Consider the following 108,176-nt stretch of genomic DNA (forward strand, 5'->3'; position numbering starts at 1 on the left):
GAGGTCTCTCCACTACGATGTAGAACTCGTCCAGTCCTCCACCGTAGGTGGAGGTTTACTTTGATTGCAACAAAAAAGGCGCGATCCACTTGAAGGACCGCGCCAGGCAGGAGGTAACGTTGATAGCCTCGCTTATTTGCCCCAGATCTTCTTGTAGGCGTCGCGATAGCCGTTATCCGGGTCAAACGTATTTTTCGGGCCGCCGTCGAATTCGACGTTCTGCGTTGTCACCACATGTAGCGGGGAAACATAACCAGACCATTTTTCGCCTGCCAGCGCACGGTTCAGCTCGTCCACCAACTGCCAGCCCTGCAGGTTGAGCGGCTCGGCCACGGTCACGGCCTGATACTGCTTGGCGCGGATACGCTGATAAGCGCCCTCGGAACCATCACCCGCGGCCACGGCCTTCGGCGCGCCATCACCCTTGATGCCGACGGCTGCCAGCGATGGACCCATGAAATCGAAATAGATGTCGTTGATCGCCAGCGAATGCGTCCACTTCGCACCGTATTTTTGCAGAAGCGTGGTCGTCAGCTGCGGCATGCGCTGCGAGGTCTCGGCAATTGGGGTGTCGACATATTCTAGAACGGTTCCGCCGAGCTTTTCGATCTCCTGCTTCATTCGATCTGCCTTGGCAATCGCGATGGCATAGGTGGAGTCGGTGAAGATAACGACACCCGGCTTCCCGCGTGCATCCACGAAAGCCCAGTTGGCAGCAGCTTTTGAAACTTCCATGGCGTCGGTTGTAACGTTGGCGAACACGCCCACTTCATCGACAGGCCCAACAGCCGATGCCGCATGCCAGGACACCATAGGCAGCTTCGCCTTCTTGGCGGCTTCCATTGCTGGCTTCTGCTCAACAGCATCGAAGCCGTTGATGATGATGCCATCCGGCTTCAGCGTCATGGCCTGACCGAAGGCAGCGGTGCGGCCATCGATGGAGCCTGCACCGTCAAGAACAGTCACCTTCCAGCCGATTGCCTTGGCCGCTTCCTGAATGCCGTTGGTAACACCCAGAATACCGCCATTTTTCATATCGGCGGCGAGGATGACGATGTTCTTGGAGGCCTGCGCTTTCGGCCCCGTTGTCGGGCCGTCCCATTTCTCGACCTTGCTCGCATATTTTGCGACCATGGCCTTCGCATCATCCATGGCATCGGCCAATGCGGGACCGGCCATGACAACCATGCCAAGGGCTGTCGTTAGTTGAAGAAAATGTCTGCGCTTCATGTTGTTCTCCTCCCACGAGAAACTTTACGCGTTGAATTCAATTGGATGCCGTTGTCTTTGCTGGTTCGGCTGGCGGTGCCTTTGCGGCAAAACCCTTCCTGCGCTGCGCGTAGCCCGCAATACCAATGGCAACGAGAAGCGTGACACCATTGAACAGCGGCTCCACGAAAAACGACCCACCGAACTGCTGGATACCGGCAATGCCGACGGCCAGAATGATGACGCCGATCATCGTACCCCAGACATTGACGCGTCCCGGCTTGATGGTCGTAGAGCCCAGAAATGCGCCCACCAGTGCCGGCAACAGATATTCCAGACCCACACTCGCCTGACCGATCCGCAGCTTGGATGCCAGCAGAACACCTGCGATTGCCGACAAGGTTCCCGAAGCGATGAAGGCGGCCATGACAAAGCGGCGAACCGGAATACCGTTCAGCGCAGCCGCTTTCGGGTTGGCACCGATCGCGTACAGATAGCGGCCGACCGGCGTGTATTCGAGGATTATCCACATGGCAACGGCCAGCACCAGCACATAGAAACCGGTGATCGGCAGGCCGAGAAACATCGTGCTGTTCAGCGCGTAGAAACCTTCCGGCAGAACGCCAATCATCTGACGGCCACCGGTATGCCAAAGCGCCAGAGCATAGATGACCGTGCCGGTCCCCAATGTCGCGATAAAGCTGTCGATCTTGGCGACTTCAACCAGGATGCCGTTGAGAAGGCCGGTGAATGCACCGAGGGCGAGAACGACAAGCACCGCGACAGGCCACGGAAAGCCGTACATGGTTTGCAGGCTGATCGCCAGAATGTGCCAGAGCACGATTCCGTAGCCGATGGTGAGATCGATACGCCCACAGGCCATGGGTATCATTGCGGCAAGCGAAAGAATGGCAATGATCGTCTTCGCGGCAATGATCGAGCGAAGGTTCAGGATCGTCGGAAAGGTATCCGGCAGCAGCAGCGAGAAAAGCACAATTAGAAGTGCCGTCAATATCACCAGACCATAAACCGGCAGGAGACGCTGTGCTTTCTCCAGGCGGTTCAGCCCGGCGAGTTCTGTTTTGGTCGGCTCAAGCGCCGTTGATTGGATGGAGTTCAAGGCGGTTCCTCCCGTTCAGGCCGCTTCGGATGCGGATGCCGCAGCAATGACGGCGGATGTTGTGAGATCAGCCCCGGACAATTCGCGCACGATCTGTCCACGCGAGAAGATCAGGGCACGGTGGCAAATGTGGGCGATTTCCTCGAAGTCGGTCGAGATCACCAGGACGGCGAGGCCCGATTCGATGGCCGACGCGATGAGACGGTAGATATCGGCCTTGGCGCCGACATCGACACCCGCTGTCGGGTCTTCAGCAATCAACAGCTTGCGATTCGTCGCCAGCCAGCGGCCGACCACCACCTTTTGCTGGTTGCCGCCGGAAAGTGCTTCGATCGCAAGGCTTTGATCGTTGGGCCGCAGGCCAACCTTGTCTCCCAGCATCGCTGCTTCGCGGGCCTCTTCGCCGGGCGTCTTGAAGGTGAAGAGGCCCCGTCCGGAGGCGGAGGGATTGATGTAGGTGTTTTCTCGTAGCGACAGCGAGAGTGCGACTGACTCTTCCGTTCGGTCTCTGGCAATCAGCCCGATGCCGGACTTGATCGCCGTGACCGTGCTGGAGAGATCAGGCGTCTCGCCATGAATGCGGACATCGCCGCGATAGGCCTCGCATCCGAAAAGTGCGCGACCAATCAATTCCTGTCCTGCACCGCGAAGCCCGACAAGCCCCAGCAATTCGCCCTCTCGCAGGTCGAAGCTCACCGGCCCCGCACCGCTGCACATCAAGTTACGAACGGAAACAAGCGTCTTGCCCGCCTTGTGCTCGGCCTTCGTGAAAAGTTGATCGGCCTTGCGACCAACGATCATGCGGATCAACTCATCCGGATTGGTCTGCTGGACGGGTGTTTGCCCGACAAGGCGACCGTCTCTCAAAACAGCAACGCGGTCAGCGATGCGGAATATCTCGTCCAGGCGATGAGAAACGTAAATCATTGCAACGCCTCGTTCCTTCAGTGGACGGATGGCGTTGAAAAGCCGCTCGACTTCATCGGCGGGAAGGCTGGCCGTTGGCTCATCCAGCACAAGAATATCAGCCTCGACAGCCAAGGCACGGGCGATGGCAACGAGGGATTTTTCCGTTCTGGTCAAGCTTTGAACGCGTGTCGATGGATCGAAATCGCAGCCGACCAGCTTCAGCGCTTCCGCTGTACGCCGTTCCGTAGCGCGCCAGTCGATGAGCTTGCGACGCATCGAAAAACCTTGCGCCAATCCAACATTTTCGCCGACCGTCATCCATTCGATCAAACCCAGATCCTGATGGATGAAGGCGACAGGCTGGCGCTCGTTCGGCTTCGGCGGACGATGGCTGTAAGGCTGGCCCCGGAACAGGATCTCACCGCCATCAGGCTTGAATATCCCGGCCAGAGTCTTGATCAACGTGGATTTGCCCGCGCCGTTCTCGCCCAGCAGCGCCAGGATCTCGCCCTTGCGCAGGTTCAACGAAACATCTGTAAGAGCTTTGGTCCCGCCGAAGATCTTTGAAACATTCCGGAATTCCAGCAGCGTTTCTTCGTTCATCAGCTCCTCCCAAAGCTTATGTCCAAACACTATGTTATCGATAACATTCCGTCAAGCGATGCACCCATATTCGTTCCCTATAAGTTTTATGCCTTTGATATCGCGTTCTTATTTTTCAGAATCCCAAGTCTTGGGCTTCTCGAATGCGTGCGCGTTATCCTTCCGCGATCAATCGGTAACCGACTCCTGGTTCCGTCTGAATGATGCGCGGTTCGGCTGGGTCGCGTTCGACCTTTTGCCGCAACTGACCGATGAAGACGCGCAGATAATGCAGATCGTCGGCGTGCGCCGGCCCCCAGACCGCGGTCAGAAGCGTTCGATGGGTCACGACCCTCCCTGCATGGCGCACCAGCAGGATCAGCAGATCATATTCCTTCGGCGTCAGGTGGATAGTTTCCTCGCCGCGCGTGATGTGACGCCGTACTGGGTCAATGCGCAGACCGTCTGCCTCAAAGATTGCCGGAATTGCGTCCGGCCTGTGCCTGTGGCGAAGCGCCGTGCGGATACGCGCCGTCAGTTCACCGATGCGGAATGGCTTCTCGACGTAATCGTCGGCACCGAGGTCAAGCGCCAGAATCTTTTCGCTTTCCCTGTCGCGAGCCGAAAGGATGATGATCGGGACGTCGCTCCAGCCGCGAAGGCTCGTTACAACATCTTTGCCGTCCATATCGGGAAGCCCGAGATCAAGAATGATGAGATCCGGAGCCTGCGTCGCTGCGGCTTTCAGTGCCTCGGCCCCGCTGACAGCTTCCAGAACGTCGTAACCGGCTGCGGTCAGGGCAGGCCTGAGAAATCGCTGGATCTGGGGTTCGTCGTCGACGACAAGAATACGCGAAAGGTTCATGTCGCGACCATATCTGCATTACCCGCTGCGGGGAACCGCATCACGATCCGTGTTCCCCTTTTGCGAACCGCAGGGCTCTCTGCGTGGATGCTGCCGTTCATGGCCTGCACGAAACCCCGCGCAATGGAGAGACCGAGGCCCGTGCCGGGCGCCCTGCCATCAGCCTTGCCTCGGCGATAGAATTTTTCAAAGACGCGCTCTAGTTCCTCGGCAGGAATTCCACGCCCGAGATCCGTCACTGAGATGACGATCTCGTCGTCATCCTGGCGAACATAGACGGTAACGGGGTCATGGCCGCCATATTTGATTGCGTTATCAAGCAGGTTGAAAAGAACCTGCCCCAGAAGCACACTGTCGCCCCGGATGAGCGAAAGGCTGGGCGCCACCCGTGTTTCGATCTGGCGGTTCGGCGCATATTTGCGCGTGCGTTCCACGGTAGAGTGCACCACGTCCGCCACATCCACCCAGTCCTGCTTCGGCTTCAGGCTTCCCGCCTCGATCCGAGTCATATCGAGCAGGTTTGCCACGAAGCGGCTCATCCGCTGCGATTCTTCCTCTATGGATTGCAGCAGATCCCGTCGCGACTCCGAATTCATTTTGTCGCCCAGTTCGATCAGGCTACTGGCTGATCCGGTGATCGTTGCAAGCGGCGTACGCAGGTCGTGAGAAATGGAAGACAGCAGGGCTTCCCTGTAGCGCTCCCCTTCAAGCTGCGCGGCCTGCTGGATTGTTTCCTCGGAAAGACGGGCGCGATCAAGCGCGATAGCTGTCTGATCCAGCACTGCCGAAAGCGACCGTTCCGATGCCGGATCGACATCGTCCTTGTCATAGGCGATGCCACACACCCCCACAATGCCATGGGGGCCAAGAAGCGGGCGAAACTGGAACCGGCTGTTTGGCAGTGTGCCGGTCGCATGACCCGCAGCCTCTCTTCTTGCTTCCGCCCAACGCGCCGCAGCCATGTCGGTCACGTCCAGTTCTGTATCGGGCGGCCAAGCTGCCGTTACGCTCAATTCTCCGGAAGAAGAGATCAGAAACACAACCGGCCGCTTGAGGCTGGCCTGAAGTTGCGACACGGCGAGCCAGATCGCATCATCGCGCTTGTCTGTACCCGCAAGCTTGCGCGAAAAATCATAAAGCGATTGCAGGGCGGTCGCACGGGTTCCCGCGACCTTGGCCTGTTCGCGAATCCGCGACGCAAATCCGCCGGAGATGATGGCAACGGCGAGGAAGACAAAGAGAGCGAACACCTCATGAGGTGCAGCAATCGTGAAGGTGTAAAGAGGATCGATAAAGAAGAAATTGTAGGCCAGCGTCGACAGGGACGCCGCGATCAAGGCTGACACATGGCCTCCGATTGCTGCCGAGCCGAGAACGCCCAGCAGGAAGACGAGCGAGATGTTGGGTAAATAGATGATCGTATCGATCAGCTTGCCGGTCGACGTTGCGACGGCCACGAACGTTGCAGCTATCATCGTAGAACGCGGCAATCCTACAGCGGAAAGCGCATGCAGCGGAATTTTTCTAGCCGATTTTTCCGGTCGATCGGCCGTTACGAAATGAACCCCGATCCCGGCTGCACGTCTGGCAAGTTCATCCGGCAAAGAGCGCTTGAGAAGACGAGAAAGACCACCTCGCTTGCGCACGCCGACAACGATCTGTGTTGCATGCTCCCGCTTGGCGAGCTTCAGGATTTCTTCGACATAATCCTGACCGATCACCCGGCGCGTTTCGGCACCCAGTTGTTCGGCCAGTCGAAACAGTGCTTCCAGCTGGCGCAGCGTATCCGCTGTCTCCAGCTCCCGGTCGGCCCTCTCAATGGACACGACGATCCAGGGAGCGTTGAGACCGGACGCGAGCCGACTGGCCACACGAACCACCCTGGTGGACAGCTCATCCGCTCCAACACAGACAATCAGCCGCTCCCCCGTGGCCCATGGTCCATCGATTGCATTCTGCCGCAGATAATCGACCATCTGGTCATCCACACGGTCTGCCGTACGACGCAGGGCCAGTTCCCGCAAAGCCGTCAGATTGCCGAGGCGGAAGAAGCGGTCCACCGCGCGGCTTGCGCTTTCCGGCAGGTAGACCTTACCCTCCTTCAACCGCTGAATGAGCTCCGTCGGCGGCAGGTCTACCAGCAGAACATCGTCGGCCCGCTTCAGCACGACATCGGGCACGCGCTCTCGCACGACGATGCCGGTAATCTGGCCCACCAGATCCGCAAGACTTTCCAGATGCTGAATATTGAGCGCCGTCCAGACTTCGATACCGGCAGCCCTGAGCTCTTCAATATCCTGATAGCGCTTGGGGTGACGGCTACCATCCGGGTTCGAGTGCGCAAGTTCGTCCACGATGATGATCGCGGGCTTCCGGGCGAGCGCAGCATCGAGATCGAATTCCTCCAAGACACGGCCACGATGGCTGATGCGGTTGCGCGGTAACACTTCCAGATCATCCACAAGCGCTGCGGTTTCGCTTCGGCCATGGGTTTCCACCAGACCGACGACAATATCGACCCCATCTGCACGCAGCCGTCTTGCACGGGAAAGCATTGCATAGGTTTTGCCCACGCCGGGTGCCGCCCCCAGAAAAACGATCAACTTGCCCCGGCGGTCCTTGTCCGCCAAGGCAAGCAGTGCATCGGGATCAGGGCGGCGCGGATCGCCGCGATCATCATCCGTCATTCGTCTTCGTCTCTGTCGGTTTTCAGGACTTCAATTCATCAAGAGCCAGATTTAGCTCTAGCACATTGACACGCGGTTCACCGACAAATCCAAGGTCGCGGCCTTCGGTCAGTCGCGAAAGCAGAGCCTTCAGGTCGGCTTCATTGACGCCACGCGCCCTGGCAACGCGTGTCACCTGCGCCGCAGCATAGTCCGGTGAAATATGTGGATCGAGCCCGGAGCCGGACGTGGTCACCGCATCGGCGGGAACAGGTAAGGCAATGCCTGTCGCACCTAAACGCTTCACATCCGCGTCGACACGATCCTTCAGCTTGGCCGAGGTCGTACCGAGGTTCGAACCACCGGACGCCGAGGCCGAATAGGGATCCGGGCTCGTGGCAGATGGACGCGACCAGAAATAGCGGTCGCTCGTGAAATTCTGACCGATCAGCCGAGAGCCGACCATCTGGCCGTTGCGTTCGATCAGACTGCCCTGCGCCTCTTGCGGAAGCAGAGCCCGACCTATGCCGGTGACTGCCAGCGGATAGGCAAGTCCCGTCACCAGCGTCAAGAGAAACAGAAGAGTGATTGCAGGTCTGAGATGGTTGATCATGTTACACCAGATGAAGCGCGCTGACGGCAACGTCGATTGCCTTGATGCCGATGAAGGGTAGGATCAACCCACCAAGCCCATAGACCAGCAGGTTGCGTCGCAGCACACTTGCGGCACCGGACGGTCGATACGCAACACCGCGCAGGGCGAGTGGAATAAGCGCAATGATGATGAGCGCATTGAAGATGACGGCGGAGAGAATGGCCGATTGCGGAGAGGCCAGCCCCATGACATTCAGCGCGCCGAGGGCCGGATAGGTTGCGACGAAGAGCGCCGGGATGATGGCGAAGTATTTCGCCACGTCATTGGCAATGGAAAACGTCGTCAGTGCCCCGCGGGTCATCAGCAATTGCTTGCCGATCTCCACAATCTCGATGAGCTTGGTCGGGCTGGAATCGAGGTCCACCATGTTGGCGGCTTCGCGCGCGGCTTGCGTGCCGGTCTGCATGGCCACGCCCACATCCGCCTGCGCAAGTGCCGGCGCATCGTTCGTGCCGTCGCCGCACATGGCGATCAGGCGACCGCCCTGTTGTTCGCGCCGAATGTAGTTCAGCTTATCTTCGGGCGTTGCTTGGGCAATATAGTCATCGACTCCTGCTTCCGACGCGATCGCCGCAGCCGTCACAGGGTTGTCGCCGGTGACCATGACCGTACGAATACCCATGGCGCGCAGAGCTGCGAAACGCTCCTTGATGCCAGGCTTGATGACATCCTTCAGATGGATGGCGCCCAACAACCTGTTGCCGTCTGCGACAGCCAGGGGCGTGCCGCCGCTTCTTGCAATCATGTCAACCGCGCGGCGGAACTCAGCCGGAGCCTCGGCATCCGTCACACCGGCAAATTTGAGGATGGAATCGACGGCACCCTTTCGAAGTCTGCGACCATCCCGATCAACGCCCGAAAGTCTTGTTTCGGCGGTGAATGCAATAATCTCATCGAACCGCTGCTCCGGCATGGCAATCCCGAACTCGCCCGTCGCAAGCGCGACGATGGAACGGCCTTCAGGGGTTTCATCGGCAAGGCTGGCCAGCAGTGCCGCTTCCGCCAGCTGTTGCTGCGTAACACCGGGAGCTGCCAGGAAATCACTTGCCATGCGATTGCCGAATGTGATCGTACCGGTCTTGTCCAGCAGCAGAGTGTCGACGTCGCCCGCCGCCTCTACCGCACGCCCGGACGTTGCGATGACGTTGAAACGGACCAGACGGTCCATGCCCGCAATACCGATCGCCGACAAAAGCCCGCCAATCGTCGTCGGGATCAGCGTCACCAATAGCGCCGAAAGAACGGTGATGGAGAGGATTGTTGCCGAATAACCTGCCAGCCCCCAGATCGCCACGCAAACGAAGAGGAAGATCAGCGTCAGACCGGACAGAAGAATGGAAAGTGCGATTTCATTCGGCGTCTTCTGGCGTTGCGCCCCTTCGATGAGCGCAATCATGCGATCCACGAAGGATGAACCGGGCGCGACAGTAATCCTGATCCGCAGCTCGTCGGAAAGCACTTGCGTTCCTCCGGTCACAGCAGAACGGTCGCCACCGGATTCGCGGATCACGGGCGCGGATTCGCCAGTGATTGCGCTTTCGTTGACCGACGCAACCCCTTCAATGACTTCGCCATCGCCGGGAATGAGTTCGCCTGCCGCAACAAGCACGATATCGCCAACCTTGAGGCTGGTCGCCGCAACGTTTTCCTCAGCACCGTTCGAGGTCAGGCGTCGGGCCGTCATTTCGGATTTGGTTTTCTTGAGGCTTTCCGCCTGGGCGCGGCCCCGGCCTTCTGCAACGGCTTCGGCGAATGTTGCAAACAGCACGGTGAACCACAGCCAGGCGGCAATCTGCCCGGAGAACCCGGCCTGCCCGTTTCCAACCGCAAGATCGCGGAGAAACAGGATGGTGACGACAGCAGCCACAGCCTCCGTTACGAAGATCACCGGGTTGCGCAGCAATTGCCGCGGGTTCAGTTTCAAAACGGAATCCCGCATGGCTGGCAGAAGAATGGCAGGGTCGAGAAGGCTCTGCGCCTTATGATCCTTTGACATGGTTGTTTCCTCAGAAAGTTTGGCCAGCAAGCATTGCGAAATGCTCGACGATGGGACCGAGTGCGAGCGCCGGGAAGAATTGTAATCCTCCCAGGATCAGGATGATCCCGATCAGCAAGCCGACAAAGAGCGGGCCATCTGTGGGAAAGGTCCCAGCGGACGCCGGTGCCTTCACCTTGGCAGCAAGCGAGCCCGCAATTGCCATCACCGGAATGACGTAGGCAAAGCGACCGAGCAGCATGGCGATGCCAAGCGTCGAGTTGTACCAGAGCGTATTGCCGGAAAGGCCACCGAAGGCAGAGCCGTTGTTACCGGCAGCAGACGTGTAGGCGTAGAGAATCTCCGAGAGCCCGTGCGGGCCTGCGGTTCCGATGCTTGCAACCGCAAACGGCAACATGACGGAGATTGCCGTGAAGCCAAGGATGACCAGTGGCAGGATGAGAACCGCCAGCATGGCGAATTTCATTTCCCGGCCTTCGATCTTCTTACCCAGAAACTCCGGTGTACGGCCAACCATCAAACCGGCGACGAAGACGGAAAGAAACGCAAAGACGAGCATGCCATAAAGACCCGAGCCGACGCCGCCGGGCAGCACTTCGCCGAGCTGGATCAGGAACATGGGTACGAGACCGCCGAGACCCGTAAAGGAGCCGTGCATGCCGTTGACACCGCCATCGGACAGTCCGGTGGTCACGGCGGCATAAAGCGCCGTCATGGCTTGGCCGAAGCGAACTTCCTTGCCTTCCATATTGCCTTGCGCAGCATCGACGCCGAGGCTGGTCAGAATCGGATTGCCTGCGGCTTCCGCCCAGTAAGTCACGGCGACGCCGGCAATCAGCAGCACAGCCATGGCCGTGATCAGCGCCCAGCCCTGACGACGGTTACCGACCATTCGCCCGAAGGTGTAGACGATCGCGGCGGAAAGGGAGAGCATGGAAAAAATGTTCAGATAGTTGGACCAGGCCGTCGGGTTCTCGAACGGATGAGCAGCGTTCGCATTGAAGAAGCCACCGCCGTTCGTTCCAAGCTGCTTGATGGCTTCCTGAGACGCAACGGGACCGAGGGAAATGACCTGCTGAGCACCTTCCAGAGTGGTTGCGGTCGCAGAGGCATCCAGCGTCTGCGGAAGGCCCATGGCCACGAAACCAAGCGCGATGATGAATGCGATGGGCAGAAGAACGTAAAGCGTGGCGCGAGTCATATCGACCCAGAAGTTTCCGAGCGTGGAAACCTTGGATCTGGCAAGCGCGCGGGTCACGGCCATGGCCAGCGCCATTCCGGTGGCAGCCGACAGGAAGTTGTGCACCGTCAGTCCCGCCATTTGGCTGAAATGGCTCATCGTCGCCTCCCCGGCATAGTTCTGCCAGTTGGTGTTGGTGACGAAAGACACAGCCGTGTTGAACGCCAGATCTGCCGGAACCGCCGGAAACCCTTGCGGATTGAGAGGCAGATAGGCTTGGAGGCGTAAAATTGCATAGAGCGAAACAAAGCCTGCCAACGAGAAGGCGAGCATGGCAAGCGTATAGGACAACCAGCCCTGTTCCTTATCCGGATTGATACCGGCAAGGCGGTAGAAGCCTCGCTCGAAGGGGCCTCCGAGTTTGGTCGCAAAATTGCGCTCGCCCTCGAAAACTTGCGCCATGTAGATACCCAGCGGCTTGATGGTGATGGCGACGAATAGGAAAAGGAGGCTGATCTGCAGCCACCCGACGATTGTCATGAGACTTCTCCTGGAAAATCAGAAGCGTTCGGGACGCAACAACGTGACGACGAGATAGACGCCGAGAGCGAGAGCGACGAGAAGGCCGAAAATGGGTTCCAGCATGGGTTGGACCTCACAGCCGGTCTAGCGCGCGGGCATAGAGCACCAGCACACCAAGCGTGCCGCAACCGAGCACGAGGAAGATGAAATCGAGCATCGATATTCTCCTTTTGATGCAGGAGAATGATTAGGCGCTGAGCCCGTCAGATTTCGATTGGGAAGAAGGCTGCCTCATGTAAGGAAAAGATAAAGATGGCTTCCAGTTAACCAAATGTACGATCGGCAAGCCTCGGCAGCATGAGGCGAAAGGCAATGCTTCGCGCGCCTTGGAAAACGAGAAGAGCCATCCACAGACCGTGATTGCCGAAGAGCGGCTGCAGGACCGCCCAGGCCAGAATGTAAACCACCAGCGAGGCAACCATGAGATTGCGCATCTGCCGTGACCATGTCGCTCCGATATAGACGCCATCCATCTGGAACGCGATGACACCGAGAATTGGCAAGGCCAGCATATAGGGAAGATACGCGTGTGCGAGTGCCGCGACGTTTTCAGTGGGCGCCAGCACACCGATCACCCAGCCTGCACTAAGCATAAAGGCGAGTGAAACAATCACTGCAAAGACGAGACCCCAGATGGTTGTCAGACGGATGACCTGATCGAAGGCTGGACGGTGACGGGCGCCCACCGCCTTACCCGCCAGTTGTTCCGCTGCGGTCGCCACTCCATCAAGAAAGGCGACGCCGAAGAAATAGAAGCGCAACAGGATCGTGTTTGCCGCAAGAATATCGATCCCCAGCGTGGTGCTCTGGCGCGTGAAAAAAGACAGGCCTATCAGCAGGGCAAAGGAGCGGATCATCATGTCGCCATTGACGGAGAAGGATCGCCGAAAGCTTTCCGGCCCCGGAAGTCTCCAGGCCAGCCGGTCTGTCTTGGCCAGAATGAGGATGGCCCCGAGAAGCGCAGTTGCACCTTCCGCGATAAGCGCGGCGATCGCAACGCCTTCCACGCCCCATCCAAGGCGGATCACGGAATAATAGCTGATCCCCGCATTGAGGACATTCAGCAGAGTTTGGAGAATCATACTCCACACCGCCTCAGCGCGACCGATGATCCAGCCGAAAGCGACGAAATTGAACAGCACCAGTGGTGCCGACCAGATGCGCCAATGAAAATAGGTGGATGCGGCTTCCGCAACGACCCCCTCGGCACCCAGTACGCCAAGACCGAGGGCTCCGATTGGACCTTGCACCAGAAGAAGAAGTAGGCCGGACACAATCGCGATGATCAATCCGCTCGCCAGCATCCGGTTTTCATCCGCCTTGCTGTCCGCGCCGACAGCCTGCGCCGTGAAGCCAGTGGTCGCAGCACGCAAGAAATTGAATGTCGTAAACATTACATCGAAAATGACGGAGGCGAGGGCCACACCTCCAACCAGATTTTCGTCGCTCAGCTGGGCAATCACGCCCGTCGCGATCAATCCGGACAGGGGCGTCGAAAGATAGGCGATCATCATGGGAAGTGAGATGCGCAGGACATCCCGGCTTTCCACATCGAACGCACGCGCCGCTTGCCTTTTGTCGGTCACTGAGTCTGCACCTTGCCTCTGATCGAGACGTGGTTTCGATCATTTACGCAAAAAAGACAAATGCCGATCGTCACCCGCGCCGCAGGTCAGACCGCTTGCGCCGATACCTACGGCGCGGCTGCCGCAGCCGTGCGTAACCGAAACCGCTGGATCTTGCCGGATTCCGTTTTCGGCAGAGCTTCAGTGAAGACGATTGAACGGGGATATTTGTACGGGGCGATGATGGACTTCACATGCTCCTGCAGATGCTTCGTCAACACGTCGTCACCGTGGAAGCCCTGCGCCAGCACAACATGCGCCTGAACGATCATGCCACGTGTTTCGTCCGGAACGCCGATCACCGCGCATTCGGCAACGGCATCATGCTTCAGAAGCGCCGCTTCGACCTCCGGCCCTGCAATGTTGTAGCCGGCGGAAACGATCATATCATCGGCGCGCGCCGCGAAGTGGAAATAGCCCTCTTCGTCCTGAAAGAAGGCATCGCCTGTCAGGTTCCAGCCACCCCGGACGTAATCCTTTTGACGCGTATCGGCTAGATAGCGGCAACCAATCGGCCCGCGCACGGCGAGCTTGCCCACGGTGCCGCGTGGGACTTCGTTCATTGCGTCGTCCACAATGATCGCCTCGTAGCCGCTGAGAGGGCGTCCGGTGCAAGCAGGCCTGCCCTCCCCCAACCGGTTGGAGATAAAGACATGCAGCATCTCGGTTGCGCCGATACCATCGAGGATCGGTTTGCCGGTCTTGCGAGTCCATTCTTCGAACACGGGCGCGGGCAGGGTTTCACCGGCGGAGACAGCGATACGTAGCGAGGAGAGATCTACCCCGCCATCCATGGCAGCCAACATGGCGCGATAGGCTGTCGGCGCCGTGAAGCAGATCGTGGCCTGATGTTCCTGAATGATTTCCGGCATTTTGGTGGGGGCGGCGTTCTCGAGAAGCACACCGCAGGCGCCGAACCGAAGTGGAAAGACGACGAGACCACCGAGGCCGAACGTGAAGGCAATGGGTGGCGAACCGACGAATACATCGTCTGGCTGAACCTGCAGTACTTCCTTCGCATAGGCATCCGCAATGATGAGGATATCGCGATGAAAGTGCATCGTGGCCTTGGGTATGCCGGTTGAACCGGACGTGAAGCCCAGCAAAGCCACATCATCGCGGCCTGTTTTCACGGCGGCAAACTCCCTGGACTTGGCAAGCGCTGCGCGATCCAGCTCTCCATCATGGCCATCCGTTCCATCGAAAGAGACGATGCACTTCAGGAACTGGCTCTGCTTACCGGCTTCAACCAACTCGTCCATCAGCCGATGGTCGCACAGCGCCAGCGAAATCTCTGCCTTTTCGAGATATTTCAGCAATTCGCCGGAACGCATCATCGGCATGGTGTTGACGACAACTGCGCCCGCCTTTGTGGCCGCCAACCAGCAGGCAATCATGGCCGGATTATTTCCCGACCGGATCAGAACGCGATTGCCTGGCTGCACCCCGTAATCCTCGATCAAGGCTCTTGCCAGCTGGTTCGTCCACTCCGCCAGTTGCCGGTAGGTGCGTTGCCTGCCAACGCCGATCAGCGCCACGCGGTCGCCAAACCCTTTCTCCACCATACGGTCTGTCAGTTCCACCGCCGCATTGAGATATTCGGGGTAATCGAACCCCTGCAGATTGATTTCCGGCCATTCTTCAAAGGGCGGAAGATGGTCGCGCGCGAAGGTATCCGCGTGTCCGGATGGACCCAGATTCATGTCAGTTCCCCTATTCGCAAACATTTGGTCTGCACGCCTTGCCGGTTTTCCAGGTGGCGTATTTTGATTTTCGGAAAGACTGGCACAGGTCCAAAAGCTCGGCAAGAAAAATCTTTTAAGCTTATAATGATTTTTCTGAACGTTGGCGGATATACCGGCGAACGGACTCTCCTGCGCGGTTTCGCGCAGCAGCCCCCAATGGGATGACTTGTTCAGATGACTCGCAACGAATTACTCGGCGTCTTCGAGTTCGCTACGGCTCATATGCCGGATCGTGGAATTCTTGACCTGACCGACATGTGTCAGCAGCCCGGCCAGCACGATCGGGTCCACGTCCACCATCAACTCTTTGAGCCAAGCCTCATGCGCCTGCGCCATGCGGCTGAAGATCTCGCGGCCACGGGGCGTCAACTTGGCAACGGTGACCCGACGATCCTGCCCCAGGCGCTCGCGCACCAGCATGCCGTCGGCCTCCAGTCGCTCCACAAGGGCTGTGATGTTGCCGTTCGTAACCATCGTCAGTTGCGAGAGTTCTCCCAGGCGAAGGCCATCCGGCTGGCGGTAAAGCTGGGAAAGCACATCGAATTGCGGCAGCGTGCTGTTGAACTCCAGCCTGAGCCGACGGCGAATTTCTTGAGAAACGAGGCGAGTGGTAGAAAGTAGACGCAGCCATAACCGCAGCTCCAGCTTCTTGCCTTCCTGCGTATCCGCAACGATGGCTTCAAGATCATTCGCCATATGATTCCCCCGATCCACCTTACCGGAGTGCTGAGGAATGGTAACGTTGTCAAGCAGGATCGTTGAGGATCCGAGAAGAGACAGGGACTTACGCCAACGCCTTTGAGACCGAGATTTTTCCGGTTGACAATGCACGAATGTCAAATACTTTAATCTTAAAATAATTGACGTACATGAACCTGCGTCAACAATGAAGGGAACGGCAATGAAGATTGTCTGCATCGGCGGAGGTCCGGCTGGCCTCTATTTCGGCCTTCTGATGAAGAAATTTCACCCGGACCATGAGGTAACGGTGGTGGAGCGCAACAAACCCTACGACACATTTGGCTGGGGCGTTGTCTTCTCCGACCAGACCATGCAGTCCATGCGTCAGTGGGATGCAGAGAGCGCTGCTGAAATCGAAGATGCCTTCAATCACTGGGATGATATCGAAGTCCTGTTCAAAGGCACCCGCCAGCGCACCAGCGGCCATGGTTTCGTGGGCATCGGTCGCCGCAAGCTTTTGAACATCCTGCAGGCCCGCTGCGAGGCGCTCGGTGTCAACCTTCAATTCGAGACCGATGCAGAGAGCGATCTCGAATTTCCGGATGCCGATCTGATCATCGCCTCCGATGGCGTGAACTCTCGCATTCGCGCCAAATATTCGGACGTTTTCCAGCCAGATCTGGTCGTGCGCCCCAACAGATATATCTGGCTTGGTACCAACAAGCTGTTTGATGCCTTCACTTTCGATTTCCGCAAAACGGATCACGGCTGGTTTCAGGCACATATCTACAAGTTTGACGCCAATACCTCGACCTTCATCATAGAGACGACGGAAGAGGCCTATCAGGCGCACAAACTCGGCGAAATGTCGCAGGATGAGTCGATCCGGTTCTGCGAGAATCTGTTTGCCGAAACGCTGGAAGGGTCCTCCTTGATGACCAATGCCCGCCATATGCGCGGCTCTGCCTGGCTAAATTTCCAGCGACTGATCTGCGGCAAATGGAGCCACTTCAACGGCAACAGCCATGTTGTGTTGATGGGCGATGCCGCGCACACAGCGCATTTTGCGATTGGTTCCGGCACCAAGCTTGCCATTGATGACGCCATAGAGCTGACCAACCAGTTCCAGAAGCTGGGACATGGCAAGGAAAAGATTCCCGCTGTTCTGGCTGCTTACGAGGAAATCCGCCGCGTCGATGTTGCCCGCATCCAGAACGCGGCCCGCAACGCCATGGAATGGTTCGAAGTGGTCGGGACGCGTTATGCCGATACGCTGGAGCCGGAACAGTTCATGTATTCCATGCTGACCCGCTCGCAGCGCATCAGCCACGAGAACCTTCGGCTGCGCGATAAATCCTGGCTGGAAGGCTATGAGCGTTGGTTCGCCGGCAAACAGGGTTTGAATGTGCAGGAAGGCGAACGTTGCCTGCCGCCGATGTTCACGCCTTACCGTCTGCGCGGCGTAACGCTGCCAAACCGTATCGTCGTTTCGCCCATGGCCATGTATTCCGCGAAAGATGGTGTGCTGGATGATTTCCATCTCGTGCACCTGGGAAGCCGCGCGCTTGGCGGTGCGGGTCTCATTTTCGCTGAAATGACCTGTGTTTCAGCGGATGCCCGCATCACGCCCGGTTGCCTTGGTCTCTGGAGCGATGAGCAGACCGCTGGCTGGAAGCGCTTTGTCGATTTCGTCCACAACAATAGCGCCGCCAAGGTTGGCATCCAGCTCGGCCATGCAGGCCGTAAAGGCGCCACCAAGCTGGCCTGGGAAGGTATTGACCAACCATTGGAAGAAGGCGCGTGGCCTCTGCTTTCAGCCTCCGCCCTTCCCTATCTCAAGAACAGCCAGGTGCCGAAGGCCATGGATCGGGCTGACATGGATCGGGTCAAGGCCGACTTCGTGGCCGCAACCAGACGCGCTGCCGAGGCTGGTGCCGACTGGCTGGAGTTCCACGCTGCCCATGGCTACCTGATGTCTTCCTTCCTCTCACCGCTGACCAATCGGCGCGAGGACGACTATGGCGGCAGTCACGAGAACCGCGCGCGCTATCCGCTGGAAGTGTTCAGAGCCATTCGCGAGGTCTGGCCAAAGGATAAGCCAATCTCGGTGCGTCTGTCCTGTCATGATTGGGCCGATGGCGGCAATACGCCAGAAGATGCGGCGATCTTTGCTGAGATGTTCAAGGACGCCGGTGCCGATCTCATCGATTGCTCCTCCGGTCAGGTCTGGAAAGAAGAAAAGCCGGTCTATGGCCGTCTGTTCCAGACGCCGTTCTCCGACAAGATCCGCAACGAAATCGGAATTCCAACCATCGCCGTTGGTGCAATCTCCGAAGCCGACCATGCCAATTCCATTATTGCCGCGGGACGCGCAGACCTCTGCGCCGTGGCGCGTCCCCATCTGGCTGATCCGGCCTGGGCGCTGCACGAGGCCGCAAAGATTGGCCTGAAGAATGTACCGTGGCCGAAGCAGTACATGTCCGGCAAGTATCAGTACGAGGCCAATCTTTCCCGCACCCCGGCACCGGCGAAGTGATCCGCCATGGCAGGGGTTGAAGGAAGACATGTTCTGGTAACAGGGGCTGGCAGTGGCATAGGTGCGGCCATCGCCCGCCGCCTGCATCAAGACGGCGCGAACCTGACTTTGGCTGGGCGTCGGGCAGAACCGCTTGTGCAATTGGCGGACGAGCTTGGAGCCGATGCGACCTTTGTCGCCGCCGGTTTCGATGTCACCGATCCGCACGCCATCGAACAAGGGCTTGAAGCAGCGCGCTCGAAGTTCGGGCCGGTCTCGATCCTCGTCAACAATGCTGGAGAGGCACCCAGCGCACCCTTCGAAAAGACGGGGCTGGAGCTTTGGTCGAAGGTTCTGAATGTCGATCTGACGGGCGTATTCAACGTCACGCAAGCGATCCTGCCGGATCTGAAGGCGCATGGATCGGGGGCGAGGATCATCAACATCGCCTCGACGGCAGGGCTTACCGGCTATGCTTACGTCTCGGCCTATTGCGCGGCAAAGCACGGCGTTGTGGGACTTACGCGGGCGCTTGCGCTGGAGCTGGCGAAGAAAGGCATTACGGTGAACGCCGTCTGTCCCGGTTTTACCGATACGCCCATTATTGCCCGTTCCATCGAAGAGATTGTTGCAAAGACAGGGCGAACGCCAGAACGGGCACTGGCCGAGTTCACCAAGAGCAATCCGCAGGGGCGTCTCGTAACACCGGAAGAAGTAGCCGAGACAGTCGCATGGCTTGCCCTGCCGCTGTCACAATCCATCAACGGCCAGGCCATTGCAGTGGCAGGCGGCGAAGTCTTTGCCGGTTAAGGCACAGGGAGGATGCATGCCCTTTAAAATCTCGAAGCCAATGCGGTTCGGCGACTGCGACCTGACCGGAATTGCCTATCACCCCGCCTATCTCTCCATGTTGGTCGATGTCAACGAGGCCATGTTTGCCTCCTTCGGCGTGACATGGAAGGAAATCATGTTCGAGCGCAAGCTTGGCCTGCCGACCGTGACGCTGAACCTCGAATTCAAGAAGCCTGCCGTCTATGGCGACGTCTTGGATTTCGCCGTGCATGTGCGCGCCATTGGCCGTACGTCCCTCGACCTCGAAACCGTGGTCACCGTTCGCGGCGACATCATCTGGACCGTGCGGCAGCGCATCGTCATGACCTCGCTTGAAGATCACAAATCACACCCATGGCCCGATGATGTACGGGCTGGACTGACCCAATATCTGGAGCCTTCCCATGATGCATGAAATCATCCAGCCGGAAGGCTGGGCAAAGCCGATTGGCTATTCCAACGGCATCAGCGCCCGCGGGCGCATCGTTCAGGTGGGCGGTCAGATCGGTTGGGACGAGCAGTGTCAATTCCATTCGGATGATTTTGTCGATCAGGTGCGCCAGACGCTGGTGAACATCGTCAGCGTTCTCTCGGCCGCAGATGCCAAGCCCGAGCACCTCATCCAGATGACCTGGTATTTCACCGATCGGGAAGCCTACAGGTCTCGGATGAAAGAAATCGGCGCCGTCTATCGCGAGATCATCGGCCGTCATTTCCCGCCAATGGCTGCCGTGCAGGTGGTGGCCCTGATGGAAGACCGCGCCAAGATCGAGATCCAGGCGCTGGCAGTCGTGCCGGACTGACCAAAACCCACATGTCTACTTATCTAGACATCTAGATTTCTATACAGGTTGTCGAGGAGGATATCATGAGCGACAAGGTAATGCCGGTGGTAACCCGCAAGGGTCAGGAAGATACTGGAACCGGCCAGTCGGGCGGATGCGTTCGTATCTCCGGCGTCAGCCCGCAGCACACCCCCGCCACCAAGATCTGGTTCGGCAAGGTGTCCAATGAGCCGGGCTATCGCTCCTATCCACACCACCATGGCGAAGCCGAAACCGGCGGCTATGTGCTGAAGGGCAAGGGCCGCATCTATTTCGGCGATAACTGGCAGGAATTCATCGACATGGAAGAAGGCGACTTCATCTTCGTACCGCCGAACTGGCCGCATATCGAGGTCAACATGTCGACCACCGAGGAACTGGTCTGGTTGACCACACGTACACCGGACAACATCGTCGTCAATCTGCCGGATGTGGATGACAGTGTTCTCACAGGATATCGGCGGGCCTGATGAAACTCCTTCGCTATGGACCGGCAGGCGCCGAAAAGCCTGCCATTCTGGACGCCGAGGGCCAGATACGCGATATCTCCAGCCTGATTTCCGATCTTGGCGGCGACGCGCTCTCCGACGCCTCGCTGGACCGCATTCGTCAGGCGGACATCTCTGCCCTTCCGGTCGTGCAGCCGCAGCGCATTGGTGCCTGCATTGCCCGCCCCGGCAAATTCATTTGCGTGGGCCTCAACTATGCGGACCATGCCAAGGAAACCGGAAAAGCGCCGCCCGAGGAACCGATCCTGTTCATGAAGGCCGCCAGCGCCGTGGTTGGTCCAAATGACGATGTGGAAATTCCGCGAGGCTCTCAGAAAACCGATTGGGAGGTCGAACTCGGCGTCGTGATCGGCACGCGGGCGAAATACGTGGATGAAGCGCAGGCGCTGAACCACGTCGCTGGCTACTGCGTCGTCAACGATGTGTCGGAACGGGCCTTCCAGTCGGAGCGCGGCGGTCAATGGACCAAGGGTAAGAGCCACGACACCTTCGGCCCGACCGGTCCATGGCTTGTGACGCGGGATGAGGTGGCCAACCCCCAGAACCTTGCGCTCTGGCTGGATGTCGATGGCGTGCGCCGCCAGACCGGCAATACCAACACAATGATCTTCGGCGTGGCGCACCTCGTCAGCTATATCAGCCAGTTCATGACGCTGGAGCCGGGCGATATCATTGCCACCGGCACCCCACCCGGCGTTGGCATGGGCATAAGGCCGGAACCGGTGTTTCTGAAAGCCGGTCAGGTCATGACGCTTGGCATTGAGGGTCTGGGCGAACAGCGCCAGACGACCGTCGAAGCGAGGGCATGACCATGGCAGGACAGAGAGAGCTTGCCGGGAAACTCGCCATCGTCACTGGTGGCGCGCGCGGACAGGGTGAGGCGGAAGCCCGCCTCTTCGCCTCTCACGGTGCAGCGGTCATCATCGCCGATGTCCTCAATCCTGAAGGAGAGGCGCTTGCCAAGGCTCTGAGCGAAGAGGGGCATCAGGCACGTTTCATCGAGCACGATGTCACGAACCCCGATAGCTGGGCGAAGGTTGTCGATCTTGCGAAGGCATGGAAAGGCCGCATCGATATTCTGGTCAACAATGCGGGGATCATCAACCGCTCGACCGTGACCACCACCGAACTCGAGGCCTGGGAGCGGCTGATCAGGGTGAACCTTACCGGAGCTTTCCTTGGCATACGCGCCGTGACTGACCTGATGGCGGAAAACGGCGGCGGTTCCATCGTCAACATCTCGTCGAACAGTGCGTTCTCCGGTCACTACGATCCGGCCTACACGGCCAGCAAATGGGGTCTGCGGGGTCTGACGAGAAGCGCGGCCATGGAATTCGCGGCCAAATCCATCCGCGTCAACGCAGTCTGCCCCGGTCTGGTGGTAACGGGTCTCAATGCGTCCAGCCCGCATCTGAAGCCCATGATCGAAATGACCCCGATGAAACGCTCGGGCTCACCAGAGGAGATTGCGGAACTTGTGTTGTTCCTCGCCTCGGCCCGGTCCGGCTTCATCACAGGTGAAGACTTTGTGATTGATGGCGGGTTCACCGCTGGTGCCGCCTATCGTCGTGTCGCCGTCGAAACCGGCATATTCTAAAGGCCCGCTGGGTCGAGGGTACAGAATTTATGACCGGGCGGAGAAACGCCCGGCAAGCTTTCATGCGCCTGGTCGTCAATGACGCAAGCAACGCCCAAGAATTTATTCTAAGCTTAAAATACTTCTTGTGGTCTGAAATGACGTGTGACAACCTGCTAAGCAACAAAGTGCCGGGCGGTTGCATTGGCGGGCGCAGTTGAGCATAAAGGTTCTCCAAAGAACCGAATGAAAAATAACAATAATCGGGAACAGCAACGGAAAGATGGAGTGCATCGGATGAAAACTTCTCTATTGGCAATCTCGGCGGCATTGATGCTGGGCAGCGCTTGCGTGGCGTCGGCAGAACCGGTCAAAATCGGCCTCATCACCACACTTTCTGGCGGTGGTGCTGGTCTCGGCGTCGATACGCGCGATGGCATCATGCTGGCCATCAAACAGTCCGGCCGCAAGGACGTGACCGTCGTCACCGAGGATGATGCCCAGAAGCCGGAACTGGCCGTTCAGATCGCCGACAAGATGATCCAGAGCGAAAATGTCGATGTGCTGACGGGCATCGTCTGGTCGAACCTTCTCATGGCGGTTCAGCCGGGTGTCGTGGCGCAGGGCAAATTCTATGTCTCGACCAACGCAGCCCCTGCGGCGCTTGCCGGCGCCAAGTGCGACCCGCTTTACTTCAACGCCGCCTACCAGAACGACAATCTTCACGAAGCCATGGGCGAATATGCCAACAAAGGCTACAAGAAGATGTTCATCATGGCGCCGAACTATCCGGCGGGCAAAGATTCGCTGACCGGCTTCAAGCGCTACTACAAGGGCACCGTTGCCAACGAGGTTTATACCCAGGTTGGCCAGACGGATTACGCTGCTGAAATCGCACAGATCCGCGCATCCGGCGCCGATGGTGTGTTCGTCTTCCTTCCCGGCGGCATGGGCATTGCCTTCATGAAGCAGTATGCGCAATCCGGTGTGAAGACACCGATCATCGGCCCCGGCTTCTCTTTCAGCCAGGACGTGCTGCCCGCCATTGGCGATGCTGCGCTTGGCGTGAAAGCGTCCGGCCAGTGGGTGAAGGATCTGGATAACGCTGCAAACAAGGCTTTCGTACCAGCCTTCGAGAAGGAATATGGCCGCCTGCCCTCCATCTATGCCGTTCAGGCTTTCGATGCGGCGCAGTTGATCCTCTCGGCCTCGTCCAAGGCCAGCGTCAAGGATGCCAAGGCGTTTGCGGCCGCACTCAATGCTGCCGATATCAAATCGCCTCGTGGAAATTTCAAGTTCAACACCAACCGTCATCCGATACAGGATATCTATGTGACGGAAGTGGTGAAGGAGAACGGCGTTCTGACCAACAAGACCGTCGAGAAGATCTTTACTGATCACGGTGATGCCTACGCCAAGGATTGCAAGAAGTAAGGCGGAGCAGGCACGTGACCTTCGCTCTTGCGCTCGAGCAATTGCTGAACGGCGTTCAGCTCGGTTTCATGCTGTTCCTGATGGCGGCCGGACTGACGCTCGTCTTCGGCGTCATGGGCCTGATCAATCTGGCCCATGGCTCGCTCTACATGGTCGGCGCATTTGCCTGCGCCGCCGTGGCTGCGGCAACCGGCTCCTTCTGGCTGGGTCTGGCTGCCAGTCTTGCCTTTGCAGCAGGTGCTGGCGCGCTGATGGAGGTGACGGTCATCCGTCGCCTTTACAGTCGGGATCACCTGGAGCAGGTGCTGGCGACCTATGCGCTGATCCTGATCTTCTCGGAGGGAACGCGCTGGCTCTTCGGTTCATTTCCACTGTATCTCGACATACCGCCGCTTCTGCAGGGTGCCGTCTCACTTCCGGGTGGCGCGCAATATCCACTATACCGGCTGGCGATCATTGCAACAGGTGCGGCGGTAGCCATGGGCCTCTACCTGCTGATCTCACGCACCCGGCTCGGCATGCGCATTCGGGCCGGTGAAAGTGACCGCGAAATGATTGCCGCACTCGGCGTCGATATTCGCACGCTTTACACGCTGGTGTTTGCGCTTGGGGCTGCACTTGCCGGACTTGCGGGGGCGATGGTGGGAGCCATCCAGTCCGTTCAGGTGGGCATGGGCGAGCCGGTGCTGATCCTTGCCTTCGTCGTCATCATCATCGGCGGCATAGGCTCCATCAAGGGCGCCTTCGTCGGCGCACTGACGGTTGGCGTCGTGGATACCATGGGGCGCTTTCTGCTACCACAATTGCTGACCTTCTTTGTATCGCCTGCCGATGCCAAACCCATGGGGGCAGCCATTGCATCCATGCTGATCTATCTGGTCATGGCTTTCATTCTGGCAGTCAAACCGCGCGGCCTTTTTCCGGCTCAGGCGTGAGGACATAAGACGATGAAACGCGAGGTTTCAATAAACGCAGCCATGGCGCTGGCGCTTCTTGCCGTGCCCATCATTGCGCTGCAAATGGGCCAGACCTTCACCATCACGCTGGCAACCCGCATTGCCATTCTGGCGCTTGCGGCAACGGGGCTGAACCTTGCCCTCGGCCTCGGCGGACTGGTTTCCTTCGGACATGCCGCCTTCTTCGGGATTGGCGGCTATGCAGCGGGCATTCTTTCTGCCCATGCGCTTTCCGGCGAGCCGATGATCTTCGGCTTCGAGGGATCGCAAGCCATGCTGACGATCTGGCTTGTCGCGGCGGTGATTGCCGGTCTTGTGGGGCTCGGGATTGGTGCCGTCAGCCTGCGAACATCCGGGGTCTACTTCATCATGATCACGCTCGCCTTCGCGCAGATGATCTTTTACTTCGCGATTTCCTGGCCTGCTTACGGCGGGGAAGACGGCCTGTCGATTGCCGTGCGCAACAAGTTTCCCGGCCTGAACACCATGCGGCCCATGGAATTCTTTCTGGTTGCCTATGGGCTTTTGATGCTGACCCTCGGCCTCTTTGGGCTGATCCGGTCCTCCCGCTTCGGGGCAGCCTTGCAGGCCGTACGCCAGAACGATGTTCGTGTTGCCTCGATCGGCATCAAGCCTTTTCCCATTCGCCTGACGGCCTTCGTTCTCTCGGCCATGATCACGGCGTTGGCGGGCGCGCTTTATGCCGATCTTAATCGCTTCGTCAGCCCCTCCATGTTTTCATGGCATATGTCAGGCGAGTTGATCGTGCTCATCATCCTGGGTGGAACGGGCAGGCTTTTTGGACCGCTGGCCGGTGCAGCCTTGTATGTCATCCTCGAATTCGTGCTCGGAGGCATCACCGAACGCTGGCAGTTTTTCCTCGGTCTCATTCTGCTCGCTGTTGTTCTTTTCGCCCGTGGTGGCGTCATGGGGCTTCTGGCCGGAAAGGCACGTCATGGCTGAGACAGCTGTTCTTGAAATCAACGGGCTGGAAAAGAGCTTCGGTGCCTTGAAGGCGACCGATGGTGTCAGCCTGACCCTTCGCCCCGGCGAGATCCACGCGTTGATTGGCCCGAATGGCGCTGGTAAATCGACCCTCATTCACCAGATCTGCGGAACCCTGCGGCAGGACAAGGGAAGCATTCACTTAAGTGGACGTGATGTCAGCGCCCTGAGCGTTGCCGAGCGTGCGCGTCTGGGCCTGGGCAGAACGTTTCAGATTTCCTCGTTGGCAGGCGAGTTTTCCGCGCTGCGCAATGTCATGCTGGCAGTTCAGGCGCGCCAGGGTTCCAGCTTCCGCTTCTTCAAGCCGGTCATGAAAGACGCATCGCTGGTGGATGCGGCAATGGAGCGGTTGGGCCGTGTTGGCTTGGCAGACAGAGCCCATGTTCCCGCTGCCGAACTTTCGCACGGCGAGAAGCGACAGCTGGAAATTGCCATTGCCCTGGCGCTCGATGTGCGAGCCTTTCTGCTTGATGAACCGATGGCCGGGATGGGACCGGAGGGCTCAAAGACTCTAACCCGCTTTCTGGATGGGCTTCGGCAGGAGGCACCCATTCTGCTTGTCGAGCACGATATGGATGCGGTCTATGCGCTGGCGGATCGCATTTCGGTTCTGGTCTATGGCCGCATCATCGCAACCGGTACTGTGGATGAAATCCGCAACGACCCAACTGTGCGCACAGCCTATCTGGGAGATCACGCCTGATGCTGCTGGATGTTCAGGAAATCACCGCCTTTTATGGCTCGAGCCAGGCTCTGTTCGGGGTGGATCTACAGCTTTCCGAAGGGGAAGTGGTGGCCTTGATGGGCCGCAACGGCATGGGCAAGTCCACCACCATCAAGGCCATTTGCAATCTGGTGCCGCCGCGCGGCGGCAGCATTTCTTTCAACGGTGTCACCACCCGTGCAATGCCCACACACAAGGTGGCGCGGTTGGGGATAGGTCTTGTGCCGGAAGGCAGGCGCTGCTTCCCGAACCTGACCGTCTATGAGAATCTGGTGACAGCTGCACGACCCGGTCGCTGGACACTGGAGCGAGTCTTCGAACTGTTTCCGAGGCTGGAGGAACGCCGCAACCAGTTGGCGCGCTCGCTTTCTGGCGGAGAACAGCAAATGCTGGCTGTGGGCCGCGCTCTGATGACCAATCCGCGCTTGCTCATTCTCGACGAGGCGACAGAAGGCCTCGCGCCCGTTATCCGGCAGGACATATGGAGAGCGATCCGCTCTCTGAAAGCGGATGGTCTTTCGATCCTCGTCGTGGATAAGACTCTTTCCGAACTCCTGCCGGTTGCCGATCGATGTGTCGTGCTGGAGAATGGCAGGACCGTTTGGTCCGGCGCACCGACGGAACTGACAGCGCAGCTACAGGACCGCTATCTGGGGGTATGATCCCCCAGAAGCTTATAGCGCGTATTAAAGGATATTCGATCCGGCGATTGCTTCGCAGACCGCCTGCGTCACCTGCGCCGTATTGGCGGTCCCGCCGACATCAGGGGTAAGAATACCGGCGCCCGTGACACGCTCGACAGCCGCCATCAGCCGCGTCGCAGCGTCCTTCTCACCCAGATGCTCCAGCATTTGCGCAGCCGTCCAGAAAGTGGCAACCGGATTTGCTATACCCTTGCCGGTGATATCAAAGGCCGAGCCGTGGATCGGTTCGAACATCGAAGGGTAGCGGCGTTCGGGATCGATATTTCCTGTCGGCGCAACACCCAGACTTCCCGCAAGCGCACCAGCGAGATCGGAGAGGATATCGGCGTGCAGGTTGGTTGCGACGATCGTATCCAGGCTCTTCGGGTTCAGCGTCATGCGCACCGTCATCGCGTCCACAAGCATCTTGTCCCAGGTAACATCCGGATATTCTTTCGAGACTTCAGCAGCAATTTCATCCCACATCACCATGCCATGGCGCTGGGCGTTGGACTTGGTGACCACAGTGAGCAATTTGCGTGGCCGCGACTGAGCAAGTTTGAAAGCATAGCGCATGATGCGGGTAACACCCACGCGGGTGAAAATGGCCACCTCGGTTCCGACTTCCTCCGGCAGGCCGCGATGGGCACGGCCGCCATGGCCGGAATATTCACCTTCGGAGTTTTCCCGAACAATCACCCAGTCTAGATCGCCCGGCCCGCAATTGCGCAAAGGTGGCGTGATGCCGGGAAGGATCTTCGTTGGCCGTACATTGGCATATTGATCGAAGCCCTGGCAGATAGGCAAACGCAACCCCCACAGGGTCACATGGTCGGGCACGTCCGGCGCGCCAACGGCACCGAAGAAGATGGCATCAAAGCCCTTCAACGTTTCAAGTCCATCCGCAGGCATCATCACGCCATGGCGCTTGTAGTAGTCAGAACCCCAATCAAACGTCTCAGCGCGAATGCGAAAATCGCCGCTGCGCTTTTCGAGAGCCTCCAGAACCTGCAATCCGGCTGCGATGACTTCGGGTCCAATTCCATCCGCCGGAATGGCGGCAATCCGGTATTCTCTCATAGACGTCTCGTTCAACAGTGTTGGCGGTAGCGGTTGCCACAGATTATGGGAAGAAGCCGAAGCAGCCCTTGCTCCGGCTTCCTATGTTACTTAGGCGATTTAGCAATGAGGGCGCTCAGTCGCTGGAGCTCAGACTTGAATTTGGCATCCAGGGCGGCAGGTGTTGCCTGATCTTCTGAAACAGGCGATGTCCCAAGCGTCGCGAAGCGTTCGACCACGACAGGGTCCTTCAAAGCGGTCTTCAAAGCATCGGAAAGGGTTTTGCGGATCGGCTCCGGCGTTCCTTTCGGGGCCCAGATGGCATGCCAGGCGCTTAATTCAAACCCTTGGATGCCACTTTCGCTCACTGTGGGCAAATCCGGGAAAAGCGGAATGCGCTTGGCCGTGGTGACAGCGAATGCCTTGATTTCATTTGCCTTGATCTGCGTTGCCGTATTGGTCGTCTGGTCGCATGCCAGATCGATACGCCCACCGATGAGATCGGTCATCGCCGGTCCCATGCCTTTATAGGGAACAACGGTCATCTTGGCACCGACAGCATCTTGAATGAGCCGTCCGCACAGATCGGAGACGGCACCCGTGCCAGCCGTGCCAAACGTCACAGCCGCGGCATCCTTCTTCAGACCAGCCAAAAGCTCTCCAAGCGTCGTGGCTGGATAATCCTTGCGCGCGACAACCGTCATCGGCACTTCCGTTACAAGACCGACGCTCGTCAGTTCCTCAGGCTTGAACGGAAGGTTGGGATACAGGGACGCAAATGTCGCGACGCCGATGTGGTAAAGGACCAGGCGATAGCCATCAGGATCGGACTGGGCGACCGAGGCCGTTCCAAGTGATCCGCCCGCGCCACCCATGTTCTCTATGATGATCTGCTGACCAAGCGTCTTCGACATGGACTGCGCGACCAGCCGTGCAACCGTGTCGCTGGGCCCACCAGCGGCTGCCGGGACCATCAGGGTAATTGTCTTCGACGGGTATTTATCTTGCGTGAATGCTTGCGTTGTCATTCCTCCGAGAATGGCCACCGCAGCAACTGCCAGACGCACTGATTTCATCTCGTTCTCCTCCCGAAACGGCATAATGCCTCCACATCTGCCGTACCATGCAAACTTGCATGCAAGTTACCATTCCAGCTTGTAGGCTGTTTGTCAATGGCATCACGTTCGGCTATGAAGGATGATGACTGGCAGGCAGCAGATGGCACAGACTGAACAGAACCCGCGGGTTTCCGCTCCAAATCTTGAAGTTGCAGCTCACGACCTTGAGACAGGGCAACCGGGACGCGTGAATGCCGCCTATCAGGCCATCAAGGCCGCGATCCGCAACAATACCTTCCCCCCCGGCTTTCAGGCAGCGGAAGTCGAAATCGCCCGCCAGCTTGGCATGAGCCGGACACCGGTCCATGAGGCGATGGCGCGCCTGCAGGAAGATGGATTGGTGCGAATTCTGTCGCGCAAAGGCATTCTCATCTGTCCGCTCTCACCGGAAGACATCGAAGAGATCTACGAGATCACCATCGCGCTGGAGGGCGCTGCAGCCGCAAAGATTGCAGGCTTCATGGAGACGGAGCGAGACGCCGGCCTAACCGCCCTGCGTGAGGCGACAAATGCGATGCGCACTGCCATTGAGGCGGGAGATATGCAGGCTTGGGCGGCAGCCGACGAGAATTTTCATGAGCTCCTGTTATCGGGCAGCGGAAACAAGCGACTGATGCGGATGGCCGGAACCGTGGCAGACCAGTTGCACCGAACGCGGATGCTCACGCTTAATCTGCGCCCCCCGCCGCTGAATTCGGCGGAAGAACACGATGCGATTATTGCAGCGATTCAGCGGGGTGATAGTGAAGGTGCCAGCCAGGCGGCGCGCTATCATCGGCAAAGGGCAAAGGATCAGCTCATCCCTCTGATCCGCAAACTCAACCTTCGAAATCTTTAATAGAAAAGGAGCCCGCCGGACGGCGAGCCCCCACAGATTGTGAATCCGGTCCGATCAGACAGCGAGGTCGAATCGATCGGCGTTCATGACCTTGGTCCAAGCCGCCACGAAGTCACGCACGAACTTTTCCTGAGCGTCGTCCTGCGCATACACTTCTGCGTAGGCGCGCAGGATCGAGTTGGAACCGAACACGAGGTCAGCGCGCGTCGCCGTGTACTTCGTTACACCCGTCTTGCGATCAACGATATCGTAGGAGTTCTTGCCGGTCGGCTTCCAGGTGAACTTCATATCCGTCAGGTTGACGAAGAAGTCGTTGGTCAACTGGCCTTCACGATCCGTGAACACACCGTGCTTGGTACCGCCGTGATTGGTGCCGAGCACACGCAGACCACCGAGAAGAACCGTCGTTTCCGGACCAGTCAAGCCCATCAGCTGAGCGCGATCGAGCAGCATCTCTTCCGGGCTGACGACGTAATCCTTCTTGGCCCAGTTACGGAAGCCATCGGCCAGCGGCTCCAGAACCGCGAAGCTGGCCGCATCGGTCTGCTCTGCCGTGGCATCGCCGCGACCTGCTGCGAACGGAACTTCGACGGTGAAACCAGCAGCCTTGGCAGCCTGCTCAACACCGACATTACCGCCGAGAACAATGACATCGGCAAGGCTGGCACCGAATTCGGCTGCGATCGGTTCCAGCACGGCCAGAACCTTGGCAAGACGCGCCGGTTCATTGCCTTCCCAGTCCTTCTGCGGAGCAAGGCGAATACGCGCACCATTTGCACCGCCGCGCAGATCCGAACCACGGAAGGTGCGAGCGCTATCCCAAGCGGTTGCGACAAGCTCAGCCGTAGAGAGGCCGGATGCAGCAATCTTGGCCTTGATCGCGCCAACGTCGTAATTCTTGGGACCAGCGGGGATCGGATCCTGCCAGATCAGATCTTCGGTGGGCGCCTCGGGACCGATGTAGCGAATGCGGGGGCCAAGGTCACGGTGCGTTAGCTTGAACCAGGCGCGCGCGAACGTGTCGTTGAAGTAATCCGGGTTCGCCATGAACTTTTCGCAGATGGCGCGATAGGTCGGATCGACCTTCATCGCCATATCGGCGTCCGTCATCATCGGCATGCGGCGAATGGACGGGTCGCTGGCGTCAACCGGCTTGTCTTCTTCCTTGATACCGATCGGCTGCCACTGGTGCGCACCAGCCGGGCTCTTCGTCAATTCCCAGTCATAGCCGAACAGCAGTTGGAAATAGCCCATGTCGAAAACGGTCGGGTTGGTGGTCCATGCACCCTCGATGCCAGACGTTACCGCAAGGCTTGCCTTGCCGTTCTGGTGCGGATTCATCCAGCCAAAGCCCTGGTTTTCGATGGCGCCAGCCTCTGGCTCCGGTCCGAGTTCCTGCGCCAGACCGTTGCCATGTGCCTTGCCAACTGTGTGGCCGCCAGCCGTCAGGGCCGCGGTCTCTTCGTCGTTCATCGCCATGCGGGCGAAGGTTTCGCGGATCTGCGCAGCGGTTGCCAGCGGATCCGGATTGCCGTTCACACCTTCCGGGTTGACGTAGATGAGGCCCATCTGCACAGCGGCAAGCGGGTTTTCCATCGTGTTTGGCTTTGTGACGTCCTCATAACGGCTGTCGGAAGGTGCAAGCCATTCCTTTTCAGCGCCCCAGTAAACATCCTTTTCCGGACCCCAGATATCCGGGCGACCGAAGGAGAAACCGAAGGTCTTGAGACCCATGTCTTCGTAGGCGACAGTTCCTGCGAAGAGAATGAGGTCGGCCCAGGAAATCTTGTTGCCGTACTTCTTCTTCAACGGCCACAGGAGACGGCGCGCCTTGTCGAGGCTGGCATTGTCCGGCCAGGAATTCAGCGGAGCAAAACGAATGTTGCCGGAACCGCCGCCACCGCGGCCATCGGCGAGACGGTAAGAACCTGCGGAGTGCCAAGCCAGACGGATCATCAGACCGCCGTAGTGACCCCAGTCAGCCGGCCACCACTCCTGGCTGTCACGCAGCAGGGCCTTCATGTCGGCCTTCAGGGCAGCGACATCGAGGGACTTGACCGCTTCGCGATAGTTAAAGCCCTGGTCGAGTGGGTTCGTCTTGGCATCGTGCTGGTGCAAGATGTCGAGATTGAGGGCGTTGGGCCACCACGCAACGGTCGATTGGCCGGAAACAGTGTTGCCACCGTGCATGACCGGACATTTGCCGGCTGAGTTCGTTTTATGCGCGTCCATGAGGTTCTCCGACGATCTTTCCGTTTATTTCGGTAAACTGGTAGGTCATACCAATGCAGTGTGAAAACAAATTGTCCTTGGGTAATTCATCCCGGCAGAGGCCTAGCAGACGAGTTCCATAGTTTCCAATTGTATATTCCTAACGGTTCGATATGCTGCGGTTATGATTGGCCTCTCCATGAAACATTTGCGATACTTTGAGTCGCTGGCCCGACACCGCCATTTCGGGCGGGCAGCAGAAGATTGTTCCATATCGCAACCGGCGCTTTCCGTGCAGATCAAGGAACTGGAAGATCTGATCGGCGCACCGCTTGTCGAAAGAGGTCGGCGCCAGATTCATCTCACAGGATTGGGCGAAGTTTTTGCCGAGCGCGCCGGTGAAATTTTGCGGTCTGTGGATGAACTGGCAGATCTTGCCCGCTCCACCAACGGACCCTTAAGCGGACGGCTGCGGATCGGCGTCATACCGACTGTCGCGCCTTATCTCTTGCCGGAACTCATGAAGTCCATGGCTGCCCGCTATCCTCTGGTGGATGCGCGCCCCAGGGAAGCGATTACGCAAAAGCTGATTGAGGATATGGTCGACGGCAAGCTGGATGTAGCCATCGTCGCCCTGCCCGTTTCCGAACCCTCGCTCGAGGAAGTTCCCCTGTTCGAAGAAGAGTTCGTTCTGGTGAGACCGATCGAGGATGCCGCGAAGCCGGTACCAAGCGCTGACATGCTGAAGCAGATGCGCCTGCTGCTGCTTGAGGAAGGACATTGCTTCCGCGAGCAGGCTCTTTCATTCTGCAACATACCAAGTGCGCCGCCGCGCGACCTGATGGAAGGGAGCTCGCTGTCCACCCTCGTGCAAATGGTCGGAGCGGGGATAGGCGTAACCCTGATCCCTCGCATGGCAATCGACATTGAGGTGCACCGAGCCAATGTTGCAGTGTCTCAACTCGCCGATCCCAAACCGACACGTACGATCGGCATCGTGTGGCGCCATTCGAACCCGCTGGCCACACAGTTCGGCCAGATCATCGAGATTATTCGAGATCTCGGCGTCAACAGGCAAAACGGCGGCAAGAACCTGATCAGCAAGTGAAGCCCCGCACCCTCAACAGCGTCGGCGCCAGGGTTTCGACGATGCGATGAATGCGGCACGAATTGCACCGGAAAACAGACTGGTTCTGGATGGCGATGGCACAATTGAAAGCGGACGACTTGCAGTCGAGCAGGTTTTCATGCGTGACACCCTGCCTACAGCCTTCATGTGCGTGAACGATGCGACAGCGCTTGGCGTGATGAATGGCCATGCCGCCCGCGGTTACGACATTCCCCGAGAATTTTCGGTGATCGGCTTCGACGATGTACCGCAGGCAACCTATGTCAAACCGGCGCTCACCACTATCCGCCAGCCCCGTTCGGCCATCGGTAAACAAGCCATGGCATCGCTTCTGACCATGCTCAAGACACCGGATCAGAAACCAAGCGCGCATCTCATCATGCCCGATCTCATCGTTCGCGGCTCCGTCAGCGAACCGCTTTCCGCGACCTCAAGATGAATTTGTAAGTATCCTTACGTAAGAATTGACATGCTTGCACAGCTGTGCAAATTTCATCAGGCCGGGACGCTTGGGAGGGCGGAACTTGGATGGTTTGGACCACAAGGCAGATTTCTGCCGTCAGATCATTGTCGAAGCTGGCGCCATTGCGCTGGCAGGCTACGGCAAGTCGCGACAAACTCAGATGAAGGGTCCGCAGGACTATCTGACGGAAACGGATGGCCGCTGCGAGGAATTTCTGCGGCAGCGATTACTGAAAGCCTTTCCGGACGATGGCTTCTTCGGCGAGGAAAGCGGCGGCACCTCCGGAGAAAAGCTTTGGGTCGTCGACCCCATCGACGGAACAGCCAATTTCGCTCGCAACATTCCACATTTTTGTATTGCGATGGCCCATGTGGTTGACGGCGTGACCGAGATCGGTGCGATTTACAATCCGGTTCTGAACGAACTCCATTTTGCGCAACGCGGACGCGGCGCCACATGCAACGGCGTTCCAATCTCGGTCTCGGGTCGCGCTGAGGCCAGTTCTGCGACCGTAGAACTTGGCTGGTCCACGCGGATCGCCAAAAGTGGCTATCTCTCATCGCTTGAAGCTCTCATCGATGCAGGCTTCAACGTTCGCCGCGCCGGCTCCGGCGCGCTGGGCATTGCCTATGTCGCGGATGGCCGCAACGACGCTTATGCCGAAGCGCACATGAACTCGTGGGATTGTCTTGCCGGCTTGCTGATGGTGGAGGAAGCGGGCGGCCTCGTTTGCTCCTTTGAAGGACCTGAAAAGATCCTGCGCGGCGGTCCGGTCCTGGCGGTTACCCCGTGCCTAGCTGAGGCTGTTTGCCGGGCGACCGGCATCACATTGAAAGTTGAATAGCCGCCGATATCGGGAAATCGAGGAGGATCGCCCGATGTCACTAATAAAGCGGCATATTCACAAAACTGTTGCACAGCTGTGCATATTATCTGTGACAAGGAGGCACGGATGAGCGGTTACTTAAACATATCACAGGCGCGCGTTCGCTATGGCGAGGTTGAAATCCTGAAAGGGGTAGATCTTGCTGTGAAGAAGGGCGAATTCGTCGCTCTGCTCGGCTCTTCGGGCTGCGGCAAAACAACATTGCTGCGAACGGTTGCGGGTTTCAACACGCCAACACATGGCACGATTTCCATCGACGGCAAGGATGTCACTCGCCTTCCGCCTGACAAGCGGGGCATGGCGCTGGTGTTCCAGTCCTATGCCCTCTGGCCCCACATGACGGTGGACCAAAACATCGGCTATGGCCTCAAGCTTCGGCGCACCGAAACCGGCATTGCTAAGAAACGTATCGATGAGATGAAGGGTCTCCTGGGTCTCGATGCGCTCGGCCATCGCAAGCCGGGAGAACTCTCGGGGGGACAGCGTCAGCGCGTGGCGCTGGGGCGGGCTCTGGCGATCAATCCGGAAATCCTGTTGCTGGACGAACCGCTTTCCAACCTCGATGCGCGGATACGACTGACAGTTCGCCACGAGATCAGCGCCCTCCAGCGTCGCCTCGGCATCACAGCCGTCCACGTGACCCATGATCGTGAAGAAGCCATGGTGATGGCAGATAGGATCGTCATCTTGAATGCCGGTGAAATTGCACAGGTCGGCTCGCCACTCGAGGTTTACAACAGGCCAAATTCGGCCTTCGTTGCAGCCTTCATGGGGGCCGAAAACCTGATCGATCTCGATATCGTGGTGCATGGCGAAACGGTTGACGTGAAGGAGGGCCGCTATAACGGTCCGGCCTCATTTTCGAAAGCTGGTCGAACGCTTCTCACAGGCGCAGCAATTGCCAGGTTCCGCAGCGAGGCCATCACGCTCTCTGCCAAAGTTGATCCCAGCCATGCACCCGGGCAGCCTCACCTTCTGCTTCGCGGGCATGTTGAGCAAGTCAGCTATCCGGGCGGCATCTGGCGGCATGTCATCCATATCGGCGACCGTACCGTGATCGTGGATTCGCACACCCGCTTCGAAGACGGAGCAGAGGTCGAAATGCGTATTCCGGAAGATCGACTTTACATCTTTCCCCCCACCTGAAGGGGAAGACGGAGCGAACGCTCCGACCGGCGGTTTCCTATCCGCCGTTCAACCCGGGCTCCGGCGTACATGAACGGGCCTGCATTGCCTTGGACAACAAAACCCCAAAGGGAGGTTGCAATGAAGAAAGCAGCGTATTCCATCCTGGCGCTCGGCCTCAGCACCTCGCCGCTCATGGCGCAGGAACTGACTGTCATGACGGCGGGCGACCAGAACATGGTTGACTACATCAACGAGTTCCTCGGACCAATGTTCGAAAAGCAGAATCCCGGCGTGAAGGTTCGCGCTGTCGGAACCGGTCCGGGCGATGCAGGCTCGCAGAAGATCCTTGAGCGGTTCGATGCGCAGGCCCAGGCCAATGTTCAGACATGGGATGCCGACGTCGCCGTGGTGCACGAAAAGTTCGTCGGCCCGATGGTTGAAAAGAGCTATCTGGAAAAGTACCGCGGCAAGATCGAAAGCGGCGCTCTTGTCACGCGCGCCAATGCCAAGATGGCGTTGGGCACAAATGTTGACGGCTATGTCATGCCGATGTTCAACAGCCAGACGGCGCTTGCCTACAACCCCGTCCTTGTTCCAAATCCGCCCAAGAGCTACGAAGAGCTTGTTGCCTGGGCCAAGAAGAATCCGAAGCAGTTTGGCTATAACGGCATCAAGGGCGGTGCATCTGGCGTGAGCTTCGTCATGGGCTGGATCTACGCTTTCGGCGGCGATGCGAACAAGCTGCAGAACGGTCCGTTCGATGCTGCTGAGGCTACAAGATGGAACGACTCCTTCAACAAGCTCAAGGAGTTCACGACGAATGCGACCCTGACGCCCGGCAATGCCGGCACTATGGACATGCTGAGCCGCGGCGAAATCGCCATCGGTCCGGTCTGGGTCGATATGTTCTATTCCTGGAAGGCCAAGGGCCAGTTGCCGCCAGACATGAAACTTGTGCTTCCTGCGCCGGGCATGCCGGGCCAGCCCATGCATTACACCATTCCTGCCAAGGCCCCGCACAAGGATCTTGCCGAGAAGTTCGTGAACCTTGCCACCACCCCGGAAGTCCAGGCCAAGGGTATCGTAGAACGCTTCAACTGGTATCCAGGCATTGATGCGCAGCACGTGCAGGCCAAACTCGACAAGGCAACCTGGGAAAAGCTCTTCACTGATATTTCCCCGGATGATCTCGCCAAGAACGGCAAGGCTTTCCCGATTGCTCCATACAACAAGGCAATCCTTGAAGCCTACGAACGTCAGGTCGGAAACTGACCAACCTTCAAGGGATGCGGGTCTCGACCCGCATCCCCCTGACCCAGGCGACGAAACTCGCTCACCTCTACATGTCCGGGTGATCCATCATGCCATTACCATTGATCGGGCTGCTGCTGGTCACGCCCGCCCTCATCATCGTGTTGCTTCTTTTCATCGTGCCGCTAGCAAGCTCGGTCACCGGTGCGTTCGATGCGGACGGACGCTTCGGCTTCGCCAATTTCTATAAAGCCTTCGAGCTTTACAGCAGCGATATCCTTTTCACGATCGTTATCGTTTCGCTTTCGGCGGCGCTGATTGGCCTCTGCTCGGTTGCGATTGGCGGATACCTGACGCTGGGCTCCAACCCGAAGGCGGTTGCCATCCTGCGCTGGCTCTATCGCTGGCCGCTTTTTGTGCCTTTCATCGTCGTCGGTCAGATACTGCGAACCTTTCTCGCGAAGAACGGGTTGATGAACAGCATGCTGATCGAAACCGGTGTGCTGACACCGCTGCAAACCATGAGCTTTCTGGACTGGCGCGGCATTGTGGTCGCCTTCGTCTGGAAACAGACGCCGTTCGTCACGCTGCTGCTGGCGGGTGCCATGGCCTCGCTGGATCGTTCGATGATAGAGTCCGCGCGCAATCTGGGTGCCGGACGTCTACGCATTCTCATCGAAATCATCCTGCCACAGGTTTTGCCAACGCTTATGGTCGGCCTCATTCTCAGCTTCGTCACAATGATGTCGGTGCTTTCGGTGCCGTTGATGATCAACGCGCAGTCCCCAACCATGATCACCGCCAGCATGGCATTCCGCATCAATGCCTATGGTGACTACGGCGTGGCCAATGCGCTTGGCGTGATCTCGCTCCTCACCACCAGTCTTGTGGCCTGGATTTATCTGCGGCAAACCATGAGGGAACATAGATGAACACGCTTATGATCGACCTGAAGTGGATACCTCGTGCACTTGGTCTCGGCCTTCTGGCCTTCGCCATCTTCGGGCCGCTGACGAACCTGCTGCTCTGGGCTATCGCAGAGAAATGGTATTTCCCCCATGCGCTGCCGCTGCAATACGGCTTCTCCTATTGGGTGAACGTTTTCTCGCCCCGCGGTAACGCAACGGGTTCCCTGTTGATGAGCATTCTCATTGCCAGCCTTACCGTGGTGCTCTCCATCGGACTCGCGATACCGGCGGGCTATGCCTTGGCGCGCCTAAAGTTGCCGCTGCGCGGTCTCATCCTGCTCATCCTCCTTGTTCCGCAGGCATTCCCCAACCTGCCGGTCTACGTGAATATTGCCCGAATCTTCTACCAGTTCGGTTTGAATGGAACGGTCATCGGTGTCGTGCTGGTGCATGTCACGCACGGGCTGGTCTATGCGGTCTGGATCGCAACCGCTGCATTTTCCGCGATCGACCGAGAACTGGAAGAAGCAGCTCGCTCCATGGGCGCCTCGGCGCTGCGTACTTTCCGGGATGTGACCTTGCCGATTGCGGCACCCGGCCTTCTCGCCAGCGCCGTCTTCGTGTTCCTGGAATCGCTCGACGAATTTACCGGCACCTATTTCGTGGGCGCGCCGGATATCTCCACCCTGCCACTCCTGCTCTACACTGCCAGCTCTGGCGGCAACTATCAGATTGCGTCTATCACTGCTCTCATCCTACTTATTCCTTCGATTGCGTTCATGCTGGTCATTGAACGCTTCCTGCGGGCAGATGTGCTTTCCAAGGTGGGCCGGTAATGGCAGAGAAAAACAGCACGGATGAAATGGAGTTACCGCGCTTCATCAGTGCGCATGAAGTCGCGCAACGCGCAGGTGTCTCACGCTCTGCCGTTTCCCGCACATTTACCCATGGCGCCAGCGTATCCCCCGCAACGCGGGAGAAGGTGCTCCGCGCGGCAGAAGAACTCGGCTATCAGGTCAACGATCTGGCCCGCGGCCTTCTGGCAAATCGTAGCCAGCTGATCGGGATGATTGCCTCGGATGCCGAGACACCGTTCCGCTCGCAGCAGATCGCCGCACTTTCCCGCCTGCTGATTGAAAGCGGAAGGGTTCCGGTGCTCATCACCACGGATCAATCGGAAGCGGGCCGCGCCTCTCACGCGACATTGCTGAGATACAGGGCACAGGCAACCATCGTTCTTTCTGGCATGCCGTCGAAAGCATTTGTTGATTTGGCGCAGCGCAACGGCCAGCCATTGATTGCGGTTGGACGAAACGAAGTCGGGCCGGACCATATCCGCGTGAACAACGCGCTGGCCGCGGAAACCGCCGTACAGATTTTCGCAACACGCGGCATGCAGCGTATCGGCCTCGTGACATCTGCCGTTGGTAGCCCTAACCTGGTGGAGCGCGAAGAGGCCTACACGCGCAAGGCAAGAGACCTCGGCCTTGACGTTTACGTAGAGCGCGCCGAGCGCACCAATTACGATGGCGGAACGCTCGCCGCATCGCTACTTCTGACCAAGGAACGCAAGATCGAAGGCGTGTTCTGCGTTAATGATCTGATGGCTTTCGGACTGATGGACTATGCCCGTGATATGCTGGGTCTTTCTATTCCGGAGGATCTGTCAGTCATCGGACTGGACGATGTGCCTCAAGCCCGCTGGGGTGCTTACCGGCTGACGACATTCCAGCAGAATGCTGAGCGGCAGGCGCGTGAAATCCTTCAGGTGCTGGAACAACGTCTAAAGGAGCCGGCAGGTCCGCCGATTACGACGCAGCTGGATTTGCCGCTCATGGTGCGCGATACGGTGCGCGCCCTTCCCGCAAAAAAGACGGATGCAGGCGAGGAGGTTCCATCTCAATGAATGAATGGCATTCCATCTGGCTGATGCCGGCAGCAGACGATCTCGCGTTTTTCCAAAGCATCGTCGAGGATTTGTCAGGCAGGCTTGGCACAGAGGCCTTCTGCCCGCACCTGACCTTGATGGAAGACATGCCACGGTCACGGGATGATCTGGCGACGGTGCTATCCCGGCATTTCACCGGGCAGAAATCATTCGAGGCGACGATCAATCGCGTCGATGGCTTGCCGCTCTTCTTCCGCTCGCTCTTTGCAGGTTTCGAGGCTGCCGGTCCTCTTATCGACCTGAAGACACTGGCGGTGAAAGCTTTCGAGCGCGGGGATGTTGAAAGTTTCATGCCACACGTTTCACTCGCTTACGGCGTGACCGAAGAGCAGAAGGCGCAGCCGATTGCTGATCTCAGTGCCCGTCTGACTGACAAAGTGATCCGCTTCACGGAGGTCGCGGTTACGGCTTCGGCGCAATCCATTCCCATCAAGGACTGGCAGATCGTGCATCGACACGCGCTCATCTGACGCTGTCAGTAAGTCGCGCGGCCTCCCGACAGATCAAACACCGCACCGGTCGTGAAACTGTTTTCAGCGGAGACAAGCCATGTCACCATGGCTGCCGCCTCTTCCACCTTCAGGAAGCGACCACGCGGAATTTTCGATCGCATGTATTCGATGAAGTCGTCGCTCAACTGTTCGAGGATGCGTGTCTGCGCCGTCGCGGGAGTAATGCAGTTCACGGCGATATCGAAGCCCGCCAGTTCCTTGCCGAGCGATTTTGTCATGCCGATCACCGCCGCCTTGGACGCAGAATAGGCGGAGGCATTGGGATTGCCTTCCTTGCCCGCGATGGAAGCGATGTTGACGATGCGTCCATAATTGCGCGCTTTCATTCCCGGCACACAGACGCGGTTGACGTAAAACGTACCGTGCACGTTGATATCGATGATTTTCTTGAACATCTCGACATCGTAGACATCGAGCGGCGCTGCGGGTCCGGCAATGCCTGCCGAATTGACGAGGATGGAGACAGGACCCTGCCTCTCCTCGCTCTCCCGATGCGCAGCTTCGACAACGGAGTAGTCAGTGATGTCGACAGCGACACTTCGGGCGTTGGCACCTAGAGCTGAAACCGCCTCCGACAGCAGTGCTTCGTTCACGTCCCACAGAGTAACCTTGGCGCCCGATTCCACGAAGCGTCTGGCCATGGCGAAGCCCAAACCTTGAGCTCCGCCAGTCACGACAGCGTGCTGTCCTGAAAGATCATAACTGTTCATATGCTATTCCTTGACCGCGCCGGTCATCGACGAAACGTAGTAGTCCACGAAAAACGAGTAGAGAATGACGACCGGCAGAGAGCCGAACAGCGCGCCCGCCATCAACGAACCCCATTCGAAGATATCGCCACGCACAAGTTCGGTCAGAACGCCCACCGGCACCGTCTTGTTTTCAGACGACTGAATGAAGGTCAGGGCGTAGATGAACTCGTTCCACGACAGTGTGAAGGCGAAGATACCAGCCGAAATCAGCCCTGGCACCGCCAGCGGCAAAATGATCTTGGAGAGGATCTGCCAACGGCTTGCCCCGTCAACCAATGCGCTTTCTTCCAGCTCGAACGGGATCGAACGGAAATAGCCCATCAGGAGCCAGGTGCAGAAGGGAATGAGGAAGGTTGGATAGGTGAAGATCAGCGCCAGACGGGAGTCATAAATGCCGATCTTGAAGACGATGAAGGCAAGCGGAATGAACAGGATGGATGGCGGCACCAGATAGGCAAGAAAGATGAACAGGCCGATGGACCGCGATCCCGTAAAGCGGATGCGCTCGATGGCATAGGCGCCGAACACCGATGCCAGAAGTGACAGGAAGGTAGAGGCAAAGGCCACGACCATGGTGTTCCACAGCCAGCCGGGATAGGAGGTTTCGAACAGAAGATATTTGATGTGCTCGAGCGTGGCCCCGACAACCCAGAAGGGGCTGTAATTGTCGTAATCCGTCAGCTGCGAATTCGGCTTCACCGCTGTAATCGCCATCCAGTAGAACGGAAACAGCAGCACGAAGACGAACAGCGCCATCGGAATATAGATGGTGACGATACGGCGCGGCAGCCTGTTGAGGTAGGACATGCCCTGACTGTCGTCGGTAAGCGTGGCCTCGGCGGCCTGGACCTTGGTGTTCATTGAACAGCTCCTGAGTTAATCGCCGCCGCCCTGCTGCCACTTGCGCCGCTGCAGGCCGAAGAAGGAAAACATGATGGCTGCCAGCAGGAAGGGCACCATGGCAACCGCAATGGCAGCACCCTCGCCCAGCTGTCCGCCGGGAATGGCGCGCTGGAAGGATAATGTTGCCATGAGATGCGTGGCATTGACCGGACCGCCCTTGGTCAGCACATAGATCAGCTGGAAATCTGTGAAGGTGAACAGCACCGAGAGAGTCATCACCACCGCAATGATCGGCGTGAGCATCGGCAGTGTCACATGCCGGAAGCGCTGCCAGCTCGAGGCACCGTCCAAGGAGGCGGCCTCTTGAAGCGAGGCGGGTATGGTCTGCAGACCCGCGAGGAGCGAGATGGCGACGAAAGGAATGCCGCGCCAGACATTGGCTGCAATGACCGACGCCCTTGCATTGGTCGGATCACCCAGGAAGTTGATGGGCGCATCGATCAGCCCCATTTTCATCAGCGACCAGGAGACAATCGAGAACTGCGCATCGTAAATCCACCAGAAGGCCAGCGCCGAGAGAACAGTGGGGACGACCCAGGGCAAGAGCACGATGGCGCGGAAGAAGGATTTGAATGGCAGGTGCTCGTTCAACAAAAGCGCCAGCCAGAGACCTAAAGCAAACTTCAGCACGGAGGCGACTGTTGTATAGAGGACGGTATTGAACACCGACATCCAGAACACGCTATCACTCCAGAGGAACTGATAGTTTTCAAGCCCGATAAATATGCCGTCCCGGCCGATCTTCGTATCGGTAAAACCTAGCCACACGCCTAACCCAAGCGGATAGGTGAGGAAGCACAGCAGAAACACTGCTGCGGGAAGCATGAAAAGAAAGCCGAGAAAATCGCGGTTGTTGCCGAGACGGGCACCGAGCGAACGCTGCGGCGCATTCTGACCGGCCGATGAGGGCATCGTCATGACGGTTCACTCCAAAGCGCTGAAAATCGGAGGGGCGCTAGGCGCGCCCCTCCGGCCATCGTCCTGTTAGACGCGGTAGTAGCGGTTGGCGCGCTTTTCCGCCTGGGCCATCGCCTCTTCCGGCGTGGCCGCCCCGGTCACCGCTGCGGCAAACATGTCGACCAGAACATAATCCGCCATCACGGCAGCGGAAGCATAGCCAAGCGGTCCGGCATAACCGTTCGGACGCAGTGTTTCCGATGCCTTTGCATAAGGTGCGTGGATCGGGTTTTCGGTCCAGATGGGGTTGCTGGCGAACGCCTTCAGCGGCTGGCAGCAATAAGCGCTGGAGCCCTTGATCCAGGCATTCATCTGGTCAGCTTCCATCATGAATTTGATGTAGGCCTTTGCAGCTTCAGGATACTTGGTGTGCTTGAAGAGCAGCAGAGAACTCGTCTGATGAAGCTCGATGCTCTTGCCGACAGGGCCAACCGGGAAGTTGGTGCTGCGCATGTCGGCAGCGATTTCCGCCAGCTTCGGATCGTTCTTGGCTGCGTAGTAGATGGAAACGCCGTTTGCCGTGAGCGACACCTGACCCGCCAGGAAGGCGCGGTTGTTGTTAATGTCGAGCCAGCTTTCCGTGCCCGGAATGAAGGTAGCGTAAAGCTCCTTGGCGTATTTTATGGCTGCCAGCGTCTCGGGCGAATTGATCGTCACCTTGCCGCTTTCGTCCACCATCTTCGCACCATGGCTCCACAAGAGCCAATGGGCATAGTTGTTGCCGTCACCAACCGCCTTACCGTGCGGGAAGCCGGCCGGCGTACCCTTTGCCTTCAGCGCTTTTGCCAGTTCCAGGAAGCCCTTGGTATCCTTCGGGAATTCGCTGAACCCTGCCGCTTTTACATGGCTATCGCGATAAACGACGGCGTTGCCGATCGCCGTCAGCGGCATGGCGATGAACTTGCCTTCGCGCGTCGCATAGCCCTTAACACCATCGTAGAAGCCGCCATACTTGCCGTCCAGGTAGGTGCCGAGCTCTGTGAGGTCCAGCAGCTTGTCCGGATATTGATGGGCATCATCGAACCAGCACATCACGAGATCGGGACCAGAGCCGACGTTCGCCGCAACGGCCGCCTTCGGGCGAATGTCTTCCCAGCTTTCCTTGTCGATACGCACTTCGACACCGGTTGCTTCCGTGAACTTCTTGGTGTTTGCCAGCCAGGCCTCCTCATCGCCCTTGACGAAGGGCGTCCAGCGCAGAAGGCGAAGGCTTGCCCCCTTTTCCGGCGTGTATTTCGGCTCTGCCGCGAATGCAGGATTGATACCAAAACCGGAAAGACCGGCAGCACCGGCCAGACCTGCGGTTCCAGCCAGGAATGTTCTTCTCTTGATCGACATGTTTACTCCTCCTCCGTTATCGGGACAAAGTCGCGTTCCACATTCCGGCTGCCCCTTGCCAGTCATGCCGCGCTACCATGCGCCGGATGATCCAGAATTGGACGGGGCTCCTCCTCCCCGGCCAATTCTCCTTGATCACGCGGTCAACCGCATTCCTGTCTGCTCATCAAAAAGATGAACATGCTCCGCATCGATATTGATCGAGATGTTCTCGCCCGGACGGGCCGGGATACGTTCGCGGAACACGCAGCTCACTTCCGCGCCACCGAATTGCACGACCATCTGCGTCTCATAGCCGGTCGGCTCCGTCACCACGACGGGAACGCAATAACCGTTGGGATCGAGACGGATATATTCAGGCCGCAAACCGTAGACGAGATCGCGACCGGCAGCATTCGCATAGGCTCGCGTCAGCGGCAGGCGCGTGCCGTCCTTGGCCACGAAATGCATGGGATCTTGCGGGTCCAGCCTGCCCTTGATCATGTTCATGGCAGGCGAGCCAATGAAACCCGCGACGAACAGGTTGTTCGGCCGGTCATAGAGCTCCAGTGGCGATCCGATCTGCTCCACCCGACCGTCATGCATGACCACGATCTTGTCGGCCATTGTCATGGCTTCGATCTGGTCATGCGTCACATAGACCGTCGTTGTCTTGAGCCGCTGGTGCAATTCCTTGATCTCGGCGCGCATTGCAACACGCAGCTTGGCATCAAGGTTCGAAAGCGGCTCATCGAAAAGGAAGACCTGGGGATCGCGCACGATGGCGCGCCCCATGGCCACCCGCTGACGCTGTCCACCGGAGAGCTGCCGTGGATAGCGGTCAAGCAGATTGGTAAGGCCGAGGATACCGGCCGCGTAGTTCACACGCTTGTCGATCTCCGCCTGCGGCGCCGAATTGAGCATGAGCGAAAACGCCATGTTCTTGGCAACTGTCATATGCGGGTAAAGCGCGTAGTTCTGGAACACCATTGCGATGTCGCGTTCCTTCGGCGGCAGGTTGTTGACCTGTCGGCCACCAATGCGGATTTCGCCACCGGAAATGTTCTCAAGACCTGCCAGCATGCGCAGCAGCGTGGATTTTCCGCAACCGGACGGCCCTACGAGAATGACGAATTCGCCATCCTCGATGTCGATGTTAACCCCTTTGATGACGGGGAAGGCGCCAAAGGATTTTTTCACCTCGGCAAATTGAACGGTAGCCATGCGTCTCCTCCCAGAGTGCGATGTCAAATTTCGTCATCTGTTGGCGCAAACAGCGGGCTCCTCCAGCCCCTCCGCTGCGCCTCACTGTCATCCGCGTCCCACGAACGGCATCTTCGTCGCCATCACGGTCATCGTCAGCACGTTGGCATCGAGCGGCAGGCCCGCCATATAGACCACCGCGTCAGCGATGTGGCGCGAGTCGATCGTCGGTTCTGCCGCCATGCTGCCGTTGGCTTGGATAACCCCGGCAGCGATTTTCTTTGTCATGTCGGTTGCCGCATTGCCGATATCGATCTGGCCACAGGCGATATCGAAATCCCGGCCATCAAGTGCCGTCGATTTCGTCAAACCTGTAATCGCATGCTTGGTTGCGGTATAGGGCGACGAATTCGGCCGCGGCGTTGTGGCGGAAATGGAACCATTATTGATGATCCGCCCACCGCGCGGGTTTTGCGCCTTCATGAGGCGGAACGCCCCTTGCGTGCACAGAAATGCGCCCGTCAGGTTAGCCGAAACCACATTGCTCCACTGCTCGAAACTGATCTCTTCGAGAGGAACGCCAGGTGCGCTCATGCCTGCATTGTTGACCAACACGTCCAGACGACCAAATCTCTCGGAGATCTGGTCGAACAGCGCCTTCACCGCATCGGGGTTGCCAATATCGGCGCTGATGGCATGCACGGCGGTTCCTGTTTCAGCGCCCAGTTCACGCGCAGCCGTTTCCAGCACATCCAATCTGCGGCCTGTGATCACCACCACATAGCCAGCCTTGGCAAGGCCTCGAGCAATAGCCCGCCCGACGCCTGTACCGCCGCCCGTCACCAGCGCAATCTTGTCGGTCATCTGGTTTGTATCCTCGCTCATCCCAGATGGCCTCCCAATTCGTCTTCGATGTGAATACGGATAATCTCATCGAATGTGCTTTCGGCCTTGAAGCCCAAATCCATCGCCCGGCTTGCATCGAAGTTCGTCGGCCAACCCGCCACGATCTTGGCGATAACCGGATCAGGTTCCTTTCGGATCATTGAAACTGCTTTTTCGCCTGCCACACGGCGAAGCGCTTCGATTTCCTCACCCACCAGAGCCGAAAGCCCCGGCATGGTCAGGTTGCGCCGTGGACCGACCTTGGAGAGATCAAGCGTTGCTCCATGCACGAAGAAGCCGACCGCCGAGCGGGGGCTCGCGAACCAGTGGCGGACATTCTCATCCACGGGCAGCACCGCTTCCTTGCCGGAGAGCGGTTCGCGCAGAATGTTGGAGAAGAAGCCGGATGCCGCCTTGTTAGGGGTGCCGGGACGAATGCAGATCGTCGGCAGGCGGATCCCAAGACCGTCGAATATGCCGCGGCGGGAATAGTCGGCCAGCAATAGTTCAGCGATTGCCTTCTGCGTGCCGTAGCTGGTGAGCGGCGTCGTGAAGAACTCGCCGCCGATCATATCCGGGAATGGTGCACCGAAGACCGCGATGGAGGAGGCAAAGATCACACGTGGGACATAAGGCCCTTTAAGTCCCACATGCCTGATGGCCTCGAACAAGAGCCGCGTGCCATCCAGATTGATGGTGTAGCCCTTGTCAAAATCCGCTTCCGCTTCACCGGATACAATTGCAGCCAGATGGAAAATCAGGTCTGGCCGCTTTTCGATGAGTCTTTCCGCGGAACCGGGAGCCGCAAAATCCAGCGTCAGAACCGATGAGACCGAGGCAAGGCTTTGCGGCACCGGCGACGGAAAAGCATCCGCCAGTATCAGCTGATCGATGCTAGCGCCCAGGCAATCCGGTTCGCGACCGAGCCTTTCCACCAGTTTCCGGCCCACCATACCGGCGGAACCAATGACCAGAACCTTCATATGCGGCGCTCCTCCCTGCCGTATTTCATTTTATTCTCACCGTTAGACGGCAACAGCGCGCAGCGCCTTCGTGGTCTCGTAAATGCGGGTTAGATGCCTTCGGAAGGCCTCCACCACAGCATCATCATCCTTGCGCTTCAGCGCCTCCACGATTTCCACATGGTCTTCGTAGCTGTTATCCGTCGCACCCGGTTTCGCCATGGCCTGACGGCGATAGTCCATCAGATAACCGTAAAGGTCCGTCACGATGTCGGTCAGCAGCGGATTGCCACATACTCGATAGATTGCCAGATGGAACTCCCGGTCGCAGATCAGAAAACGCATCGTATCCCGGCCTGCTTCCCGCTGGGTCTCCAGCAGGTTTTCCAGCTTCTCAATCGTTTCGCCATCCATGTTTCGTGCGGCATGACGCACGACGTCGAGCTCTACCAGTAGTCTCGCGGCATGAACGGCCTCCAGATCGTATCGGTCGATCACGCTTTTCGATGCCAGAGTGATCGGCAGATGACTGAGATCGACATCAGCAACACGGCTGCGACTTCCCTGCGATACCTCGATAAACCCTTTGCCTGCGAGGATCTGAATGGCCCCACGAACAGTCTCCCGGCTGACATGCAGCACGGCAGCCAGTTCGCGCTCCCCCGGCAGTTCGTCTCCCGATTTCAACATGCCAGTCGCAATCAAGGTCGTCAGCTTGTCCGCAACCACATCCCGCGCTGTCTGCCGGGTCACCGACCCGCCGACCATAGGAACCTGATGCAGTATGGCATCCGCCTTCATTGCCGCTTCCTCCGTCCGCCCTCATTGATCAGTCTTACACTGGTCTACTGGCCGGACCACCAGATAAGCACTGTATTTAAGGTTGCGTTAGCGTCAATGCAAATTCGTTGCTGCATCGCGGCAATTCTGCGTCATTTTCTCCTTTCGAATTTGGACATCCAGCCCAAGCCAGCATCCGTCGTGGCACGCGGGCGATACTCTGCCCCGACAGGGTGATCCCAACCGAGGAATGCCAGACGAGACAGAACATAAGGGTAGTCAATCTCGCCGGAATCCGGCTCACCGCGATCAGGCACGGCAGCGATCTGAACATGTCCGATGTGTGGCATCAGGCGTTCGAAGCGCCGGCACAGATCACCCTCCATGATCTGCACATGGTAGCAGTCAAACATGATCTTCAGATTGGCGTGGCCGACTTCCTCGATCACCGAAACAGCCTGCGCGGTGGTGCTCAGGAAGTAATCCGGCGCATCGCGGCTATTGAGCGGCTCAATGAGAATTGTCTTACCCTGGGCCGCGGCCAGTTCGCACGCAATCGTCAGATTGGCGACGTATGTGGCATGAGCCATCTCGCCAGACGCCTTTCCCGCCATAACGTGAATGTTAGGCACATCGAGCGCGACCGAATAATCCAGCGCCTGGCGAATTGCAGTCTGCGCCTCCAGTTCCCGACCGGGAAGAGCAGTAAGGCCGTTTTCACCTGCCTCGACCTTTCCCCGAACAGTGTTAAGGCCTAGCATCGGCAAACCCGTTTCATCCAATGCCGTCTTCAACCGATCGACACTCTCATTATATGGCCAGTGACACTCCACCGCGTCGAAACCGGCTGATTTTGCGGCGCGGATGGCATCAGGTAGCGTCAACTCCTGCCATAGAAAGCCGAGATTGGCGGAAAAACGTATCGCCATCAGTCCCACTCCACATCGAATGTCGTGACCACTTTGGAAATCTGCCCCGGTGTCAGCATGCGTGGCTTCAGTCCGTGGGTCAAAAGCGCGAGTTTTGCGGTCTCTTCCAGTTCCTCAACCGCAAAGACCGCCGCTTCCAGATCCTTGCCCGCAACCACTGGACCGTGATTGGCCAGCATGACAGCACTGCGCTTGCCAGCCAGCCCGCGGATTGCGTCGCCCATCGCCGGGTCACCGGGAATGAAATAGGGCAACAGCTTCACCTTACCGAGCTTCATGATCGAATAGGCGGTGAGTGGCGGCAGCATGTTTTCCGGGTCAACATCCGGCAGCATGGACAATGCGACTGAATGGCATGAATGGAGATGAACCACAGCCCCTGTTTTGGTGGGTCGTGTTTCATAGAAAGCCACATGAAGCGGCATTTCTTTTGTTGGTTTGTCACCACCGATCAGGCGTCCCTCGGCATCGAAAAGCGAAAGCCTGCCTGGATCTAGAGTTCCAAATGAACTGCCGGTTGGCGTTACCAGAAGTCGGCCATCCGAAAGCCGTGCCGAAATATTGCCGGAAGAACCTCCGGTCAGGCCCCGCTCGAACAGCGATCTGGCCATCCGACATATGTCATCCCGTAGCCGCGCTTCTTCGCTCATGAGGCCTCCAGAAGGCTGAGCGCCTGCGCGAAGAAGTCTTCCGCTCCGAAATTGCCAGACTTCAGGGCCAGTGCGATCGTGCGATCCCCGCTATTCGTAAAGGTCCAGGGCACGCCCGGCGCGATCTCCTTACCGATCGATAGCTGCCTGACGCCCAGCGCATTGACGACTGCGCCGGATGTTTCTCCCCCGGCAACCACGAAACGGCTGATACCAAGTTTCGCTGCTTCCTGCGCGATCCTGGCTAGCGCCTCCTCGACCAGTGCGCCGGACTTTTCGACGCCAAGCGCCTGCTGATAGTGACGCACCTCATCTGGTTCTGCCGTGGCATAAATGAGCTTGGCCTCTTCGATTGGAATGTCTCGCAACCAATCCAGCGCAGGTTCCACACCTTGCTCTGCCAAAGCCAATGGATCGAGCCTATGGCTCTTTGCGGCGGGCAAATAGCGCGCAACCTGCCTGCGGGTCATGGCTGAACAACTGCCGGAGAGTACGAGCTGCCCCTCTCCCACGCGAACCTGAGTTTCCTGACCGCGTGAACCAGAAAGTTCGCCCGCATCGGCAAGAAGCTTCGGCAAGGGCATGGCCAGCGCACTACCGCCGGTCACGAGCCGGAACCCCATGGTTGCCTCAGCTGTCACTGTCAGGTCATCGTCTGCGACCGCATCGACCACCACATGCAGGACGCCCTCGGTCTTCAGCGTATCCAGTCGCTCGCGCAAAGCCTGGACGCCCTTTGCCACGACAAGACGATTTGCCAAACCAACGGGTGAGCTTACCTGCGGGGAAAGTAGCCGGACAAGGCTCGAATCCCGCATCGGCGTCAGCGGATGGTCTTTCATCGGGCTTTCATCAAGTGGCTGCTCACCAACGAAAAGATGCCCCATGAAAACGCTACGCCCATTCTCCGGAAAGGCCGGGCAATAGATTGTCTGTGACGCACCAAGCCGCTGCATCAGGGCTTCGGATACAGGTCCTATATTTCCCTTCGGCGTACTGTCGAAGGTGGAGCAATACTTCCAGTAGAACCGCTTTGCACCAGCCTGCTCCAACCATTGGGCGGCAGCCAATGCCTTTTCTACAGCCTTCTCGACAGGTATTGTGCGGATCTTCAGCGCAATGATCTCGAAAGGCGCCACGGGCTCATCGTCAGGATTTGGCAAGCCAAGCCGCAGGGATACCGGCCAGCCGCTGCGCGACAGAAGCGCCGCAAGGTCGGTTGCACCGGTAAAATCGTCAGCAATGGCGCCAAAGCGAATCGGCATAGATTATCCCTCCATGCCGGGAAGCTTGATGGATGCACGCTCTGCCAGGATCTTTGCAACCGCTGCATCATCGTCCAGTCCGAGGCCGGACTCAGCTGCCTCCTTGAACAGGGCCAGCGCGGCTGCACTGAGCGGCGTGCTGGCGCCCGCTTTGTCAGCCTCGCTGGTCACGATACCAAGATCCTTGACGAAGATGTTGACCGCCGAACGTGGCGTGTAATCGCCATCCACAATGTGCGGCCCTCTGTTTTCGAACATCCAGGAAGAGCCTGCCGAAACGCGAATGACGTCGAAGACGGTTTGAAGATCGAGGCCTTCGGCGGCAGCCAGTGTCAGCGCCTCCGCCGTTGCCGCGATATGGACACCCGCCAGCAACTGGTTGATCATCTTGACCTTGGAGCCCAGCCCGACGTCCGAGCCCAGCCGGAATACCTTTGCAGATACGGCATCCAGCGCCGCGGCCGCATGCTCGAACGCTTGGTCGGGCCCTGAGGCCATGACTGTGATTTCGCCTGCCAGAGCTTTGATATGACCGCCGGACACCGGCGCATCGATGACCTGCATACCCGCGCTACTCAACCGCGCAGCAAGTTCGATGGTCGCACTGGGCGCCATGGTGACGCAGAGAAGAAATACTGTACCGGCCTTGGCGGATTTCAGCGCGCCTCGCTCGCCGAACAAGACCTCTTCGGCCTGCCGGGAATTCACCACGAAGACGAAAACCACATCGCTCTCGCCAGCACTGGAAGCGTCAGGATAGGCTTTGCCGCCCTCCTTCTCGAAACTGGCCAACACTTCGCTGCGAATGTCCACGCCCTTCACAGCGAAGCCCGCGCGCAATAGGGAAAGAGCTGCACCCCAGCCCATGGAGCCTAGACCGATGACTGTCGCCGTCATTTGCCTCGTCATGCTGGCGCCTCCCAACGCAATCATGCTTGACACTGGTATCGATACCGGTATCGGTAACGTATTGGGTGTTTGTTAACTCTGTCAACCGGGAAATTTCTTGAACAGGATTTCGCACATGCGTCAGCCAACATTGGAAGAGGTGGCTGCAAGGGCCGGTGTCAGCAAAATGACAGCGTCGCGAGCGCTCAGGGGTGCGCGCGATGTTTCCGCAGCGAGCATCGAGAAGGTCAAGGTTGCAGCGGAGCAACTGGGCTATGTCGGTAACCAGCTCGCGCTTTCTTTGTCGTCGCGTCGGACCAATCTCATCGGCGTCGTTATTCCAAGCATGTCCAACATCGTGTTCCCGGAAGTGCTTGGCGGCATCATCGGCGGATTGGAAGGCTCTGGCCTCCAGCCGGTTTTCGGCGTCAGTGACTACGACTTGGACAAGGAACGCGACATCATTCGCAACATGCTGTCATGGCAGCCCGCGGCCCTCATTATAACGGGGTTGGATCAGCCAGAAGAAACGCGCAAACTGCTGCGCCAGAGCGATATTCCTGTCATCCAGATCATGGATCTGGACGGTGAGCCGATAGACTTCGTCGTTGGCCTGTCCCATACGCAGGCCGGGCGTGAGATGGCCGAGGCCATTCTTGCATCAGGCCGCAAACGGATCGGCTACATCGGCAGTGCGGTCGATCGCGACAAGCGAGCCATCAAGCGCCGCGCCGGTTTCGAGGCGGTCCTTCAGGATAACGGCCGTTACTTCGTTTCAGTTGAAACCAGTCTCGAAGCCTCATCCTCCCGGCTCGGGAGAGATCTGACCGGACGCCTGCTGGCGCGGCATCCGGACCTTGATTGCATCTATTGTTCGAACGACGACATGGCGGCGGGCAGCCTGTTTGCCTGCATGAAGCTGGGACGAGCCGTGCCGGACGACATTCTCATCGCGGGCTTCAACGGGCTTGAAATCACAAGCGCGCTGCCTGTTCGAATAGCCACCTCGACATCACCCCGCAGAGCCATCGGCGAGCAGGCGGCGCAACTCGCCTTGGCGGCGATGAACGGCAACGGAAGGGATCTCGCCCGCCGGATCGAGTTGCGGGCAGAGATCACACTGGGCGATGCAGAGAGATAAACTCAGGCCGCCTTCGGGAAGAAGATGGCTCGTGCCGGATCGAAACCGTAAACCTCTCCGAAGCTCAGGGCGTCGCTGGCAAGCTGGCTGACACTTTGCAGAATGTAATCCACCTTGGCGTCGTCCAACAGGACTGAAAAGTTGAGGCGCACGAAGCCCGGCTTTTCCATTTCCTCCCCCGCAAGAATTGCAGTTCGCAGGCGATCGGACTCTTCATCGCTTATATTCAGCAGCCGATGCACGTAAGGCCCGGCGCAGGCACAGCCGCCGCGCGCCTGAATACCGAAGCGGTCGCTCAACATCCGCGTTGCCAGTTGCTGGTGCACATAGCCCCCTTGCCCGTCGCGAATACGGAAAGAGAAGATCGGCAGACGTTCCGTGTCGAGATTGCCGAGAAGCTCGATGTTCGGATGCGCGAGCCATGCTGCAAGCGCGCACTGCCGCAATTCCTGCTGCCGCTCACTCATATAGTCGGCGCCGATTGCCTCCTTCACCATGAAGGCAAGGGCCGCCCGGATATCGCCCACCACATTCGGTGTACCGGCCTCCTCACGCGCCTCCAGGTTCTCGGCATAGTCGTGCCCGTGGGACGACACGAAGCGGACGGTCCCGCCCCCGGCCCAAGTCGGCAGATCACGAACGACCGCATCGCGGCGAACGATCATGATACCTGAGGCGCCGGGTCCACCGATGAACTTGTGCGGCGAGACCACGATGGCGTCGATTGCGGCATCATTCGAAGGCAACATCCGGATCGGCACATAGGGCCCGGCACCAGCATAATCCCAGATCATCAGTGCACCGGAGGCTTTGACCATGCGGGTGACTGTCGCTACATCCGTCACGATCCCCGTGACGTTCGAAGCTGCCGAGAAACTGCAAATCACGCGGTCAAAACGGCTGGACCCCGCCAAGCACTGCGACAGCGCTGCAAGATCGGGACCGCCATCTTCCGCTTCCGGCAACTCCACTATGTCAGCGCCAGACTCGCGCCAAGGCAGGATGTTGGAGTGATGCTCGTAAGGGCCAAGGATAACCCGCGTGTTCGCCTGATCCGCGCCGAAAAGCTTGACGAGACGGTTCAGCCCAGCCGTAGCCCCGGAACCGGTGAAGACGACCGCGTAACGGGAATCGGCGCCACAGATTTCGCTGATCCGGCTGCGCGCTTCGCGACGCATGCGTGTCATGGTGCCCCCACAAAAGGAAGCCTCGGTATGGCTGTTCGCATAATAGGGAAGCACGTGCTCGAGTACGAACTGCTCAACCTGCATGAGTGCACGCCCGGACGCGACATAGTCCGCATAGACAATGGGTTTAGTCCCGAACGGGCCATCTACAACAGCATCGCGCCCGATCAGGCCCTTCGCCAGATCCGCAATGATATCCGGTCGTGCCAGTGACTGCTCGAACCTGGCGAGTGCGCTGACTGGCTGCTGAACGCCCTGATCCATGATGAAACTCCCCTCAAATCCTGTAGCGTCAAGTTAGCGATTGCAGGACGGTGGTTTCATCCTCTATTTTTACCGAAATTTGCTGGAGCTTGTTTCAAATGACCCAAGAAGTTGCAAAAATCGATAGCATTGATCGACGTATTCTCACGTGTCTGCAAATCAACGGTGCTCTTTCCCAGCGTGAACTGGCCGAGCAGGTAGGGCTGTCCCAGAACGCCTGCGGACGGCGGCTGCAGCGTTTACAGGAAAGCGGCGTAATTACCGGGTCGCAGGCGTCGGTCGACCTTCCCGCGGTGGGCCTCGATCTCACCGTCTTCGTCATGATCCGCACACGTCATCATTCCAAGGATTGGGCGGAGGCGTTTCGCAAGCACGTGGACAGACTGCCGGAGGTCGTAGACTTCTATCGTATTGGCGGAGATTGGGACTATCTGCTGAAAGTCGTGACGCGCGGAATGCGCGGCTATGACGCCTTCTATCAGAAGCTCATCACCGACTTCGACTTCTCGACCGTTACCGGCTTCTTCTCGATGGAGGCCATACTCCAGAACAGGCCCACCGACCTCACAAAACTGTAAGAGCCCAAGCTTTCACCGAAATGTGAAATGGCTGTTCATTCGCTCACTCGTGCTGGGCGCAACCTGTGTTAAAGTTGCGAATATCCGAATGCTTGTGAAGAGAATGCCATGCTTTCCACACTTGCAGTCCTCTTGAGCCTGACCAGCCTTCATAGCGCCCCCGTCGCCACGCGCGGCAATGAGGTGGATGTCGAACTGGTTCTCGCCGTCGATACATCCCGCTCCATGGACTATGAAGAAGTCAGAATACAGCGTGAAGGCTATGTGGCGGCTCTTCAGCATCCGGAATTCATCAATGCGGTAAAGATGGGGCTGATTGGCAAGATCGCCATCACCTACTATGAATGGGCGGGCGAAGTAGACCCGTCTTCCGTTCTTGATTGGCAAATCATCGAGACCGGCGCGGATGCAAAAGCTTTCGCAGATAAACTGGCGGCAAGGCCGATTGCCACACAACGGCGCACATCCATATCTGCTGCCATTACTTATGGTACATCGACGATCGGTGGAAACCGGTTCGAAGGACTGCGCAAGGTCATCGATGTGTCAGGCGATGGCCCGAACAACATGGGTGCACCCGTCGAAAGTGCACGCGATCAGGCCATAGCGTCAGGTATCATCATCAATGGCTTGGCGCTTGTTTTGCGTCCCTCTGGCACGACAACGGGTCTTGATCGATATTACAAGGATTGCGTCATCGGAGGACCGGGATCATTCGTGTTGCCCGTCCAGAAGATCGAGGATTTCGAAGTGGCTGTCCGGCGGAAGCTGATCATGGAAGTCAGCGGGCTGCAGCAGCCAGCCGATATATGGAAGATCGCGGCAGAACCCAAATCGGACTGTTTTGTCGGCGAAAACCAATGGCGCGAATTTTTCGATCGTTAACAGTTTCCGTACCGATTTCTTCAGAAAAGTACTTGCAATAGAGACGATAATCTACCTATCTTGTAGACGTTCTCAGGGCGGGGTGAAATTCCCCACCGGCGGTAAGGAGAGTTTTCTTCGAGCCCGCGAGCGCCTTTGCCGATGAGGTGAAGGGTCAGCAGATCCGGTGCAACTCCGGAGCCGACGGTATAGTCCGGATGGAAGAGAGCAAGCAGAGTGCGCTCGGGCCGCCGTGGCCTGCGCGTGTGAATGCCTGTTCGCCCAAGGGCAGTTTTCGCGTGTTCCCGAAAGGATACGCAAAGAACGCAGCCGGAAACGGCTTAACCCTTGAAAGGCAAGTTGAAATGAGTTTTTCCAGTATTGAAGAAGCGGTCGCCGCAATCGAAAGCGGCAAGATGATTATCGTGGTCGACGATCATAGCCGCGAGAATGAAGGCGACATCATCGTCGCTGCTGATTCCACCACATCCGAACACATCGTTTTTATGATGAACAAGGCGCGCGGCCTCGTTTGTATCGCGATGGAGGGCGAGCGTATCGATCAACTCGAGCTCCCCTTGATGGTGCCGAATAACACTGAGCTTCATAAAACGGCGTTCACCGTATCTGTCGACTATCTGCCGGGAACGACGACCGGCATCTCCGCAGCCGATCGTGCAGCCACAGTGCGCGCACTTGTGGATCCCAAATCGAAGCCGGAGGAGTTTGCACGTCCAGGTCACATGTTCCCGCTTCGCGCCAAGCAGGGTGGCGTACGCGTTCGTCCCGGCCATACCGAGGCGGCGGTCGAACTGTGCAAACTGGCAGGTCGCTTTCCGGCCGGCGTCATTTGCGAGGTGGCGAAGGATGACGGCACGATGGCCCGCCTGCCCGATCTGCTGATCTTCGCGAAGGAACATGGTCTGCCATTGATCGCGATCGAGGATTTGATCACATACCTCAACGAAAGAGATGCGGCGAAGACCAAGACATCCGTCGCGGCCTGAAATAGAAGGATCTGACCATCCTGGTCGATGGTCAGATCCGTTCTGTTATCCAACTGGAAAACGAAGCTCGACTGTCGTCCCCTCGTTCAACGTCGAGGCTATGTTTGCTTCCCCGCCGCTCTGGCGAACGAAACCGTAGACGACGGCAAGCCCTAACCCGGCGCCGCCATCGTTGCCTCTTGTGGTAAAGTACGGCTCGAATGCCCTGTCGATGGCTTCAGCACTCATTCCAAGCCCCGTGTCCTGAACCGATACGACGAGTGTCGCTGTCTGCACCCGCGCGCATACGCTAATCTCTCCGCCATCGGGCATCGCAGCCGCCGAATTCAGACAGAGGTTGAGGATGGACTGCTCAAAGAGCGCGGCATCGAGAGCCACAGGCGGCAGCGGCTCTTCAAGCTGCAACGAAACGCGGCTACGGCTGCCCACGGCAATTTCCAGCACGTCCATCATGCCTTTCAGCACTGCGCCGATATCGATCAGCACCGGATTGATCGGCTGCTGACTACCGATCGACAACATGCTGCTGGCAAGCGAGCTACCGCGATCGGCGGCCTTGCGGATGCGGTTGATGTGCCGTCTCTGGCGCTCGTTGAAGCCGGCTTCACGCTCCAGAAGACCCAGGCTACCCGTTATGATGCCGATCATGTTGCCGACTTCATGGCTCAACTGGTGGGTCATGCGCATGAAGCCATCCAGTCGCTGCGCCTTGGCGGCTTCCGTCTCCTGACGGTCCAGCGCGGTGACATCGCGAGCCAGCAGCACTATACCACCATCCGGCTGGCGCGACAGCGCCACTTCGATGACGCGCTGGTCAGGCGTGCGCTGGCGCACCACGAAACGCTCGGTCAGCGCACCCGCATCCCCATGGGTTGGCAGAAGCGATGGGTCGATCTCCGGAATCGTTTCCACAAACCGGCGCAGCGGGTACTTGCGCGAAGACCCGGTGCGCCCGACGAGTTCAATCACCCGGCGGTTCATGGTAATGGGCCTGCCAACCGGGTCAAAGAGGGCGATCCCCTCATTCATGGATCTGAAGGTAGAGCGGATTGTGCGCGCCGCAGCCTCCGCGGTTCTACGAAGGCGCGAGACACGATCCACACTTTCCTTGAAGGCGCGGAAAGCATCGGAAAGATGTACCAGTTCGGTTTCGCTACCGGTATAGGCGGGCAGGCCGACATTCTGCTCCCCCTTCGCCAGCGCATTCATTCCGTTGGAAAGCGCAACGATACCGCGTGAAACGCGCATGACCGAGCGGATCGAGATTGTCGCCAATATCAGCACCAGCAGCGAGGCCAGTGCCACCATGACCAGAAGACGGCTGAGCGCGTTGGAGGCGGATGTCAGCCCCTCGTTCAGCCCCTTGGCCACGGCTTCCGTCTGCATTTCCGTTGCGTGCGACAAGTCGCGGGAGACGGAATGGAGCCGCGCGACAGCGCCCCGGATCGAGAACATTTCCAGCAGATATTCCGTTTGCGCCTGGAATACCCGCTCGTAGGGCTGAAGCTCTGCCAATGGCAGGCTTGGACCGGCATCGACAAGACTTTTGAACAGCGCTGTCTCCGAGACGTAGCGGCGCTTCAGCTCACCGAGTTGGAACAGGCTGTCGGAATTGGAAGCAGATTGGACGATTGTGTTCAGCCGCCGCCGCAGTTCGAGATCGGCAATATTGCGACCCGTCGCAATCTCACCAAGCGCCGCCGCCGCATCAGCCTTGCGGGCCTGCGCGGCCTCTGCATCCGCAGCAAGGGCCAGTGTCTGGGTGCGAATCTCCTGCAAGAGGTCTCGAATATGCCGATTGGAAAAACCCCGGATGAAATCGTCATCCTTCTGCGGCTCCATGGCCTGCAACAGCCCATCAACCTGCGCGACGACTGCCCGGCTTTCGCTGGAAACCCGATAGGGGGACGTCGCGTTCATCAGAAACGGCGCACTCGACACCAGATCAGACACCTGCCGTGAGACCAGCGAGGCTCTGGCGAGGCTGGAAAAGGCCTGGAGACTGTAGGTCGCCATTTCTGTACGCGCCTTTTGCAAGCCGTAAATGGCCACCGCAGACAGCACCACCACCGATGCACAGATGAAGGCGATGGCAAAGGGCAGACGAAAGGCGATCGAGGATAGGAAGAGCCGGTTGATCAAGGCGCTAACTCACCGTCATCGGTGTGCAGCACATAACCCTTCCCGCGCCGTGTCTTGATGTGGAGCGGCAGATCGGGATTGCGCTCGATCTTTCGCCGCAGCCGAAGCACCAGTACATCCACGTTTCGGTCGATGAAGCGGTCTGTCTCGGCCCCGAGCCGATCCAGAATATGGGCGCGGCTGACAGGCTGATTGGGCGTCTCGGCAAGAATTTCGAGAAGCGCGAATTCTGCGGCGGTCAGCGTCTTGCTGCGGTCGCTCATGCACACGGCCCGCCGCGCCGCGAGGTCAATAAGCCAGTCGCCAAGCCGGAGAGACGGGTTGCCGTGATCGCGCTCCGCTTCCTTTTCCGCCTTGAGCGAGGGAATGGTGCGGCGAAGCACGGCCTTGATGCGCGCCGTCAGTTCGATGGGCTCGAACGGTTTGACCACATAATCGTCGGCCGCCGTTTCAAGGCCAAGCACGCGATCTGTCGCGCTTCCGGCAGCCGTTACCATCACGATGCCCACATTCATCTGGGCGCGAACCCGCTGCGCAAAGGCACGGCCGGAGATGCCGGGCAGATTATGATCGACCAGAATGAGGTGCACCGGCTCCGCAGTCAGAAGATCCATGGCAAGTTCTGCGGAAGCGGCCAGACGAGGCTCCCAGCCTTCCGCCTCCACCAGATCGGAAATAAGCTCCGCCATATCCGGATCGTCCTCGACGATCAGAATCTTTATCTTCTCAATCAGCACGCTGTAGTCCTCCCCGCCATGATATTAAGGGGCTTACCGGAAATGATCAAAGGCTGGCTGATGACCAGACATGTCACTTTTGTAATATTTGTAAGGTTTGACATGTCGTTCGGCAGCGCAGTGAAAAATCAGTAACCATTCCGGGGATTGTGAATTCCGTCTCCTGTGCGATGTTCGGAACATACGGAACGGGGAGGTTCCGGCGGGGAGGACAACGTGTTCAGAGTGGGCGCAATTGCGCTGGGGCTGGTGACTACACTGGCTTTCGGCTCGCAAGCAAGATCAGAGCCGCTCAACATCCTTTGCGGGGTGGATGAGGCCTGGTGCGTGACCATGAAGCGGGCCTTCGAGCGCCATAGCGGCCTGACCGTTTCCATGCTGCGTAAAAGCACCGGTGAAATCCTCGATCAGATCCGCCTGGAAAAGAACAATCCGAGCGTCGATGTCTGGTGGGGCGGCACCGGCGATACGCATCTGCAAGCGGCATCGGAAAACCTGCTGGAAGCCTACACCTCGAAACACGAAACCGATGTACTCCCCTGGGCACAGAACTTCTTCGATATGTCTGGAGGACGCGCGGCCGGAATCTATGCCGGTGCTCTAGGCTTTGCTTACAATTCGGAGCTTCTCAAGAAATCCAATCTTACAGCGCCTAACTGCTGGAAAGACCTGACCAGCGAAGCCTATCGCGGCAGGATCCAGTCCGGCAATCCAAATTCGTCAGGAACCGCCTTCACAACGCTTGCAACGCTGATCCAGCTTTTCGGGGAAGATGAAGCCTTTTCTTACATGAAGGCGCTGGACCGCAACATCGTGGACTATACCAAGGCAGGTTCTGCACCGGTCAAGGCGGCGGCCCGGGGAGAAACGCTGATCGGCATATCCTTCATGCACGACGCCGTGACCCAAAAGGAAGCGGGTGCGCCACTCGTGATTGTCGCCCCTTGCGAAGGGACAGGCTATGAAATCGGCGCAGTCAGCATCGTGCTGGGCACGAAGAACCGCGATCTGGCCAGGCGCTTCGTCGACTTCGCTTTAAGCCCAGAGGGACAGGCAACCGGGGCGCAGGCAGACCAGAACCAGGTGCCCTCGAACTCGAAAGCATCGCTTCCGCCCGGAGCGCCGGATATCTCGTTGATCAAGATGGTGGATTACGATTTCGCCACCTTTGGCTCCCCGGAAGAGCGAAGCAGGCTGCTTGCCCGCTTCGATACGGAGATCCACCCGCCTACCCAGTAACCTTGCAAGGCTTTTCTATCACCTCGGCAGCCCCCATCAGCCAGCCGACCGGCGAAGCCTTGCCTGGAGTTTTCGACCAGACGCTTAAAACAGGAGGAGACCTTATGCGCCTGACACTTCTTTCCACCCTGCTCTTTGCAGGCACGGCACTTAGCGCCATTCCCGCTCACGCAGCGGGCGAATTGAACCTGATCTGCGCCGCCGACGTCGTTATCTGCGAACAGATGAAGGGCGACTTCGAAAAGGCGCATGACATCAAGGTCAACATGGTACGCATGTCATCCGGCGAAGCCTATGCCAAGATCCGCGCTGAAGCCCGCAACCCGAAGACCGACCTCTGGTGGGCAGGCACCGGTGACCCCCATCTCCAGGCAGCGTCTGAAAACCTGACGCAGGAATACAAGTCGCCAATGCTCGATCAGTTGACGGACTGGGCAAAGAGCCAGGCTGAGAGCGCTGGCTACAAGACGGTCGGCGTTTATGCCGGCGCTCTGGGCTGGGGTTACAACACGGAAATCTTCAAGACCAAGGGCTACAAGGAGCCGAAGTGCTGGGCAGATCTTCTGGCACCGGAACTGAAGGGCGAAATCCAGATCGCCAACCCCAATTCGTCCGGCACCGCTTACACAGCGCTTGCCTCTCTCGTGCAGATCATGGGTGAAGACAAGGCTTTCGACTATCTGAAGAAGCTGAACACCAATATCTCGCAGTACACCAAGTCCGGCTCTGCGCCCGTTAAGGCGGCGGCGCGCGGTGAAACGGCGCTCGGCATCGTCTTCATGCATGACGCTGTGGCACAGACCGCAGAAGGGTTCCCCGTCAAGTCCGTCGCGCCCTGTGAAGGCACTGGCTACGAAATCGGCTCCATGTCGATCGTCAAGGGTGCGAAGAACATGGAAAATGCCAAGATCTGGTATGACTGGTCTCTAAAGCCGGAAGTCCAGTCGCGCATGAAGGATGCCAAGTCGTTCCAGCTACCATCCAACAAGAAGGCCGAGATTCCGAAGGAAGCTCCGCGTTTCGAGGATATCAAGCTGATCAACTACGACTTCAAGACCTATGGCGAACCTGCCAAGCGCAAGGCGCTGCTGGAACGGTGGGACAAGGAAGTCGGCGCAGTTGCCAACTAATCCGATGAAGTAAGACTGGCGGTGCACGAGACCGTGCGCCGGCAGCCTCTTCTTTCCTACAAAGACATCCCAAAACAAGAGGTTGACCATGAGACATGGCAATCGCAGGCTGGATATTGTTCTGGCTCTGGGGGCAGCGGCGCTGACGCTTGTCCCATGGTACCGCATCGATGGCGGCTTCTTCGGCCTTAGCTGGCTCTCTTCTTTTCCCATGTCGAAGGGCAGTGCACCGGGCCTCATACAAATCGCTTCCTTCGGGCGCTTCTGGCTTCTGGGCGCCGTCGTGTTCATGGCGCTCGCTGGCTTTGCGCGCATGATCAAGGATCCGGCCAAGCGGGGCGCAGTGCTGGTCGGAGCGGGTAGCCTCGGACTTGCCTTCTTGACCTTGCAGGGGTTGGCGATCGGCTTTTCCGGCTTCACATGGTCGATCAGCGAGCGATTGTTCGGAACACTTGCCGATGGGCAACCTTCCATGGGGGCAGGCGCCGTTCTGCTGGCATTCGTCTTTGTCCTGACGCTGTCTTTCGGTCTGGCGGAACGCGGCTTCATGAAGGGCGATGCCTTCATCGTTTCGTGTATCACCTCCCTCATCTTCCTTGTCGGTGTCTTCGTTTTCTATCCCATCGGCAGCATGATGGTGGCAGCGCTTCAGGATTTTGATGGCTCGTTCAATCCTGACGGCTTCATCAAGAACATGCGCGACCCCGGCATCTGGAGCCTCGAATGCCTTGTGGGCGGTGCACGCTGCGGCGTTGCCTGGCGTACACTTTTCCTCGCGATCATGACGGCGACCGGCTCGACCATTCTTGGCCTTGCCTTTGCTCTGGTTGCAACACGCACGCGCTTTCCGTTCAAGAAGGGTCTGCGGCTGCTGACCGTTCTGCCGATCATCACGCCGCCCTTCGTCATCGGTCTTGCGTTGACGCTGCTCTTCGGTCGCGCCGGTGTCGTGACGGAAACCCTGTCGCATTGGTTCGGCATAGAACCGGGTCGCTGGCTCTACGGCATGACCGGCATCTGGATCGCACAGGTGCTTTCCTTCACGCCTATCTCCTTCCTCGTGCTGATCGGCGTTGTCGAAGGCGTCAGCCCCTCCATGGAAGAAGCATCGCAGACGCTTCGCGCAGATCGCTGGCGCACCTTCTGGAAGGTGTCGCTGCCGCTGATGAAACCCGGCCTCGCCAATGCCTTCCTCATCGGTTTCATTGAAAGCATGGCCGATTTCGGCAACCCGCTGGTGCTTGGCGGAAGCCACGGCGTTCTCTCGACCGAAATCTTTTTCGCTGTCGTCGGTTCGCAGAATGACCCGTCTCGTGCCGCCGTGCTCGCCGTCGTACTGCTTTGCTTCACGCTCAGCGCCTTCCTGGCACAGCGCTTCTGGCTGGCTGGCAAGAACTTCGCGACCGTCACCGGCAAGGGCGACAGCGGTGCGCATATCGCGCTTCCCCGCTCGCTCTCCATCGGCGTGCATGCCATCGTCATTCCATGGATGATCTTCACCGTCGTCGTCTACGGCATGATCCTCGTCGGCGGCTTCGTGAAGACCTGGGGCCTTGATAACACGCTGACCATCGATCACTACGTCCGCGCCTTCTCGGTGGGCATTCACAACGGCCAGATTGCCTGGACTGGTGTGGCTTGGAATTCCTTCTGGACGACGATGGAAATTGCCCTGATCTCGGCACCGCTGACGGCTGCCGTTGGCCTGCTGACCGCCTACATCATCGTCCGCCAGAAATTTGCCGGTCGCAACCTGTTCGAATTCGCCCTGATGATGAGCTTTGCCATTCCCGGCACGGTTATCGGCGTCAGCTACATTATGGCCTTCAATCTGCCGCCGCTGGAAATGACGGGCTCCGCCCTCATCCTCATCGCCTGCTTCGTTTTCCGCAACATGCCGGTTGGCGTGCGCGGCGGTATTGCCGCCATGAGCCAGCTGGACAAGAGCCTTGATGAAGCGTCGCTCACGCTCCGGGCCGACAGCTTCCGCACTATCCGCAAGGTGGTTCTGCCGTTGCTTCGTCCGGCGATCACCGCAGCGCTGGTCTATTCCTTCGTGCGGGCGATCACCTCCATCAGCGCCGTCATCTTCCTCGTCAGCGCGCAATACAACATGGCGACGTCCTATATCGTCGGGCTTGTCGAAAACGGCGAATACGGCGTGGCAATTGCATACTCGTCCATGCTGATCGTGGTCATGATCACCGTAATCGCAGGCTTCCAGCTTCTGGTGGGCGAACGCCGTCTGCGCCGCGAAAACCGCGTTGCAGGACAGCAAAAGGCACAAACTCTTCCTATTGGTCAGGAGAAAACCGCATGATCAACTTCAAAGCCGGTTCCGTCGTTTTTGAGCACGTCCGCAAAACCTTCGGCTCTTTCACAGCCATCCCCGATCTGTCGATCACCATCGAACCGGGTACTCTGGTCACACTTCTGGGCCCATCCGGTTGCGGCAAGACAACCACACTGCGCATGTTGGCAGGGCTGGAACACCCAACCTCTGGCCGCATCCTGATCGGTGGCAAGGACGTCACGATGCTGCCTGCCAATGAGCGCGATGTGTCCATGGTCTTCCAGTCCTACGCGCTGTTTCCGCACATGAGCGCGGTCGAAAATGTTGCCTATGGCCTGCTCTCCTCGGGTTTCAAGAAGAATGAGGCGAAGGAAAAGGCTGAGGAGGGATTGAAACTCGTAGGCCTGGCCGGAATGGGCCATCGCCTTCCGGCAGAGCTTTCCGGCGGCCAGCAGCAGCGCGTGGCAGTTGCCCGCGCGCTGGTTCTCGAGCCGCAGGTTCTGCTGCTGGATGAGCCGCTTTCCAACCTGGATGCCCGGCTCCGCCGCCGGGTGCGCACCGAGATCCGCGAGTTGCAGCAGCGTCTCGGTTTCACCGCCGTCTATGTCACCCACGATCAGGATGAAGCACTAGCCGTGTCGGACCGCATCGTCGTCATGAAGGATGGTCAGATCGCGCAATCGGGCGCACCGCGTGAACTTTACGAGACGCCAGCCTCTTCGTTCATCGCAGATTTCATGGGCGAGGCGAATGTCATTCCATGCGAGGTCATTGGTCTGGAGGGAAGCAGCGCGGTCATCCGCGTAGGCAGTATCGAACATCGCGTTCCAACACGCCAACCGCGCAGCGGCAGCGCCAAACTCGCGGTACGCCCCGGTGCAATCCAGATTGGCGCGTCGGGTGGTGCGGGCCTACCCGGCCGCGTTCTGCATTCTGCCTATCTGGGCGGCCATGTGGAATATGAAGTGGAAACGGAAGTCGGCACGCTGTTCATCATCGATCATGATGTGGAGCATAGCCTCGCGGCAGCAAGCGACGTCACACTCGGGTTCAAGAATCGCGGTATCGCACTGATCGACGCATAAAGGGAATGGAAATGACTGTAATGGATACCGACCTCGAGACACGTTTTTCTCTGGCCAATACGCTCGGGGTCGAAGCAGGCGCCATGGCGCTCGATTATTTCAACCGTCGAGACACCCTGGTCATCGAAACAAAGCGCGATCTGCATGACGTCGTTTCAATCGCCGACCGCAACGTCGAAAAACTCATCCGCCAGCGTGTAGCGGATACCTTCCCGAGCGATGGATTTTTGGGCGAGGAAGACGGTCTTGAAGAAGGCACGTCCGGCTATACCTGGATCGTCGATCCGATCGATGGCACCGCACCTTTCGTCAACGGCATGCCCACATGGTGCATTTCGATTGCCGTCGTCAAAGATGAAAGGCCCGTCATCGGCGTCATTTATGTGCCATGCCTGGAAGAGCAATATGCCGCGGCCGCCGGACAGGGGGCCACGCTTAACGGCAAGGTTCTGACTTTGGACCCGAGCCGCAACATGCAGAACGCCCTGACGGGCATTGGCAGCAACAACCATGTGACACCTGAGCGCGTTGGCGAAATTATCACTAATGTTCTGGCGCACGGCGGCAACTTCATTCGCAATGGCTCCGGCGCGCTAATGCTCGCCTATGTCGCATCCGGCAGGCTGGTCGGTTATTATGAGCCTGTCATGCGGGCGTGGGATTGCATGGCGGGCTTCTGCCTCGTGCAGGAAGCGGGCGGACGCGTGCTGCCCTATCCATTATCGGGTGAGAATCTGATGGAAGGCCATCCCGTGCTGGCAGCCAATGCCTCCTGCTACGAGGATCTACTGGCTGTTCACAACAGCTGACACTCCGGAGCGGGTTGGTCATTGGACCGGCCCGCATCCAAAAAATATTTTATTCTAGATTTTTACGATATTAGGAATTGATAATTCCTCCGCTATTTGCCAATGTGAGCGAGAACGGAAGGATGTAGGGCGTTCTCCTTCCCATTACGGGTTTGACCTGTGGAGGGCATTGGATGGGCGGGCAGATACGACAGCGCAATCAGCTGCTTTTCGTTTTTGATGTCGGTGGCGTTTTTATCGAACTCAACGCCGAAAATCGGCGTCTGGCTCTTGAGGCAGGCGGGCGGTGGAGCGCGAGTGCAACCCCTCACGCAGATCTGCTTGATGCCAACATGCAATTTCGTCTCGGGCGCATCAGCGAAGACGACTACCTAGACCGCGTTCAACACATTTATGGCCTCACGATTGAACAAGTTCTTGCGGCAGAAACCGCACTTCTGAGCGGCGTGCTGGAAGAGATGACCAGCTATGTGCGCCAGCTGCGGGTGGCGCATCGGGTCGTTTGCCTTTCGAACACGCAAGCCATCCATTGGCGGCACATCATAGAAGAGCTCCTGGGTCCGGAGTTTTTCGACGCCTGCTACCTGTCTCATGAAATGGGCATGGAGAAGCCCGCCGAAGACATTTATCTTGCTGTACAGGAACGTGAGAACGTTTCAGCACGCCAGATCATTTTTGTCGACGATACGCTGGACAATATTCATACATCCCGCCGCCTCGGGTGGAACAGCATCCATCACACCAGTGCGGCGGAAACGATTTCCCACATAGAAGAATTGCTGAGGCAGCCAACCGCTGCCCTCCAGCTTTGACCGATCAGACACGGAGTTTGCCACTTGGCTCGATTGTCACTGCGCGGCATCAAGAAGCGTTTCAAGGCCGTTGAGGTTCTGCATGGCATTGATCTCGATGTGAATGATCGCGAACTCATCGTCTTCGTTGGCCCTTCCGGCTGCGGAAAATCCACGCTTCTGCGCCTCATCGCAGGGCTGGACCAGATTACAGATGGCGAGTTCCTGCTGAACGACAAGCGCATGAACGAGGTAGCGCCATCGCGCCGCGGCATTGCCATGGTGTTCCAGTCTTACGCGCTTTATCCGCATATGAACGTTTACGAGAACATGGCCTTCGGTGCGCGGCTTATGGGGTTGAGCAAGCCGGAGGTAGAGGCGCGCATTGCAGAAGCAACACGCATGCTGCGCCTGGAGGCGTTGCTGGAGCGCAAGCCGCGCGAGCTTTCCGGCGGCCAACGCCAGCGTGTTGCCATCGGACGCGCACTCGTGCGCAAACCGCAGCTTTTGCTGCTGGACGAACCGCTATCAAACCTTGATGCGGCACTTCGATCCGAGGTGCGGCTTGAGATTGCCCGCCTTCACCGCGAAATCGGCGGCACGACCATCTATGTCACCCATGACCAGGTTGAGGCCATGACGCTGGCGGACCGGATTGTGGTGATGAATGGCGGCCGGATCGAGCAATTCGGTTCTCCGCGTGAACTCTATGAGACGCCGGCCAACACTTTCGTGGCGAACTTCATTGGCTCGCCGCGCATGGCGATGCTCGGCGTCGAGCGCGAGGGAGATCGGTTGATCGCGCCCGGCATTGGCGCGATTTCGTTGACACGCCTGCCCTCTGCCGCAGACCGTGAGTTTCTGATGGGCGTGCGTCCGGATGGAATGAGCATCTCCTCCGATATGCAGGGCGAAGGCTTTGCCGCCCAGGTGGTCTATACCGAATATCTGGGAGACAGCGCCTACGTCTATGTCAAGATGGGCGAAGGGGCACCGGTTTCCATTCGCTGCACGCCGGATACGCAATACGCGCCCGATATGCCGGTCAAGATCCGCGTCCTGCCAGACAAGCTCCACTTCTTCAGCAGCAAGACCTCACAACGCCTGGCGGTGTGAGGATAAATACCCTGTGAATGATAGAACAAGAGAGAGGAACACATGAAAAGACTTCTTTTGGGAGCAGCCATCGCCTGCACAAGCCTTCTGTCAGCAACCGCGACCTTCGCGACCGAACTGTCATTCTGGACCTGGCGCCAGGAAGACAAGGCTGAATACGAAAAGTTCTTCGCCGATTTCACCAAGGCGAACCCCGATATCACCATCAAGTTCGAGGCGTTTGAAGCGACCAACTACAACACGGTGCTTTCCACTGCACTTGCCGGCGGCAAGGGTCCGGACCTGATGATGACGCGCACCTATGGCGGCATCGAAAGTCTTGCCGGCGCTGGATACCTGATGCCTCTCGATGACAACAAGATACCGGCGGTCAAGGGCTTCTCCGGAGCCGCCCTTGCTTCTGTTACCATGCGTTCCAACAAGACGCTGTATGCGGTGCCTGCAGCAAGCCAGACCATGCTGGTGATCTACAACACGGAAATCTTCCAGAAGAACGGCATTACCGAGCCAAAGAGCTGGGATGAGTTCATCGCGGCCTGCGAAAAGCTGAAGGCTGCGGGCATCATGCCCTTTGCAAACGGCACGGCAACCGCCTGGCAGAACGAAACCATCGTGTCGGCCCTCACCTCATCCATTATGGGCAAAGCCTTCTATGCGGACCTGATGGCGGGCAAGACAGACTTCAACGACAAGCGTTATGTCGAAGCGCTGACGAAGCTGAAGGAAATCTCCAAATACTTTCCCGAGGGCTTCGTCGGTCTTGATTATGCCTCCGCACAACAGCTGTTTACCTCCGGCATGGCGGGCATGTTTGCAGGCGGCTCCTTCGAACTGGCAAACTTTGCCAAGCAGAACCCGGCCCTCAAGATGGGTGTCTTCGCGGCTCCCGGCTTGAAAGCGGAAGACGAGAAGCTCGTCGGCCTGTTCTTCGATTCGGGTTTCGGTGCCAATGCCAAGCCGAAGGATGAGGCTGCCGCTATCAAGTTCCTCAACTATGCGGCCAGCAAGGAATTCGCACAGGCCTTTGCCAACCGCCTCAGCAATGTGTCCGCGGTTCCGGGCGTCACCTTCGACAGCCCACTTCTGGCCAAGGTTGCCGAGCTGAACAAGAACTCCATCGCATACATGACGCTGGTGAACTTCCGTTACGGCGAACCGACCGGCTCCAACCTCATTCAAGCTGGCGTCTCCAAGCTGTTGAATGGTCAGGCGACCCCGGCCGATGTCGGCAAATCGATGACCGATGGCCTTGCCGCCTGGTACGCACCGTTCAAAAAGTAAGCTCACAAGCGGGCCGCTCGTTTGCGAGCGGCCCATTTCGTAGCGATGCCTTGCAGGATCGTCTGATGATTTCCAGCCAGCTGACAGGTCGAAGATTATGGATTGCGGCGCTCGTCGTGCCGCCCATCGCCTTCATGTGCCTGTTTCTCGTCTATCCGATCCTGTCGGCTTTCGCTTACGCATTCTATGAATGGCATGGGCTGGCGCGTGGTGATTTCATCTGGTTCGATAATTTCCATCGCGTTTTGTTCGAGTTCCCGTTCTCGGAACGCACCATCAATGCGTTCAAGCACAATATCTTCGTCTTCTTCGCCCTGATGGTTCTGCAAAACGGCCTTGGCTTCATTCTCGCGTACTGTCTGTGGCGCGAACTTTGGGGCGCACGTTTTCACCGCATCGCAGTCTTTTTGCCAGTGGTCCTGTCCACCGTCATCGTCGGCCTGCTGTGGAAACTGTTCTATCATCCGCTCTTCGGTGCGGTGAATGCCACGCTTCGTGCAGTCGGCCTCGGATCATTGGCACAGCCATGGCTGGGGCAGGATTCGACTGCCCTGACTGCGATTGTCGTTGCCAATGCCTGGCACATGGTCGGTTTCCCGACGCTGGTTTTCCTGGCAGGCATGCAGCGCATCCCCTCCGAAATTCTCGATGCGGTGCGCATGGAAACCGAAAGCGAATGGGTGAAAATGAGCAAGATCGTCTGGCCGCTGGTTGCGCCTTCGGCAACGGTCGTTTTCACACTTCTCTTCGTTGGCGCGTTCAACTGGTTCGAATTGCCCTTCATCATGGGTGGTGTCGATGGTTCGCCCCATGGTGCAACGGATGTGCTTGGCCTCTACTTCTACCGAACGGCCTTCGGCAGCACGTCGGCTTCAGCGGAAAATTTCGGTCCCGGCAGCGCGCTGGCTGTGCTGATTTTCCTGTTCATTGCCGTTGTATCGAGCGTCATCACCATCCGGCTGCGCAAGCGGGAGATCCAGCTATGAGGAAATCCGTCGAGAGCAACACATTTCGCACCTTCGGCTGGGATGGCCTCATCCAGATCCTTCTGATCGGCAACAGCATTGTCATGCTGGCGCCAATCGTGATCATGGTGTTTTCCGCGTTCAAGACCAATGCGCAGATCTTCCAGTCGCCGTTCTCGATCCCCGACTTCACCAATGTGAAAAGCATTTTGCGGGTCTGGAACGAGACAGATTTCCTGCTCTACATGGGCAATTCGCTCATCGTCACCGGCGCGTCGATTGCGCTGATCCTCATTCTCGGCACCATGGCGGCCTATGCTATTGCCCGCTATGAGTTTCGTGGCTCTGGCCTGATCCTGCTATTCTTTCTTGCGGGCCTGACGCTGCCGCTGAAGCTCGCCATCATTCCGCTCTTCATCCAGATGCGGGATTTCGGCCTGATCGACTCCCGCCTCTCGCTGATCTTCATCTATGTCGCGACTGGCCTGCCGACAACCGTCTTCATCATGACCGGCTTCATCCGCAGCCTGCCTAATGAGCTGGAAGATGCCGCCCGCATGGATGGAGCGAACGAGGCGCGCATCATGTGGTCCATCATGCTGCCCCTGGTGCGGCCTGCCATGGTGATTGCCGCGATCCAGAACGTCGTGCCCATCTGGAACGACTTCTTCTTCCCGCTGATCTTCATTCAGAACAACAATCTGAAAACCCTGCCGCAGGGCCTGACAACCTTCATGGGCGAATTCGGCACAGATTGGGGCGTGCTATTCTCCGGCCTCACGCTCTCGGCGCTGCCGATCATCATTCTCTACATCGCATTGTCGCGGCAGTTCATCAATGGCATGACGGCAGGCGCGATCAAGTAGCGCCTCGTTCTCACGATTTGAGAATGGAAACCGCCGCTTCGCTGGCGTGGATGGCATCATTCGCGCCGGGAAGCTTGGCAATCAAAAGCAGGAATACGAGATCGCAGATCGCAAGCTGCGCATCGCGCGAGGTAATGGCAGAGGAGCGAACCCGCTCCTCATCGGCCACCGTATGCAGCGAGATATCGGCCAGTTGCGCCAGCTTGTTCCCGTGCAGGCCTGTTAAGGTGATTACCTTGGTACCACAGGTGCGCGCCAGTTCTGCCAACCGGATCGTCTCATTGTTGCCCCCTGATTGCGAAATGGCGAATAGCACATCGCTCTCGCCCAGCGAGGCGGCATTCGCCATCTGCACATGCGGGTCGCGATCCATCAGCACCATCAGACCAAGCTTCAGCAGCTTATAGGAAAAGTCCCGCGCCACCAGCGATGAGGCACCAATACCGGCCAGATGAATTCGGCGCGCCTTTGCCAATGCGGCCACGGCCTCAGTCACGGCCTCTTCGGCATTTACCTGCATGGTCTGCTGCATGGCAGATACTTTGCTCGCCACCAGCTTCTGCTGGATGGTGACGAAGTTATCGCCTGCATCGATCGTGCCGTGGATCATGCCGGAAGGCAAGCGCCATTCCTGTGCCTTGGCCTTGGTTACGGCCAGCTTTAGCTGCTGATAGCCGTCATAGCCGATCTTCTGGGAAAATTTGACCACGCTCGATTGGCTGCGCCCGGTGGCAGCCGCCAGTTCCGCCGAGGAAAGCTGCACCATGCGGTCGGGATCATCAATGATGAACTGGCCGATCTGGCGCTCGGCATCCGTCATGGAAACCAGCTTTGCCTGGATAACCTTCAGAACGGACATGACCCCTCCCATGGAATAAGCTATTCGAAATTTAAAAATTATCTGGAATATTATAGCGCCTATCCTATGATTGGTCATCCCCCGAATCCTGCAAAGCGCAGTGCTGACCCGGAAGGCCTCCCATGGATGAACTGCACATTATTGGCGGCAACAGGCTGGATGGTGCCGTGCCGATTTCCGGAGCCAAGAACGCGGCTCTTCCGCAAATCGCCGCCGCGCTCCTCTCTCCCCATCCGCTGGAGCTGACAAACCTGCCGAAGGTTTCGGACGTGGAGAACATGCTGCGGATCATCTCGCTCTATGGGGCATCGGTTGAACATGATGTCTTGGGCACGACAATAAACGCAGCCAATGTAGCGCCTGGAGAGGTCGATTATGAAACGGTGCGCAAGATGCGCGCCTCCATCCTGGTGCTCGCCCCTCTGCTTGCCCGCTTCGGTTCCGCGCGCGTTTCCTTGCCCGGCGGCTGCGCGATTGGCGCGCGCCCGGTCGATATGCATCTGAAGGTTCTGACGGCGCTTGGTGCCACGGTGTCCGTCGAGGGCGGCTACATCGTCGCCTCAACGAATGGCGGCCTGAAAGGTGCACGCATCGTTTTGTCTGGGCCATCGGTCGGTGCCACGGAAACTGCACTGATGGCGGCCTGCTGCGCCCAAGGCGAGACGGAAATCCTGAACGCCGCTCGGGAGCCGGAAGTGGTGGATCTCGCTTCCTGCCTTATTGCCATGGGTGCGCAGATCGAAGGAGCAGGCACGCATCGCTTGTTGGTGAAGGGAGAGACGCACTGGCAGGCCGCAAGCCATCACGCCATTCCCGACCGCGTGGAAGCCGGAACCTATGCCTGTGCCGCCATGATTACCGGCGGACGCATAGAACTTGTCAATGCGCGCATGGAGCATATGGCCTCCGTGCTGCAAGTTCTGGAAAACATGGGGGCAACCGTGTGGCCCGGTGATCGTGGCGTGGTGGTCAGCGGCAGCGACCGGATCAGGCACGCGGATGTCACGACGGAACCCTATCCGGGCTTTCCGACAGACCTTCAGGCGCAGGTCATGGCCATGGCCTGCCTTGCGGATGGGGCGAGCGTCATCCGCGAAACGATTTTCGAAAACCGCTTCATGCATGTGCCGGAACTCAGTCGTCTGGGAGCCGATATTGCCCTGAATGGTGCTGTAGCGTTGGTGCGCGGCAAACGATTTCTCAAAGGTGCACCGGTGATGGCGACGGATTTGCGAGCCTCTGTCTGCCTTGTGCTGGCAGCCCTTGCAGCCGAGGGGGAAACCATCATCAAGCGCGTCTACCACCTTGATCGCGGCTACGAGCAGCTGGACCGCAAACTTTCGCAATGCGGCGCAAACATCCGGCGGATTTCCCGATGAGCAAGGCCAGCAGCCAGACGAAACTGTTCCTAGGCGTGGATGGCGGCGGCACCGGCTGCCGCGCCCGGCTTGTCGATGAGGCGGGGAATATTCTGGGCCAGGGTCTTTCCGGGCCGGCGACGACCCGCCTCGGCGTGGGCAATGCCTGGGCCTCCGTCATGCGCGCCTGGACGGGTGCTGCAGAAGAAGCGGGCCTCAACCCGGAAAGCGCGAACAACGTGACGGCCGGAATTGGTATCGCGGGCCTGACCCGTGCCGGATCACGCGAGGAGCTGGAAGCCCTGCCCCATCCCTTCGGCGGAATATGCTTCACCTCGGATGGAGCAGCGGCTTGTCTCGGTGCCCATTCGGGTCATGATGGCGGCATTGTCATTGCGGGAACCGGCTCCATCGGTCTTGCCATAGTCGGCGGGCAGGAGCTGCGCGCAGGCGGCTATGGTTTTCCCATTTCTGACGAGGGCAGTGGCGCAGATCTTGGCTTGAAAGCCATCCAACTCTCTCTGCGGGCATTCGATGGACGCCGGGAAAAGACGGCGCTTCTCAACGAGGTGCTCAACCGCTTCGACCACACGCCTGCGAAAATCGTCGGGTGGATGGATAAGGCAACGGCGACGGACTACGCGACCTTCGCGCCGCTGGTTCTGCGCCATGCGGATCAGGGCGATGCAGCCGGACGACAGATCGTCCAGTCGGGTGCCGAACAGATCGATGCGTTGGTGCGGCGCCTGCTGGATTATGGTGCGCCGCTGGTTACCCTTCTCGGTGGTCTTTCCGGTCCGCTGGAGCCTTGGCTCTCACCAGATGTGCGCCGCCGCCTCAAGCCAGCCGACGGCGACGCAGTGGCGGGTTCCATCATTCTTGCGCGCAGATACGAGCGCTGAACGCACAGAAGGGTTCCAAATCTTTCCGCCTGACGAAAGGAATATTATATTCCTAATTTAATTGACAATTGGAATATTCAATCGTAGTCTCTTAAGAAATCAAGAGCGAGGATCCATGTCGCACCAGCACCTGATGGCCGAACTTGAGCAGCTGGTTTCCGAAGCTCGCAATCCCAACTCCATGTCGATCGATCTGCTTCCGACGCAAGACATTCTGGCGATCATGAACCGGGAGGATGAACTGGTTCCGGCAGCCGTCGCCCGTGTTGTCCCTGAAATTGCAAAGGCCGTGGACGAGATCGTCCGGGCGTTTCGCGAAGGCGGCCGCCTGATTTACATTGGTGCGGGAACGAGTGCGCGGCTCGGCGTTCTCGATGCATCCGAATGCCCGCCGACATTCTCCGTGCCGGAAGGCATGGTGGTTGGTCTGATTGCCGGTGGCCCCAAGGCCATTCTGCATGCCGTGGAGGGTGCGGAAGACAATGTGGAGGAAGGCAAGCGCAATCTACAAGAGATCAATCTGTCTGCGAAGGATGTCGTCGTCGGCATCGCGGTCAGCGGCAGAACGCCCTATGTCGTCGGTGCGCTGACTTACGCGCAATCCATCGGTGCCAAAACCATATCGCTGACCTGCAATCCGCATTCCACACTGGTCGAGATGGCCGACATCGCCATTGCGCCGGTCGTCGGGCCGGAAGTGGTGACCGGCTCGACGCGTCTGAAATCCGGCACCGCGCAAAAGCTGGTCTTGAACATGCTGACAACGGCCAGCATGATCCGCATTGGCAAGACCTATGAAAACCTGATGGTCGACCTTACCATCAGCAACCAGAAGCTCGAGGCGCGGGCCATCCGCATCATTGCAGAGGCAACGGGGTGTTCTGCGGATATCGCAGAGAGCCACCTGAAGAAGAGCGGCAATAACGTCAAACGCGCTATCCTGATGATCCTCACCGGCATGGAAGCGCAGGATGCAGATGTCGCGCTTGCCCGCCACGACGGTTTTCTGCGCAAGGCAATTGCAGAGGCGCAGGCCTGAACGAATTTTTTGCTGAGTGCCCGGCCTTCAGAAGCTTCGGGACCAGCTCACCAGAGGGAGAATGAGCATGACACTGAAAATCGCCAGTAAATGGTTGGCCTGTGCTGCCGTCGTCGGTGGACTCATGGGTGCCACCGCAACCCCAAGCCTTGCCGCGACGCTGAAAATGGCCTGGGCACAGGATGCCACGGGCCTCGACCCGCACAAGCAGACCGCCTTCTCCTCCATACGTCTGCTGGAACTGATTTATGAGCCCTTGGTCCGTCTCGACGGCGACCTGAAGATCGTTCCGGCGCTGGCGAAGGAATGGACCTTTTCCCCCGATGCCAAGACGCTGACCTTCAAGCTGGACCCTGCGGCAAAGTTTCATAACGGCGCAGCTGTGACATCCGCCGATGTGAAAGCCTCCTTCACCCGCATTCTCGATCAGGCCACCGGTGCTGCCGCGCGCGCGAACTATGTGTCCATCGCCAGCATCGACACGCCTGATGACAAAACTGTCGTATTCAACCTCTCGCAGCCGGATGTGCCATTGCTGACGGCCATGGGCAGCATCAATGCAGCCATCGTTCCGGCGTCTGAAATCACCGGCGGCAAGATTGGCACGGCAGCTATCGGCACCGGCCCCTTCAAACTGGAAAAGTGGGAACCGAACCAGAAGGAAGTGCTGAAGGCCCATGCCGAATGGGCTGGCGGCAAGGTGGGTGTCGATGGCATCGACATCAGCGTTCTGCCGGATGAAAACGCCATTCTGGCCGCCCTTCGCGCCAAGCAGGTGGATTTCGCCCTGCTGAACGATCCACTGGTCGCAACGCTGGTTCCCAAGGTTGCTGGTCTGACGCTTAACCGGAAGCCAGTTCTATCCTACCACGTTCTGCAATTGAACCCTTCGCGCAAGCCGATGACGGAGCTTGCCGTTCGTCAGGCCATCTCCTGCGCCATTGATCGTCAGGATGTTCTCGATACGGCGCTACTGGGAGAAGGCCAGATCACCGGTCCCTTGACCATGCCGCTTTATCGCTCGGATCCGAATTCCCTGTTCTGCTACAAGAAGGATCTGGAGAAGGCGAAGAAGCTGATGGCCGATGCCGGTTTCAAGGACGGTTTCTCGGCAACCGTGATTGCCGCCACCGGCGAGCCACCAACAGCTGCCTCCGAAGCACAGGTCATCCAGTCTCAGCTGAAGGAAATCGGCATCAAGCTCGATATCAAGCTGATGGAATTAAACGTCTATGTCGATACCTGGCTGAAGGGTGATTTCGACATGGCTGTGGCGCTGAACGGCGGTCGTGCCGATCCATACACCATGTACAACCGCTACTGGACCAAGGCTGGCAACCTGCAAAAGGTTTCAAACTATGCCGACGATACGCTTGATGATCTGATGCAGAAGGGTCGTGTCGAGACCGATGTCGCCAAGCGCAAGGAAATCTTTGCCGCCTTCGACAAGCATCTTGCTGAAAAATCGCCGTGGATCTGGCTCTACACTGGTTATTCCTACACGGCACAGCAGCAGAACGTACAGAACTTCGTCGCAACTCCGGATGGCTCGCTCTTCGGGCTTTCCAAGGTCTCCCTAAAATAAAGCGTTCGAGGCGGATGACACGATGAACTACCTGCTTCGACGTCTCGTCACATTCCCTCTTGTGATGCTGGGCGTCTCCATTCTGGTTTTCGTGGCCATCCGCCTCGTGCCCGGCGATTCCATCACGGCCATGCTTGGCACGGAAGCTGGCCTGCTGACGCCTGATCAGCGTCAGGCGCTTGCCGCCTATTTTGGCCTTGATCAAGGATGGCTCGTTCAATATGGCAAGTGGCTGTCCGGGGTCGTCTCCGGTGATCTCGGCCTGTCGGTCACCTATGGAAAACCGGTGCTGGATGTGATCCTGCAACGCTTCCCGCTGACGCTGGAGCTCGCTTTCCTGTCCATGGTAATTGCGCTTTGCTGCGGAGTGCCGCTCGGCGTATTTGCCGCTACGCGCAACGGGCGCGGCTCCGATCTCGGCGTGCGCATTTTTGCGATGATCGGCCAATCAACGCCCAGTTTCGTTATCGGTCTTGGCATCATCTACGTGCTTTCGGCGGGCTTCGGTATCCTGCCGTCCATGGGCGAATACATTCCGTTTGCTCAGGATCCGCTTGGCAATCTCAGCCAGTTGATCCTGCCCGCACTCACACTTGGCCTGTCCTTCACCGCCTCTGTCACCCGCATTTCCCGCTCGGCCATGCTGGATGTGCTGAGCGACGACTATGTGAGAACGGCGCGCAGCAAGGGTGTGCCGAAGCGCAAGGTGATCTGGCGGCACGCCCTGCCCAATGCGCTGATCCCCGTCGTCACGCTGAGCGGCGTCGAGTTCGGCTATCTGCTGGGCGGTGCCGTGCTGGTGGAGCAGATTTTCGCGCTTCCCGGCCTTGGCCGCATGACGCTGGAGGCCATTCTTCAGCGAGATTATGCGCTGGTGCAGGGTGCTGTGCTGTTCGTCGCGCTGAACTTCATGATCGTCAATCTTCTCGTCGATCTCGCCTATGTCACGCTCGATCCACGCATCCGTCTCGGAGGCCGGTCATGAGAAGCTTCCTGAAAAGACTGCTCGGCCATTCTAGCGGGCGGATCGGCGCGTTCATCGTCTGCCTCTATCTCGCCATCGCCCTTGCAGCATGGGTCGGTATCACCCCTTACGATCCGCTGAAACAGTTCCGTATTGACCGGCTCCAGGGGCCAAGCGCTGCTCACTGGATGGGAACCGACATGTTCGGCCGTGATGTCATGAGCCGGTTGATGATCGGCATCGGCCAATCCTTTCTGGTTGCTTTCTCTTCGGTCGGCATCGCAGCCCTTGTTGGCACCCTCCTCGGCCTGACCGCTGCCTGGTTTGGTCGTCTGTGGGATGGCGTGGTAATGAGGCTGATGGATGTTCTGCTGGCGTTTCCAGCCATTCTGCTGGCGCTGCTGTTTATTACCGTCGTCGGTCCGGGCACTTTTACCAGCATTCTTGCGATTGCCTTCGTCTACACGCCGATCTTCACCCGCGTTGTGCGCGGCCCTGCCCTCTCCATCCGGGCGCGGGATTTTGTTGATGCAGCACGCACCTTCGGCAGCTCGACCTCGTATATCCTGACGCGGCATCTGATGCTGAACCTTGTTGCACCCTTGACGGTGCAGGTGACGCTGGCGCTTGCCTGGTCGCTGCTGACGGAATCGGGCCTCAGCTTCCTTGGCCTTGGCACGCAGCCGCCGAATTCATCGCTTGGCCTCATGCTGGCCGACAGCATCAACCTCATGGAAATGGCACCCTGGCTGCTGATATTCCCCGGCCTCACCGTTATGCTCGGCATTCTGGGCTTCAACCTGCTCGGCGATGCGCTGCGCGATCTTCTGGACCCCCGTATGCGCAGGGCCGCGGCATGACACAGCTTCTCTCGGTTCAAAACCTCAGCGTCGGCTTCGGCAGAGGCGACAACATCAAGCCCATCATCCGGGATGTCAGTTTTACGCTCGATGCCGGTGAAACGCTGGCCATCGTCGGCGAGAGCGGGTCCGGCAAGTCGGTCACGGCGCTTTCCATCAACCGGCTGATCGATTACGGCGGCGGCCGTATTCTGGACGGTCGCATCGATTTTGCCGCTTCGAATGGCCGGGCGCTGGATCTTGCCACCCTGCAAGAGAACCAACTGGAGCGTATTCGCGGTTCCGAAATTGGCATGATCTTTCAGGAGCCGATGACCTCGCTCAACCCTGTCGTCACCATCGGCAGGCAGATCGAGGAAGTCTTTCGCTTGCAAGGCAAGAGCGGTTCAGAGGCCCGGACCGAGACGCTGCAGGCGCTCGACCGTGTTCGCATAGCCGATGCCGCCCGCCGTCTCAGCTACTATCCGCATCAGCTTTCCGGCGGCATGCTCCAGCGGGTGATGATCGCCATGGCGCTTGCCGCCTCCCCTCGCCTGCTGATTGCCGATGAGCCGACAACGGCGCTGGATGTCAGCGTGCAGGCGCAGATCATGGCGCTCTTGTCCGAGCTTCAGCGAGAAACCGGCACCGGCCTCATCTTCATCACGCATGATCTGGGACTTGTCGCAGGCATTGCAGACCGCGTCATGGTCATGCAGGCGGGGCAGGTGGTGGAACAGGGGGCGGCGGACCATATTCTCGATCATGCGCAGCACCCCTATACGCAACATCTCTTGAAGGCGGTTCCGCACTTCACCAATGGCAACCATGTGCGTGAAGATGCACCACGCCTTGCGCCATCTGCGGCAAAAGCCTGCCTGTCCGTCGAAGGTCTCACCGTTCGCTTTCCCGCCACTGCCGGCCTTCTGCGCCGCTCCATCGGCGCCATCCATGCTGTCGAATCCGTCGATTTCGATATTCTACCCGGCGAGACACTGGCGATTGTCGGCGAGAGCGGTTCGGGCAAATCCACCACCGCGCGGGCACTGCTCGGTCTGGTAAACCCAACCCGCGGAACCTTCCGCGCTGATGCGCAGCAGGCAACACAATCGCAAAAGCCTATGCAGATGGTGTTTCAAAACCCTTATGCCTCGCTGAACCCCCGCCTCGATGTTCAAAGCCTTTTGTCAGAGCCCGTTCTCGCGGCAGGACAGCGCCTGACCAGGGACATTCAGGCGCGCATGACTTCGCTACTGGAGCGTGTAGGCCTGCCGAGCGATAGCCTTACCCGCTATCCGCATGAGTTTTCCGGCGGCCAGCGCCAACGCCTGTGCATTGCCCGCGCGCTTATGCTCGATCCATCGATTCTTGTGCTGGATGAAGCGGTTTCCGCGCTGGATGTCTCGGTGCAGGCCCGCGTGCTCGATCTGCTGATCGACCTGCAAAAGGAGCGCAACCTCGCCTATCTCTTCGTCTCGCATGATATGGCTGTGGTGGAACGCATCGCTCACAGGATCGCCGTGCTCTATGGCGGGCAGATCGTCGAAATTGGTGAGGCGCGTTCGGTGCTTTCCAATCCGCAACATGCTTATACCAGAAAGCTGATTGCCGCCGTGCCGACTATTGAAAGAAGGCGCGAACGTTTTGAGCTGAACACGGATGCCGTTCCAACCCTGTTGCGCCCCGCCGGATATGAGCCTCCGCCCGCAGAGTGGTCCACCCTCGCGCAGGATCATCTCGTGCGCATCCAGCCAGCCGCCAATGCCTGAAACCCGGATTCGACCATGCCACAGACAGCTGATCTCACCTCGCCATTCGAATCCGCCTTCTCCCTTCTGAAGACGAGCATTGATGAGGGACGTATTCCGGGCGGCGTACTGGGCATGATCGATCGTCAAGGCAACCGGTTGACGCGTGCCATTGGCCTTGCACAGAAGATTGGCGATGAACGTCCCATGACGCTCGAGACATGGTTCGATCTGGCATCGCTCACCAAGGTGATCTTCACCACGCGCCGCATTCTGGAACTTGCGGCGGCGGGGACAATCGATCTGGATGCACCGATTACCACCGTCATCCCCGATTTTCGTCAATATGCGCCGAACTGTTGGGAACGTTCAGTCACCTTTCGCCAATGTCTCGGCCATCAGACGCCTTTTCCGGCGGTCGAACCGATCTACACCTATGACGGCGACCCGGATCGCCTGCGTGCTTTCGTGCTGCAGCGCGAATGGCGACACTGCGAACCCGCCTATTCGGACATCAACTATATCCTTCTCGGCATCGCGCTGGAGCGTCTGGAGGGCAAGCGCATTCGTGACATGGACGCCGGTTCTGGCTTCGCCTTTTCCGGTGATCCCGCCGTCACAGCCGCAACAGAGTTCTGCAACTGGCGCAACCGCATGATCTGCGGCGAGGTGCATGACGAAAACTGTTTTGCGCTGCAAGGCTCCGGCCATGCAGGGCTTTTCGGCACAGTGGATGCGGTTCTCACCTATGCGGCTTCACTCCTGCAAGGCGATCTGAACGGCGACCCTGTGGTGCAATGGATGCGCCAGCCCCTGTCAGAGAAGCGCACGCACGGCTGGGAGCGCGCCCATGCCGGATGGTCCGGCGGTTCGCTGTGCAACGAAAGCGTCATCGGCCATACGGGTTTTACCGGCACCGGTCTCTGGATCGATTTCGAGCGCGGTCGCGCCTGGACGCTGTTGACCAATCGCGTTCACCCCACCCGCCATTTCGACAGCGGCATTTTTACGCTAAGGGCTGGGTTAAGCGATGCCATCAATGGTTATTGAGGAGAGAGAAATGCAGCCGATCTGGGCCGTGGGTTTGATGACCGGAACCGTTCTCGATGGGAACATCGACGTTGCCCTCCTGAAAACCGATGGCGAGCGGATCGAGGCATTCGGCGCTTATACGCTGGCACCCTATGATCGGGCCGTCCGCGACCTTCTGGAAGAAACGCTTGCTCAAGCCCGCAAGTGGAATTTCGAAGGGCCGGAACCTGAGATCTTTACCGGTGCAGAAGAGGCTTTGACACGGGCACAATCTGCAGCCGTGCGTGAACTGGTGGAAAGCACCGGCCTTTCCATGACCGATATCGGCATTGTCGGCTTTCACGGTCAGACGGTTCTGCACCGCGCGCCGCAGCCGGGCCGCATTGGCGCAACACGGCAACTTGGCGATGGCGAGTTGATGGCCAAGCTCCTGGGCTGCAAGGTGGCTTACGACTTCCGCAGCGCGGATGTGCGTGCCGGAGGTCAGGGCGCACCGCTTGCCGCCGCTTATCATTCCGCTTTATTGAAAGGCGTTTCACAGGATGGATCTGCGGCCATTCTCAATCTTGGTGGTGTCGCCAATACCACCTGGAGTGACGGCAAGGGCCATGTCGTCGCCTTCGATACGGGTCCGGCCAATGCGCCGATCAATGACTGGATCAAGCAGCATGGTCGCGGCGACATGGACCGCGACGGTCTTATTGCAGCCTCTGGCACAGTGAACGAGGAGCGCCTGCATCAGCTTCTGCAACATCCTTATCTCACGGCAAACTTCCCGAAATCGCTGGATCGTTTCGACTTTGGCGCCTCCATGGCAGAAGGGCTCTCTCTGGAGGATGGCGCGGCGACGCTGACGGCGTTCACGGCATCTGCGGTCGGCAAGGCACTGGATCTATTGCCGGAAAGGCCGCAAAAGCTCTTCGTCAGCGGTGGCGGTCGCCATAATCCAACGCTGATGAGAATGTTGGGCGAACGCGCCAAGATCGAGGTTCAACCGGCGGAAACGCTGGGCTGGCGCGGTGATGCGGTGGAGGCCGAATGCTTCGCCTTCCTCGCCGTGCGCGTGCTTCGCGATCTGCCGATCAGCTTCCCCACCACGACAGGTGCGCCGGAGCCGCTGAAAGGCGGCAGACTGGCAGGATAATCAAAGCTTTTTCTTCAGAAACTTCCGGGTGCGCCCGATGGGGAAATCCGGAAGTTCGCCGAATACTTCATATCCCTGACGGGTATAGGCCTTTTCGGCAACGGGATTGAATGTATCGATCCAGGCGGAATGGCAGCCTCTGGCTCTTGCCTCTTCCTCTGCCGCTTGCAGCATGCGGCCTGCCATGCCCTGCCCGCGAAGGGCTTCATCCACCCACAGCCACTGGGTGAAAAGCCAGCCCCAACCGGTATAACCGTTGATGCCCGCCTTGAGAGCACCCGCATCGTCCCGGACAAGAACTGTCAGCGCTTTGCGCTCCGACGGCCCGACATCGGCGTCATTGAAGGCTGCGAGGTTTTCACCAATTACGCCAAGCTCATCCGGCTCGGGTTTATCCGTTACAACGAGTTTCGTGTTCATTTTTGTGTTCTAGGCGGCATTCGCTGCGCTGAACAGAGACAAAACGCTTCACACCGCCCGCGTGAATGCCTAGCTTCGCCCCAAATCACGGACGGGGTGTAAGGGCGGATGGAACTGGAAGCGGCAACAGGTAGCGATCGCAGAAGAGGCTCAGGCGTCAAGCTGGCCTATGATGTACTGCGCGATGAAATTCTCGACCTGGTGCTGCAACCGGGAAGCGCGATTGACGAAGTTCAACTGGCGGAACGCTTCAACATGTCGCGAACGCCGATTCGCGAGGCATTGGTACGACTAGCAGCAGAAGGCTTGATCCATACCCTGCCCAATCGGTCGACGCTTGTCGCGCCGATCGATTTCCTGAATATGCACACCTATTTCGATGCGTTGGTGCTCATGTATCGCGTCACGACCAAACTGGCGGCGCAACACCACAGGGCCCCGGATCTGGCACTCATCAAGGAGAAGCAGAGACAGTTTGCGGATGCCGTCAAAGCCCAGGACGCGCTGGCGATGATCGCCACCAATGCCGAATTTCACCTTGCCATAGCGGAGGCGGGACGCAACGCCCATTTTGTCAGCTTTTTCAAAAGGCTCCTTGATGAGGGGAGACGCATCCTGCGGCTTTACTATCAGTCTTATGAAGACCGCCTTCCGCATCGCTTCGTACAAGAGCACGAGGATATGATCTCTGCCATCGAGAATCGTAATCTCGAACTTGCGGAGGAGTTGGCCCGCGATCATGCCGAGCAGATTGTCGCTCAGGTTCAGAAGCTGCTTGTGCATGGCGAGCGGCTGCAAATGATAATTTGACACAAGGAATTATTGTCGACAAATAAAATACAAAACACTATAGATGCGGCTAGGATAACCGCGTGCTTGCGCGCGCGAACAGAGGGAATATTCGCATGGCCACTTCCGTGTTTTCAGGCGTCATGCCTGCGTTGATGACCCCTTGCAAAGCGGACCGCACACCGGATTTCGATGCGCTGGTGCGCAAGGGTCAGGAACTGATTGCGGCGGGAATGTCTGCCGTCATCTACTGTGGCTCCATGGGCGACTGGCCGCTTCTGACAGATGCTCAGCGCATGGAAGGCGTGGAACGTCTGGCCAAGGCTGGCGTTCCGGTCATCGTCGGCACCGGTGCGGTCAACACGGCAACGGCAGTGGCCCATGCGGCTCATGCGCAGAAGGTTGGCGCGAAGGGCTTGATGGTCATCCCTCGCGTCCTGTCCCGCGGCTCAGTCATCTCTGCGCAGAAGGCGCATTTCAAGGCGATCCTGTCTGCTGCACCCGATCTTCCGGCCGTCATCTACAATAGCCCCTATTATGGCTTTGCCACCCGCGCCGATCTGTTTTTCGCACTGCGCGCCGAACACCCGAACCTCGTCGGCTTCAAGGAATTCGGCGGCACCGACGATTTGCGCTATGCGGCGGAGAACATCACCAGCCGCGCCGATGAGGTGACGTTGATGATTGGCGTTGATACCGCCGTGTTCCACGGCTATGTCAATTGCGGCGCAAGCGGTGCCATCACGGGCATCGGTAATGTTCTGCCGAAGGAAGTGCTGCATCTTTGCAAGCTTTCCCAGGCCGCAGCTGCAGGCGACTTTGATGCTCGCGCCCGCGCACTCGAACTGGAAAATGCGCTCGGCGTTCTCTCCTCCTTCGACGAAGGCCCGGATCTGGTTCTCTTTTTCAAGTACATGATGGTGCTGAAGGGTGAGAGCGAATACACGCTGCACTTCAACGAAACGGACGAGCTGACGGAAAGCCAGCGCGGCTATGTCGAAGCGCAGTTCACCCTCTTCAACACCTGGTATGCAGGCTGGAGCAAGCAAACCGGCGCCGTACAGACCTACATGCCCTGATGCATCGCGCCGGGGCCCGCGCCGTCAACCTTGATATTTATCAAGATTGACGGCGCGCCCTTCGGCAGTAAACCTCTTGAACTCTGAAGCGTCAGCCGATAACGACCTTGATGACCTCAACTCAATCAGGCGTCTCGGCATGGCTCCAGAATTCCTCGTAACGCATTCCGGCGGTTTCCACGCGGATGAGCTTCTGTCGAGTGTCGTCCTCACGCGCCTGTATCCGCAGGCTCGCATTGTTCGTAGCCGCGCGCCGGACTGGATCACGCCGTCGAGTAACCGCATCATCTATGACGTCGGCGGCGCTTATGATCCGGATGCCCGCATATTCGATCATCACCAGCGCGGCGCGCCTTTGCGCGATGATGGTCAGCCTTTCAGCTCTTTTGGTCTGGTCTGGCGGCATTATGGTCAGGATTATCTGAGAGCCTTGCAGGTTCCCGAAAAGAATGTCGCCACCCTTCATCAAAGTTTCGATCAGGACTTCGTTTTGCCGATCGACCTTATGGACAATGGGGCACTGAACCCATCTGCAGCCGGGCCGCTAGCCGATCTCACGCTGCCGGTTCTTCTGGAAACATTGAAGCCGGTTTTCGATGACAAGTCACCGGAAGCAGACGACCGGGCGTTTCATGTCGCGCTCGTCATTGCTCGCAGTTTCGTTGAAGCCAACCTGAAGCAGGACGCCGCCAAGCTGCGCGCCGAATCCATGGTGATGAAGGCGATTGCCGCCGCCGGAGACAGGAAGGTTCTAGAGCTGCCAATGGGCATGCCTTTCCGTCCCGCCATCGTAAAGGCTGGCGCGGAACATCTGCTCTTCGTCGTGCACCCGCGCGATCAGGATTGGTGTCTGACCGGCATTCGCCGGGTTAGTGACAGTTTCGAATTGCGCGCGGATCTGCCAAAAGCCTGGGCAGGCCTGACCGGTCAGGCACTGGCCGATGCAAGCGGCGTGGCAGGCGCTACCTTCTGTCATAACGGCCGGTTCATTGCCGCAGCAGCAACGCGGGAAGCAGCTTTGCAACTGGCAGAACTTGCCGTCGCAGAGCATCTGAAAGCAGTTTGACGAACAGCTTCAGCTTTCCAGCGCTTGGACCTTGCGAGTGAGATCATCGAGATAGGCCGTGACGGACAAATCGGAGCCCGTGGAATCCATAAGCAACTGGCTGGGTGACTTCGATCGTCCAAACTGATGGACATTGCGGTTCAACCAGTTTTTTAATGGCTCATAATCGCCTGTCTCCAGGCCATCGGAGACAGCTTTTTCATGATTGGCAGCAGCGAAGAACTGCGACGACATGATATTGCCCAGCGTGTAGGTGGGGAAAGAACCGACCAGCCCCGACGACCAGTGGACATCCTGTAGCACGCCCAGCGTATCATTCGGCACGTCGAGACCCAGATAAGCCTTCACTTCTTCCCGCCAGATTGCGGGTAGATCCGACACACGAATTTCTCCGGCCATCAATCCAGCCTCGATCTTTGAGCGAAGCATGATGTGAAAGTCATAGGTCAGTTCATCCGCTTCGACACGGATAAAGCCAGGGCGCGTGGCATTGACCGCACGCCAGAAGGCATCCGAATCCACATCTGCCAGCTGCTCCGGGAAGCAGGCTTGCAGATCCTTGAAGTGAAGCTCCCAGAACCGACGCGAGCGGCCAACGCGGTTTTCCCACAGGCGCGATTGGGATTCATGGACACCAAAGCTCGCACCGCCGACCGCATAGAGATTGATGAAGTCCGTTGCAAAGACGGAGCGTGAAAAGGCCGGTGCAACGCCCTGCTCGTACATGCCGTGTCCTGCCTCGTGCCAGACGGCGAACAGACCCGCTGGCAGCCAGTTCTCCCGGAAACGGCCGGTAATACGCACGTCTGAACTGGTGAAGGAAATCTCGAATGGATGCACGGCATCATCCAGACGGCCGCGGTTGAAATCATAGCCGAAGCGAGCCGCCATCTTGCTGGAAAAGTCTCGCTGGGTCTCGACGGGGTAGCTGCGTTCCAGAATGTCGATACGCGTCTTCACCTGCTTGGCCCGCTCCAGAAGTGGCAGCAAGCCCTTGCTCAGATCGTCATAAACGGTTTTCAGCCGCAACCAGGTCATGCCCGGTTCGTAAGCCGATATCGCCGCATCATACGGATGCTCACCGTAACCGATGGCCTCCGCGATCTGCCGCTGCATCTCCATGGTGTGCTCAAGATAGGGCGCGAAAGCCGCAAAATCATTAGCAGCACGGGCACTCGTCCAAGCCCCTTGAGCAACCGTCTTAAGCTCCGCCGCAGCACTGATCAGATCCGCCGGAATTCTGGAAAGCACGGCAATGGCGCCTTTCGCCTGTTCAACGGCCAGGCGGCGGGTATCTCTTGGCGCAACCCCCTTCAATTCCACTTGCGCATTCTCGATTGAACGCTGAAGCGCATCGCTGGTCGCCATGTCTCTGGCAATGCCAACGAGTGTTGCAATCTGCTTGGCTCGCGCTTCCAGCCCGCCCGGAGGCATCATGGTGCGCGAATCCCAGGTCAGCAGATTGACCGAACAGAGAACGTCGTTGACGCGGGCAATCTCTGCTTCGAATGCGGCATAGCTCATTTTGTGCTCCTGATTGAGCTTCTGACCCGCAGTGAAGAACACGGGACAAATCGTAATAATTAGCTAATACGATTCCAACGAATTCACATGGTGTCAATCTAAATTGACTTCACATCATTGACGAATTTCCGCAAATACGGAATTATCGTATTATTCAACTATAACAGTCGCGATCATGAAGTTTGCCGTTGATCGAAACCTGCCGCTTCCGCTGCGCAATCAGCTCCACGGGCTGATCGAATACGGCATCAGCTGCGGCGAGCTTGCGCCGGGCGAGATACTTCCATCGGTCCGCGAGCTTGCGGATATGGTGGGCGTTGCGCCGATGACGGTGGCTCAGGTCTATTCGGACCTGAAGGAAAAAGGATTACTGCAGACCAAGCCGGGTGCGGGCACATTTGTTGCCAACAGACAGATCGACGGGGCCTCGGACCCGACGAAACATGTCTACCTGTATAGACAAATAGACAATCTAATTGAGCAGAGCAGAAATCTCGGCCTCCAGCCTTCGGAATTGATTGCGGCCATTAACACGCGCCTTCGCCAATCCAACCTTGTATCAGCCAGACCTCGTGTTCTTGTGGTGGGACTCTTTCCGGATGCCACGCGCAGCTATGCGGATTTTCTAAGCCGCAAGCTTGCCAATCATGCACGCGTCGAATTCACAACGATTTCCTCGCTGGAGCAAGACACGCAAGGCGTTCCGGAAGCGCGTTCGGCAGACCTGATCGTTACGATCGTCAACCGGCTGCAGCAGGTGAAGACCCTGCTGCCGGATGCGAATGTGGTGGCCATCCGCTTCACCCCGTCTGAAGAAACCCGTCGCGCGCTGGCATCTCTGGATTCGCGTACGAAAGTCGCAGCGGTTTCGCTCTTTCCTGAATTTCTGCCGATCCTGAAAGCCGGGATCGAGCGTTTTGCCCCGCATGTATCTCACATCACCGCCGGGACAATGGACTTGCCCGCGTTTCGCGCCGAACTCGCTGAAGCTGACGTCATCATTCATGCAACCGGAGCCGACCAGACGTTGGGGGATAGCTACCCCGACCTTCCACGGATCGAATACCGCCATGCGCCCGATGAGGCTGACATCGAGCGGATTATCATACCCGCATTACCCTTTTGAGAACATGCCGCATGCATGAAGGAGCACAGCATGAGCCAACAACCAATCCTGATCTGGGGCGCCGGTGCCATCGGCGGCACGTTGGGAGCCGCCTTTCTTCGTGCCGGAGAGAACGTGCTGTTCGTCGATAACGTCAAGGAGCATGTCGACGCGATCAATACCAAAGGGCTGACGATCACCGGCCCGATCTTTGAAGGAACATTCAAAGCCAAAGCCTGCCTTCCGGAAGAGGTAGAAGGCCAGTTCGACCGTGCTTATCTCTGCGTCAAGGCGCATCATACGGAAGCGGCGGCGCGGGATCTGGTGGAGCATCTGGCGTCAGACGGCTACGTCGTTTCTGCCCAGAACGGTCTGAACGAACAGGTGATCGCCCGGATTACCGGCGAAAACCGCGTCGTTGGCTGCTTCGTGAACTTCGGCGCGGACTATCTGGAGCCGGGCGTCGTGCAGTATAGCGGCCACGGCGCGGTGGTGCTCGGCGAATTGCATGGACGGTTTACCGAAAGGGCGGAGCGCATCTACGACCTTCTGAAACAATTCGAACCAAAGGCTCTGATCACCAACAATATATGGGGCTTTCTCTGGGGCAAGCTGATCTATGGTGCGCTTCTCTTCGGCACCGCACTGACCAATGACAGCATTGCCGATGTGCTGGACAACCCAACAGCACGACCAGTGTTGCGCAAGCTGGCTCTGGAAGTGGCAACGGTCGCTGCGATCAACAATATCAAGCCGGAAGCCTTCGACGGTTTCGATCCGGCTGCCTTCGGACCATTGGCAAAGCCCGAACAGACAGAGCGATCATTCGATGAAATGGTGGCGCACAACCGTCGCTCGGTGAAATCCCATTCCGGCATCTGGCGGGATCTGGCCATCCGCAAGCGCAAGACGGAGGTGGACGCGCAGGTGCTGCCGATCGCTCAGGTCGGCAAAGATTCGCACGTTCCGACGCCCTTGGTGCTGAAACTGGTGGAGATGATCCATGAGATCGAAGAAGGCCATCGTCCTCTCCAGCTTTCCAATCTGGAAGAACTGGAAAGAGCGGGCGCATGAACATCTCGTTCGAAGACAAAGTGGCCATTGTCACGGGTGCCGCGCATGGCTTTGGCCGGGCTATCGCGCAAGGTTTCTCCAGCCGGGGCGCTTTCGTGCATCTCTGTGACATCAATGCCGAAGCTTTGGCGGAAACCGCCGCGCTTTGCGGCTCCAACGCGCAGATCCATGTGCTTGATGTCAGTGATCGGGCAGCGGTTCAGGCGACCGTTGCATCAATGGGTGATGTGGATATTCTCGTCAACAACGCAGGCGGCGTGCGGGGTCAGGTGGGCAGGCCGATCGAGGAGATTTCCGAGGCGGATTGGCAGGCTATTCTGGATGTGAACCTCTCGGGTGCGTTCTTCATGGCGCAGGCGGTAGCCCCTTCCATGAAGGCGAGGCGCTTTGGGCGTATCATCAATATTTCCAGCGGCGCGGGGCTCGGCATTTCGCTTACGGGCATTCAATCCTATGCCAGTGCCAAGGCAGGCCAGATTGGTCTCACCAGACAGCTCGCCCATGAGCTTGGTCCGTGGAACATAACCGTCAACAATGTCGCTCCCGGCTTTGTCCGTTCCAACCCTGCGACCGAACGTCAGTGGATGGCTATGGGCGAAGAAGGGCAGCAGAGGCTGATCCAGAATATCGCGCTGAAGCGTCTGGGCGAAGCCGATGACATCGCGAACATGGTCATATTTTTCGCCTCCGATTACGCCAACTGGGTGTCCGGTCAGGTGATCAGCGTCGACGGCGGCAAATAGAACACGAGAGGGCCGCTGGTCGGCGGCCTTCGTTTCGTGGCTATTACGGCTGGATGTGGAACACATCCGAATGGGTTCCGACGTAGAACTCACCATCCGGCGTCACCCAGCCGCGGAACATACCATCCGTATTATAGGGTGCCGTGATTGAGCCATCGGCACCGACGGCAACGAGACCGGCACCGATGTTGTGCTGCTTCAGATCTTCCTGAATGACCTTGGACGCCGCCTTCTCGAGGCTTTCTCCCAGATAGCTTACCCGGCTTGCGACTTCATGGCCTACCGCATAGCGCATGAAATATTCGCCCTTGCCGGTGCCGGAAACGGCGCAGGCACCATCCCGTGCATAGGTTCCAGCGCCTATAATCGGTGTGTCGCCAATGCGGCCTTCCGGCTTGTTGTTGTAGCCGCCGGTGGAGGTGGCTGCGGCAAGATGGCCTCGGCCATCCAATGCGACTGCACCGACAGTGCCGTGTTTTTCCGCTTCACTGGCCTTTGCCGCCGTTCCGGCAGCGGCATGCGCCTTCATGGCGGCAAGCGCCTTTACCCGACGTTCGGTCGTGAAATAATCCGGCTCCACCATGTCCAGACCGGCCTTGGCTGCGAAATCATCTGCCGCGGGACCGCCCAGCAGCACGGCATCGCCATGTTCCATGACTTTGCGCGCCGCCTTGATGGGATTGCGAATGCGCTGAACCAGAGTGACGGCACCGGCTTCCAGCGTCCTGCCATCCATGATCGAGGCATCCAGCTCATGCTGGCCATTGGTATTCAGGGCGGCACCATAGCCCGCATTGAAGTGCGGCGAATCTTCCATGACGACGACAGAGGCCTGAACCGCATCAAGCGCTGAGCCGCCGGCGGTGAGGACCTGCCAACCGGCCTTCAGTGCACGGCCCAGATCCACGCGGGCTGCCGCCCATTCTTCCTCGCTCAGGTCCAGCTTGGCCATGACGCCACAGCCGCCATGGATTGCCAGCGCTATTTTGCTCATTGAAATTCTCCTCAACCAGTCTTTCCTGTCGGACAAACAAAAAAGAGCCAGGCAAACCGCCCAGCTCTTCTCATCTTTGGGTCGGCGTTACTTCGCCGGACGAATGTTCATCGCCAAAGTATCCTCATCCGAGCGCGGCACGATGGAGATGGTCTTCTTCATGCCCCATGCCGAGATGGTGGAGGCAACCGCGAGATAGGGCCGATCTGTCGCCACCAGTGCATTGGCATCCATCAACAACTTCTCGCGCTTTGCCGTATCCATTTCCACGGCTGCATCTTCGATCAGCTTGTCCATGGTCGGGTTGACGTAACCACGCAGGTTGAAGGCGCCAAGCTTCTTGGCCGGATCATTGGAGTGCGTGAGGGAAGAAAGCGTGTAGTTCGCTTCACCCGTCAGCGTACCCCAGCCGGACATGGTCATGGAGTAATCGCCGCGCGTATTGGCCGGAAAAAACACCGCACCCGGTTGGGCATTGGCTTCCACCTGAATGCCAACCGCCGTCAGCATCTGCGCAATGGTCGTGCCTACATCCTTGTCACCTGGCAAACGATCGTTGGTGAAGGAGAAGGTGACCTTGAAACCGTTGGGGTAACCTGCTTCCGCCAGCAGCGCCTTTGCCTTCTTCGGGTCCGCCTTGGTCGGCTTCACATTCGGGTTCCAGCCGAAAATATTCGGCGTGACCAGCTGCGATTGAACCGCACCCATGCCTTCCATGGCGACTTCGGTCAGTGCTTCACGATCGATTGCCAGATCAAAGGCTTCGCGGACCTTGGGATCCTGGAAGGGGTTCTTCGGCAGCGGCGAACCATCCTTGGCGCTGACCTGCGGTGGCTTGTCGCGGAAGTCGAAAGCGATGTTGAAGAGATAGACACTCTCCTGCCGAACGATGGAAAGCTTGGTATCTTTCTCCAGTGTCGGGACATCAGAAGAAGGAATGCGCGCGATGATATCAACCTGACCAGCCTTCAACTGCGCAACACGGGCAGCATCATTTGGAATTTCCTTGCGGATAACCTTGTCCCACGGCTCCTTCGGACCCCAGTAACCGTCAAACTTCTCGACAACCAGCTGCTCCTTCGGCGTCCAGGAGACAAACTTGTAAGGACCGGTGCCGATGGCAGCCTTGCCCGAATTGAAGCCTTCGGCTGCCTTGTCCGCGCTGGCCGAGAAATCCTTCGCTGCAATGTGCGAGACGACGAAGAGGCGGATGAAATCATTCGGCAGTGTTGGTGCCGGACCGTCGGTCTTGATGCGGATTGTATAAGGGTCAACAATTTCGATCCCGCGGACGCGGCGGACATAGATCGTCGTCGGGTTCGGGCCGGTGACGGCCGGAATACGCTCGATGGAGAACTTCACGTCCTCAGCGGTGAAATCGGAACCATCGTGGAACTTCACGCCCTGACGCAGCTTGAATTCCCAGGTGGTGGGGTCAATCGCGGTCCAGCTAGTGGCAAGACCAGGCTCCAGCTCCAGATTGTTTCCGGATTTTACCAGCGAGTCGAAGATATGCTTCACAGCTTCAGCGTGGGTGCCGGCAGCCGTGAAATGCGGATCGACGGACAGCGGACCGGCGCGGACGCCTATTGTGAGATCCGCCGCAAGAGCGGAGGCAGACACGCTGCCCAGAAGCGCGGCTGCCAGCGAGGCTGTGCGCAGTACCTTGAAAAGGCTCATTCTTCGTTCTCCTCATTGTTTATTGTTGGGGGTGAAACAGGGGAATTCACCACGACCTTTGCAAGCAGTTCCGAGAGCATCAGCATCTCGGCTGGCGTGAGGGCGGACATCATGGACCGCTCTCGTTCCACCATCATCTGCATGGCCGCATCGACGATGCGCCTACCTTCGTCCGTGATATAAAGAACGAAGCTGCGCAGATCCGCAGGGTCCACTTCCCGGCGGATGATGTCCTTGTCGATCAGCTTCTGGATGGCGCGGCTGATCGTGTTCTTCGGAAAGCCTGAGGAAATGCAGATGGCACTGGCAGTCAGCCCATCGGCTAGGCCGAGCGAGTAGAGCACCACGAATTCTGGCCGTGGCAGGCCGAATTCTTTCTCCGTCCATCGATAGATGGGAACGTTGAACTGCAGCGCCAGAAAATTGAGGCGGAAGGAAAGCCAGCACGGGTTTTCCCACAGCTTGACGCCGACCAGCGGGTCGACATCGACATCGGCGGCCAAAGATTTCCCTCCCTGACGAAGCAGGGTTTCGAACATCGACTGTTGCGGAAGCGAGGTCATGGTGAGTGCTTGGCCCCAATTCAATTTTGTACCGTATGGAACTTGACGATAGCCTAATAGACTGTCAATCTCTTTTTTTAGTTCCGTATGGAACATCATGGTTGGGAAGGTCAGCCTTCGCCGACCCGTTATCTTTTATGCCGTATGCCTGCTTTTTGCTCACGAAGCGCGGGAGTCATGGCGAGGTGGGAGCTTTCATGAAAATCGCAGAAATGAACTGGATGCAGGTCGAGGAGCGTGCCGCCACGGATGATCGTTGCATTCTGCCGATCGGCAGCGTGGAGCAGCACGCCTATCTCAGTCTGGCAGTGGACATGATCCTGGCCGAGAAGGTTTCGATAGATGCCGCAGAACCGCTGGGCGTGCCGGTGTTTCCGGTCATGCCCTATGGTCTGGCATCGTCTTTCGCCACCTATCCCGGCACGCTGACGTTGACGCTTTCCACCTATATCGGCGTCATCCGCGATCTGCTTGACAGCATGTACCGTTCGGGTTTTCGCCGCATCCTGATCGTCAACGGTCACGGTGGAAATACGCCTGCAACAACCGTGATCTCCGAATGGCTGAACGCGCATCCAGACTGTTCCGTGAAATTTCACGACTGGTGGCGCGCGCCCAAAACCTGGGCAAAGGTGCAAGCCACAGACCCGGCAGCATCGCATGCCTCGTGGATGGAAAACTTTCCCTGGACCCGAATCAGCGATCCCCGCCAGCCGACGGGTGCGAAGCCGCAGGCCGATTATGCGCTGCTGGCCCGCGTGGACGCGGTCCGTAAGCGGGAAATTCTGGGCGATGGCAACTATCACGGTCTCTACCAGCGCCCGGACGAAGACATGCTGGCGATATGGGACGTTGCCGTCGCCGAAACGCGCGCGCTTCTGGAAGACGACTGGACCTGATTTTCGGGGCGGATACCAGCTGAACGATAAACCCGCATCAAGACGGGTCTCTCCATTGAAGGACGGGAACTTATGCTTGCTTTCATCCTGCAGCGACTGTGGCAGGCGGTCATCGTGATCTTTGCGATGTCGGCTCTGGTGTTCACAGGCGTTTATGCCGTGGGCAATCCAATCGACGTGCTCATCTCGCCGGATGCCACACAGGACATTCGCGCCGCCATCATTGCGCAATACGGTCTGGATCAACCCCTCTGGCAGCAATATTTCAGCTTTCTCGGCCGCGTCTTTCACGGCGATTTCGGACGCTCGCTGGTTTACAACATGCCGGTCAGCGAGTTGATCCTGTCGCGCCTGCCCGCAACGCTGGAATTGACGCTGACAGCGGTTATCTTCGCCAGTCTGGTGGGAATACCGATTGGTATGTATGCTGGCTACAAGCCGCATAGCCCGGTTTCCCGCGCCATCATGGCGATTTCCATCCTGGGTTTTTCGGTGCCGACGTTCTGGTTCGGCCTGATGCTGATCATGGTGTTTGCCGTACAACTCGGCATCATGCCCGCAGGCGGACGTGGAGAAACCGTCAGCATCGGCGGTTTTGAATTCAGTTTCCTGACGGCTGACGGGTGGAAGCATCTGGTACTTCCCGCCCTCAATCTGGCGCTCTTCAAGTTTTCGCTGATGATCCGCCTGGCACGGGCAGGAACCCGCGAATTGATGCTGAGTGATACAGTGAAATTCGCCCGCGCTGCCGGGCTGACAGAGTTCACCGTATTGAGCCGCCATGTTCTGCGCCTCATTTCCATTCCGCTCGTCACCGTCTTCGGGCTGGAACTGGCTTCCACGCTTGCCTTTGCGGTCGTCACGGAAACCATCTTTTCCTGGCCGGGTCTCGGCAAGCTGATCATTGACAGCATCACCTCGCTCGATAGGCCCGTGATGGTGGCTTACCTGATGCTCGTCGCCCTTCTTTTCATCGTCATCAACCTCGTGGTCGATCTCACCTATGCCTTGCTCGATCCCCGCCTGAGAAAGGGACGCGCCTGATATGAGAGACACATTGTTTGGACGCTTCGTTCAAGAATTCACCCGCAACAAGGTCGCAACAGGCGCGGCAATCGTGGTGTTCGCCATCGTCTTCATCGCGCTGATTGCGCCGCTGGTGACGCCGCAAGACCCCTATGATCTTGCCAATCTGGTGCTGCGCGATGCGCGTCGTGCACCCGGCTATGTGGGCAGCGGAGGATACACCCATTGGCTGGGAACGGATTCGCAAGGGCGAGACCTTCTGTCCGCCATCATCTACGGTCTGCGCATTTCGCTGCAGATGGGCGTGATTGCCGGTGGCGTTGCTTTCGTGGTCGGAGCGCTCGTCGGCTGCTCGGCGGCCTATATCGGCGGACGCTACGAAAGCATCGTCATGCGAATTGTCGATCTTCAGCTATCGTTCCCGGCCATCCTGCTGGCCTTCGTGATTGCGGCTTTGCTGGGTCAGGGGCGCTATCAGCTCATCATGGCGCTGATCTTTGCCCAATACGCCTATTTTGCACGCACCGCACACGGTGCCGCATCGGCGGAACGGCAGAAGGATTATGTCGAGGCAGCACTTTCCATTCCGCTTTCGCCGCTGCGCGTCGTGTTGAAGCACATCCTGCCAAACTCGCTGCCGCCGTTGATCGTGGTGGCGACCGTACAGGTAGCGAGTGCAATATCGCTGGAAGCGACTCTCTCCTTCCTAGGCGTGGGGCTTCCACCGACAGAACCTTCGCTTGGCATGCTGATTGCGAACGGCTTTCAGTATCTGCTCTCCGGTCGCTACTGGATTTCGATCTATCCCGGCATCGCGCTCATTCTGTTCATCGTGTCGCTCAATCTCGTTGGTGACCAGATCCGCGACCAGCTTAACCCGAGGCTTCGCCGATGACCGCCCAGACACAGGCTGCAATGGCCACCCCGCTGCTCGAAGTCAGCAATCTCAACACCTGGTTCGCGACAGCCCGTGGCGAAATCAAAGCCGTCGATGGCGTTTCCTTTTCGCTGGCGCCGGGCGAAGTGCTGGGCCTTGTGGGTGAATCCGGATCCGGCAAGTCGATCACCGGCTTTTCCATCATTGGCTTAATTGATGAACCGGGCCGGATCGTAGAGGGATCTTCCATCAAGCTGGAAGGCCGCGAACTCGTTGGTCTGCCAGCGCACGAACTGCGCGCAATTCGCGGCAAGACGATCTCGATGGTGTTTCAGGACCCGATGATGACGCTGAACCCGGTGCTCTCCATCGGCACACAGATCCGGCTGGCGCTGGAGGCACACGAAAAGCTCAGTGCTGCCGAGGCGCGTGAGCGGGCAATCAAGGCACTGCATCAGGTGCGCATCACCGAGCCGGAGAAGAAGGTAGACTTCTTCCCTCACCAGTTCTCCGGCGGCATGCGCCAGCGCGTGGCCATTGCGATTGCCCTGCTCCATCGCCCCAAGCTCATCATCTGCGACGAGCCAACAACCGCGCTTGATGTGTCCATTCAGGCGGAAATTCTGGCTGAGATGAAGGAACTGGTGGCGGAACTGGGAACCACTCTGATCTGGATCAGTCATGACCTTGCGATTGTTTCGTCCATAGCGGATCGCGTTGCTGTCATGAAGACAGGCAAGATCGTCGAGATCGGCCCGGCCATGGGCGTTCTCACAAAACCGCAGCATGACTATACGAAATCGCTGCTCGATGCCCTGCCCTCCCGCGCCAAACCGGGGCAGTTGCTGTTGCGCGGCAGCGGCATAGAGGATGCCGCCCCGCCACCCCGCAAGGAAAAGACGGCCAATCTGCCACCGCTCGGCAGCCCCTACCTTGTCATTGACCATGCTGTAAAACGGTTTGAAAAGCCAACAGGCTTCGTGCTGAAACTCGCCATAAAATCGGGCATCGCACAGCCCCATCCGTCGGTGGACGCGGTGAGTGATGTGAGCCTTGTTCTCAAGCGCGGCGAGGTTCTGGGGCTGGTTGGCGAATCCGGCTCTGGCAAATCCACTCTGGGGCGCATGGCGGCGGGCATTACTGTTCCCACATCCGGCTTCATTCACCTCAATGGTCAACCGGTTATGAGTGCAGGTCGTAGCCCACGCAAGGTGACTACACGCATCCAGACCATCTTTCAGGATCCGTTTGCCTCGCTGAACGGGCGCATGCGCATCGGTGATATCGTCGCAGAAGGACCAATTGCGCACGGTTTGGTGACGCGAGCTGAATCTGTCGCCTACGTACAATCCTGGCTCGCCACCGTGGGGCTCGATCCATCTCTCGCCAATCGTTTTCCGCACCAGTTTTCCGGCGGGCAACGTCAGCGCATCGCCATTGCACGCGCGCTTGCCATGCAGCCGGATGTCGTGGTGTGCGACGAACCGGTTGCCTCGCTGGATGTGTCCATCCAGGCGCAGATCATCAATCTCTTGATCCGCCTTCGCTCGGAACTGGATCTCTCACTCATCTTCATCAGCCACGATCTGTCGGTGGTGCGCCATCTGTGTGACCGCGTGGCGATCATGTATCGCGGCCAGATTGTCGAAGAGGGCGATGCGGGCGTGATCTACGATAACCCACAACACGAATATACGCGCCGTCTGCTGGCGGCCGTCCCTGCTTTGCCCGTCGCGGCTGAATGAAGAGGAATTCTGCAATGGAACCCTGGGAATGGGATGAGGCCACCTGGCGCGGCAAGGTGGAAAAGGTGCGCGCCGGTCGATCACTGAAGCCAAAGGTTTGGCAAGGCGGCGCACGTTGTGCGGTCGCCCTGTCCTTCGACAGCGACCACGAGACCAACGAATTGCGCGATGGCGGAGAATCCATCGGTCGCATGTCGCAGGGGCAATATGGAAATCGCGTCGGCGTGCCGCGTATTCTGGACGTCCTCAAGAAGGCAGGTGTGCCAGTCACCTTTTTCGTGCCGGCCGTCGCCGCGCTGCTCTACCCGGATGAGCAACGGCAGGTGATTGCGGAAGGTCACGAGATCGGTCTGCACGGCTGGATACATGAGGTGAATACCAAGGTTCCACCGGAGAAGGAGCGCGAACTGCACTTCCGCGCTGCTGACACGCTGGAAAAAATCATCGGCATCCGGCCAGTGGGCATGCGCACACCCTCCTGGGACTTCTCCGCCGCCACGTTGAAGATCCAGCGTGAACTCGGGCTGCTCTATGATTCGTCGCTGATGGCCGACGACGACCCTTACGAACTGGTGGAAGATGGCGAAGCGACCGGCATGGTGGAACTGCCGGTCGAATGGATCCGCGACGATGCGGTCTATTTCAATATGAATCGCTTTACCGCGCACCGCCCATACACGCCCCCACCGGCAGTGCTGGATATCTTCAAGCGGGAGTTCGATCGGGCCTATGAGGAGGGCGGGCTGTTTCTCCTGACCATGCACCCGCATGTCACGGGCTATCGCTCGCGCATCTTCATTCTGGAAGAACTGATTGCTCATATTCAGCAGCATGAGGATGTCTGGTTTGCAACCCACGCCGACATTGCCGGGTTCGTGAAGAATGCTGCAGTTGAAAATGGCGCAGTGGTCAGTCGTGGCTGACCACTACAATGCCCGTTTCAGGCAGGCGTTGAAACAAGAGAAGATCGCTGGCGGCTGAGATAGTGGCCGCTCGGCGTGTCTTCCACAAGCGCCCCGGCTTGCATGACCGATTTGCCACGAATGAGCAGCTGAACCGGCCACCCACGAACTTCCACACCTTCATAGGGCGTATAATCTGAGCCATGCGCCAGAATATCATTGGTGATGGTGACCTGACGGTTCGGGTCCCACAGTGCCAGATCCGCATCGGCGCCAACGCAGATAGTGCCTTTTCGCGGATAAAGACCATAAAGCTTGGCGTGGTTGGTCGCAGTCTGCGCCACAAACTGATTGAGGGTGATACGCCCTTTCATGACACCTTCCGAAAACAGGATAGGCAGGCGTGTTGCAACGCCCGGAATGCCATTGGGTATCCAGCGGAAGTGACGTTTGCCCTTCTCGTTCAGCTTGCCATGCACATCCTCATAGCGGAACGGGCAGTGGTCTGACGAGAAGAGATCGAAGACATTCTGCTCCAGCCCTTCCCAGCAGGCATCCTGACTGGCCTTGTCACGCGGTGGCGGAGAGCAGACATATTTGGCACCTTCCAGCGCATCACGGTCGAGATCGTCCGCCGTCAACATCAGATATTGCGGGCAAGTTTCCCCGGCAATCTTCTGGCCACGCTGGCGGGCGCGCCGGATTTCCTCCATCGCCTCGCGGTTGGACACGTGGACGATGACGATAGGAACATCAACGATTTCCGCCAGTGAGAGGGCGCGGTGCGTGGCCTCCCGCTCGGCGGGAATGGGCCGCGTGGTCGCGTGATATTTCGGCGCGAACTTACCCTCCTCCTCGTGCCGTCCAATCAGATAGCGAATGGCATCCTCGTTCTCGCAATGGACCATGACGAGGGCACCGGTGCGGCGCGCAGCATCCAGCGTATCGAGGATCTGGTCGTCGCGGAGGCGCAGGCCTTCATAGGTCATGAAGACCTTCAGCGAGGTGTAGCCATCCTCCACCAAAGCAGGAAGTTCCTGCCCCAGCACTTCGGGCGTCGGATCAGTAATCACAAGATGAAACGCCACGTCCACATGGCATTTGCCTTCCGCCTTCTCGTGATAGATCTTGAGCGCCTCGCGCAGGGTCTGGCCCTTTTCCTGCATGCAAAAAGCGAGAACGGTGCTGTTGCCGCCAATGGCTGCAGATCTCGTGCCGCTATCGAAATCATCGGCCATGACGATGCCATCGCCGGAAGGTTGGTCGAGATGCACATGGCTGTCTATACCGCCGGGCAGGACGAAGAGACCCGTGGCATCGATGATCTCATCTGCATTCTCAAGCCCCGTGGAAAGGGCGGCGATCCGCCCGTCCCGAATACCGATATCGCAGACGAAGGTGTCGCTGGCCGTGGCGACGGTGCCATTCCGGATGATGGTGTCAAAACGCATCTTACCCGCCTCCTCAGCTTGCCTTGGCCAGACCGGCACTGCCAGATAGAATCTGATCCAGCGCCGCCGTGAAGCGATCAATCTCTTCCAGAGTATTATAATGCACCATGGAGACCCGCAAAATGCCGCCCTGATCGGTCAGGTCCAGATATTCCGCCAGACGGCGTGAGTGGAAATCGCCGAAGCGCATGGCGATCTTATATTCGTCCATAGCCTTGCAGAGATCCGCAGCATTGCGGCCATCGAAACGGAAGGCAATGGTGGGAACGCGCAGGCTTTCGCGGTTATGGCTCTGGCCGACGATCTGGCAGTCGTTACGCATGCGCAGATAGGAGAGTAGCCTATCCGTTAGCGCATCCTCCTGGGCGGTGATGGCCTTGAACGCCGTTTCGATGCGGCTTCGAACGCTGCCCGTGTCGCCTGCCTGTTCACCGAGCCTGGTGAGATAGTCCACGATGCCGCAGGTGGAGTAAGCCAGTTCGTAGTTGGGGTTACCAGGCTCCAGCTTGCCCGGCACCTTATCCTTGCCATAGAAATAGTGGTAAAGCGTATCAAGCTCGAGCAGGTAGTCGTATTTGCCGTACATCAGCGCGCAATGCGGGCCATAGGTCTTGTAGAGGCTGAAGACGTAATAGTCGACGTCGAAGGCCTGCACGTCCACGAGGCGATGCGGCGCATAGGCCACGGCATCCACGCAGATCCGCGCGCCGCGCTCATGAACGAAATCGGCAAACTGGCGGATGGGATTGACGCTGCCGAGAATGTTCGAGGCATGGGTAACGCAGACCAAGCGGGTACGGTCGGTCATCAAAGGTTCCAGATCGGCAAGATCAAGGGTCAGCGTTTCCCGGTTCAAGGGCCAGAACTTGAGAACAATGCCCGCATCCTGCAAACGCTCCCAGGGGCCAATGTTCGACTCGTGATCACTCACCGTGACGATGATCTCATCACCTGGTTTCAACTGGCTCTGCATGGCGCGGGCGAGATTTTGCAGAAGCGCCGTTGTGGAACCGCCGAAGACGATTTCTTCCGGCCGGGTGGCATTGACCAGATGCATAGCGGCAGTGCGCGCCTCATAAAGCGCCTTGGCGGCGTTTTGCGAGACTTCATAGGAGCCGCCGATCTGGACATTGCGCTCGATCAGGAAACTGTTGATCCTGTCAATCGCTCCCTGAAGGATCTGCGAGCCACCCGCATTATCAAAGAAGGTCCAGCCACGATTGAGGCCCGGAAACTGGCTTCGGACGAAGTCGAGATCGAGCGAGGGTTGGTCGGCCATGATGAATTTCCTTGTGACTTCAAGAGTTCAATGATTGAGCACTGCGCGCAGAAAGCTGCGGGTACGCTCCTCGCGAGGATTGTCGAAGATCTCGGTAGGCGTGCCCATTTCAATCAGCTTGCCGCCATCCATAAAGATGACGCGATCGGCCACCTGTCGCGCAAAACCCATTTCGTGGGTAACGACCACCATTGTGACTCCCGTGCCTGCAAGATGGCGCATGACATCCAGCACCTCGCCCACCATTTCCGGATCGAGCGCCGAGGTCGGCTCATCGAACAGCAGCACCCTCGGCTCCATGGCAAGTGCGCGGGCAATCGCCACACGCTGCTGCTGACCGCCGGATAGCTGGCCGGGATATTTTTCCGCCTGCTCGGAAATGCCAACGCGGGCCAGCAGCTCGCGGGCCTTGCGGGCAGCATCTGCTTCCGGCGTCTGCCGAACGCGCATGGGCGCGAGCATGACGTTTTTCAGCACCGTCATATGCGGAAAGAGATTGAACGACTGGAACACCATGCCGACTTCTGCGCGTACCTTAGCAAGCGCTGCTCCCTGCTGAACCCGGATACCATCCACGGTGATCGTGCTTTCTGGGGAAAATGCCTCCAGATGATTGATGCAGCGGATCAGGGTCGATTTGCCGGACCCCGAAGGCCCGATGACGCAGACGACTTCGCCTTCCGCGATATCCAGATCGATGCCGTGCAGAACGGTGAAGGTGCCGTAGGCCTTCACCAGTCCGCGAACTGAAATGATGTTTTTCGTTTGCGCGGTCATCAGCGTTTCCCCCGGCTGAAGTGTTTCTCGAGGCGCGAAACCACGGCCACCATGGGCCAGAGAAGCAGGATATAGATGACGGCAGCACCAATCAGCGGTGTGGGATTCGCAGCCAACGCCTGCGCCTGCGTTGCCTGCTTGAGGAGGTCGGGCATCGCTACCACCGAGGCAAGCGCGGTGTCCTTCAACACATTGATGCAGTTGTTCGTCAGCGGCGGGATGACGATGCGGATTGCCTGCGGCAGGATGACATCCACCATGGTGTGACGGTTTGACAGGCCAAGTGCGGCAGAAGCCTCGAACTGGCCATGCGGGATAGCTTCAATCCCGGCACGAAAGATTTCTGCCGTGTAAGCGGCGGAAACAAGCGACAGCGCGGTGACTGCCGAGAGAAATGGCGAAAGCCGAATGCCGACGAATGGCAGAGCGTAATAGACCACGATCAGCAGGACCAGAAGCGGGATCGATCGGAATACGTCGATATAACTTCGGATGAGGACCTTGATGAATGTCGGGCTGTAGAGCCGGGCAACAGCCAGGATCAGACCGCCTATGAGACCGGCGACAATGCTGACGATTCCGATCTCAAGCGTGACCACGAGGCCCCACAGGAGTTGGGGCAGGCTCTCAAGAAAGACCTTGAGGTTGAAGAATGTATTGATGAGATTCATGCCGTTGAGGCTCCGTTTGGCTGGCGGCCTCTCCGCTTGAAGAGACCGCCCGTCGCTCAGGCATTATTTGCCCTTCGGCATATCCGCGACCATGACGGTCGAGGTGGATGCTTCAGCCTTTGCGCCGAACCATGTTTCGTGCAGCTTGGCGATATAGCCTTCCTTCTTCAGCGCGGTGATCACATCGTTCACCTGGGTCGCCAGCTTGTCGCCTTTGTTGAACATGATCGAATATTTCTCACCCGTGGGGATGCGCTCGACCACCTTCAGTTCCGGCTTGTCCTTGACGTAATAAAGGAGCGCCGGGATGTCGCTGATGTAGCCGTCGATGCGGCCAGCGACGAGATCGAGCATGGCAGGAGAGAGACCTTCAAAACGACGGATGTCACCAAACTTGTACTGGGCCTTGTTCTTTTCCGCCCACATGTCGCCGGTGGAACCTGTATCGACGCCCACGACCTTGCCGCTCATATCCTTCAGGCCCTTGATACCGGACTTGGCAGTTGCTGTCAGAGACTGGTCGCTGTCGTAATAGGGCTGTGCGAAGGAAACAGATTCAAGACGCTTTTCCGTGATGGTAATGGACGAGATAGCCATGTTAATGCGGCCGGACTGCACCGCAGGGAACAGGCCGTTGAAGGGCGTGTTGACGAATTCGACCGTCTTGCCCAAACGCTTTGCCACTTCGTTGACGAGGTCGACTTCGAAGCCGACGACCTTACCGCTGGCATCCTGAAATTCCCAAGGCACGTTGCCGATGTTAGCTCCCACGGTCAGATCTGCCGCTTGAGCGGTTTGCAAGGTAAAGAAGGCTGCAACGCCGGAAACGATTGCGGCTGCGAATGTAGTCACGCGTGTCATGAGGTTCCCCTTGTTATTTGATGCACGATGTCACATACAATGGTCTAACTGGTCAGACCAGTAGGGCCAAACAACCATGCCTCTTTCCGCTTTGCAAGATGGCTTGCTGAAAATAGATTGGCCGAGTTGAAGTGACGGTGGCGGGTACAACAGGAAATGCTCAACAAGACGCTTTTGCCGCAAACCGTGGCACGGGAAATCCAGACGATGATACAGACCGGGGCCCTCAAACCGGGTGAACGGATTCAGTCACAGCGCGAGTTGTCGGAGCGTTTCGGTGTAAGCCGTGCGTCCTTGCGGGAAGCCCTGTTAACCCTCGAGACCCTAGGACTGGTGAAAACCGAAGCGGGCCGCGGCACCTTCGTCACGTCACCCAGTGAACGGGCAGCGGGACCAGCTGCCAATATGGCGCCCTGGCGATATTCTCAGAGCTATTCGGCCTTCGACGTGTTTCAGACACGCATATTCCTGGAGGGTGAAATCGCAAGGCTGGCGTCCGGCCGCCTCACCCAGCGGCAACTGACCGAGATGGAAACCGCAACCGCCACAATGGAAGAGTGCTGGGCGAAACAGGACGTTCTTTCGAATGTGGAAGCGGACCTGCAGTTTCATGGCACCATCGTTTCAGCCTGCTCCAACCAGATGCTTCAGGCACTCTACCAGACAGTTCGGGAGCTCATCACCGAAACACAGCGTCAGCCGATCCCGATGACCGATCCCGAGCGAATGAAGCAATCCATCGCCGAGCACCGGCGTATCATTGAGGCGCTTCGCAGCAATGATGGCGCTTTGGCCAAGGAGGAAATGGAGACACATATCCGCAATACCGCTCGCTGCGCGGGTCTCAATCCGTAACTCCGGATGCAAAATAAAGTGGATCGAAATTATCTTGTTTTTTGGATTGTTCTTGGATAGGGGTGCCGTCATTCTAATTTTGGGGTGACAAATGTACCTGACACGATCAATCGCAGCCGCCGCGGGGCTTACGCTCGCGGCATTTATCTCTTCTGGATCAGCGCACGCGGCATCGACCCAGTATCCGCTGACGATCGAAAACTGCGGCGCAAAGGTCACGTTCGACAAGGCACCAAGCCGTGCGATCGGTCTTGGACAAAACAGTGCCGAAATCATGCTGCTGCTGGGTCTGAAGGACAGGATGGCCGCTACCGCCTTCTGGCCAAGCAAGGTCATGCCACAGCTGGCGGAAGATAATGCCAAGGTGAAACTGCTGACCGTCGAGTTCCCGACATTCGAAGCCCTGCTGGCCGAGAACCCGGACTTTGTCGCCGCCATGTTGCCGAGCCTGATCGGGCCTTCCAGCAAGGTGGCAAAACGCGAAGACTTCGAAAAGGTGGGCGTGCCGAGCTATATTTCGCCGAGCACCTGCGTCAGTCCGGATGCCGCGAAAGACAAATACGGCTATGGAAACCGCAGCGCACTCTGGGACATGTCATCACTGTTCCAGGAGATTGACGAGCTTTCGAAAATCTTTGACGTTCAGGACCGTGGACAGGCCCTGATCGCCGACCTCAAAAAGCGGGAAACCGATCTCCGTGCCAGCATCTCGCCGGGCAACAAGAAGCTCTCTTACGTTTTCTGGTTCTCCAGCCCCTCCCCTACCGCCGATGCATATGTGGGCGGCAAGAATAGCCCGTCCGGCTACATTGCCGATATCCTCGGCGGCAAGAATGGAATTACCTCGGAAGCTGATTGGCCGACTGTCGGCTGGGAAAGCATCATTGCTGCGAATCCCGATGTGATCGTTGTTGCGAGCCTTGATCGCAACCGCTGGGAACTCGACAAGCCGGAAGCGAAGATCAAGTTCCTCAAGACCGACCCGGCCGTCAGCCAGATCAATGCTGTGAAGAATGGTGCGATTGTTGTCATGGATGGACAGGCCATGAACCCGACGATCCGCACGATCTATGGTGCCCTGCAAATCGCCGAACAACTGAAAACACTCGGTCTTCAGAAGTGAATTGAACGGATCGTGCCGGGTTGATGATCAGCAACGCAGTCAGAGTTGGTCTGCTTCTTGCCGCATCTCTCGGCTTGATCCTGCTCGTCGTCGCATTCAGCGTCGGTATCGGTGATTTGCCGATACCGATCTCCACTACGCTGCTGGCCGTTTCTAACAAGCTCGGATGGACGCATATTACGCTTAACCGCATCCATGAGGCGGTCATCTGGGACTATCGGTTGAGCCGGGCACTGGTTGCCGTCTTCTGCGGCGCGGGTCTCGCATTGTCCGGCGCCATTCTCCAGTCGCTGCTGCGCAATCCGCTGGCCGAGCCATATGTCTTGGGCATTTCGGCGGGAGCATCGACCGGGGCAGTCGCGATCGTTATTCTGGGCCTTGGAGCAGGAGCCGTTTCGCTGTCTGTGGGCGCATTTGCCGGGGCGTTTTTCGCATTCCTTTTCGTCGCCTTGCTCTCGAATGGTACACGCGGTGGCGCGGATAGAACCATTCTGGCGGGCGTGGCTGCGTCACAACTCTTCAACGCCGCCACATCTTATGTCGTCACCACATCCGGCAATGCCCAGCAGGCACGGGATGTCATGTTCTGGCTTCTGGGAAGCTTTGGTGGCGTGCGCTGGCCGGAATTCACGCTGATATCCATCGTGATTGGAGCAGGTCTCATCCTGTGCCTGCTGTCAGCGCGGGTGCTGGACGCCTTTGCCTTCGGTGACGAAGCCGCGGCTTCGCTTGGCGTCAATGTCAGCCGCACCCGCGTGCTGCTCTTCGCGCTCACTGCCATGATGACGGCCACGATTGTCAGCATGGTCGGCACGATTGGTTTTGTCGGGCTGGTGGTTCCCCATGTTGCGCGCTTCCTTGTCGGGCCGCTGCACATCCGATTGCTGCCGACATGCGCCGTTGTCGGCGCAATCTTCATGGTGCTGGCGGATATCGCATCTCGAGCGCTGATCCCAGGTCAGGTTCTGCCGATCGGAGTGGTGACAGCATTGGTCGGCGTACCCTTCTTCTCCGTCATCCTGTACAGGTTCCAGCGCGCCTCATGAGCTTTGTTGTCGAACACATGACCTGGGGCATTGGTTCTAAAACCATCCTGAAGGATGTCTCTGTCGATATCCCGGCCGGAAAGATGGTTGGCCTTATCGGTCCGAACGGATCCGGCAAGACCTCGCTCTTGAGGCTTCTTGCTGGTCTCAAGACCCCAACTTCCGGCAGCATCAGCTTGGCAGGTTCCGACCTAAACGGCATTCCGCGCAAGAAGCTGGCCCGGAGAATTGCCTTCGTTGAACAGCATGCAGCCACGAATGCGAGCCTGACCGTGAGCGATGTCGTCCGGCTTGGCCGTTTTCCCCATCGCTCTTTGTTTTCCGGCTGGTCGCTTGAGGATCAGGATGCTGTCGAACAGGCAATGGAAAGCACAGGGATTGACGGCAAGCGTTTCGACAAATGGCAAAGCCTGTCCGGTGGCGAGAAGCAGCGCGTCCAGATCGCCCGGGCACTGGCTCAATCGCCGCAGGAACTGATCCTCGACGAACCGACGAACCATCTGGATATTCAGCACCAGATCAGTCTTTTGAAACTGGTCTCCGAACTGCCGATGACAACGGTGATTGCGCTTCATGACCTTAATCATGCCGCCCTGTTCTGCGACGAATTGGTGGTGCTTCAGAATGGAAGTATTGTTGCTACCGGTTCGCCGGCTGACGTTTTGACGGAGCAGCTCCTGCGGGATGTTTTCTGTGTTGAAGCGCGTGTCGAGCCTTCACCCTACCATGACAGACCACATCTGCACTTCATTTGCTGACCTCACTTGCAGCGCTACATACAAGTCATGACCTCCACCAGAGGTGGAGGTTTGAAACGCTGCGCTTGAACCGCTAGAAGCGGTTTTGCT

99 protein-coding genes, 1 pseudogene and 1 riboswitch are annotated in these 108,176 nt (G+C 58.3%); of the genes and pseudogenes, 60 read left to right on the forward strand and 40 right to left on the reverse strand.

Going from position 1 to position 108,176, the window contains the following annotated elements; all coding sequences use genetic code 11:
* Window positions 1-132 precede the first annotated feature (132 nt).
* The 11 genes from E8M78_RS05000 to E8M78_RS05055 all read right to left on the reverse strand — a co-directional run bounded on the left by E8M78_RS05000 (window position 133) and on the right by E8M78_RS05055 (window position 15,830).
* Window positions 133-1,230: a substrate-binding domain-containing protein gene (locus tag E8M78_RS05000; protein WP_137134019.1), complete on the reverse strand. Its 1,098-nt coding sequence runs from the start codon at window positions 1,228-1,230 to the stop codon at window positions 133-135.
* A 37-nt stretch (window positions 1,231-1,267) separates the two neighbouring features.
* Window positions 1,268-2,329, reverse strand: coding sequence for an ABC transporter permease (locus E8M78_RS05005; protein ID WP_137134020.1), 1,062 nt, complete (start codon window positions 2,327-2,329; stop codon window positions 1,268-1,270).
* A 15-nt stretch (window positions 2,330-2,344) separates the two neighbouring features.
* Window positions 2,345-3,841 carry a sugar ABC transporter ATP-binding protein gene (locus tag E8M78_RS05010; protein WP_137134021.1) on the reverse strand — a complete coding sequence of 499 codons (1,497 nt, stop codon included), beginning with the start codon at window positions 3,839-3,841 and terminating at the stop codon, window positions 2,345-2,347.
* A gap of 154 nt (window positions 3,842-3,995) precedes the next feature.
* Window positions 3,996-4,685, reverse strand: a complete 690-nt coding sequence (locus E8M78_RS05015; RefSeq protein WP_137134022.1) for a response regulator — start codon at window positions 4,683-4,685, stop codon at window positions 3,996-3,998.
* A complete protein-coding gene (locus tag E8M78_RS05020) occupies window positions 4,682-7,372 on the reverse strand; it encodes a sensor histidine kinase KdpD (protein WP_137134023.1) in 2,691 nt (896 codons plus the stop codon). The genes E8M78_RS05015 and E8M78_RS05020 overlap by 4 nt, the downstream gene beginning before the upstream one ends.
* A 22-nt stretch (window positions 7,373-7,394) precedes the next feature.
* Complete coding sequence (gene kdpC, locus E8M78_RS05025; RefSeq protein WP_137134024.1) at window positions 7,395-7,964, reverse strand: potassium-transporting ATPase subunit KdpC; 570 nt, start codon at window positions 7,962-7,964, stop codon at window positions 7,395-7,397.
* A 1-nt stretch (window position 7,965) separates the two neighbouring features.
* Window positions 7,966-10,002, reverse strand: a complete 2,037-nt coding sequence (gene kdpB, locus E8M78_RS05030; protein ID WP_137134025.1) for a potassium-transporting ATPase subunit KdpB — start codon at window positions 10,000-10,002, stop codon at window positions 7,966-7,968.
* 10 nt (window positions 10,003-10,012) lie between these two features.
* Complete coding sequence (kdpA, locus tag E8M78_RS05035) at window positions 10,013-11,722, reverse strand: potassium-transporting ATPase subunit KdpA (protein WP_137134026.1); 1,710 nt, start codon at window positions 11,720-11,722, stop codon at window positions 10,013-10,015.
* Between the two features lie 305 nt (window positions 11,723-12,027).
* A complete protein-coding gene (locus E8M78_RS05045) occupies window positions 12,028-13,350 on the reverse strand; it encodes an MATE family efflux transporter (protein ID WP_246658232.1) in 1,323 nt (440 codons plus the stop codon).
* Between the two features lie 107 nt (window positions 13,351-13,457).
* Window positions 13,458-15,092, reverse strand: coding sequence for an AMP-binding protein (locus E8M78_RS05050; protein ID WP_137134027.1), 1,635 nt, complete (start codon window positions 15,090-15,092; stop codon window positions 13,458-13,460).
* A gap of 231 nt (window positions 15,093-15,323) precedes the next feature.
* Window positions 15,324-15,830 (reverse strand): MarR family transcriptional regulator, encoded by a 507-nt coding sequence (locus E8M78_RS05055; protein ID WP_137134028.1) that lies wholly within the window; start codon window positions 15,828-15,830, stop codon window positions 15,324-15,326.
* Between the two features lie 205 nt (window positions 15,831-16,035).
* Between E8M78_RS05055 and E8M78_RS05060 the strand changes: the two genes are divergently transcribed.
* From E8M78_RS05060 to E8M78_RS05115, 12 genes are all read left to right on the forward strand, one after another.
* Window positions 16,036-18,351, forward strand: a complete 2,316-nt coding sequence (locus E8M78_RS05060) for a bifunctional salicylyl-CoA 5-hydroxylase/oxidoreductase (RefSeq protein ID WP_137134029.1) — start codon at window positions 16,036-16,038, stop codon at window positions 18,349-18,351.
* A 6-nt stretch (window positions 18,352-18,357) separates the two neighbouring features.
* A complete protein-coding gene (locus E8M78_RS05065) occupies window positions 18,358-19,140 on the forward strand; it encodes an SDR family NAD(P)-dependent oxidoreductase (protein ID WP_137134030.1) in 783 nt (260 codons plus the stop codon).
* A gap of 16 nt (window positions 19,141-19,156) precedes the next feature.
* Window positions 19,157-19,576, forward strand: coding sequence for a thioesterase family protein (locus tag E8M78_RS05070; RefSeq protein WP_137134031.1), 420 nt, complete (start codon window positions 19,157-19,159; stop codon window positions 19,574-19,576).
* Window positions 19,569-19,964: a RidA family protein gene (locus E8M78_RS05075; protein ID WP_170973322.1), complete on the forward strand. Its 396-nt coding sequence runs from the start codon at window positions 19,569-19,571 to the stop codon at window positions 19,962-19,964. The genes E8M78_RS05070 and E8M78_RS05075 overlap by 8 nt, the downstream gene beginning before the upstream one ends.
* Before the next feature lie 65 nt (window positions 19,965-20,029).
* The gene (locus tag E8M78_RS05080; RefSeq protein ID WP_137134033.1) at window positions 20,030-20,455 is read left to right on the forward strand and encodes a cupin domain-containing protein; all 426 of its coding nucleotides are present in this window, start codon (window positions 20,030-20,032) and stop codon (window positions 20,453-20,455) included.
* Window positions 20,455-21,303 (forward strand): fumarylacetoacetate hydrolase family protein, encoded by an 849-nt coding sequence (locus tag E8M78_RS05085; RefSeq protein WP_137134034.1) that lies wholly within the window; start codon window positions 20,455-20,457, stop codon window positions 21,301-21,303. The genes E8M78_RS05080 and E8M78_RS05085 overlap by 1 nt, the downstream gene beginning before the upstream one ends.
* Entirely contained in the window at window positions 21,300-22,091 is a 792-nt protein-coding gene (locus E8M78_RS05090; protein WP_137134035.1) for a glucose 1-dehydrogenase, read from the forward strand. Before E8M78_RS05085 ends, E8M78_RS05090 begins: the two co-directional genes overlap by 4 nt.
* Before the next feature lie 276 nt (window positions 22,092-22,367).
* Complete coding sequence (locus E8M78_RS05095) at window positions 22,368-23,504, forward strand: ABC transporter substrate-binding protein (protein WP_137134036.1); 1,137 nt, start codon at window positions 22,368-22,370, stop codon at window positions 23,502-23,504.
* Between the two features lie 14 nt (window positions 23,505-23,518).
* Window positions 23,519-24,439, forward strand: a complete 921-nt coding sequence (locus E8M78_RS05100; RefSeq protein WP_137134037.1) for a branched-chain amino acid ABC transporter permease — start codon at window positions 23,519-23,521, stop codon at window positions 24,437-24,439.
* A 12-nt stretch (window positions 24,440-24,451) separates the two neighbouring features.
* Window positions 24,452-25,423 (forward strand): branched-chain amino acid ABC transporter permease, encoded by a 972-nt coding sequence (locus E8M78_RS05105; protein WP_137134038.1) that lies wholly within the window; start codon window positions 24,452-24,454, stop codon window positions 25,421-25,423.
* Window positions 25,416-26,168 carry an ABC transporter ATP-binding protein gene (locus E8M78_RS05110; RefSeq protein ID WP_137134039.1) on the forward strand — a complete coding sequence of 251 codons (753 nt, stop codon included), beginning with the start codon at window positions 25,416-25,418 and terminating at the stop codon, window positions 26,166-26,168. Before E8M78_RS05105 ends, E8M78_RS05110 begins: the two co-directional genes overlap by 8 nt.
* Window positions 26,168-26,851: an ABC transporter ATP-binding protein gene (locus E8M78_RS05115; protein ID WP_137134040.1), complete on the forward strand. Its 684-nt coding sequence runs from the start codon at window positions 26,168-26,170 to the stop codon at window positions 26,849-26,851. The genes E8M78_RS05110 and E8M78_RS05115 overlap by 1 nt, the downstream gene beginning before the upstream one ends.
* 24 nt (window positions 26,852-26,875) lie before the next feature.
* Here the strand turns inward: E8M78_RS05115 and E8M78_RS05120 are convergent, their stop codons facing one another.
* Window positions 26,876-27,952: a tartrate dehydrogenase gene (locus tag E8M78_RS05120; RefSeq protein ID WP_137134041.1), complete on the reverse strand. Its 1,077-nt coding sequence runs from the start codon at window positions 27,950-27,952 to the stop codon at window positions 26,876-26,878.
* 86 nt (window positions 27,953-28,038) lie between these two features.
* Window positions 28,039-29,007 carry a tripartite tricarboxylate transporter substrate-binding protein gene (locus E8M78_RS05125; protein ID WP_137134042.1) on the reverse strand — a complete coding sequence of 323 codons (969 nt, stop codon included), beginning with the start codon at window positions 29,005-29,007 and terminating at the stop codon, window positions 28,039-28,041.
* Between the two features lie 142 nt (window positions 29,008-29,149).
* On the opposite strand from E8M78_RS05125, the gene E8M78_RS05130 reads away from it, so the two are divergent.
* Window positions 29,150-29,887, forward strand: a complete 738-nt coding sequence (locus E8M78_RS05130; protein WP_137134043.1) for a GntR family transcriptional regulator — start codon at window positions 29,150-29,152, stop codon at window positions 29,885-29,887.
* Between the two features lie 54 nt (window positions 29,888-29,941).
* On the opposite strand, the gene katG is transcribed toward E8M78_RS05130, so the two are convergent.
* A complete protein-coding gene (katG, locus tag E8M78_RS05135) occupies window positions 29,942-32,119 on the reverse strand; it encodes a catalase/peroxidase HPI (protein WP_137134044.1) in 2,178 nt (725 codons plus the stop codon).
* A gap of 163 nt (window positions 32,120-32,282) precedes the next feature.
* Between katG and E8M78_RS05140 the strand changes: the two genes are divergently transcribed.
* The 9 genes and pseudogenes from E8M78_RS05140 to E8M78_RS05180 all read left to right on the forward strand — a co-directional run bounded on the left by E8M78_RS05140 (window position 32,283) and on the right by E8M78_RS05180 (window position 40,281).
* Window positions 32,283-33,206, forward strand: a complete 924-nt coding sequence (locus E8M78_RS05140; RefSeq protein ID WP_137134045.1) for a hydrogen peroxide-inducible genes activator — start codon at window positions 32,283-32,285, stop codon at window positions 33,204-33,206.
* Window positions 33,207-33,225: 19 nt separating this feature from the next.
* Window positions 33,226-33,666: pseudogene (locus E8M78_RS05145) on the forward strand (LacI family DNA-binding transcriptional regulator); the annotation flags it as partial.
* Between the two features lie 85 nt (window positions 33,667-33,751).
* Complete coding sequence (locus E8M78_RS05150; protein ID WP_246658233.1) at window positions 33,752-34,534, forward strand: inositol monophosphatase family protein; 783 nt, start codon at window positions 33,752-33,754, stop codon at window positions 34,532-34,534.
* A 108-nt stretch (window positions 34,535-34,642) separates the two neighbouring features.
* Window positions 34,643-35,722, forward strand: coding sequence for an ABC transporter ATP-binding protein (locus E8M78_RS05155; RefSeq protein WP_137134048.1), 1,080 nt, complete (start codon window positions 34,643-34,645; stop codon window positions 35,720-35,722).
* 120 nt (window positions 35,723-35,842) lie between these two features.
* Window positions 35,843-36,976, forward strand: coding sequence for an extracellular solute-binding protein (locus tag E8M78_RS05160; RefSeq protein WP_137134049.1), 1,134 nt, complete (start codon window positions 35,843-35,845; stop codon window positions 36,974-36,976).
* Window positions 36,977-37,065: 89 nt separating this feature from the next.
* On the forward strand, window positions 37,066-37,887 hold the full coding sequence (locus tag E8M78_RS05165; protein ID WP_137134050.1) for an ABC transporter permease subunit: 822 nt from the start codon (window positions 37,066-37,068) through the stop codon (window positions 37,885-37,887).
* On the forward strand, window positions 37,884-38,699 hold the full coding sequence (locus tag E8M78_RS05170; protein WP_137134051.1) for an ABC transporter permease subunit: 816 nt from the start codon (window positions 37,884-37,886) through the stop codon (window positions 38,697-38,699). Before E8M78_RS05165 ends, E8M78_RS05170 begins: the two co-directional genes overlap by 4 nt.
* Window positions 38,699-39,769 (forward strand): LacI family DNA-binding transcriptional regulator, encoded by a 1,071-nt coding sequence (locus E8M78_RS05175; protein WP_137134052.1) that lies wholly within the window; start codon window positions 38,699-38,701, stop codon window positions 39,767-39,769. The genes E8M78_RS05170 and E8M78_RS05175 overlap by 1 nt, the downstream gene beginning before the upstream one ends.
* The gene (locus E8M78_RS05180; protein WP_137134053.1) at window positions 39,766-40,281 is read left to right on the forward strand and encodes a 2'-5' RNA ligase family protein; all 516 of its coding nucleotides are present in this window, start codon (window positions 39,766-39,768) and stop codon (window positions 40,279-40,281) included. Before E8M78_RS05175 ends, E8M78_RS05180 begins: the two co-directional genes overlap by 4 nt.
* Window positions 40,282-40,286: 5 nt before the next feature.
* Here E8M78_RS05180 and E8M78_RS05185 read toward each other — a convergent pair whose 3' ends face one another.
* From E8M78_RS05185 to ltnD, 12 genes are all read right to left on the reverse strand, one after another.
* On the reverse strand, window positions 40,287-41,033 hold the full coding sequence (locus tag E8M78_RS05185) for an SDR family NAD(P)-dependent oxidoreductase (RefSeq protein WP_137134054.1): 747 nt from the start codon (window positions 41,031-41,033) through the stop codon (window positions 40,287-40,289).
* Between the two features lie 3 nt (window positions 41,034-41,036).
* Entirely contained in the window at window positions 41,037-41,936 is a 900-nt protein-coding gene (locus E8M78_RS05190) for a carbohydrate ABC transporter permease (RefSeq protein ID WP_137134055.1), read from the reverse strand.
* 15 nt (window positions 41,937-41,951) lie between these two features.
* Window positions 41,952-42,896 carry a sugar ABC transporter permease gene (locus E8M78_RS05195; protein ID WP_137134056.1) on the reverse strand — a complete coding sequence of 315 codons (945 nt, stop codon included), beginning with the start codon at window positions 42,894-42,896 and terminating at the stop codon, window positions 41,952-41,954.
* Window positions 42,897-42,962: 66 nt separating this feature from the next.
* Window positions 42,963-44,273 carry an ABC transporter substrate-binding protein gene (locus E8M78_RS05200; protein ID WP_137134057.1) on the reverse strand — a complete coding sequence of 437 codons (1,311 nt, stop codon included), beginning with the start codon at window positions 44,271-44,273 and terminating at the stop codon, window positions 42,963-42,965.
* A 135-nt stretch (window positions 44,274-44,408) separates the two neighbouring features.
* Window positions 44,409-45,476, reverse strand: a complete 1,068-nt coding sequence (gene ugpC, locus E8M78_RS05205) for a sn-glycerol-3-phosphate ABC transporter ATP-binding protein UgpC (RefSeq protein ID WP_137134058.1) — start codon at window positions 45,474-45,476, stop codon at window positions 44,409-44,411.
* An 87-nt stretch (window positions 45,477-45,563) separates the two neighbouring features.
* Window positions 45,564-46,340, reverse strand: coding sequence for an SDR family oxidoreductase (locus E8M78_RS05210; RefSeq protein WP_137134059.1), 777 nt, complete (start codon window positions 46,338-46,340; stop codon window positions 45,564-45,566).
* Window positions 46,337-47,323 carry a D-erythronate dehydrogenase gene (denD, locus tag E8M78_RS05215; protein ID WP_137134060.1) on the reverse strand — a complete coding sequence of 329 codons (987 nt, stop codon included), beginning with the start codon at window positions 47,321-47,323 and terminating at the stop codon, window positions 46,337-46,339. Before denD ends, E8M78_RS05210 begins: the two co-directional genes overlap by 4 nt.
* A 42-nt stretch (window positions 47,324-47,365) precedes the next feature.
* On the reverse strand, window positions 47,366-48,103 hold the full coding sequence (locus tag E8M78_RS05220; protein WP_137134061.1) for a FadR/GntR family transcriptional regulator: 738 nt from the start codon (window positions 48,101-48,103) through the stop codon (window positions 47,366-47,368).
* A 131-nt stretch (window positions 48,104-48,234) separates the two neighbouring features.
* Window positions 48,235-49,011 (reverse strand): TIM barrel protein, encoded by a 777-nt coding sequence (locus E8M78_RS05225; protein WP_137134062.1) that lies wholly within the window; start codon window positions 49,009-49,011, stop codon window positions 48,235-48,237.
* Window positions 49,011-49,661 (reverse strand): 3-oxo-tetronate 4-phosphate decarboxylase, encoded by a 651-nt coding sequence (gene otnC / locus E8M78_RS05230; RefSeq protein WP_137134063.1) that lies wholly within the window; start codon window positions 49,659-49,661, stop codon window positions 49,011-49,013. Before otnC ends, E8M78_RS05225 begins: the two co-directional genes overlap by 1 nt.
* Window positions 49,658-50,926, reverse strand: a complete 1,269-nt coding sequence (otnK, locus tag E8M78_RS05235; protein ID WP_137134064.1) for a 3-oxo-tetronate kinase — start codon at window positions 50,924-50,926, stop codon at window positions 49,658-49,660. The genes otnC and otnK overlap by 4 nt, the downstream gene beginning before the upstream one ends.
* Window positions 50,927-50,929: 3 nt before the next feature.
* Window positions 50,930-51,835, reverse strand: coding sequence for an L-threonate dehydrogenase (ltnD, locus tag E8M78_RS05240; protein WP_137134065.1), 906 nt, complete (start codon window positions 51,833-51,835; stop codon window positions 50,930-50,932).
* Between the two features lie 115 nt (window positions 51,836-51,950).
* On the opposite strand from ltnD, the gene E8M78_RS05245 reads away from it, so the two are divergent.
* Window positions 51,951-52,955: a LacI family DNA-binding transcriptional regulator gene (locus tag E8M78_RS05245; protein ID WP_137134066.1), complete on the forward strand. Its 1,005-nt coding sequence runs from the start codon at window positions 51,951-51,953 to the stop codon at window positions 52,953-52,955.
* A 2-nt stretch (window positions 52,956-52,957) separates the two neighbouring features.
* On the opposite strand, the gene E8M78_RS05250 is transcribed toward E8M78_RS05245, so the two are convergent.
* Entirely contained in the window at window positions 52,958-54,406 is a 1,449-nt protein-coding gene (locus E8M78_RS05250; RefSeq protein ID WP_137134067.1) for an aminotransferase class V-fold PLP-dependent enzyme, read from the reverse strand.
* A gap of 98 nt (window positions 54,407-54,504) precedes the next feature.
* On the opposite strand from E8M78_RS05250, the gene E8M78_RS05255 reads away from it, so the two are divergent.
* The 3 genes from E8M78_RS05255 (at window position 54,505) to ribB (ending at window position 56,855) form a co-directional block, all read left to right on the forward strand.
* Complete coding sequence (locus E8M78_RS05255) at window positions 54,505-54,984, forward strand: Lrp/AsnC family transcriptional regulator (protein WP_137134068.1); 480 nt, start codon at window positions 54,505-54,507, stop codon at window positions 54,982-54,984.
* A 108-nt stretch (window positions 54,985-55,092) separates the two neighbouring features.
* The gene (locus E8M78_RS05260; RefSeq protein ID WP_137134069.1) at window positions 55,093-55,869 is read left to right on the forward strand and encodes a DUF1194 domain-containing protein; all 777 of its coding nucleotides are present in this window, start codon (window positions 55,093-55,095) and stop codon (window positions 55,867-55,869) included.
* Window positions 55,870-55,933: 64 nt separating this feature from the next.
* Window positions 55,934-56,082, forward strand: a riboswitch (FMN riboswitch).
* Between the two features lie 131 nt (window positions 56,083-56,213).
* Window positions 56,214-56,855: a 3,4-dihydroxy-2-butanone-4-phosphate synthase gene (ribB, locus tag E8M78_RS05265; protein WP_137134070.1), complete on the forward strand. Its 642-nt coding sequence runs from the start codon at window positions 56,214-56,216 to the stop codon at window positions 56,853-56,855.
* A 45-nt stretch (window positions 56,856-56,900) separates the two neighbouring features.
* Here ribB and E8M78_RS05270 read toward each other — a convergent pair whose 3' ends face one another.
* Both E8M78_RS05270 and E8M78_RS05275 read right to left on the reverse strand, forming a co-directional pair.
* On the reverse strand, window positions 56,901-58,997 hold the full coding sequence (locus E8M78_RS05270; protein WP_137134071.1) for an ATP-binding protein: 2,097 nt from the start codon (window positions 58,995-58,997) through the stop codon (window positions 56,901-56,903).
* Window positions 58,994-59,734 (reverse strand): response regulator transcription factor, encoded by a 741-nt coding sequence (locus E8M78_RS05275; RefSeq protein ID WP_137134072.1) that lies wholly within the window; start codon window positions 59,732-59,734, stop codon window positions 58,994-58,996. Before E8M78_RS05275 ends, E8M78_RS05270 begins: the two co-directional genes overlap by 4 nt.
* 333 nt (window positions 59,735-60,067) lie before the next feature.
* On the opposite strand from E8M78_RS05275, the gene E8M78_RS05280 reads away from it, so the two are divergent.
* The 10 genes from E8M78_RS05280 to E8M78_RS05325 all read left to right on the forward strand — a co-directional run bounded on the left by E8M78_RS05280 (window position 60,068) and on the right by E8M78_RS05325 (window position 71,309).
* Entirely contained in the window at window positions 60,068-60,973 is a 906-nt protein-coding gene (locus tag E8M78_RS05280) for an ABC transporter substrate-binding protein (RefSeq protein WP_137134117.1), read from the forward strand.
* Between the two features lie 104 nt (window positions 60,974-61,077).
* Entirely contained in the window at window positions 61,078-62,103 is a 1,026-nt protein-coding gene (locus tag E8M78_RS05285; protein WP_137134073.1) for an ABC transporter substrate-binding protein, read from the forward strand.
* Window positions 62,104-62,191: 88 nt separating this feature from the next.
* Window positions 62,192-64,423 (forward strand): iron ABC transporter permease, encoded by a 2,232-nt coding sequence (locus E8M78_RS05290; RefSeq protein WP_137134074.1) that lies wholly within the window; start codon window positions 62,192-62,194, stop codon window positions 64,421-64,423.
* The gene (locus tag E8M78_RS05295) at window positions 64,420-65,481 is read left to right on the forward strand and encodes an ABC transporter ATP-binding protein (protein WP_137134075.1); all 1,062 of its coding nucleotides are present in this window, start codon (window positions 64,420-64,422) and stop codon (window positions 65,479-65,481) included. Before E8M78_RS05290 ends, E8M78_RS05295 begins: the two co-directional genes overlap by 4 nt.
* A gap of 11 nt (window positions 65,482-65,492) precedes the next feature.
* Window positions 65,493-66,290: an inositol monophosphatase family protein gene (locus E8M78_RS05300; RefSeq protein WP_137134076.1), complete on the forward strand. Its 798-nt coding sequence runs from the start codon at window positions 65,493-65,495 to the stop codon at window positions 66,288-66,290.
* Between the two features lie 173 nt (window positions 66,291-66,463).
* Window positions 66,464-67,102 carry an HAD-IA family hydrolase gene (locus tag E8M78_RS05305; protein WP_137134077.1) on the forward strand — a complete coding sequence of 213 codons (639 nt, stop codon included), beginning with the start codon at window positions 66,464-66,466 and terminating at the stop codon, window positions 67,100-67,102.
* 24 nt (window positions 67,103-67,126) lie between these two features.
* The gene (ugpC, locus tag E8M78_RS05310; protein ID WP_137134078.1) at window positions 67,127-68,197 is read left to right on the forward strand and encodes a sn-glycerol-3-phosphate ABC transporter ATP-binding protein UgpC; all 1,071 of its coding nucleotides are present in this window, start codon (window positions 67,127-67,129) and stop codon (window positions 68,195-68,197) included.
* A gap of 42 nt (window positions 68,198-68,239) precedes the next feature.
* Window positions 68,240-69,478, forward strand: a complete 1,239-nt coding sequence (locus E8M78_RS05315; protein WP_137134079.1) for an extracellular solute-binding protein — start codon at window positions 68,240-68,242, stop codon at window positions 69,476-69,478.
* A 65-nt stretch (window positions 69,479-69,543) separates the two neighbouring features.
* Entirely contained in the window at window positions 69,544-70,464 is a 921-nt protein-coding gene (locus E8M78_RS05320; RefSeq protein ID WP_137134080.1) for a sugar ABC transporter permease, read from the forward strand.
* Complete coding sequence (locus tag E8M78_RS05325; protein WP_137134081.1) at window positions 70,461-71,309, forward strand: carbohydrate ABC transporter permease; 849 nt, start codon at window positions 70,461-70,463, stop codon at window positions 71,307-71,309. Before E8M78_RS05320 ends, E8M78_RS05325 begins: the two co-directional genes overlap by 4 nt.
* A gap of 10 nt (window positions 71,310-71,319) precedes the next feature.
* On the opposite strand, the gene E8M78_RS05330 is transcribed toward E8M78_RS05325, so the two are convergent.
* On the reverse strand, window positions 71,320-72,168 hold the full coding sequence (locus E8M78_RS05330; RefSeq protein WP_137134082.1) for a MurR/RpiR family transcriptional regulator: 849 nt from the start codon (window positions 72,166-72,168) through the stop codon (window positions 71,320-71,322).
* 122 nt (window positions 72,169-72,290) lie between these two features.
* Between E8M78_RS05330 and murA the strand changes: the two genes are divergently transcribed.
* The 9 genes from murA (at window position 72,291) to E8M78_RS05375 (ending at window position 82,779) form a co-directional block, all read left to right on the forward strand.
* On the forward strand, window positions 72,291-73,547 hold the full coding sequence (gene murA, locus E8M78_RS05335; RefSeq protein ID WP_137134083.1) for a UDP-N-acetylglucosamine 1-carboxyvinyltransferase: 1,257 nt from the start codon (window positions 72,291-72,293) through the stop codon (window positions 73,545-73,547).
* Window positions 73,544-74,428 carry an N-acetylglucosamine kinase gene (locus E8M78_RS05340; protein ID WP_137134084.1) on the forward strand — a complete coding sequence of 295 codons (885 nt, stop codon included), beginning with the start codon at window positions 73,544-73,546 and terminating at the stop codon, window positions 74,426-74,428. The genes murA and E8M78_RS05340 overlap by 4 nt, the downstream gene beginning before the upstream one ends.
* Before the next feature lie 115 nt (window positions 74,429-74,543).
* Entirely contained in the window at window positions 74,544-75,467 is a 924-nt protein-coding gene (gene murQ / locus E8M78_RS05345; protein ID WP_137134085.1) for an N-acetylmuramic acid 6-phosphate etherase, read from the forward strand.
* A 124-nt stretch (window positions 75,468-75,591) separates the two neighbouring features.
* On the forward strand, window positions 75,592-77,052 hold the full coding sequence (locus E8M78_RS05350) for an ABC transporter substrate-binding protein (protein ID WP_246658236.1): 1,461 nt from the start codon (window positions 75,592-75,594) through the stop codon (window positions 77,050-77,052).
* Window positions 77,053-77,074: 22 nt separating this feature from the next.
* A complete protein-coding gene (locus E8M78_RS05355; RefSeq protein ID WP_137134087.1) occupies window positions 77,075-78,037 on the forward strand; it encodes an ABC transporter permease in 963 nt (320 codons plus the stop codon).
* A complete protein-coding gene (locus tag E8M78_RS05360) occupies window positions 78,034-78,876 on the forward strand; it encodes an ABC transporter permease (protein WP_137134088.1) in 843 nt (280 codons plus the stop codon). Before E8M78_RS05355 ends, E8M78_RS05360 begins: the two co-directional genes overlap by 4 nt.
* Window positions 78,873-80,624: an ABC transporter ATP-binding protein gene (locus tag E8M78_RS05365; RefSeq protein WP_137134089.1), complete on the forward strand. Its 1,752-nt coding sequence runs from the start codon at window positions 78,873-78,875 to the stop codon at window positions 80,622-80,624. Before E8M78_RS05360 ends, E8M78_RS05365 begins: the two co-directional genes overlap by 4 nt.
* Window positions 80,625-80,639: 15 nt before the next feature.
* Window positions 80,640-81,653, forward strand: coding sequence for a serine hydrolase domain-containing protein (locus E8M78_RS05370; protein ID WP_137134090.1), 1,014 nt, complete (start codon window positions 80,640-80,642; stop codon window positions 81,651-81,653).
* Between the two features lie 10 nt (window positions 81,654-81,663).
* Window positions 81,664-82,779: an anhydro-N-acetylmuramic acid kinase gene (locus tag E8M78_RS05375; RefSeq protein WP_137134091.1), complete on the forward strand. Its 1,116-nt coding sequence runs from the start codon at window positions 81,664-81,666 to the stop codon at window positions 82,777-82,779.
* Here E8M78_RS05375 and E8M78_RS05380 read toward each other — a convergent pair whose 3' ends face one another.
* Window positions 82,780-83,199: a GNAT family N-acetyltransferase gene (locus tag E8M78_RS05380; RefSeq protein ID WP_137134092.1), complete on the reverse strand. Its 420-nt coding sequence runs from the start codon at window positions 83,197-83,199 to the stop codon at window positions 82,780-82,782.
* Between the two features lie 108 nt (window positions 83,200-83,307).
* On the opposite strand from E8M78_RS05380, the gene E8M78_RS05385 reads away from it, so the two are divergent.
* The 3 genes from E8M78_RS05385 to E8M78_RS05395 all read left to right on the forward strand — a co-directional run bounded on the left by E8M78_RS05385 (window position 83,308) and on the right by E8M78_RS05395 (window position 86,133).
* Window positions 83,308-84,009, forward strand: coding sequence for a GntR family transcriptional regulator (locus tag E8M78_RS05385; protein WP_137134093.1), 702 nt, complete (start codon window positions 83,308-83,310; stop codon window positions 84,007-84,009).
* A 95-nt stretch (window positions 84,010-84,104) separates the two neighbouring features.
* On the forward strand, window positions 84,105-85,067 hold the full coding sequence (locus E8M78_RS05390; RefSeq protein WP_137134094.1) for a dihydrodipicolinate synthase family protein: 963 nt from the start codon (window positions 84,105-84,107) through the stop codon (window positions 85,065-85,067).
* 139 nt (window positions 85,068-85,206) lie between these two features.
* Window positions 85,207-86,133 carry an MYG1 family protein gene (locus E8M78_RS05395; protein WP_137134095.1) on the forward strand — a complete coding sequence of 309 codons (927 nt, stop codon included), beginning with the start codon at window positions 85,207-85,209 and terminating at the stop codon, window positions 86,131-86,133.
* A 9-nt stretch (window positions 86,134-86,142) separates the two neighbouring features.
* Here E8M78_RS05395 and E8M78_RS05400 read toward each other — a convergent pair whose 3' ends face one another.
* The gene (locus E8M78_RS05400) at window positions 86,143-87,657 is read right to left on the reverse strand and encodes a carboxypeptidase M32 (RefSeq protein WP_137134096.1); all 1,515 of its coding nucleotides are present in this window, start codon (window positions 87,655-87,657) and stop codon (window positions 86,143-86,145) included.
* Window positions 87,658-87,832: 175 nt separating this feature from the next.
* Between E8M78_RS05400 and E8M78_RS05405 the strand changes: the two genes are divergently transcribed.
* From E8M78_RS05405 to E8M78_RS05415, 3 genes are read left to right on the forward strand one after another with little or no spacing between them, the layout of a single operon-like run.
* On the forward strand, window positions 87,833-88,783 hold the full coding sequence (locus tag E8M78_RS05405) for a GntR family transcriptional regulator (protein WP_137134097.1): 951 nt from the start codon (window positions 87,833-87,835) through the stop codon (window positions 88,781-88,783).
* Window positions 88,784-88,813: 30 nt separating this feature from the next.
* Entirely contained in the window at window positions 88,814-89,836 is a 1,023-nt protein-coding gene (locus E8M78_RS05410; protein ID WP_137134098.1) for a 2-dehydropantoate 2-reductase, read from the forward strand.
* Entirely contained in the window at window positions 89,833-90,579 is a 747-nt protein-coding gene (locus E8M78_RS05415; protein ID WP_137134099.1) for a glucose 1-dehydrogenase, read from the forward strand. Before E8M78_RS05410 ends, E8M78_RS05415 begins: the two co-directional genes overlap by 4 nt.
* Before the next feature lie 43 nt (window positions 90,580-90,622).
* On the opposite strand, the gene E8M78_RS05420 is transcribed toward E8M78_RS05415, so the two are convergent.
* The 3 genes from E8M78_RS05420 to E8M78_RS05430 form a co-directional block, all read right to left on the reverse strand.
* Window positions 90,623-91,573, reverse strand: coding sequence for an isoaspartyl peptidase/L-asparaginase (locus E8M78_RS05420; protein WP_137134100.1), 951 nt, complete (start codon window positions 91,571-91,573; stop codon window positions 90,623-90,625).
* 87 nt (window positions 91,574-91,660) lie between these two features.
* Window positions 91,661-93,253, reverse strand: coding sequence for an ABC transporter substrate-binding protein (locus E8M78_RS05425; RefSeq protein WP_137134101.1), 1,593 nt, complete (start codon window positions 93,251-93,253; stop codon window positions 91,661-91,663).
* On the reverse strand, window positions 93,250-93,816 hold the full coding sequence (locus E8M78_RS05430; RefSeq protein WP_246658234.1) for a MarR family winged helix-turn-helix transcriptional regulator: 567 nt from the start codon (window positions 93,814-93,816) through the stop codon (window positions 93,250-93,252). The genes E8M78_RS05425 and E8M78_RS05430 overlap by 4 nt, the downstream gene beginning before the upstream one ends.
* Before the next feature lie 197 nt (window positions 93,817-94,013).
* Between E8M78_RS05430 and E8M78_RS05435 the strand changes: the two genes are divergently transcribed.
* The 5 genes from E8M78_RS05435 (at window position 94,014) to E8M78_RS05455 (ending at window position 99,286) form a co-directional block, all read left to right on the forward strand.
* Window positions 94,014-94,715 carry a creatininase family protein gene (locus E8M78_RS05435; RefSeq protein WP_137134102.1) on the forward strand — a complete coding sequence of 234 codons (702 nt, stop codon included), beginning with the start codon at window positions 94,014-94,016 and terminating at the stop codon, window positions 94,713-94,715.
* 72 nt (window positions 94,716-94,787) lie between these two features.
* The gene (locus E8M78_RS05440; RefSeq protein WP_137134103.1) at window positions 94,788-95,759 is read left to right on the forward strand and encodes an ABC transporter permease; all 972 of its coding nucleotides are present in this window, start codon (window positions 94,788-94,790) and stop codon (window positions 95,757-95,759) included.
* A 1-nt stretch (window position 95,760) separates the two neighbouring features.
* On the forward strand, window positions 95,761-96,636 hold the full coding sequence (locus E8M78_RS05445; RefSeq protein ID WP_137134104.1) for an ABC transporter permease: 876 nt from the start codon (window positions 95,761-95,763) through the stop codon (window positions 96,634-96,636).
* Complete coding sequence (locus tag E8M78_RS05450) at window positions 96,633-98,363, forward strand: ABC transporter ATP-binding protein (protein ID WP_246658235.1); 1,731 nt, start codon at window positions 96,633-96,635, stop codon at window positions 98,361-98,363. Before E8M78_RS05445 ends, E8M78_RS05450 begins: the two co-directional genes overlap by 4 nt.
* 14 nt (window positions 98,364-98,377) lie before the next feature.
* Window positions 98,378-99,286 carry a polysaccharide deacetylase gene (locus E8M78_RS05455; protein ID WP_137134105.1) on the forward strand — a complete coding sequence of 303 codons (909 nt, stop codon included), beginning with the start codon at window positions 98,378-98,380 and terminating at the stop codon, window positions 99,284-99,286.
* A gap of 17 nt (window positions 99,287-99,303) precedes the next feature.
* Here the strand turns inward: E8M78_RS05455 and hydA are convergent, their stop codons facing one another.
* The 5 genes from hydA to E8M78_RS05480 form a co-directional block, all read right to left on the reverse strand.
* Window positions 99,304-100,716, reverse strand: coding sequence for a dihydropyrimidinase (gene hydA / locus E8M78_RS05460; RefSeq protein ID WP_137134106.1), 1,413 nt, complete (start codon window positions 100,714-100,716; stop codon window positions 99,304-99,306).
* A gap of 13 nt (window positions 100,717-100,729) precedes the next feature.
* Window positions 100,730-101,995 (reverse strand): cysteine desulfurase-like protein, encoded by a 1,266-nt coding sequence (locus tag E8M78_RS05465; RefSeq protein WP_137134107.1) that lies wholly within the window; start codon window positions 101,993-101,995, stop codon window positions 100,730-100,732.
* Between the two features lie 27 nt (window positions 101,996-102,022).
* A complete protein-coding gene (locus E8M78_RS05470) occupies window positions 102,023-102,772 on the reverse strand; it encodes an amino acid ABC transporter ATP-binding protein (protein ID WP_137134108.1) in 750 nt (249 codons plus the stop codon).
* Window positions 102,772-103,443, reverse strand: coding sequence for an amino acid ABC transporter permease (locus E8M78_RS05475; RefSeq protein WP_137134109.1), 672 nt, complete (start codon window positions 103,441-103,443; stop codon window positions 102,772-102,774). Before E8M78_RS05475 ends, E8M78_RS05470 begins: the two co-directional genes overlap by 1 nt.
* Window positions 103,444-103,506: 63 nt before the next feature.
* A complete protein-coding gene (locus E8M78_RS05480) occupies window positions 103,507-104,304 on the reverse strand; it encodes a transporter substrate-binding domain-containing protein (RefSeq protein WP_137134110.1) in 798 nt (265 codons plus the stop codon).
* A gap of 156 nt (window positions 104,305-104,460) precedes the next feature.
* On the opposite strand from E8M78_RS05480, the gene E8M78_RS05485 reads away from it, so the two are divergent.
* The 4 genes from E8M78_RS05485 to E8M78_RS05500 all read left to right on the forward strand — a co-directional run bounded on the left by E8M78_RS05485 (window position 104,461) and on the right by E8M78_RS05500 (window position 108,086).
* Window positions 104,461-105,159, forward strand: coding sequence for a FadR/GntR family transcriptional regulator (locus E8M78_RS05485; RefSeq protein WP_137134111.1), 699 nt, complete (start codon window positions 104,461-104,463; stop codon window positions 105,157-105,159).
* Window positions 105,160-105,250: 91 nt separating this feature from the next.
* Window positions 105,251-106,282: an ABC transporter substrate-binding protein gene (locus tag E8M78_RS05490; protein ID WP_137134112.1), complete on the forward strand. Its 1,032-nt coding sequence runs from the start codon at window positions 105,251-105,253 to the stop codon at window positions 106,280-106,282.
* Window positions 106,283-106,305: 23 nt separating this feature from the next.
* Window positions 106,306-107,328 (forward strand): iron ABC transporter permease, encoded by a 1,023-nt coding sequence (locus E8M78_RS05495; RefSeq protein WP_137134113.1) that lies wholly within the window; start codon window positions 106,306-106,308, stop codon window positions 107,326-107,328.
* Complete coding sequence (locus E8M78_RS05500) at window positions 107,325-108,086, forward strand: ABC transporter ATP-binding protein (RefSeq protein ID WP_137134114.1); 762 nt, start codon at window positions 107,325-107,327, stop codon at window positions 108,084-108,086. Before E8M78_RS05495 ends, E8M78_RS05500 begins: the two co-directional genes overlap by 4 nt.
* Window positions 108,087-108,176 lie beyond the last annotated feature (90 nt).

Source organism: Rhizobium sp. FKY42 (assembly GCF_005222835.1).
Classification (GTDB): Bacteria; Pseudomonadota; Alphaproteobacteria; order Rhizobiales; family Rhizobiaceae; genus Neorhizobium.

Bases quoted from the DNA above. Each gene is read 5' to 3' on its own strand.
- E8M78_RS05295 (WP_137134075.1), top strand. From the start codon at position 64,420: ATGATCAACTTCAAAGCCGGTTCCGTCGTTTTTGAGCACGTCCGCAAA.
- E8M78_RS05000 (WP_137134019.1), bottom strand. From the start codon at position 1,230: ATGAAGCGCAGACATTTTCTTCAACTAACGACAGCCCTTGGCATGGTT.
- E8M78_RS05060 (WP_137134029.1), top strand. From the start codon at position 16,036: ATGAAGATTGTCTGCATCGGCGGAGGTCCGGCTGGCCTCTATTTCGGC.
- E8M78_RS05440 (WP_137134103.1), top strand. From the start codon at position 94,788: ATGCTTGCTTTCATCCTGCAGCGACTGTGGCAGGCGGTCATCGTGATC.
- E8M78_RS05080 (WP_137134033.1), top strand. From the start codon at position 20,030: ATGAGCGACAAGGTAATGCCGGTGGTAACCCGCAAGGGTCAGGAAGAT.
- E8M78_RS05470 (WP_137134108.1), bottom strand. From the start codon at position 102,772: ATGACCGCGCAAACGAAAAACATCATTTCAGTTCGCGGACTGGTGAAG.
- E8M78_RS05500 (WP_137134114.1), top strand. From the start codon at position 107,325: ATGAGCTTTGTTGTCGAACACATGACCTGGGGCATTGGTTCTAAAACC.
- E8M78_RS05445 (WP_137134104.1), top strand. From the start codon at position 95,761: ATGAGAGACACATTGTTTGGACGCTTCGTTCAAGAATTCACCCGCAAC.
- E8M78_RS05490 (WP_137134112.1), top strand. From the start codon at position 105,251: ATGTACCTGACACGATCAATCGCAGCCGCCGCGGGGCTTACGCTCGCG.
- E8M78_RS05485 (WP_137134111.1), top strand. From the start codon at position 104,461: ATGCTCAACAAGACGCTTTTGCCGCAAACCGTGGCACGGGAAATCCAG.
- E8M78_RS05435 (WP_137134102.1), top strand. From the start codon at position 94,014: ATGAAAATCGCAGAAATGAACTGGATGCAGGTCGAGGAGCGTGCCGCC.
- E8M78_RS05195 (WP_137134056.1), bottom strand. From the start codon at position 42,896: ATGACGATGCCCTCATCGGCCGGTCAGAATGCGCCGCAGCGTTCGCTC.
- E8M78_RS05305 (WP_137134077.1), top strand. From the start codon at position 66,464: ATGGGCGGGCAGATACGACAGCGCAATCAGCTGCTTTTCGTTTTTGAT.
- E8M78_RS05360 (WP_137134088.1), top strand. From the start codon at position 78,034: ATGAGAAGCTTCCTGAAAAGACTGCTCGGCCATTCTAGCGGGCGGATC.
- E8M78_RS05015 (WP_137134022.1), bottom strand. From the start codon at position 4,685: ATGAACCTTTCGCGTATTCTTGTCGTCGACGACGAACCCCAGATCCAG.
- E8M78_RS05355 (WP_137134087.1), top strand. From the start codon at position 77,075: ATGAACTACCTGCTTCGACGTCTCGTCACATTCCCTCTTGTGATGCTG.
- E8M78_RS05110 (WP_137134039.1), top strand. From the start codon at position 25,416: ATGGCTGAGACAGCTGTTCTTGAAATCAACGGGCTGGAAAAGAGCTTC.
- ugpC (WP_137134058.1), bottom strand. From the start codon at position 45,476: ATGGCTACCGTTCAATTTGCCGAGGTGAAAAAATCCTTTGGCGCCTTC.
- E8M78_RS05285 (WP_137134073.1), top strand. From the start codon at position 61,078: ATGCGCCTGACACTTCTTTCCACCCTGCTCTTTGCAGGCACGGCACTT.
- E8M78_RS05395 (WP_137134095.1), top strand. From the start codon at position 85,207: ATGGCTCCAGAATTCCTCGTAACGCATTCCGGCGGTTTCCACGCGGAT.
- E8M78_RS05170 (WP_137134051.1), top strand. From the start codon at position 37,884: ATGAACACGCTTATGATCGACCTGAAGTGGATACCTCGTGCACTTGGT.
- E8M78_RS05090 (WP_137134035.1), top strand. From the start codon at position 21,300: ATGACCATGGCAGGACAGAGAGAGCTTGCCGGGAAACTCGCCATCGTC.
- E8M78_RS05320 (WP_137134080.1), top strand. From the start codon at position 69,544: ATGATTTCCAGCCAGCTGACAGGTCGAAGATTATGGATTGCGGCGCTC.
- E8M78_RS05430 (WP_246658234.1), bottom strand. From the start codon at position 93,816: ATGACCTCGCTTCCGCAACAGTCGATGTTCGAAACCCTGCTTCGTCAG.
- E8M78_RS05300 (WP_137134076.1), top strand. From the start codon at position 65,493: ATGACTGTAATGGATACCGACCTCGAGACACGTTTTTCTCTGGCCAAT.
- E8M78_RS05120 (WP_137134041.1), bottom strand. From the start codon at position 27,952: ATGAGAGAATACCGGATTGCCGCCATTCCGGCGGATGGAATTGGACCC.
- otnC (WP_137134063.1), bottom strand. From the start codon at position 49,661: ATGAGCGAAGAAGCGCGGCTACGGGATGACATATGTCGGATGGCCAGA.
- E8M78_RS05455 (WP_137134105.1), top strand. From the start codon at position 98,378: ATGGAACCCTGGGAATGGGATGAGGCCACCTGGCGCGGCAAGGTGGAA.
- E8M78_RS05465 (WP_137134107.1), bottom strand. From the start codon at position 101,995: ATGGCCGACCAACCCTCGCTCGATCTCGACTTCGTCCGAAGCCAGTTT.
- E8M78_RS05220 (WP_137134061.1), bottom strand. From the start codon at position 48,103: ATGAAGGCGGATGCCATACTGCATCAGGTTCCTATGGTCGGCGGGTCG.
- E8M78_RS05340 (WP_137134084.1), top strand. From the start codon at position 73,544: ATGAGCAAGGCCAGCAGCCAGACGAAACTGTTCCTAGGCGTGGATGGC.
- E8M78_RS05375 (WP_137134091.1), top strand. From the start codon at position 81,664: ATGCAGCCGATCTGGGCCGTGGGTTTGATGACCGGAACCGTTCTCGAT.
- E8M78_RS05290 (WP_137134074.1), top strand. From the start codon at position 62,192: ATGAGACATGGCAATCGCAGGCTGGATATTGTTCTGGCTCTGGGGGCA.
- E8M78_RS05410 (WP_137134098.1), top strand. From the start codon at position 88,814: ATGAGCCAACAACCAATCCTGATCTGGGGCGCCGGTGCCATCGGCGGC.
- E8M78_RS05370 (WP_137134090.1), top strand. From the start codon at position 80,640: ATGCCACAGACAGCTGATCTCACCTCGCCATTCGAATCCGCCTTCTCC.
- E8M78_RS05245 (WP_137134066.1), top strand. From the start codon at position 51,951: ATGCGTCAGCCAACATTGGAAGAGGTGGCTGCAAGGGCCGGTGTCAGC.
- murA (WP_137134083.1), top strand. From the start codon at position 72,291: ATGGATGAACTGCACATTATTGGCGGCAACAGGCTGGATGGTGCCGTG.
- E8M78_RS05225 (WP_137134062.1), bottom strand. From the start codon at position 49,011: ATGGCGATACGTTTTTCCGCCAATCTCGGCTTTCTATGGCAGGAGTTG.
- otnK (WP_137134064.1), bottom strand. From the start codon at position 50,926: ATGCCGATTCGCTTTGGCGCCATTGCTGACGATTTTACCGGTGCAACC.
- E8M78_RS05130 (WP_137134043.1), top strand. From the start codon at position 29,150: ATGGCACAGACTGAACAGAACCCGCGGGTTTCCGCTCCAAATCTTGAA.
- E8M78_RS05250 (WP_137134067.1), bottom strand. From the start codon at position 54,406: ATGGATCAGGGCGTTCAGCAGCCAGTCAGCGCACTCGCCAGGTTCGAG.
- E8M78_RS05115 (WP_137134040.1), top strand. From the start codon at position 26,168: ATGCTGCTGGATGTTCAGGAAATCACCGCCTTTTATGGCTCGAGCCAG.
- denD (WP_137134060.1), bottom strand. From the start codon at position 47,323: ATGAAGGTTCTGGTCATTGGTTCCGCCGGTATGGTGGGCCGGAAACTG.
- E8M78_RS05365 (WP_137134089.1), top strand. From the start codon at position 78,873: ATGACACAGCTTCTCTCGGTTCAAAACCTCAGCGTCGGCTTCGGCAGA.
- E8M78_RS05095 (WP_137134036.1), top strand. From the start codon at position 22,368: ATGAAAACTTCTCTATTGGCAATCTCGGCGGCATTGATGCTGGGCAGC.
- E8M78_RS05160 (WP_137134049.1), top strand. From the start codon at position 35,843: ATGAAGAAAGCAGCGTATTCCATCCTGGCGCTCGGCCTCAGCACCTCG.
- kdpC (WP_137134024.1), bottom strand. From the start codon at position 7,964: ATGATCAACCATCTCAGACCTGCAATCACTCTTCTGTTTCTCTTGACG.
- E8M78_RS05155 (WP_137134048.1), top strand. From the start codon at position 34,643: ATGAGCGGTTACTTAAACATATCACAGGCGCGCGTTCGCTATGGCGAG.
- E8M78_RS05165 (WP_137134050.1), top strand. From the start codon at position 37,066: ATGCCATTACCATTGATCGGGCTGCTGCTGGTCACGCCCGCCCTCATC.
- E8M78_RS05020 (WP_137134023.1), bottom strand. From the start codon at position 7,372: ATGACGGATGATGATCGCGGCGATCCGCGCCGCCCTGATCCCGATGCA.
- E8M78_RS05055 (WP_137134028.1), bottom strand. From the start codon at position 15,830: ATGGCGAATGATCTTGAAGCCATCGTTGCGGATACGCAGGAAGGCAAG.
- E8M78_RS05385 (WP_137134093.1), top strand. From the start codon at position 83,308: ATGGAACTGGAAGCGGCAACAGGTAGCGATCGCAGAAGAGGCTCAGGC.
- hydA (WP_137134106.1), bottom strand. From the start codon at position 100,716: ATGCGTTTTGACACCATCATCCGGAATGGCACCGTCGCCACGGCCAGC.
- kdpB (WP_137134025.1), bottom strand. From the start codon at position 10,002: ATGTCAAAGGATCATAAGGCGCAGAGCCTTCTCGACCCTGCCATTCTT.
- E8M78_RS05450 (WP_246658235.1), top strand. From the start codon at position 96,633: ATGACCGCCCAGACACAGGCTGCAATGGCCACCCCGCTGCTCGAAGTC.
- murQ (WP_137134085.1), top strand. From the start codon at position 74,544: ATGTCGCACCAGCACCTGATGGCCGAACTTGAGCAGCTGGTTTCCGAA.
- E8M78_RS05010 (WP_137134021.1), bottom strand. From the start codon at position 3,841: ATGAACGAAGAAACGCTGCTGGAATTCCGGAATGTTTCAAAGATCTTC.
- E8M78_RS05070 (WP_137134031.1), top strand. From the start codon at position 19,157: ATGCCCTTTAAAATCTCGAAGCCAATGCGGTTCGGCGACTGCGACCTG.
- E8M78_RS05175 (WP_137134052.1), top strand. From the start codon at position 38,699: ATGGCAGAGAAAAACAGCACGGATGAAATGGAGTTACCGCGCTTCATC.
- E8M78_RS05180 (WP_137134053.1), top strand. From the start codon at position 39,766: ATGAATGAATGGCATTCCATCTGGCTGATGCCGGCAGCAGACGATCTC.
- E8M78_RS05400 (WP_137134096.1), bottom strand. From the start codon at position 87,657: ATGAGCTATGCCGCATTCGAAGCAGAGATTGCCCGCGTCAACGACGTT.
- E8M78_RS05125 (WP_137134042.1), bottom strand. From the start codon at position 29,007: ATGAAATCAGTGCGTCTGGCAGTTGCTGCGGTGGCCATTCTCGGAGGA.
- E8M78_RS05390 (WP_137134094.1), top strand. From the start codon at position 84,105: ATGGCCACTTCCGTGTTTTCAGGCGTCATGCCTGCGTTGATGACCCCT.
- E8M78_RS05425 (WP_137134101.1), bottom strand. From the start codon at position 93,253: ATGAGCCTTTTCAAGGTACTGCGCACAGCCTCGCTGGCAGCCGCGCTT.
- E8M78_RS05085 (WP_137134034.1), top strand. From the start codon at position 20,455: ATGAAACTCCTTCGCTATGGACCGGCAGGCGCCGAAAAGCCTGCCATT.
- E8M78_RS05050 (WP_137134027.1), bottom strand. From the start codon at position 15,092: ATGAATCTGGGTCCATCCGGACACGCGGATACCTTCGCGCGCGACCAT.
- E8M78_RS05315 (WP_137134079.1), top strand. From the start codon at position 68,240: ATGAAAAGACTTCTTTTGGGAGCAGCCATCGCCTGCACAAGCCTTCTG.
- E8M78_RS05200 (WP_137134057.1), bottom strand. From the start codon at position 44,273: ATGTCGATCAAGAGAAGAACATTCCTGGCTGGAACCGCAGGTCTGGCC.
- E8M78_RS05325 (WP_137134081.1), top strand. From the start codon at position 70,461: ATGAGGAAATCCGTCGAGAGCAACACATTTCGCACCTTCGGCTGGGAT.
- E8M78_RS05065 (WP_137134030.1), top strand. From the start codon at position 18,358: ATGGCAGGGGTTGAAGGAAGACATGTTCTGGTAACAGGGGCTGGCAGT.
- E8M78_RS05330 (WP_137134082.1), bottom strand. From the start codon at position 72,168: ATGTCCGTTCTGAAGGTTATCCAGGCAAAGCTGGTTTCCATGACGGAT.
- E8M78_RS05075 (WP_170973322.1), top strand. From the start codon at position 19,569: ATGCATGAAATCATCCAGCCGGAAGGCTGGGCAAAGCCGATTGGCTAT.
- E8M78_RS05380 (WP_137134092.1), bottom strand. From the start codon at position 83,199: ATGAACACGAAACTCGTTGTAACGGATAAACCCGAGCCGGATGAGCTT.
- E8M78_RS05210 (WP_137134059.1), bottom strand. From the start codon at position 46,340: ATGAGCGAGGATACAAACCAGATGACCGACAAGATTGCGCTGGTGACG.
- E8M78_RS05405 (WP_137134097.1), top strand. From the start codon at position 87,833: ATGAAGTTTGCCGTTGATCGAAACCTGCCGCTTCCGCTGCGCAATCAG.
- E8M78_RS05255 (WP_137134068.1), top strand. From the start codon at position 54,505: ATGACCCAAGAAGTTGCAAAAATCGATAGCATTGATCGACGTATTCTC.
- E8M78_RS05185 (WP_137134054.1), bottom strand. From the start codon at position 41,033: ATGAACAGTTATGATCTTTCAGGACAGCACGCTGTCGTGACTGGCGGA.
- E8M78_RS05480 (WP_137134110.1), bottom strand. From the start codon at position 104,304: ATGACACGCGTGACTACATTCGCAGCCGCAATCGTTTCCGGCGTTGCA.
- E8M78_RS05350 (WP_246658236.1), top strand. From the start codon at position 75,592: ATGGGTGCCACCGCAACCCCAAGCCTTGCCGCGACGCTGAAAATGGCC.
- katG (WP_137134044.1), bottom strand. From the start codon at position 32,119: ATGGACGCGCATAAAACGAACTCAGCCGGCAAATGTCCGGTCATGCAC.
- E8M78_RS05415 (WP_137134099.1), top strand. From the start codon at position 89,833: ATGAACATCTCGTTCGAAGACAAAGTGGCCATTGTCACGGGTGCCGCG.
- ltnD (WP_137134065.1), bottom strand. From the start codon at position 51,835: ATGACGAGGCAAATGACGGCGACAGTCATCGGTCTAGGCTCCATGGGC.
- kdpA (WP_137134026.1), bottom strand. From the start codon at position 11,722: ATGACAATCGTCGGGTGGCTGCAGATCAGCCTCCTTTTCCTATTCGTC.
- E8M78_RS05495 (WP_137134113.1), top strand. From the start codon at position 106,306: ATGATCAGCAACGCAGTCAGAGTTGGTCTGCTTCTTGCCGCATCTCTC.
- E8M78_RS05280 (WP_137134117.1), top strand. From the start codon at position 60,068: ATGAAGCGGGCCTTCGAGCGCCATAGCGGCCTGACCGTTTCCATGCTG.
- E8M78_RS05105 (WP_137134038.1), top strand. From the start codon at position 24,452: ATGAAACGCGAGGTTTCAATAAACGCAGCCATGGCGCTGGCGCTTCTT.
- E8M78_RS05260 (WP_137134069.1), top strand. From the start codon at position 55,093: ATGCTTTCCACACTTGCAGTCCTCTTGAGCCTGACCAGCCTTCATAGC.
- E8M78_RS05190 (WP_137134055.1), bottom strand. From the start codon at position 41,936: ATGAACACCAAGGTCCAGGCCGCCGAGGCCACGCTTACCGACGACAGT.
- E8M78_RS05475 (WP_137134109.1), bottom strand. From the start codon at position 103,443: ATGAATCTCATCAATACATTCTTCAACCTCAAGGTCTTTCTTGAGAGC.
- ribB (WP_137134070.1), top strand. From the start codon at position 56,214: ATGAGTTTTTCCAGTATTGAAGAAGCGGTCGCCGCAATCGAAAGCGGC.
- E8M78_RS05140 (WP_137134045.1), top strand. From the start codon at position 32,283: ATGATTGGCCTCTCCATGAAACATTTGCGATACTTTGAGTCGCTGGCC.
- E8M78_RS05420 (WP_137134100.1), bottom strand. From the start codon at position 91,573: ATGAGCAAAATAGCGCTGGCAATCCATGGCGGCTGTGGCGTCATGGCC.